The sequence below is a fragment of the Thioalkalivibrio sulfidiphilus HL-EbGr7 genome (assembly GCF_000021985.1).
Lineage (GTDB): Bacteria > Pseudomonadota > Gammaproteobacteria > Ectothiorhodospirales > Ectothiorhodospiraceae > Thioalkalivibrio_A > Thioalkalivibrio_A sulfidiphilus.
The window spans coordinates 1,755,920-1,866,340 of record NC_011901.1 but is presented as its reverse complement, the minus strand read 5'-3'; the positions used below and the strand labels follow the sequence as shown (position 1 = coordinate 1,866,340).

Below are 110,421 nucleotides of genomic sequence, written 5' to 3'. Positions count from 1 at the left end.
AGAGCTTGCGGTAGCCCTCGCCGGTAAAACCCAGCGCCTCGACCTCCCGGATCACCTCGCGCACCCGCACCAACAGCGTCTCATCCGACACCACCAGAGGACGTCCAGGTCGCTGACGCCTGCCCGATCTGCAAGCTGTCGCCTGGCGGGCATACACCGTCGATCGGGATACACCCCACATCCGACACACCCGAGCCTTGCCGTAGGGACGTCGTGCGGAGACCGAATAAGCTCGGCTTATGGCATCGATCTCCGCTTCGCAAAAGGGAGTTCGCTCTCATGGCGGGCTATGCGCATCTCCAGCAACTCCTTGTCCATCAACAGCTCGCCAACCTTGGCCTGGAGTGCCTTGCACTGCCTCTCCAGGGCCTCAACACAGGGATCACTGCTGCGCCGCTTGAGACCCGACAGACCGCTCTCCAGAAATGTGTCGCGCCACTCCGATGTGTTGATACACGATTGCCAAGATGCTTTGGACTGCGACGTTCGTACGAACGTACCGACTTCAATATTCGTACGAATGTCACAAACATTCGTACGAATGTCACACTAATTAACGTTAACTCCTCATGTACCTCCCCAAAACCCCTGTTTCATTCGTACGAACGTCACATTCATTCGTACGAACGTCACATTCATTCGTACGAACCTCGGGTCTATGACTGTGCAGGTTTCACCATGGCGCTGCGCAAATAATGCACTTGATGACCTAGGCGAGAGCCTCTTCCCACCGATCTAGCGCTTGCCTCATCTCGGGACCGTAGCCGTACCTCTCATAGATCGAAGTTACAGACCGATCCGTGTGATTGAGCAGCCTGGCGATGACCTCCCGCGATACCCCAAGGCCAGCAAGATGTGATGCACACGTGCGCCTAAGGTCGTGGGCGGTCCAGTGTGGGATCCCGACGTGCTCCCTCAGCCTCGTAACCGCCCGTGAAATTGCCTCGGCGGCAATCGCCCGGTCCCGCCTCCCGCCTGATCTGCGAGGGGAGGGGAATACATATGCGCTTTTTGGATCCAGCCTCAGCGCCAGAGCCTCATCAATCAGCCGCTTCGCCCCGGCACAAATCGGCACTCGGTGAGCACGGCCATTTTTTGCCCGCTCCCCGGGGATCGTCCACCAGCCATCCTGTCTGTCCAGCTCAGTCAGCGCCATGCCTGCCACCTCTCCGGGCCGCTGACCGGTGAGCAGGATCAATTGAATGGCGACTCGCGTCGCCCTGGTCGGCCACGCTCGGCAGCCCGCTGGCATCTCATCTCTATCCAGAGCCGCCAGCAGCGTGCGGATTTCCGACATGGTGAGCACCCGCTCCTTGGAGCGGGTCGGGGCAGGGGGTTTGATCCGCAGGCAGGGATTAGTCTCGATCCCCGAGACTTCATGATCCAGAGCCCAGTTCCACATCTTTTTGCAGACCGCCAGCACCCGGTTAGCCGCCACCGGAGCCCCGCGGGCTGCAACACCGGACAGCATCTCCCGGATATCTCCCCGGGTGACAGAGCCAGCGAGCATTTCACCCAGCCGAGGCAGGACATCCCGCTCCAGATGCTCGTGGTCCCGTTTCCACGACCGCTTATGCTGACGGGCGTACTCCTCGATGTACCTGCGGGCCAGTTCCTCGACCGTCGGCCCTTGGGCGGGCACCGGCTCAAGCTCTCCTTTTTCGAGAGCCACCTCGGTTGCCCGCGCCCAGCGGGCGGCAGCCTCACGTGTTAGAAAGGTATCCGCCCGGTACTGACCCCGCCGGCGGATCTGTGCGCGCCACTTCCCGGACGGTAGTTTGTGGATCGACGCCATGCCCCCCTCCGTGTGCAGCCGTGTGCAATCTGTGTGCACTCGTATCGTACACTTCCGTGCACTTTTGTTGCACTAAGTCGTAACTTGTTGATTTAAAAAGGGAGGGAAAAACCGGCCTGTCAGGGCGAAAAGCAAAAGAAAAGGGGCTGCGCTTTCGCGCAACCCCTTGTTTTTACTACCTTTTATTTGGCTCCCCGGGACGGGCTCGAACCGCCGACCTAGTGATTAACAGTCACCCGCTCTACCGACTGAGCTACCGGGGAATGGTGAAGCGGCGCATCTTATAGGAAGCGGCCGGGCAGGGTCAAGGCAGAGCCCGGCCCGGGGGTCTCAGCCTTCCACCGCCTGGCGGATGCGGGCCACGGCCTGCTTGAGGTTGTCCATGCTGGTGGCAAACGAGATGCGCACGTGGCCGTCGGCGCCGAAGGCGGAGCCGGGCACCAGGGCGACGCCGTGGTCCAGCAGGCGCTCGGAGAAGGCGGCGTCGGTGTCCAGCCCGAGCTTTTCCATGGCGTCCTTGACGCTGGGCAGGCAGTAGAAGGTGCCATCGGAGGGCAGGCAGTTGACGCCGGGGATGGCGTTCAGCGCCTCCACCAGGTACGCGTGGCGTTGCTCGAAGGCATTGCGCATGGAGAACACGCAGCTCTGGTCGCCCTTGAGCGCCGCCTCGGCCGCCGCCTGGGCGATGGAGGTGGGGTTGGAGGTGCTCTGGGACTGGATCTTCTTCATGGCGCCGATGAGCTTCTTCGGGCCGCCGGCATAGCCGATGCGCCAGCCGGTCATGGAGTAGGCCTTGGAGACGCCGTTGAGCACGATGGTGCGCTCGTAGAGGTCCGGGCAGGCCATCAGGATGTTACAGAAGGCCTGGCCCCGGAACATGATGTGCTCGTACATGTCGTCGGTGGCCACCAGCACGTGGGGATGACGCAGCAGCACTTCGGCAAGGGCGCGCAGCTCGTCGCGGGTGTAGGCCACACCGGTGGGGTTGGAGGGGCTGTTGAGCATCAGTAGCCGGGTGCGCGGGGTGATGGCGGCCTCCAGCTGCTCGGGGCTCATCTTGAAGCCCTGGGCCTGGTCGGTCTGCACGATCACCGGCGTGCCGTCGGCCAACAGGGTCATGTCCGGGTAGGAGACCCAGTAGGGGGCGGGGATGATGACCTCGTCACCCTCGTCCAGCAGGGCCTCGAACAGGTTGAAGATGCTGTGCTTGCCACCGCAGGAGACCAGGATCTGGTCCGGCTCGTAGCTGTGGCCGTTGTCGCGCACGAACTTGTCGATGATGGCCAGCTTCAGGCCCGGGGTACCGTCCACGGCGGTGTACTTGGTCTTGCCCGCGTGCAGGGCGGCGATGGCCGCCTCCTTGATGTGCTCCGGGGTATCGAAGTCCGGCTCACCGGCGCCGAGGCCGATGATGTCGCGTCCCTGGGCCTTGAGCTGGGCGGCCAGGGCGGTCACTGCCAGGGTGGGGGAGGGCTTGATGCGCTGAACGCGGGCGGAAAGCTTGATGTCCAAGGTCGTGTCCGGTGAGTCTGGTTGGTTGGAAACGCGCGCAGGCGGGGCCGCAGGGACCGGCGCCGGGCGACTGCGCAAAACACCTTAGATGATACGCAATCACGTCGGTTAAAATAAGCCCAATGACCCAGCAATTTACCCTCAAGACCGGCTACACCCCGGCCGGTGACCAGCCCGCCGCCATCGAAAAGCTGGTGGAAGGCCTGGAAGACGGCCTCGCCCACCAGGTCCTGCTCGGCGTGACCGGCTCCGGCAAGACCTTCACCATCGCCAACGTCATCCAGCGCACCCAGCGGCCCACCATCATCCTGGCGCCCAACAAGACCCTGGCCGCGCAGCTGTACGGGGAGATGAAGGAGTTCTTCCCGGACAACGCGGTGGAGTACTTCGTCTCCTACTACGACTACTACCAGCCGGAGGCCTACGTGCCGGCCTCGGACACCTTCATCGAGAAGGACGCCTCCATCAACGATCACATCGAGCAGATGCGCCTGTCCGCCACCCGGGCCCTGCTGGAGCGGCGCGACGCCATCATCGTGGCCAGCGTCTCGGCCATCTACGGCCTGGGGGACGTGAACGCCTACATGCAGATGGTGCTGCACCTGAAGCGCGGCGACCGGGTGGACCAGCGGGACATCCTGCGCCGCCTGGCGGAGCTGCAGTACACCCGCAACGACATGGAGCTGCGCCGGGGCACCTACCGGGTGCGCGGCGAGGTGATCGATATCCACCCGGCGGAATCCGAGCGCGAGGCGGTGCGCATCGAGCTGTTCGACGACGAGATCGAGCAGCTGTCCTATTTCGACCCGCTGACCGGCGAGATCCTCAAGCGCGTCGCCAGGCTCACGGTCTACCCCAAGACCCACTACGTCACCCCCCGGGAGACCATCCTGGGCGCCGTGGAGCAGATCAAGGTGGAGCTGCGCGAGCGCCTGGAACAGCTGCGCTCGGTGGAGAAGCTGGTGGAGGCCCAGCGCCTGGAGCAGCGCACCATCTTCGACATCGAGATGATGCTGGAGGTGGGCTACTGCTCGGGCATCGAGAACTACTCCCGCTACCTCTCCGGCCGCAAGCCCGGCGAGCCCCCGCCGTGCTTCTTCGACTACCTGCCCAAGGACGCCCTGCTGGTGGTGGACGAGAGCCACGTGACCGTCCCCCAGCTGGGCGGCATGTACCGGGGCGACCGCTCCCGCAAGGAGACCCTGGTGGAATACGGCTTCCGCCTGCCCTCGGCCCTGGACAACCGCCCCCTGCGCTTCGAGGAATTCGAGGCCCTCTCGCCCCAGGCCATCTACGTCTCCGCCACCCCGGGGCCCTACGAACTGGAGCACGCGGGCCAGGTGGTGGAGCAGGTGGTGCGCCCCACCGGCCTGGTGGACCCGGAGGTGGAGGTGCGCCCGGCCACCCACCAGGTGGACGACGTGCTCTCGGAGATCCGCGCCCGGGTGGCGGTCAACCAGCGGGTGCTGATCACCACCCTGACCAAGCGCATGGCCGAGGACCTGACCGAATACCTGCACGAGCACGACGTGCGTGTGCGCTACCTGCACTCGGACATCGATACCGTGGAGCGGGTTGAGATCATCCGCGACCTGCGCCTGGGGGAGTTCGACGTGCTGGTGGGCATCAACCTGCTGCGCGAGGGCCTGGACATGCCCGAGGTCTCCCTGGTGGCCATCCTGGACGCGGACAAGGAGGGCTTCCTGCGTTCCGACCGTTCCCTGATCCAGACCATCGGACGCGCCGCCCGCAACGTGCACGGCAAGGCCATCCTGTATGCCGACCGGATCACCGGCTCCATGGCCCGGGCCATGGAGGAGACCGAGCGACGCCGGGAGAAGCAGATCGCCCACAACCTGGAGCACGGCATCACGCCCAGGAGCGTGGAAAAACGCATCGCCGACATCATGGAAGGCGCCTACGCGGGTGGCTCGATGGCCTCGCCAAAGCGCTTCGCTAAGGTGGCCGAGGAGGAGATTGCCTACGGCCTGCCGCCGGAGAAGGCGGTCAAGGAGATCGCCCGGCTGGAAAGCCAGATGTACGAGCATGCCCGCAACCTGGAGTTCGAGGAGGCCGCGCTCCTGCGCGACCGCATCGAGCACCTGCGCAAGGGCTCCCTGGGCATGCCGGAGACCGCGAACGGATGAAGATCATGAGAACCCTGCTGATCACGGCGGCGCTGCTGGCCGTCACCTGGGGGGGTAGCACCCTGGCCGCGGACCCGGCCGAACAGGCCCTGCGCGCCCTGAACCCGGATTCGGAACTGGTGGGCAGCGTGGAGACGGTGCGCTCCCGCTACGAGGACACCCTGATCGACATCGCCCGCGCCCACGGCCTGGGCTACCACGCGATCCGCAACGCCAACCCCGGCGTGGACGCCTGGATCCCGGGGGAGGGCACCGAGGTGATCCTGCCGCGCCGGCACATCCTGCCCCGGCAGCACCGCTCGGGCATCGTCATCAACCTGCCGGAGATGCGTCTCTACGACTACACCGCCGGCCAGGACCACATCATGACCTATGCCATCAGCATCGGGCGCATGGACTGGTCCACGCCGCTCGGCACGCTCAGGGTGATCCAGAAGACCGAGCAGCCCACCTGGACGCCGCCGGCCTCCATCCGGCAGGCCTATGCCGCCCGGGGCGAGTCCCTGCCGGCGGTGGTGCCGCCGGGACCGGACAACCCGCTGGGCGAATTCGCCATGCGCCTGAGCAACCCCAGCTACCTGATCCACGGCACCAACTGGCCCGAGGGCATCGGCATGCGCGCCACCCACGGCTGTATCCGCCTGGCCCCCTCGGACATCGAGCACCTGTTCTCGCGCATCCCGGTGGGTACGCCGGTGCATATCGTCAACGAACCGGTGAAGGCGGGCTGGGACGGCGACACCCTGTACCTGGAGGCACACCCGGTGCTGGAAGAGCTCCAGGAGCCCAACAACCTGACCCCCGCGGTACGTGCCGTGGTTCGGGCCACCGGCGCTCGCCCGGCCGAGGTGGACTGGGCCGCCGTGACCCGCATCGCCAACGCGCGCACCGGCATACCGGAGGCGGTGGGCATCGCCAGGGCCTTGGCGGACGAGGAACACGCCCCGGTCCCGGTGGAGATCCAGACCGCCATGGCACCCGCGCCGGCGCCGAGCGCCCGGGTGACTGAAGCGGCGGGGATCGAACGGGGCTGGTATGTGCAGCTGGGCAGTTTCGGCGATGCGGGCAATGCCCGGCGCCTGGCCCTGCGCCTGGAAGAGGCGGGCTTCAGTGCCCACCTGCAGGACCACGCCCCCGGCGAGCGGGCCATGACCCGTGTGCTGGTCGGACCGGAGCAGAATGCCAACGACGCCAAGGCCCTGGTCACCCTGCTGGAGGAGGCCGTGGGCCTCAAGGGACACCTGCTGAATCTGCGCGAGGCCGACGAGTAATCCCGGTCTATTGAAAAGCGAAAGATCATTCTCTCGCGGAGACGCGGGGGAAACAAGTTCTTCAATCGCTTGATCCCCGTGGCCCCGTGCCTCCGTGAGAGGGCCTGTTTTGAGCTGTGACACGGACATAACCCAAAAGGCCTGGACCTCTCGCCAAGACGCGAAGGCGCCAAGAAAAATTACCTCATGTCTTGAAAAGATTTTCTCTGCGTCCCAGCGTCTCCGCGAGAGAACATTGGTTTTTTTCCGGACGACCACAAGACAGTGTTCTCTCACGGAGACACGGAGCCACGGGGAGAACTCTCCCAAGAGATTTCTTCGCGCCTTCGCGTCTTTGCGAGAGATCCAGGCCTTTCAAGCCTTTGACTGAATGCCCACAAAAAACGCCCGAAATCGGGCGCTATCAGGGTCGGCTGCGCATGAAGCCCTCCGGGCGGTTACACGCAGGCCGATGAGAAACCGGACCGGGTCGCCTTGGCTCGCCGGTCCGATGACTTCAATCCGAGTTACTTGGCAGGGCTGCGCTGGTACATGCGCTCCATGCTTTCCTTCAGACGGGCGTTCTCTTCCAGGGCCGCGTCTGCCTTGCGGTTCGCTTCGACGGCCAGGTTGCGGGCCTCGTTGGCGGTGCGGGTGGCGGCGTCGGCAGCGGTGCGCGCCTGGGCGGCATCGCTCTGGGCACGGGCGGCTGCGGCTTTGGCCTCATCGGCCGTAGTGCGAACCTCGGCGAGATCCGAGGTGGTGGCACAACCACCCAGCAGGGCGGCGGACAGGAGCAGGCCGGACAGAACACTCAAACGGGTCAATTTAGTGGACATCGAACTCTCCCTGGACTGATGAACAATGGGTGGGTTGAAGACGCGGCCACCTGGCCGCCGATAAAATGCGGTAAATCCCCGACTTGCGGTGATCTTAGCAGGCTTCAGGCCGGCTTACACGACCCGCGTCCCAGTTTGTATCCGGCACGAAACCGCGTCCTCTTTTGCGCAATGCACCAAGCCGGCGCAGTTTTATCGCTCCTTGTGCATCCCTGGCGCACCCCGATCTGAAGCATATTTTATAACTCCATGTTTTATCGAGATATTAATTCTTGGCACGCCCAATGCATTACTCCAGTCGTGACTAACTTGACGGACCTTCCGCTCTTGTTGGCCATGTCTCAACTCCTCCTGCTTTGGGGTGCATCACGCACCCCATTTTTTTTGGAGAGTGCATCCAGGGGCACTGTGATCCACAAGCCGCGATCAGGTTTGCCGCTGCGAGCCTGTTGGTCGGGCTGGTCGGGAAGAGGTGCAGAAAACAGCCACCGGTGAGCCGCCTTGACGCCCCCGGGGGCGGGTCTGATACTCCAGATAGGTGCCACATTGCGTGTTTCATGCCGCTCGGGCTGGAATGCGGATACTCCGGGAGTCAGGTCGTGAGCCAGATACTCGAACACCTCCACCAGGACCACATCCACATGGCCCGCGTGCTCGACCTGATCGAACGCGAACTCAAGCGCTTCAACGGCAACCTGCCGGCGGACCTGTCGCTCATCTATGACGGTCTGCATTACCTGACCCAGCACGGGGATCGCTGCCATCACCCCCTGGAGGACCGGGTCTTCGCCCGACTGGAGGAAGTCAATCCTTCCACCCGCGAGGCGGTCAACCGGCTCCGGGAGGAACACGAGGCCCTCTATGCCAAGGGCAAGGCCTTTCGCGACGCGGTGCGGGACGTGGAGAGCGAAGCTGCCATGGAACGGCGCAGCTTCCTGGAGGTGGCGCAGGACTACCTGCAGCACCAGCGCCGGCACCTGGATTTCGAGGAAACCACCATCTTTCCCATGGCCCGGACCCACATCAGCACCAAGGACTGGGATGACATGGATATGGCCGAGGAACGGGCCACGGATCCCCTGTTCGGCTCGAACGCGGATCCGGAGTATCAGCGGCTCAGAAGCGCGCTCTAGGGCGCTGATTGTCGAAGGACTACACGTAGTGTAGGTCGGGCTTCAGCCCGACTGCCGCTGCCCACCGGAGCCGCGTTTGTCGGGCTGAAGCCCGACCTACGGATGCTTCCTATTACCCGGTGGACCTGAACACTTTGCGGCCACCTGGGCGTCATCGACTGAAATACCCCCCTTCATCAACGCCGGTGTATCAGCGCCAGCACCGCCCCTTCGCTCACCAGGGGGCTGCGCCGAAGGCTTGCCAGCAGACCCGCGACCGGCGCGCGCAATTCCTCCAGCAGTGTGCCGTCGTGCTCGTCGTAGAGGTAGCCCAACAGGTCTCCGGCCTGCAGCCACTGGCCGGGGACCTGGCGAAACACGAACAGGCCCGGCTGCTGGCTGGTGAAGCGAAACACCTGGTCGCTGCCGAAGTAGTGCAGGTCGTCCTCCTCGTCCGCCAGTTCGATGCCCTGGATGGCCTCCACCCGCAGCAGGAAGGCGATCAGCGCCCGGAACAGACGTTCGCACAGAGCCGGCTGCAGATCCTCGCCATGGCCGGCAATGACCATGTAGCGTTCTCCGGAGGCGCCGTCCAGGTGCTCCAGCCACGGCACACCATGGACATCAGATCCGATGTCATCGGCCTCGCTTACCGAGGGCAGGCCGAACAGGCAGGCCGAGGCGCGCTCGTCATCGGAGGGTCTTGCGCCCAGGCGAACCTGGGGCAGGGCGTCCATGCCCCGGCAGCCGGTGTCCAGCACCACCCGGTGCCAGGCCTGACCCGCCTGGACCAGCACCTCGTCCGGGAGCACCTCCGGCTGCCCGGAAGGCACCACCAGGACCCGTTGGCGCAGTCTGCCCGGGACCGACGGATCTCCCTGTTCCAGGCCGCGCAGGTAGGCGGCCAGACGGGCCAGAACAAAGCGTGCATTGATGTTGTGCCCGCCGGCATTGACCAGCGCGACGCGGGGGCGCTGGGTGCGCGGACCGAGGTCGTGAACAGAGACGGCGCGTTCGACAGTTTGGGACATGCTTGCGGGTGCTCCCGTGCAGGATCTGGGCATTCACAGGGCGCCATGCACCCTTCGGGCCAGTCCGATCACTACGTTCTACAGCCCTGAATGGCTTGCCCAGCCAAGTCCGCGCACCAAGGTGGTGCGCGCCTGCACGGAATCGTGCATTTGAGCAAGCACCGCCGGCGCCGCTGCTTCCGCTACAATCGGCCCACGATCCTGACCGACTGGTCACGACCCCACCCAACCGAAAGGAACCATTCATGTCACTGGGCCCCGTCATGCTGGACCTGGAGGGCACCGCGCTCACCGAGACGGAACGCCGCCTGCTGACCCATCCCCGGGCCGGTGGGGTGATCCTGTTCACCCGCAACTTCGAGTCCCTGGGACAACTCACGGAACTGCTGCGCGAGATCCATGCCCTGCGCACGCCTCGGCTGCTGGTGGCCGTGGACCACGAGGGTGGACGGGTGCAGCGCTTTCGCGAGGGCTTCACGCGCCTGCCAGCCGCAGCCCGCTTCGGCGAGCAGTACGACCGCAACCATGCCCGTGGCAGGGAACTGGCGCGCATGGCCGGCTGGCTGATGGCCGCCGAGCTGCGCGCCGTGGGCGTGGATTTCAGCTTTGCCCCGGTGCTGGACCTGGCCCACGGGGTCAGCGGCGTGATCGGCGACCGGGCCTTCCACCGGAATCCCGAGGTGGTGGCAGACCTGGCGCATCACTATATGAGCGGCATGCAGCACGCGGGCATGGCCGCCGTGGGCAAGCACTTTCCAGGGCATGGCGGGGTGCGCGAGGACTCCCATCTCGCCCTGCCGGTGGACCGGCGCACACCGGCGGATCTCTACACGGACATCCTGCCGTTTGAACGCATGGTGCGTTTCGGCCTGGCGGGGATCATGCCCGCCCACGTGGTCTACGAACGCTGCGACCCCCTGCCTGCGGGCTTTTCCAGCTACTGGCTGCGCGGCGAACTGCGCGACCGGCTGGGCTTTGAAGGCGTGATCTTCAGCGACGACCTGAGCATGGCCGGCGCCGAGTGCATGGGAGATTACCCGGACCGGGCCCGCGCGGCACTCAAGGCCGGCTGCGACATGGTGCTGGTCTGCAACCATCCGGAACAGGCTGCCCGGGTGCTGGACGCCCTGGACGACGAACCAGACCCGGTCTCCATCGCCCGGCTGGCCCGCATGCACGGACGCAAGGGCATGACCTGGGGGGAGCTGACGGACTCCGATGAGTGGCAGAAGGCCAGGGCGGTGATCAACGCCCTGGACGATTCGCCCCTGATGGAACTGGATGTCTGAACCGACCGACAAAGCGCCGGAGCAGAGCTATAATTTATGCCCGCATCAGGTGATTTTTGCCCTCCCACGGAGCTAGTAAGGTGACTGGCTTTGCGGGGAACACGTCCCTATAATGCCGCACTTTCTTTCAAGCACGACTCACTGCTGGAGATTACTCAAATGGCTGACAAGCTGCTGATCGTCATGGTCAACACCGACCCCACCAACCCCTCCGAACTGGGTGCCCCGTTCTTCCAGGCCACCGTGGCAGCCGCCATGGAATATGACGTGGAAGTGGTCATGACCGGCCGTGCCGGCGAGCTGGCCAAGAAGGGCGTTGCTGAAAACCTGTTCGTGCAGGAAGGCAGCCCCAAGTCCGTGTATGAGTTCATCAAGGACGCCGCCGAAGCCGGCGTGAAGTTCAAGGTCTGCACCCCGACCCTGGACCTGTGGGGCGACGACCTGATCCCCGAGATCGAAGAGACCGTCGGTGGCGCCTACGTGATCAGCGAGGCCATGGACGACGACACCGTCACCTTCACCTACTGATGAGGGTGAAGCAGGGTGCCAACCGGACCGACCGCGGCGCGGTGGCACCATGGCGGTAAGCGCCAAACAGGCTGAGCAGGTCTGGCGTGAGGCGGACTGCCTGCACGACCAGGCCGCGGTGGAGAAGGCCCTGGACCGCATGGCCCGGGAGATCACCGATAGCCTCGGCGGACGTGATCCGCTCGTACTCTGTGTCATGACCGGCGGCGTGGTTGCCGCCGGTCATCTCCTGACCCGCCTGAATTTCCCCCTGCAAGTGGATTACCTGCACGCCACCCGTTATCGCGGTGACGTGAAGGGCGCCGCCGAGCTGCACTGGCTGGTGCGTCCCCAGACCCCCCTCGAAGGCCGCGCCGTACTGGTGGTCGACGACATCCTCGACGAAGGCCACACCCTGGCCGGCATCATCGACTACTGCCGCCAGCACGGGGCCAGTTCCGTGCACACCGCCATGCTGGTGCTCAAGCAGCACGACCGCCGCGACCCGAACATGAAGGCCGACTTCGTGGGCGTGGAAGTGGAAGACCGCTACGTGTTCGGTTATGGCATGGACTACAAGGAATACCTGCGCAATGCCCCGGGCATCTACGCCGTGAAGGGCATGTAACGCTCCCGCCATGGACACGCCTGGCAGGATGCCGCAGGATTGATCGCTGAATGACCCTTTGCACATCGCGCTAGCCGGTTTTCTCCTCAACCTGGACATCCCGTCATGACCCAAACCACACTGGCCATCATCGGTGGCACCGGACTGACCACGCTCAAGGGGCTGGAGATCACCCGCCGCGAGGTGATGCACACCCCCTATGGAGAACCCTCCGGCCCCCTGACCCATGGACTGCTCGCCGGTCGCGAGGTGGTGTTCCTCGCCCGTCATGGCTACAGCCACACCATTCCGCCCCACCAGGTGAATTACCGCGCCAACATCTGGGCGCTCAAGCATGCGGGGGTGCATGGGGTGGTGGCCGTGGCTGCAGTAGGTGGCATCACCACCGAGATGGCGCCGCGGCGCATCGCCTTCCCGGACCAGATCATCGACTACACCTGGTCCCGGGCCCACACCTTCTTCGACCAGGACCTCACCCACGTCACCCACGTGGATTTCACCGAGCCCTATGACCCGGCCCTGCGCCAGCGGCTCATCGCCGCTGCGCGCAGTATCGGTGTCGATGCCGTGGAACGGGGCACCTACGCCGCCACCCAGGGTCCGCGCCTGGAGACCGCCGCCGAGATCAACCGCCTGGAGCGCGACGGCTGCGACATGGTGGGCATGACCGGCATGCCCGAGGCGGTGCTCGCCCGGGAACTGGAACTGCCCTACGCCACCTGCGCCGTGATCGCCAACTGGGCCGCCGGACGCGGGGAAGGGGAGATCACCATGGACGAGGTGCAGGAGAACATCGCCGCCGCCATGTCCAACGTGCGGCATGTGCTGGAGACCACCATAGAAACGCTCTAACGCGTGCGCGTTAGAGCAGTGGCAAGTCTCAAGTGGCTAGTGGCAAGGAAATCACGATACAAACGGTTTTCCTTGCCACTTGAGACTAGCCACTTGCCACTGCACTGCAGCCTAGGGCAGCAGTGCCAGCCAGATCGGCAGCGTGGCGATCGCCGCCAGCATGTTCACCGCGGTGATGGATGCCACCAACGGGCCGTCGCCGCCCATGCGCACGGCGAGGATGTAGGCCGAGGAGGCGGTGGGCAGGGCGGCCATGACCACCGCCGCGGCCAGGTATTCCCCCTGCAGACCGAACATGTCTCCCACCCACCAGGCCATCGCCGGCACGGCGAGCAGCTTCACCGTGGTGAGATACACCACCACGCCCACCTGCCGCCCGGGAATCACCAGGCGCAAACCCGCGCCCACCGCGATCAGGCCCAGGGGCAGGGCCGCACCCCCGAGAAAACCCAGGGTGACGTCGAGCACCTCCGGCACCGGCATGCCCAGTGCAGCCCAGGCCAGGCCCGCGAAGGTGGAGAGGATCAGCGGGTTACCCAGGATCTCCCTGAACACCCCGCCTCCGCCGTGATGGGCCAGGACCCACACCGAGGCCACGTTCACCAGGGGGATCATGAAACCCGCGAGCAGGCCGAAGCTGGCGATGCCATCCTGGGCATACAGGGCGCCCAGGATGGCGAACCCGATGTAGCTGTTGAAGCGGAAGCTGCACTGGAACGCCGAGCCGAACGACACCGTGGGCATCTTGAACAGCCAGCGGGCGGCGTAACCCAGGAGCATGCCCGTGCCCATGAACAGCACGCCGGTGTAGATCATGGGGCTGGCCTGGTCCAGTTGCAGCGGCCGGCTGGCCAGGGTGCCGAACAGCAGGGCAGGGAAGAGGATGTAGTAGGTGAGTCGTTCCAGGTCCGACCAGAAGGACTGGCCGAACACCCCGTAACGGCGCAACAGGTAACCGATCAGGACCAGGGCAATGGTCGGCAGGAGCAGACCGAGGACATTCATGGGCTGTCGTGCGATCTAGGCTGACGCGTACCAACGGCGCCCGCGAACAGACCCGTAGATCAAGGCCGGGCTTCCTGGTCGCTCTGATACACGTGACCCGTGGTATTCACCAGGGAGCAGCGGTATTCCACCGGCATGTCGTGGTAGGTGTAGGCGATGCGCTCAACCTGCAGCACCGGCGTGTTGGCCGCCACCCCGAGTAGTTGCCCTTCCTCGGCACCCACACCCACCGCGCGCAGCTGCTCCGAGGTGCGGATCACGTTCAGGCCCAGCCGCTCCTGGTAGAGCTGGTAGACAGGCCCCTTGCGCTGCTCGAAGCTCTCCCGGTCCAGGGCATCGAACCGCGCGGCATCGAGGTAGATGTCGTAGACCTCCACCGGCTTGCCCTGCATGCGCAACAGGTTGCGCACATGGATGACTCGATCACCCCGATCCAGGTTCAGGTGGGCGGCAAGGCGGGCATCGGCCTTGATGCGCCGGTATAACAGGAGTTCCGGGACGGGCAGGTGCTTGGTCCCGTCTTCGTTGATCACATGGTAGAAGTGATACAGGTAGCGGTTCACGGAGTGGGTGGCCACGAAGGTGCCACGGCCCTGCTGGCGCACCAGGATGTTCTCGGCAGCCAGTTCATCGATGGCCTTGCGCACCGTGCCGATGCTGACGTTGAAGCGTTGCGCCAGCTTCGACTCGCTGGGGATGGCCTCGTTGGGCTTCCACTCGCCCGCAGCGAGCCCCTGGGTCAGCAGTCGCTTGACCCGTTTGTACAGCGGGCCATGGTGGATATCCGGCGTACTGATCGACTCGTTCATGATCAATCGGTCTTCCCTCAAACCAGCCTGCCGAACCCCGACGTTGACCTCTGTCGGCGTCCGCGGTTCTGTAGTAGACCACTATCTTACCTGAATGAGTCAGAGCGAACAGGCCCCACTGGAGCGGCAGGGCGGGCGGTGGTGAGGGCTGGAAACAGACAGGGGCAGGGCTGACTTCCGTGTCGGTCCACACCAGCACACATCTGCCGGCCGGGCCGGCTGGCACAGCACTGGCCGCTGCCGTCAAAATGCACCCGTGGCGGCCCTGTCAATGATCTCGTTGAGCGAGTCCCGGACGAACAACGCATCCTTGAGCAGATCCTCTGGCAACGGCTTGCCACCGTGGATCATCAGGTCGAGGTTGAGCGTCATCAGCCACAGGTTACCGTCTGCGTCTTCCTGTAACACGATCCGACACGGGAGGTACGCCGCCATGGCGCTGCTGTAGGTCACCATCCTCGACGCGATACCTGCGTCACAGAACATATAGATCTTGAGGAACGGGAACGCTTCGCCGGTCAGTGCCTGGACCTCCAGGTACATGGGCAACTCGCCGACATTCCTGACGTTCAGTTCGTTGGCGACGAATCGCAGGGTCTCTTCCACTTCATCGATTCCAAGACCGGGTTCCACGCGTCGCTTGTACACCGTGGCCTCAGCCGCATCCCCGGAAGAGAGCACGGTTCGGGCCATAGTGAGATACACCCTCGCGGCACCCTCATCCAGCGCCTGAAACTGCGACACATAGGGTGCAAGAACGAAGGCCAGATAGATCACCGGAATCATCAGGAACACGCCTGCCAGGGCCAGCAGATTACGCACGGTTTTCATGTTCAATCTCCCTGTGGAGTCACCGCGACATGGGCGGGACAGGTTGCTGCATGGGCACACGGGCAGAGGCAGGGTTCATTTCCAGGGGATAGCCATAGTGCAGGGGAGGCGGGTAGCCGTTGTAGCCCCGGGCCGGCGCTCCAGAACCCCATGGCATGAAGCTGTTCATGAAGCCCATGGGGGCCGAGACGTTGTGGTTCATCTGCCCCATGTCGTGCTGCATCCCGCGCATGGACAGGGATATGGTCTGTGTGGACTGATCGATCCGTCCGACATAACCGGTCATGTGATCCATGTTACTCACTACCCGTCTCATGTTCTCGTCCATGGAGACCGTCAGCACGGCCATGTTCCTGGACAGCTGGCGCACGTCCTGGGTGAGGTTGTAGATCAGGTAAAAACCGAAGCTTGCCAGAACGACAAAGGCAAGCAGGGCGGAATAGACCACCAGCCTCAGTCGCTGAACCATGACCTCCGGAATCCCGTGAGAGCGGGCATCGACCGATACGGATTGTGTATCATTCATCGCGACATTTCCCCACCGTGGACGTGCCCAGAATGCTGGGCGCAACGCGCGTGCAAGGCCTCATCAGTGAACCGTCTCTGGAGGGCTTCGCTGCTCTGCGGATCAACCCAGGCCACCAGGCGAGCAGTCATCATTGCCCGGTCGAATCGGCACACCTGTAGCCAGGCCTCCATGGCATGCTGATAGTGGGCAGCCGCATCGGATACATGGCCCATCGCCCACTCCAGATTGCCCAGTTCGCCGTGCAGGTTGGGGGCGGAAGGATGTTCACTGGCCAGCCCACGCATGATGACCAGGGCCTGCTCCAGATCGCCCTGCCAGGCAAGGCGGCGCGCACGGTCCCATTGCGCTGCAAGGCCAGGATCTTCCATCCACCAGGGTTGTCTCAGGGATGGCTCCGGCACCGCATCCTGGTTCGCTACAGGTCGTAGCGCAGCAGGGGCCCTCTGTTCAGTGTCGATAGTCATGACCGTCCTGACCGGAGCTCGATTGTCGGAGTACCGATGAACCCCACGTCCATCAGTGTGCGGTTCCAGCGCCGCAACCTCGTCTCTCTGAGGGCTGTCGGCCTCACCCGCACCTGTCACGGAACCGGCCGTCTGTACTGACTCCCGCCCGCCTGGAAGACTTGCGCGCAGGGCCAGCCATTTCGTCTCGACGCCGGTGCTCACTCGATCACGAAGTGCCTGGAACTCTGCCGGCTTCGTGGTGGCCCAGTACGCACCCGCAGCACCACTTAAGAGGACTAAAAGAACGAACAACATCAACAACAGGCGCTTCATCATGAGCCTCTCTGTAGCGTGTGATGTATGGTTTCATGGATTTGTGTGGCGAGGGCATCGAACTCGATAGCAGCCTGACTGCCTGGATCCAGCTCGTTCACGGATACGCCTTCGCTAAAAGCACGCCTGAATGCCGCACGCATGCCAAGGCGTTTTCCCGTGTAGCAGATACCCTCCATCTTCAGCAGAACGGCCTCGGTCTCTGCGGTTTCCGACATCCCAGGATGCGTGTCCGCGCGATTGATGAATGCCATGCAGTCGATCGCGAGGTCCCCTCGAATTCCAGAAATCTGTCGAATGAATCTCTGCGTTGACCACACGTCTGCCTGACTCGGGCATACGGGCATGATGATCAGGTCTGCCATCTTGATCGCCTTGGCAAAACACCATGGATCACCCGCGCTCGCGTCTATCACCGTCAGTCCCTGAGCCTGTCCAATCGGTCCTGAGGACGGCAGTTGATTCGGCACGGGACCCAGTGACTCACGCCTGCGCAAGGACATGACAGAACTCAGCGTCGCCTGAGGATCAAGATCCTGCACATGACACTTAATGTCCTTATGACACAGCCAGACCGCCAGATTGAATGCCAGGGTACTTTTCCCGCTGCCACCCTTGAGGCTTGCACACAGTATGTTCATCAGATCAATGACTCCCCCCTGTAGGCACAGACAGGCGGGCACGTCCCTGTGCCCTGATGACGGTCAGTTGCCTTCCTGCTGGGGGGGCGGTGTCTGTTGCTGGGCTCCCGGAGCACCGTAGGGCTGCTGGGGATACATGGGAACAGGCATGCCGGGCGCGCCATAGACGGGATAGCCAAAACCCGGGTGACCGTAACCACCGCCCTGGAAGCCCATGTTGAAATTGCCGCCGCCATGACCAAAGCCAGGACCGTAACCCGGGTGACCGTAGTGGGGCATCATCGGCGCGCCGTACACGGGTGCGGGTGCACCATAGCCTGGGGCGGCGAAACCCGGTGCACCGTACACGGGCGCTCCGTAACCGGGATAACCGTATGCGGGATAACCATAACCGTGACCCTGGCCGCCTCCGCGTACGGACATGTTGAAATCACCCAGCATGTTGCCCATGCCATGGCCGGGGCCATAGAACCAGGCCTGGGCGCTGCCGACGGACATTGCAGTCGCTGCCACGGCACCGGTCAGGATCATCTTCAGTGTGGATTGAGCCATGTTCATTACCTCGTTGCTTGGATCAGAAACCCCTCGCTTGAATGACGCGTTCCTGACGGGAGGGATGGACCGTCGGTGCGATCGTGATGATTCCGTTCTGGCGCCTACCAGGAGGTGATCACCGGTGGCACGGGAAATAGATGCAGATGGCCAAGGCCCGGGGGAAGAGCGCCAGCAGTCCCCCGCGGTTCGGCCGGCTGTTCGAGATGCCGCAGTCCCACGGTTCCTGGATGCACCGGGCTCATGGGGTTGTATCCGGGACTGACATAAACCGGGTGACGGGCCTGGTTCGGCGCTTCGCCACCTCGCAGCGTCCACTGTCCGCCAAGGGCAACCCCGGGTATCAGGGCGCCCGCCAGCACAGGAACCCAAAGCAGCCTGCACGGACTCATGAACCGCTACCCGTTGCATCGTCGCCCTGTCGCCGGACCGGCATGTGCGCCTGGCCGGGGTGCTTCAGCGGTTCCAAGACCATGAAGAACTCATCGGACCGATAGGGTCCTGGCACCATTGGATGTGCGGGCCGCACGATGTGGGGCACAGGTACCTCCACGGTCCTGGCGGCCTGCCCCTGTTCCACGGTCCCGGCCATGGATACGCCCATGAGGCCGGCGAGGGCGATCAGGGTTACGCCCTTGATGAATGGATAGTTCATGCTTCATCTCCTGTGTCCTTGGGTCCCGTGGTCGGATCGTCAAGACGAATGCCACGGCGCTTCGACGTGCCGGCCTTGGTTCGGACCTTGTTGGGCGGGGTTGAGGTCTTCTTCTGCGGGGCAGCCCCCCGGGCCGGCTTGGCCTTGCGCGCGGCAGGCGTCCTGGCACGGGCTTTTGCAGGTTTTCCTTGCCGGCTATCCGCCGTCTGGCTCGGCACCTCCTCAACATCCCCGGTCCGGGAGTCAGCACCCTGCTCGGCAGGATCGGAGAACGGTGATGACCTCGCCGTGGCAGCGGGTGTCTCTGTCGTCGCAGGACCTGTCGCGTGCCCCGCACCACGGGTCCTGAAGAAGGCGAGGAGTCTGGGAATGGATTTCCATCCGATAACCAGCCACTGGCGCAGTCCATCCAGGGTCTCGGTGACGATGATGCGCAGATAGGCGATGCCGTATTCGAGGACCAGGCTCGCGATACCCTGTTTGCCCGGGGAAACGCTGCTGGTGCCCCCGGCGTCATGTCCCGGATACAGCGTGGCGACACCGCCGGGACCGGATGCGATGACGACACCCTCCTGCGCAGACCCGCCGCCGGCACAGAAGTAGCGGCGTGCGCTCAGGCAACCCAGAGGGATGACCACCAGGGTCAGCAGGGTGGAGACCAGCACGCCGAACATCAGCGAGATGGCCATCCCCTGGAAGATGGGATCGAACAGGATCACCCCGGAGCCAGCCACCAGGGCCAGTGCGGTGATCAGGATCGGACGCGTGCGGGTGGTGCAGGCCATGAGCAGGGCATCCCGTACCGGCACGCCATCGGCCACCTTCTGCTTGGAGAAGTCCACCAGCAGGATGGAGTTGCGTACGATGATTCCCGCCAGGGCGATGAAGCCAATCATGGAAGTTGCCGTGAACTCGGCATTCATGATCCAGTGCCCGGGAATGATGCCAATCAGGGTCAGGGGGATCGGTGCCATGACGATGGCAGGCAGCATGAAGTTGCCGAACTCCCAGACCACCAGCATGTAGATGAGGATCAGGGCGATACCGAAGGCGATGCCCATGTCCCGGAAGGTCTCCCAGGTCACAGTCCACTCGCCGCCCCACATGAACCCCGTACCGGTGCCTGTCTCGGGTACCGAGAAGAAACTGCCGCCCTGTTCAAGGCCGCCATCACCCGCGGACTCCCGCAGCAGGGCCTCCACTTCCAGCATGCCATAGATGGGGGCAGCGAGCCGTCCGGTCACCTCGGCAGTGACATACTCCACGCCACGCAGATCCTTGGTGTAGATGGGATCCTCTTCGTAGAACTCCACGAACCGGCCCAGCTCCGAGAGGGCCACTGTGCCCCCCAGACGGGTGCGCACGGGCAGGGTGGCGAGGCGGCCCAGTTCGGCCCGACGTGCCAGCGGCACCTCCATGACAATGGCCGCCGGTTCCAGGGAATGTGCCGTCTTCATGTCACCCAGACGATGTCCCCCCAGGGTGGCCTCCAGGGCCTGGTTGATATCCTCGATACGCACCCCGAGCCGTTGGGCGCGGTCCCGGTCCACCTGGAAATGCGTCCTCAGGGTGGCCTGTTGCAGGTAGCTGTCCACATCGGTGAGATTCGCCGCACGGGCAAAGGTCTCTTCCAGGTGAACGGCAAGCGCGCGTCGCTCGACGGGATCGGCACCATACACCTCGGCGACCACCGACTGGAGCACCGGCGGTCCCGGCGGCATTTCCACCACCTGGATACGGGCCCCTGCCGTGGCGGCGAGGGGGGTGAGCAGTTCCCGGGCGTGACTGGCGATCTCGTGACTGGAACGACGGCGTTCGGACTTGTCCGTGAGCTGCACCTGCAGTTCACCGAGCCAGGGATCCTGGCGCAGATAGTAGTGGCGCACCAGGCCATTGAAGTTGAACGGTGCGGCGGTGCCGGCATAGAGCTGAACCCCAGTCACCTCATCGATGGACAGCAAGGCCTGTGCCATGCGATTACCCCATTCGGAGGTGATCGGCAGAGCAGTGCCTTCCGGGAAGTTGATCACCACCGAGAATTCCGGCTTGTTGTCGAGAGGGAGCATCTTCACGCGCACGGAATTGGTGTAAAACAGCAGCGTGCACAGGAAGAACACCACCACCAGGGACACCAGAAACAGGTAGCCGCGCCGGCGGTCGTCGATGAGCGGGTCCAGGATGCGGTGGAAACCCCGCTCCAGACGCTCGGCCTGACGATGTTCGCTGGTCTCGGCCTGGTGCAGTTTCTCCAGGCTGGGCTTGAGACGCTGGGTCAGCCAGGGCGTGAACACGAAGGCGGCGAACAGGGATAGCACCATGGCCACCGAACCCAGCACCGGGATCGGCTCCATGTAGGGGCCCATCATGCCGCCGACGAAGCCCATGGGCAGCAAGGCCGCGATGACCGTGAGGGTGGCGAGCACGGTGGGGTTGCCTACTTCACGCACCGCATCCACGGTGGTCTCGGTATCCGGACTGCCCTTGATCAGCCAGCGACGGTAGATGTTCTCCACCACCACGATGGCATCATCCACCAGGATGCCAATGGCGAAGATCAGCGCGAACAGGGACACCCGGTCGATGGTGTAACCCAGCAGCCAGGCAGAGAACACCGTGCTGAGGATGACCACCGGGATGACCACCAGCACCACGATGGCGGCACGCAGCCCCAGGAACAGCCAGACCAGCAGCGTGACCGCGCCGGTGGCAATGAACAGCTTGACGATCAGTTCATTGACCTTCTGGTTGGCGCTCTGTCCGTAGTTGCGGGTGACGTGCACATCGACGTTGTCTGGAATACGCTGGCCCTGGATCTGCGCCACGCGCTGCAGCACACCGTCCACCACGGTCACCGCGTTGGAACCGGGCTTCTTGGCCAGTGCCAGAGTCACGGCAGGCACGCCGGCCTGCCCAGCAGGGCGGAAATCCATCACCATGTCCCGGGCCTCTTCGAGCCCGTGACGGATCTCGGCCACCTGTCCCAGGTAGACGGGCCTGTTATCGGAGACGCCCACCACCAGTGATTCCAGGTCCGATGCGCCGCGGATGAAGGCACCGGCATGCACTGCCTGCACCCGTCCATCCCGCTCGGAACTGCCGACGCGGCGCACTGTGTTGGCACTCTGCACCGCCTCGGCGATGGCAGGCGCAGCCAGACCAAATGCGGCAAGACGTTCTGGCTGCACTTCGATGCGCAATTCCTCCCGACGCCCGCCCACCACGAAGCCCTGTGCCGTGTCCGGGACCTCCTTGACCGCATGCAGCACATCCAGGGCAATCAGGCGCAACAGGTTGTCGTCCAGTTCCTCGGAGGTGAAGGTGAGAGTGACCACTGGGACGTCGTCGATGCCCTTGGCCTTGACCAGCGGCATGGACACACCGGGGGGCATGCGGTCCAGGTTGGACATTACCCGGTCATGGACCTTGACCAGGGATTCCTCCATACGCTCGCCCACATCGAACTGCACGGTCACCATGGCCTCGCCACGACGCGAGGCGGAGTAGGTGTGCTTGACCCCGGTGATCTCGCTCATGATGCGTTCAAGCGGTTCAGTGACTAGTCGCGAGACCTCCTCCACGCTACCGCCAGGATAGGCGACGAAAATGTCCACCATCGGCACGGAGATCTGGGGATCTTCCTGGCGCGGCGTGATGGCCAGCCCGATGAAGCCGATGGCCAGGGCCGCCATCAGCAGCAGCGGCGACAGGGGAGAGTGGATGAATTGTCTGGCCAGACTGCCGGCAATACCCGGGCTTACGGTGTCTTTGTTTTGATCTGTCATCGCGTCATCGCAGTGCAGTTGAGTCCATGGGGAGGTCCACGTCGCGCGCGGACCCTCAGTGACCGTTCACCACCCGGTCACCGGGACTCAGTCCCGAGAGCACCTCCACACGGCCATCGGCCAGCCGTTCACCCAGGCGCACCACCCGCAGACGCAGGCTGCCATCCGGGTCCTGGACCCTGACCGAGGGCAGGCTGCCGCGCTGGATGATGGCGCTCTGGGGGAGCAGAAGACGCTGATGGCTTCGGTCCATGGCAGAGGTCAGACGCAGTTCTGCCATCTGGCCCACGGAAGCAATCACATCAGCGGGAAGGTCCAGTTCGACGCGAACGGTCTGGGATCGGGTGTCCGCACCCGGGGCAATGCGCGACACCCGACCGTTCACCGTTGCACTCTGTCCATCCAGGCGCAGCCCAATCTCCTGACCCAGGCCGACACCGGCCATCAGACGCGTAGGCACATCCGCTTCCACCTTCAACCAGCGGGTGTGCGCGAGACCGAACAGGGCTTGACCGGGCTGCACGTATTCACCTGGTTCGACGTGGCGTTGGGTGATGACCCCCTCCATGGGGGCGACGGTCATGGCATCCGCGAGACGCACCTCGATCTCCCGCAGGCGGGCCTGAGCGGCGCTGATGGCGGTCTGGGCCTGATGCACCATGACGCTGCTGTCATGGAGATTGGCGTGGCGGTCCAGGAGCGGGTGGTGGTTGCCCAGCATGGTGTTGAAGCCGTTGCCCATCATGCTGTCCATGAGTCCGAACATGCCCGGAAACATGGAATTTCCGGAGCCCCGGGGGGAATAGATTTCGCGCATGTAATGGATCTGGCTGTTCTCGAGGACCGCCTGCGCATGGCGGATGGTGGCAATCTGCGCGTCGCGCTGGGCGAGCAGATCCTGATGGGAGACCACGGCCAGCAGGCTGCCCGGCGGCACCTGATCACCCGCCTCAGGCCCCACATGCAGGAGCGTGCCCGGCAGGCGCGCACGCAGGGTGATCTCCCTGAAGGGAATGACCCGACCATTGACCAGCGTGTGATCCGCGCTCGCCACGCTCTGCACCGTGAGCACCTCGCCCCGGGCGGAATGGACCATCAGGAAACCCACCACAGTGACAAAAAAGAGCGTCTTGGCCCCACATCGGCAGACGGTCTTCCACGAAAGTCCTTTGGGCGCATGCTTGGGTGTGCGCTTGTACATCACTTCACCTCCGGAGTTTTGCTGACAGCATCCGCGCCAGCCTCATCACACACCCGGTGCATGAGTTCGAAGCTGCGCACAAAGGCCTTGGCAAGCAGGGGGTTCTTGAGGATCTGGACGTAATCACCCCGGGCGAAGCAGAAACGGCGGGCACTGAAGGCCATGCCCACCTGCATCAAGCCCGGGGGGCAGGTGATCCATTCCTGCCAGAGCTCGGGGCCGGCGCGCAGATCCCAGTCCGGATGCACGCCGTCCGCGAGCGCAGTCGACACCGCCTCGATGCGGCCCTGCTGGACGTTCAGATAACCCTCGGGGCGGACCTTGCCCATGAACCCATAGGCAATTGAGCCGTTGAACAGGGCGGTCTCCAGGCTCCGGACCATATCGGTATCGGCATTCCAGATCCGCTGGTACTGCTGCATCCAGGTGGGGCTGAACAACACGTCGAGTCTCCTTGCAGATTTCGTTGTGGTGGCAATGCAAGGAGGGTGCCAATCAATAAGTAGATGATTAATAAGTAACTTTATTAATTTAACTGTGTTGCATGTTGCGGCGACCCTGCAACGAACGTGTTGCAGTTGGCAGCCAATCGGCGAGAGGAGAACAAAAAGGAGTATTGAATCGGGGCAGGAATTGTGACTACTCTGATTAATAGACGACTAAAACAGTAAAGCTCTGCGGAGGAGTTTGATGGACATACGTTCCCTGCTGCCGATGATGGAAGCGGTGGTGGCCTTTATCGACGAGGGTGTCGTCATTGCCGAACGCAGTGGAGAGGTGATCTACCAGAATCCGGCGTCATTCGAATTGCTCGGTATCGAGGGCGGTGTGCCGCTGGATCATCTGAAAAACATCCCCGGCATCAGCTTCAACAAGGAGATGCTGCGCGCCGCCATCGAGGCCGGTGAAGTGGATGCGGCGGGCAGACCCAGCGGGAACTTCCTCAGTTTCGAGATCCTGCGTGAACGCAACGGGGGCTTCACGTCTCTGCGCTTTCACAGCGGGCTGGTGGACCTGCCCAGTGCGAAGACGACACTTCGCCTGGTGCTGATCAGCGATATCACCGAGCGACGCCGCAAGGAGGTGTCCGGGAGCATCCAGGACGGCGGCATGGTCACCAATGACTCGCGGATGCGGGATGTCGTGACCCGAATCCAGCAGGTGGCGCCCACCACCGCGTCACTGCTGATCCTGGGTGAGTCCGGTACCGGCAAGACCAGGCTCGCCCGCATGGTGCATGCCCTCAGTGAAAGGGCCAGGGAACCCTTTGTCGAGGTCAATTGCGCCGCCATCCCGGAATCACTGATCGAGTCCGAACTGTTCGGGCACGTCAAAGGCGCCTTCACCGGAGCGCTCCATGACCGGGCAGGGCGCTTCCAGTCCGCACACAAGGGCACCCTGTTCCTGGATGAGGTCACGGAGATTCCCCTGAACATCCAGGCGAAGCTGCTGCGCGCCCTGCAGGACCAGGAATTCGAGATGGTTGGATCCGACAAGACCATCAAGGTGAACGTGCGTGTGATAGCGGCCTCGAACCGCAACCCCAAAGACCTGCTCGAATCCGGCAGCCTGCGCGCCGACCTTTATTACCGTCTTGCCGTGATCCCGTTGGAAGTGCCGCCACTGCGTGAACGCACCGGCGACATTCCCCACCTGATCGAACACTATCGCCAGGTGCTGGAAAACCGTGGCTATGCCAGCGATTTTCGCATCAGCCAAAAGGCCATGGGGGCGTTGCTGGACTACCCCTGGCCAGGCAATGTTCGGGAACTGGAGAACGCCATTGAACATGGCGTGATCTGCGCCGAGGACGGCGTGATCCAGGTGGACAGCCTGCCCAGTGACATCCAGCGACACTATGCGCACGCCACTGGACAAAACGCCGGCGCGAACGCGACGTTACCCGCTGACGTGGAATCCGACGTGGTGGATATCAGCAGTGAGAAAGACCGCATCCTGGAGGCGCTCGACGAGGCCGGAGGCAACAGGGCCCTGGCAGCCAGCCTGCTGGAGATCGACCGAACCACCCTGTGGCGCAGGATGGTCAAGTATGGCATCACGAATTAACTAGGCCCCCCCGCGCTCTGTCATCCCACAGGCGCACCTTCATAACCCTCCCTCATCCGACGCGCGCGTTGCAGGCCCCCTGCAACGCGCGCGTTGCATTCCAGCGTCTGCAACACCGGTTTCGACTCGCAGACGCCATCCATGACAGCAGCAGCAGATGGAACAAGAGATTCTAGAAAATTGATTTGAAAAGGTATTTTTGGATGCGATCGCATCCGCGCCATGCCTAACCCGGGTTTTGGCCCGTGCTTTGCATAAGTGTGCACAGGCGTCACAAAAACATAAACCTGACGCCCACCACACTGGCTGAAACACAACAGGTACTCCAGATGAAATTCAAGGCACTCACACTGATTGTCCCCGTGGCCCTGACGCTGAGCCTCGTATCAGGCACAGCCCTCGCCGAGGAAGGTCCCAGCAGGGGCGCGCTGCTAGCCGCCACCTGTTTCTCCTGTCACGGACCGATGGGTCAGAGCAACGGCAGCATGCCCAGCCTCGCCGGCTACCCGCGCGACGTGATGGTCTCCCAGATGCAGGCCTTCCGCGACGGCACACGCCCAGGGACTGTGATGCCCAGACACGCCAAAGGCTACACGGACGAAGAATTCGAACTGATGGCTGACTACATCGCCAACATGTAATAGCCATGTCCGAATCGAGGCATGAGACATGCGTCGATCCTGACAACACAACAATCAAGTTCACGAGGGGAAGACATACATGATGTCATCAGGTCGAAGAAGGTTTCTCAAGTCCATGGCACTTGGCGGTGCAACTCTGGGCCTCGGCAGCCTGGCCAGCCAGGCAAGTGCCCGCAATCATGCCAAGGCACACGTAATCGTCATTGGCGGAGGCACCGGGGGCGCAACCTGCGCCCGCTATCTCAAGCATTTCTCCCCCGCTATGCAAGTCACTCTGGTCGAACCCAGCACGGATTACGCCACCTGTTATGGCAGCAATTGGGTGCTCGGTGGTATCGCAGAGATGTCTGATATCATCCAGACCTACGATGGCCTGCGCGCCGCCGGCGTTCGCGTCGTACACGATCGTGCCACAACGATTGATCCGGAGCGCCGCACGGTCCGGCTGGGTGGCGGAAATACCCTCAATTACGATCGTCTGGTGGTGTCTCCAGGCATCGATTTCCGCTGGGAGAACGCGGCGGAAGGCATGACCGCGGCCCACAGTCAGGACATACCCCATGCATGGAAGGCGGGTCATCAGACCCGTCTGCTGCGTGCCCAGCTCGAGGCCATGCCCGATGGCGGCGTGTTCGTGATGGTCGCACCCGGAAACCCCTTCCGCTGCCCCCCCGGGCCGTACGAGCGGGCCAGCATGGTCGCCCACTACTTCAAGACGCACAAGCCAAAGTCCAAGATCATCATTCTCGACAACAAGGAGAATTTCTCCAAGCAGGGTCTGTTCCTGTCGGGTTGGAAGGAGCTCTACGGCGATATGATCGAGTGGGTGCCCAGCACCAAGGGCGGGCAGGTAGAACGCATCGACACCGCTACTCTGACTGCGTTGTCAGATGGCGGTCTGAACGAGTTCAAGGCCACCGTGCTCAACTACATCCCCCCTCAGAGGGCTGGCGACATAGCGGTCAATGCCGGGCTGACCAACGAGACAGGCTGGTGCCCGGTCAACCAGCTGACCTTCGAGTCCTCGATCCACGACAACATCCATGTCATCGGCGATGCCAGCATCGCCGGCGCCATGCCCAAGTCAGGTCATTCGGCCAACAGCCAGGGCAAGGTAACGGCCGTGGCGGTCATACGAGCATTCCTCGGTCAGGACATGGTCGCTCCATCCACGGCCAACACCTGCTACAGCCTGGTCGCGCCGGATTACGGGATCAGCGTGGCCAACGTCTACAGTTTCAAAGAAGGTTCGATTCAGGCAGAGCAGGGCGGTGGTGTCAGCCCGGCGGACGCAGCAAGGGGTGTGCGTCAGCAGGAAGCGATCTTCACGCGGGGTTGGTATGCCAGCATCACCAGGGACACCTGGGGCTGACGCCAACACATACAGAGCAACCCGGCAAGCAAGGCGATTGTCCTGACCTCCTCTAGGCATCGTCTCCCATGTGCCGCCCTTCGGGGCGGCCTTTTTTAGGCTTTCCTCAGGTACGCCCATGGTCAAGCACCAGAACCTGACAGGTACGAGGGCCTCAACCTTGAGATCGATCAGGCGCCGTTCCAGAACTGGAGTGCTTCCGTTCGCGCTGTTCGTCACACTCACGGGCGGACAGCTCATTGCCGACACAGATCCCTATCTGAGCGCCATCGAAAGGGAGGCAAGTGTCCTGGATACACCCGCCAATGCCCAACGACTGGACCCCACCGATACGCGACCGGCAAGTGTGCGCGCCAGGGATTTCATGACCCCGGGCATGGGCCTTGAGGATTTCGAGGCGGAACTGGAACGACGTTTCCCCGGAACCAGCATGATATACAAGAGCCTCGCCGGAGACATTCGGCTGACGATTTATGAAGGCTACAGACAGGACAACCGGATTGCTGTCATCCGGCGCCAGATTGCCTATTCGATGTAAAGGAGGTCTGACCATGAAGCATGCCGCGATTCTGCTCGGTCTCTTATTCTGGTCTGCAAGCGCGCAGTCCCAATCTCAATCTCTAGATTATCCGGTGGGCATTGCACCCGATCTTCCCTACGTGGATGTATCACATGGACAACAGCAGATAAGGGTTCAGCGCATTCAGGACGAAACACACGTCATCACCGGGAGCTATGCGCGCACATCGCGGCATTGCCCACCATTTTGCATCAATCCGATCCAGGTGGCTCCCGATGTCAAGACCGTCGGCGAGTTGGAATTGCTTCAGTTCGTTTCCCGAGGCGCTGGTCCGGAAAAACAACTGCTGATCGATGCGAGGACACAAGCATGGTACGAGCGCGGCACGATTCCAGGCTCCATCCATATTCCCTTTACCGCATTCCTCGAGAGCGAAGACACTCAGGCATTCCAGGGGCTCATGGCACAGCTTGGCGTCATTCCGCGCGTGGCGCAGACATCCTGGTGGTCGGGGCTGCTGGACAGGCTGAGCGGACTTATGAGCCGTACAGCATCAGCCAACGAGGGTCGCTGGGATTTCAGCGACGCAAAGGAACTCATGCTCTGGTGCAATGGCCCCTGGTGTGACCAGTCTCCCAGGGCCATCAGGGCACTGCTGGATATTGGCTATCCGGCGGAAAAGCTCTACTCCTACCGTGGAGGGATGCAGATGTGGCAGTTGTTCGGTCTCACCGTCATCATCCCGGAGAACCAGTGAGGCTTCATTCCTATCTCCCACACACCGCACCCATTCATCTGGTCAGCTGATAGAATCCATCATCCCCAGAGATCACTCCGCCGCAGCTGCCAGTGACGGTCATAGGGGCTGCACGCGCTGGCCGTCACACTTTGCGTGGGAGCCCGGTCACAGAATGGAAGGTCGGTTCACAGCCTGTCCGTAAATCGCAGCATCTCATCCTCAGTGCCCCCCCAAACGCATTTCTTCCCGCTAGCCTCCCTCTCAGTGTCCGACGACCGACTGACTGACTGAAGACACCGCAGGACCCGCATGCAAAGCTGTGACGCCGATCTCTGCACAAGGGTCCTGATCACTGCCAGAGTGACACTGCAAGCTGACCTGATGATTGGGCATCGCCCGGGAGATACAAACATGTTTACACGGAAGATCACACGGACTGTCGTTACCACCGCCGCCTTCTTCATCATCGGTTCCGTCTATGCCAGTCAGGGTGAGGCGGAACAGTTCCAGCAACTGGCCGCTCTGGACAGCTCGACCCAGGCGATCCACTCGGAAATCAGCGTGCCCTCCGGCCGCAGCGCCCTGACGCCGGGCCTGGACAGGAACGCCTTCGAACAGGAACTGAGCGAGCGCTTCCTGGGCACCCATCTGCTCTATCAGAAACTCTCCGACGAGGCCAGGGATGCGGTCTTCGTGCTCTACCAGGAGGACAACCGCATCGACGGCATCCGTCGCATGGTGGCCTACTCGCTTTGAACGTAAAGGATGCGGCATGAAGGGACAGGCGTGTCATAGTCAGCAAAGGCGGCGGCCTGCAGGCCGCCGCCTCATGCCTGACTCCTGACGCCTCACTCCTTACGCCTACAAAACCACTTCCTCATCACCCGCCGCATTGATGCCCCTGCGGATCAGCAGGGTTCCGCTCTGACGATACAGGTCGGTGAGGGCCTGGCGATGGCGGATCAACGCCTCCACTTCCTCCAGCTGGCTTTCCAGCAGATCCCGCTGCGCCTGGGCCAGCGCCAGGGCGGTTCCTGTGCCCACGGCGAAACGCGCCTGCTCCGCGCGCAATACCTCTTCCTGCAACTCGCGGGTCACCTTCGTGGCATTGATCTGTTCACGGGTGCGTTCCGCCTCGAGCCAGGCCGTCTGCACGTCCAGTGCGGCGAGCTGCGCCAGGTTGGCCACGGCCTCCAGGGCCTGCTGGCGACTCAGGCGGGCCCTGCGCGTCTCCGCCTGGGCGGCCCTGTTGCCGAAAGGCGTCTCGAAACGCAGGCCCAGACTGTAGTCATAGCCGGGGCCATCCAGATCCCGCCAGGCACGGCCGAAGGCATCGGCATAGCCGGACTCGCCCAGGGTGATGAACAGATCCAGACGCGGCAACAGACCCTGTCGCGTGCGGATGACCTCCAGTTCGCCGCGCCGGGCGCGGATGCGGGACTCATTGAGATCCGGCCGCAACTGCCGGGCCAGCCGCACGTGCAGGTCCACCGGATCCAGCACGCTGGTGGAGATCTCCGGACGCTGCTCCAGTTCGATGCGCGTATCCCAACTGGCACCGGCGGGGTTGACCAGCTGCAACAGGCGCATGCGCGTGGTGGCCTGCTGGGCCCGGGCATTGATGAGTCCCTGGCGTCGCAGGGCCACCTCGGCAAGCGCCGCGGTCTCCTCGGTCTCGGCGCGCTGACCGACGCGGATGCGGCTGCGGGTATCGGAGAGCTGCTGCTCGGCCACGGCCAGGGCCTCGGCGAAGATCTCCGTGCGGCGGCTCGCCAGTACGAAGTCCCAGTAGGCGCGCTCCACGTCCGCCACCAGGGCCTCGGCGAATCCGCGCAGCTCGTACTCCGAGGCCAGGGTATCCAGCTCGGCCTGGCGCAGACGGGCCAGGTTGGATTCCATGCGTGCACCGCGCAGCAGGGCCTGGGTCAGGGTGATGCCGGCACGGGCGCTGAACTGGTCGTCATCGAGTCGGCTGGAGCCGCTGCGCACGCTTCTCAGACTGAGCTCCACCTGGGTACCGGTGGGAAACTGCTGACGCACGCCGGCCTCGAGAAGATCCCGATCCGAGGTCACGAGATCGACTTCCTCGACCTCCACCAGCTGCCTGACCACCCGATCACCCGAATGGCTGGCCTCGGCAAACAGCACCGGGTCGAACACCGCGCGCTCGGTGGCCTCGAAGGTGCCGGTGATCAGCGGCCGCAGCTGCTGGATGGACAGCGCCCGGTTGTGACGCAGGGCCAGGAACACCGCGTTCTCCACGGACAGCGACAGGGTCTCGCTATCGCCGGTCACTGGCGACCAGCCCTCGGGGATATCCAGCCTCAGCCCCTGTCCACGCACGCCATCGGAGGCCACCGGACTGCCCTTGTCCAGGCGCAGTTCCTGATCGTCCACCCGCGGTGCGTTGATATCCACGGCGCGGGTCTCGATCTGGCTACGCCCGGCATCACCGGGACGCGACGCGCTGCCGGTGTCCTGCGCCATGGACAGGGCAGGGAGGCACAGCGCACAGAGCAGGGGAATCAGGCGTTGGTGCATGGGGCTTGTCCTTGTTCTGTGCGTGGCCGGTCGCGATGGAACAGGGTGTAGAGCGCCGGGATCAGCAGCAGGGTGATCAGGGTGGAACTGAGCAGCCCGCCGATCACCGCACGGGCCATGGGCGCCTGGGCCTCGCCGCCTTCTCCCACACCCAGGGCCAGGGGGATCAGGGCCAGGATGGTGGTCAGCGAGGTCATCAGGATGGGACGCAGGCGCCGGCGTCCGGCCTCGCGCACCGCGTCCATGACCGCCCAGCCCTCGTCCCGGTGCAGGCGCGCGCTCTGATCCACCAGGAGGATGGCGTTGTTCACCGCAATGCCCACCAGCATGATCACGCCGATCATGGACTGCACGTTGATGGTGGACTCTGTGGCCAGCAGCAGGCCCACCACACCGATGAGCGCCAGGGGCACGGACATCATCACGATGAGCGGATCGCGCAGGGATTCGTACAGGCTCGCCATGACCATGTACACCAGGGCGATGGCCATGATCAGGGCGATGGACAGTTCCGTGAATGCGCGCTGCTGTTCCTCGAAATCACCGGCAAAGATCACGTCCACGTTGCGGGGCAGGGGCAGGTCCGCGATGCTGGCACGCGCATCCGCCACCACGGAGCCGAGATCCCGCCCGGCGATGTTGGCAGAGACGGTGTTGATGCGCTGCTGCTCCTTGCGCTGGATGCTGGTGGGCCCGAGGCCCATCTCGAAGCTCACCAGGTTGCGCAGGGACACGGGCTCGCCACCGCGCCCGGGCAGGGTCAGCTGAAGGATGTCCTCCAGGGTGAGACGGTCGGCGTTGTTGAGCTGCACCAGGATGCGGGACTCCGTGCCCGCGTAGCGGAATTCACCGGCGCTTGCACCGCCCAGGGCGGTCTCGAGCGTGCGCGCCACCTGCGCCACGCTCACGCCCAGGTCCGCGGCCCGGGCCCGATCGATGCGCACCATCTGCTGGGGCAGGCCATCGTCCCGGCCCAGGCGCACGTCGGTGATGCCTTCTACCGTGCGCAACCTTGCCGAGACCTCCTGGGCGATCATGTCCAGTTGTGCCAGGTCGAAACCGCGCACCTCCACGGTCAGCCGTTCGCCGTCCTCGCCACCCAGGCCTCGGATCACCATGCCCTGGCTGGCACGCACGCGCACCGTGGTGCCGGCAATGCCGGTGAGATGGCGACGCAGCTCGGCGGCGATCTCCTCGCTGGAACGGCTGCGCTCGGCTAGCTCCGTGAGACCCACCTGGATGCGTGCGGAATTGTTGGGACCCACGCTGACGATGGTGCTGCGCAGCTCCGGCACCCGCTCCAGCAGGATCTGCTCGATGCGCACCACCTGGGCGTCCAGCACCTCGAGCCGGGTCCCGGCCTCCATCTCGATGTTGACCCGAATCTCACCCTCATCGGTGGGCGGCATGAATTCGGTGCCCAGACGGGGGATCAGCGAGAGCGCCACGGCAAACAGGCCAATGCTCAGCATGATGATGAACCAGCGCTGGTTCTGGCTGCGCTCGAGCAGGAAAAGGTATCCGGACTCGATGGCCTCCACCAGCCGGCGCGCGGTGCGGCCCAGCGCGGCCACCGGCGCGATGCTCTGGTGCGTGGCGATGGTCAGGCGTCGGCCCATGAGCATGGGCACCAGGGTGAGCGCCACCAGCAGGGAACAGAACAGCGAGAAGGCCACCACGAAGGCCAGCTGCTTGAACAGGATGCCCGCCAGGTCCTGGGCGAAGAACATGGGCATGAAGATGGCGAGCGTGGTCAGGGTACTGGCGATGATGGCGGCAGAGACATCGCCGGTGCCATGGACTGCGGCATCGAGCGGGGCCAGGCCGTCTTCCGTGCGCCGGCGGGCGATGTTCTCGATCACCACGATGGCGTTGTCCACCATCAGACCGACGCCCAGGGCCAGGCCGCCCAGGGTCATGAGATTCAGGGTGAAGCCGCCGAAATAGATCAGCCCGAAGGTGGCGATCACCGAGACCGGGATGGCGGTGGCGGCCACCAGGGTGAAGCGCAGGTTTCTGAGGAAGAACAGCAACACCAGCAGGGCGAGACTGCCACCATAGAGAATGGAACGACTGACGTTCTCGATGGAGCGTTCGATATAACGGGCATTGTTGATGGGCACCGTGATGCTCAGCTGCGGGAAGTCCGCGTTGAGTCGGCGGATCTCCTGCTGCACGGCACGGGCCACCTCCACGGTGTTGGCGTCCGACTGCTTGCGCACCGCCAGGCGCACACCCGGTTCACCGTTGATGCGGATGATGCGGGTAATGCGCTGGTGGGTATCGCGCACCTGGGCCACCTGGTGCAGGGTGATGGGTGCGCCGTCACGCACCGCCACCACGGTGGCGCGCAGTTCCTCCAGGCTCTCGAACTCGCCAGGCGTGCGCACGCGCAGATCCAGACGCCCCTGGACGATCTCGCCGGCAGGCACGTTCACGTTGGCATCCCGGATGGCATTGCGGATGTCCTCCAGGCTCAGGCCCAGGGCCTGCAGGCGTTCCGGGAAGACCTCCACGCGCACCTCGCGCTCCAGACCGCCCCAGATGTCCATGGCCGCCACGCCGGGCACCCGCTCCAGGCGCGGACGAATCCGGTCGTCGATGATCTGGCGCATCTCCAGGGGATCCAGTCGCCCGGCGATGCCCACCAGCATCACCGGCGACATGGCAGTGTCGAACTTGCGCACCCGGGGTCGATCGGCGTTCTCCGGCAGGCGGTTGACGATGCGCTCGAGACGGTCGCGCACATCGTTGGTGGCCTCGTCCAGGTTCGCGCCCCAGTCAAAGGAGATCCGCACGCTGCTGTTGCCCTCGGAGGAGGTGGAGGTGATCTCCAGTACCCCGGGCACCGCGGCGACCACCTCCTCGATGGGCCGGGTCACCAGTTGTTCCACCTCTTCCGGGCCGGCGTTGGCATAGCTGGTGGTGACGGTGATGGTGGGGTAGGTGATGTCCGGCAGCAGATCGATGGGCAGACGCGACAGGGCCATCAGCCCGAGGGTGACCACGATCAGGGTCACCATCACGGTGAACACCGGACGGGGGACGGTGAAGCGGGCGACGTTCATCGACGGGCGCCCCGGCCGTCCACCTGCTCGGCGTCCACCACGCGCACCCGGCCACTGTCACTGAGCAGGTGATGGCCCAGGGTCACCACACGGCCTTGCAGCTCGGGACTGCGGATCTCCACCCAGTCGCCCTCACGCACCCCCGTGCCCACCGGCACGAAGCGCGCCAGGGGCGCCTCGCCGGATTCATCCAGCAGGAACACACCCGGCGCCCCCTCCCGTTCCACCAGGGCGTCCAGGGGCACGACCGTGGCATTCTCGACGCGGCTCACCTGGATGCTGGCCTCCACGAACATACCCGGTCGCAGGCGCAATTCATCATTGGGCACGCTGATCTCCACCCGCGCCTGCCGCGAGGTCTCACGGAACTCCGGCGCAAGCCGGGAGAGTGCGCCGGTGAATCGCTCTCCGGGATAGGCCTCGGCACGCAGGATCGCCTCCTGCCCCGGGGCAAGACGCGCGTAGTCACGCTCGGTGACGAACACGACCGCGCGCAGGGGATTGGGCTCCACCAGGGCCAGCACTGGGCTGTTGGCCTGGAGAATGACGCCCTCGTCGGCGTAACGTTCGGCCACCAGGCGCTCGGTGTCATCGCCGTGCCACTGGGCACGCAACTCCGTGTAGGACAAGCGGATCTGCGCCCCGGCCAGGGCCGCCTCCCGTTGCTGGATCTGGGAACGGGCCAGCTCCAGACGTGCCGCCTGGGCCTGGACCTCGGTCTCTGCCGCCTCCAGTTCCGACTGTGAAGCGACCCGCTGGGCACGCAGTTCCCGGGTGCGCACCAGGGCGCGCCGCGCCGCCTCCAGGGAGGCCTCCGCCTCGGCCAGCCCGGCACGGGCCACCGCCAGCTCAGCCCGGGACTGCTGCAATTCCTGCTCGAAGGCATCGGTGTCCAGTCGCGCCAGCAGATCACCCCGGCGCACGGTGTCGCCGATATCCACGAACACGCGGTCAAGCCGTCCCGCCACGCGGGGTGTGATCTCCACCCGGCTGGCGGCGACCAGGGAACCGGTAAAGCGCAGCACCTCGCGCATCTCCCGGCTCTCTACCTCCGCCACCGTGACCGCCACCGCCCGCGAGGAACCCTGCACGGCGCCGGGCGCGGCGCCCGGCGCCGAGGCATCGGGGGTCTCGGGGGCATTGAGCCACCATAGGACAGTGGCAAAGGCGACGAGGAGCAGGGCGGGGAGGATCAGTTTGTTCATGTTATTCGTTTCGTTTGTTGGTCTGCGTTATGACCCTGAAGCCGCCGGCCAATTCGGCGGTACTGCGATCCAGGATGGCCTTTTTTGCCTGGTCATCTCCGGCTTCCCTGTCCCGGTCCTCGCCGGGACGCTCGTCTTGCTCCTGCTGGGTTGAATCTGCGCTATTGTCCACTTCGAAAAGCCTCCACGGTGTTGGGACGGCGTACATAACATTTAACGCATCAGCTGCAGGCCTGGTTGACCCCGGCATAAATCACACACGGGATGCGACCGATTGGCTGCGCGGATGTTCACTGATTGTGCCAGAGCATGGCGCGGCCAGGGACAGGTCAAACTGTCCGGTGATGAGATGTCATGTGAGGGGAAATGCTCAGGGCAGGGCGCCCGGGTGCTCCTGCTGGGCCTCGACCACCGCCAGGGCGGTCATGTTGACCAGGCGACGCACCGAGGCCGTCTCCGTGAGGATGTGCACCGGGCGGGCGGCGCCGAGCAGGATCGGGCCCACGCTGACACCCTCGCCACTGGCGGCCTTGAGCAGGTTGAAAGCGATGTTGGCGGCATCCACGTTGGGCATGATGAGCAGATTCGCCTCGCCCGTGAGACGGCATCCCTGGTAAAGGCGCTCGCGCACCTCCTCGCGCAGGGCGGCATCGGCCTGCATCTCGCCGTCCACCTCCAGGTCCGGGTCCAGGCGTTCGATCATGGCGCGGGCCTCCGCCAGCTTGCGTGCCCCCGGGTAGTGCTCGCTGCCAAAGCTGGAATAGGAGAGCAGGGCGACCCTGGGCGTAACACCGAAACGGCGCACCGCGTCGGCCGCCATGAGCGTGATCTCGGCAATGGTGGCGGCGTCGGGGTTCTCGTTGACGTAGGTGTCGCTGATGAACAGGGTGCGACCCGGCAGGAGCAACACGCTCATGGCGGCGAAGTGATGCCGCCCCGGGGCACGGCCGATGACATCTGAGACATGCTGCAGGTGATGGGAGAGCCGCCCGGTGACGCCGCAGATCAGGGCATCCGCATAGCCGTGGCGCAGCAGCATGCAGCCGATCAGGGTGGTGTCGCTGCGCATGAGTTTCTTGGCGATGTCCGGCGTGACGCCCCTGCGTCCCAGCAGTTCGTGGTAGTCGGTCCAGAGCGGCCGGTAGCGCGGGTCGGAATCCGGGTTGACCAGTTCGAAGTCCTTGCCCGGCTCCAGCTGCAGACCGATGCGCTCGATACGCATCTGCACCACCTCGGGCCGGCCGATGAGGATCGGGTGCGCAAGCCCTTCCTCCAGCACCGTCTGCACCGCGTGCAGCACCCGCTCGTCCTCGCCCTCGGCGAACACCACGCGCCGGGGCGCGAGCTTGGCCGCCGCGAACACCGGCTTCATGACGAAGCCGGACTGGTAGACGAAGTTGCTCAGGTGATCCCGGTAGGCCTCCAGGTCCTCGATGGGCGTGGTGGCCACGCCCGAGTCCATGGCCGCCCTGGCCACCATGGGTGCGATCTTCACGATCAGGCGTGGATCGAAGGGCTTGGGAATCAGGTAGGTGGGACCGAAACGCAGGTTGGTCTCGCCATAGGCCTGGGCCACCACGTCGGAAGGCTGGGCGCGGGCCAGTTCCGCCAGCGCGTGCACGGCGGCCACCTTCATCTCGTCGCTGATGGTGCGCGCCCCCACGTCCAGGGCGCCGCGAAAGATGAAGGGGAAACACAACACGTTGTTCACCTGGTTCGGATAGTCCGAGCGCCCGGTGGCGATCAGGGCGTCCTGGCGCACCTTGACCACCTCTTCCGGCAGAATCTCCGGATCGGGATTGGCCAGGGCCATGATGAGCGGGAAGGGGGCCATGCGCGCCACCATCTCGGGCTTGAGCACACCGCCGGCCGAGAGCCCCAGGAAGACGTCGGCGTCCTGGATCACCTCAGCCAGTCCGCGGGCCTCGGTGCGCTTGGCATAGCGGGCCTTGTAGGGGTCCATCTCCGCGGTCCGCCCCTCGTAGACCACCCCCTCGATGTCGGTGACCCAGATGTTCTCCTCGGGCAGCCCCAGGGTCACCAGCAGGTCCAGGCAGGCCAGGGCGGCCGCACCGGCACCGGAGGTGACCAGCTTGACCCGCTTCAGATCCTTGCTGGCCAGGGTCATGGCATTGAGCACCGCCGCCGCCACCACGATGGCCGTGCCGTGCTGGTCGTCGTGGAACACCGGGATATTCATGCGCTCCCGTAGACGGCTCTCGATCTGGAAGCATTCAGGGGCCTTGATGTCCTCCAGGTTGATCCCCCCGAAGGTGGGCTCCAGGGCCGCGATCATCTCCACCAGCTTGTCAGGGTCGCGCTCGTTGAGCTCAAGATCGAACACGTCGATATTGGCGAACTTCTTGAACAGGACCGCCTTGCCCTCCATCACCGGCTTGGCGGCCAGGGGGCCGATCTGCCCGAGCCCCAGCACCGCCGTGCCGTTGGTGACCACACCCACCAGGTTGCTGCGGGCCGTCAGCCGCGCCGCCTCGGCGGGATTTCCTGCAATGGCCCGGGAGGCGGCCGCCACGCCCGGCGAGTAGGCCAGGGCCAGGTCCCGCTGGTTCGTCAGCCCCTTGGTGGGTACAACGGCGAGTTTTCCCGGGGTTGGCAGGGCGTGGTAGTCGAGCGCCGCCTGGTCGAGGGTGGTCTTGTCCATGGGGCCGCCTTGTCGGGTATCCGGCGTGAATGAAGTGGGCAGCACCTGCATGCTGCGCACCGCGTACCCTGATTATGTGTGATGGCGGGGATTTGCACACAAAAGGCGGGCGCGAGGCTTGCGATTGAGCCGTGACACAGGTGCGTCATCTCAGAGAAGAACATGAAAAGCGGGTGAAGAAAATTAATTAGTTATCTATAAACATAAAGATACGCAACATACTTTATGCAGAATATACGTCGCGCAGCCTGCCAGTGAACCAGCCAAAGAGGCTCAGGGAAGGGAGTACTGCCACATGGAAGCCATCCGTACACATCTTGCATTTAACATAATATACATTATGCGAACTCTTATGGGTCATCCATGTTAGGCTTAACGCCATCCTTGGTCAGCGCCCACAAGGAGGTTTCCATGTCCCTGGATCAACTGTTCATGGCCCTGGTCCTGCTCGGCCTGCTCATGCTCGCCGGTAAATGGCTCCGGGTGCACGTCGCCCTGTTCGGCAAACTGTTCCTGCCCAGTGCAATCCTGGGTGGCGCGCTTGGCCTATTGCTGGGTCCCCAGGGCTTCGGCGCGCTCGCATCCCTGTTGTCCGGTGACGAATCGAGATTCGCCACCGGACTGCTCCCCCAGGCCAGCCTGGAGATCTGGTCCGGCCTGCCGGGTCTTCTGATCAGCGTGGTGTTCGCCGGACTGTTCCTGGGCAAGACCATCCCCGGCCCCAGGGCCATCTGGCGCCGGGCCGGCCCCATGGTAGCCCACGGCCAGACCCTGGCCTGGGGCCAGTATGTCATCGGCCTGTCCCTGGCACTGCTGCTGCTGACCCCGGTATTCGGCGTCAGCCCCATGGCCGGCGCCCTGATTGAGATCGGCTTCGAGGGTGGCCACGGTACGGCCGCGGGCCTGGCGGGAACGTTTCGAGAACTCGGCTTCGAAAACGGCGCGGACCTGGCCCTGGGGCTGGCCACCGTGGGCGTGGTGGCCGGTGTCCTGCTGGGCACGATCCTGGTCAACTGGGGTGTGCGCAGCGGCCGCCTGGATATCGAGGAAGCACAGCGCATGGATACGGAGCGCTTCAGCGACCACGACGAGCGGGAATCCGTGCCCCGATTTTCCCGGGCCCGCTCCATCGATCCGCTGTCCATCCACCTGGGTTTCTTCGCCCTGGCCATCGCCATCGGCTGGCTGATCCTGCAGGGACTCATCTGGGTGGAATCCGTCACCTGGAATCGCGGCGCTGACGGATTGGCCCTCATGGAGCACATCCCGCTGTTCCCGCTGGCCATGGTGGGTGGCGTGCTGGTTCAGGTGGCGCTCATGCGCCTGGGACATGCGAAATCCCTGGACCGGGGCCTGGTCAACCGCATCTCCGGCGCCGCCCTGGACGTGCTGATCATCTCCGCCCTGGCCACCCTGTCGCTGGAGGCCGTGGGCAGCCACATCTGGACCTTCCTGATCCTCGCCGTCGCGGGCATCGCCTGGGCCCTGTTCGGTTTCCTGGTGCTGGCGCCGCGCATGTTTCCCAAAGACTGGTTCCCCATGGGCCTGGCCAACTTCGGCCAGGGCATCGGCATGACCGTGATCGGCCTGCTCCTGGTGCGCATGGCCGACCCGGACAACCGGTCCGGGGCCATGGAGAGCTTCGGCTACAAGCAGCTGCTGTTCGAGCCGGTGGTGGGCGGCGGCCTGTTCACGGCCCTGTCCCTGCCCCTGATCTACCACTTCGGCGCCCTGCCCATACTGATCCTGTGCAGCGTGCTCATGCTGGGCTGGCTGGTATTCGGGTTTTGGGTCTTCAGACCGGAGAAGGCATCATCTTCGACTTAAGCTCGGTTTCCCCAATGGCGCCGTGCCGCCGTGAGTTCCTTGTCGATCGGTGCGTACAGCCGGGTCACATGCAATACTTCAATGCAAATCCGGACACCCTTTCAGAGGCGGAGCATCCACCATGGGTATGACGTGTTGTGCGCCACACGCCGCCGCAAGCGGCATCAATCCCTGTCACTGTGGCGCGCCCCATACCCAGGCCGCCTTCCAGCGCATCGACGCCGACCTGACACGTCGGCAGTTCCTGGGCGGTGCCGCCGCCGTGCTGGGCATGTTCGCGGGCTTCGGTCTCGCGCCCCGTGAGGTCCGGGCCCAGGCACCGGGCCAGCCGCTGCTGCTCACCCATCTGCGCCTGTTCGACGGCGAGACGCTCTCCCTGCGGGACGACGTGGACATCCTGATCGAAGGCGGGCGCATCGCCGCCCTGCCCCGCCGCGGACAGCGCCCCGCCGACACCCAGGTGATCGACTGCGGCGGACGGGCGGTGATCCCCGGCCTGATCGACGCCCACTGGCACGCCACCCTGGCGGGTGTGAGCCAGATGGTGGCCATGACCGCCGACGTGGGCTTTCTGCACCTGATGGCGGGCCGCGAGGCGGGCGCCACCCTGATGCGCGGCTTCACCACGGTGCGCGACGTGGGCGGACCGGCCTTCGGCCTGAAGATGGCCATCGACCGGGGCGTGGTCAGCGGCCCGCGCATCTTCCCCTCCGGGGCGATGATCTCCCAGACCTCCGGACACGGCGATTTCCGGCACCTGCACGAGCTGCCACGCATGCCCGGCACGCCGCCCAGTCATATAGAGGCCAGCGGCGTGGCGGCCATTGCCGACGGGGTTGATGAAGTCCTGCGTCGCACCCGGGAACAGCTCATGAAGGGCGCCAGCCAGATCAAGATCATGGCCGGCGGCGGCGTCTCCAGCCTGTACGATCCCCTGGATACGGCCCAGTTCCTGGAAGAGGAAATGCGTGCCGCCGTGCGTGCCGCCGAGGACTGGGGCACCTACGTGTGTGCCCACGTCTACACCCCCACGGGCATCCAGCGCGCCATCCGCGCCGGGGTCAAATCCATCGAGCACGGTCAGCTGGCCGACGAGGACACCGTGCGCATGATGGCGGATGAAGGCGTGTGGTGGAGCATCCAGCCCTTTCTGGACGACGAGGACGCCAACCCCAAGAGCGATCCCGTCTCCCGGGCCAAGCAACTCCAGGTGTCGGAGGGCACGGTCCGGGCCTTTGAACTGGGCCGCAAGCACGGCGTACCCATGGTCTTCGGCACCGATATCCTGTTCAGCGCCGCCGGAGGCGCCAGCCAGGGCCGCCAGCTCGCCAAGCTCGCCCGCTTCATGTCGCCCCTGGAGGCCCTGCACATGGCCACCGGCGCCGCTGGCAGACTGCTGGCGCTGTCCGGTGAACGTGCCCCTTATGACGGTCGTCTTGGCGTCATCACCGAAGGGGCGCTGGCCGACCTGCTGGTGGTGGACGGCGACCCGGAAACCGACCTCAGCTGGCTCGATGAACCGGCGGACAAGTTGCGCCTGATCATGAAGGGCGGGTCCATTTTCAAGAATACTTTGTCCTGAGAGGGGCCTCCGTAATGCATTAGAGTTTACTAATGCATTACGGGTATTCTTTGCGTTTAGGCATCGCAGTTTGTGGGCCTAATACAGAACCTGAAAGTCCATCAGCGCGGATAGATCGAACATGAGGGCAATACAGCGGGGCCTGTTATTGATGATGGTGCTGTTCCTGACCACATCTGGCTCGCTGGCCTCAGCTGAGACCGTGCGTATCCAGCTCAAGTGGTTTCATCAGTTTCAGTTTGCTGGCTATTACGCCGCCCTGGAAAAAGGCTATTTCGCCGAGGAAGGCCTGCAGGTCGAGCTGATCGAACGGGACATCAGCCGCAACAACATCCAGCAGGTTCTTGCGGGCGAAGCCGAGTACGGCATCGCCGATTCCGCCATCCTGCTCTATCAGCAACAGGGCGCCCCGCTGCGTATCGTGGCCCCGATCTTCCAACACTCGCCCAATGTGATCGTGACCCGGGCCGATTCGGGGATCCTCTCACCACAGGATCTGGTCGGCCGGCGGGTGCGCCTCTACAACAACGAGACCGACGGTTTCCCGATCATGGCGATGCTCGCCGAACAAGGGGTATTGGCCCAGGGAGTGATTCGCCAACCCTACAGTCCGGATCTCGAGGCGCTGATTCGTAACGAAACGGATGCCATTTTCGCCTACAGCAGCAATGAACCCTTCCAGCTGCGTGAGAAAGGTCTGGACGTGCGCATCATCCATCCCGCGCATTACGGCATCGATATGTACGGGGACATGCTGTTCAGCTCGGAGTCCGAGGCAATACAGCATCCAGAGCGTTTGCAGGCGATGCGTCGGGCGGTATTGCGCGGGTGGGAGTATGCCCTGGACAACAAGCTGGAGATCGCCCAACTGATACGGGAGAAATACAGCCAGCGAAAATCCCTGGCCGCCCTGATGTTTGAAGCCCATGCCATCGAGCAGGCGGTAGATCGTTTCGCCGTGCCGCTCGGCACACTCGACAGTGGACGACTCCAGTACATCGCCGGCATCTACCAGCGTCACGGCCTCCTGGATGATCATTTTCGCGTCGATCGACGCATGTATTTCGATCGCGCTGCCGGCGAAGGCAGCAACCTCACAGACGAAGAAAGTCTCTTCCTGGATCAGAACGACGTGATTCGTGTAGCGGTCGACCCAAGCTGGTATCCCATGGAATTCGTGGATGAATCCGGTCAGCACGGAGGGATCGCCGCGGATTACCTGGCATTGCTGTCCCAGCGCCTGGGAATCAGGTTTGAAATCGCGCAAGGGGTCTCGTGGGCCGATGCCGTGACGATGGTGCGTGAACGCGAACTGGACATGTTCGCCATGGCTGCGCGAACCCCGGAACGTGATCATTTTGCCTTGTTCACCCAGCCCTACATCCGCTCACCCATGGTCATCGTCACCGACATGGGAGTGGATTACATTGACAGCCCCGTGCGACTGCATGGCAAAAAGGTGGCCGTGGTCAGGGGTTACGCCTCGCACGAATGGCTGGCAAGCAATCAACCGGAGATCCCTTTACGCTTGGTGGACACCACGGTCGAGGGACTGGAGCGCGTCGCCACGGGCGAGGTTTATGCCCTTGTCGATAACCTCGCTTCAGTGACTTTTCTGATCAAGCAACGTGGCTTGTCCAACCTCAAGGTATCGGGCCAGTTGCCGCTGGGCTTCGATCTGGCCATGGGCGTGCGCAGCGACTGGCCTGAGTTGCGCACCATCCTGCAAAAGGGTCTGGATGCGATCAGCCAGGAGGAACGGGACGCCATCTACGACAAGTGGGTGCGTCTGGAGGTGGAAACCCGCCCCGACCTGAGCAAGGTAGCGCCCTACTTCATCGCCCTGCTGCTGATACTCGCCCTGGTCAGCCTGGATGCCTGGCGAGTGCGTCGCTTGCACCGACGCTTGCAAGAGGCCAATCGACAACTACATCTGGCCGAGCAGCGCCTGATCGAGCAAAACCATCAACTGGAACTGCTATCGATTACCGACAAACTGACCGGGGCCTACAACCGTCTCAAACTCGATGAAGTCCTGCAACAGCAGCACGCCCTGGCCGAGCGCTATAAACGACCAGTTTCGGTGGTGATGTTTGACCTGGATGATTTCAAACGTGTCAACGACACTCACGGACACCATGCCGGCGATCTGATCTTGCGGCGCTTTACCGAACTTGTGTTGAGCCTTGCACGCAAAAGCGATGTGTTCGGGCGCTGGGGTGGCGAGGAATTCTTACTGATCTGTCCGGAAACCACCGCCTTGGATGCGGCCGACCTGGCCAACAGGGTGCGTGTGCAACTGGCCGAAATCGTCTTTGAAGAAGTCGGCACCCAGACTGTCAGTTCTGGTATCGCAGAGTTACGGCCGTCGCAATCTGTGAATGACTGGATCAGCCATGCGGACAAGCGTCTGTATCAGGCCAAGCAGCAGGGGCGTAACCGGGTTGTCAGTAACTGACCGACTCCAGGGTTGACCGGGTCTGCGGGAGTATTCGCCCAGAGAACAGGACTCCTACGGCTGGGGGGGCGGGGCTGCTACGCCACTTTGGCGTGTAACCGCAGTCCCAGCGTCTTGGCCACCTTCAATACCGTTGCCAGGCTGGGATTGCCGTTCTCGCTGAGCGCCTTGTACAGGCTCTCGCGACTGAGACCGGCCTGCCGCGCCACTGCCGACATGCCCTTGGCGCGAGCGATATCCCCGAGGGCACCGGCGATCCCTGCCACATCCTCCGGCGCCTCGGTCAGCCAGGCCTCGAGATACTCGGCCATTTCCTCAGGCGTGCGCAGCTGGTCCGCGACGTCATAGGGGATGGTGCGGGGTTGCTTCATGGCTTCTGAGGTGTCTCCAAGCATGGTCGTTATCGGATGATATTCATGAGTCACGTCCGCTTGGCGGCGGTCTGCTCCAGGCGTTCGGCCAACCAGACCTTGATGATCGATTGACGCGTGACGCCCAGGCGACTGGCCTCCCGGTCCAGGGATTCGATCATCCAGTCCGGGAAGTCCACATTGACTCTTCGCTGCTTCTGCAGTGGGCGGCGGGCCTTTGCAACGTCCAGGTGGTCTGTGACGTCCTCGCCGTTGTCAAATTTGCTATCAAATGTCTTCGCTTTCATAAAGGGCTACCTCTTCGGCCCGGGCCCGACGAACAGAGATGATTCGGATACGGCTGCGCCTGTGCGTGATGACTGCCGACCAGTGCTTCCCCTTGATCCTGCCAATGACCAGAAACCGTGGCTCATCAACGGTCCTGGCGGGGATTTCGACGAGAGCGGGGTCAAGCCAAAGCGCCTGGGCATCAAGGAAATCGATCCCGTGTTTAGCACGGTTGGCCCGGCTCTTCTGCTCGTCGAATTCAAATGAGAGCATGGTATAAAAACTATACCTTTATTGACGTCAGATCAACCAGCCCCGGTCGCCAGATCAATCCCCTCCCCCATCACCTGGACCAGGAACCGGATCTGCTCCTCGGTGATCACGTAGGGCGGCATCAGGTAGCTGACGTTGCCCAGGGGCCGCAGCAGGGCGCCGCGGCTGAGGGCGTGCTGGTAGATCTTCAGGCCGCGTCGTTCCTGCCAGGGATAGGGTGTACGGACGGCCTTGTCCTTGACCATCTCCACGGCGGCGATCATCCCGGTCTGGCGCACATCGGCCACGTGGGGGTGATCCTTGAACGGCGCCAGGGCCTCGGCCATGACGGCGGCAAGGCGGCGGTTGTTGCCGATCACGTCTTCCCGTTCGAACAGATCCAGGGTCCCAAGGGCGGCGGCGCAGGCCAGGGCATTGCCGGTGTAGGAATGGGAATGCAGGAAGGCGCTGAGCTTATCGTACTCATCGTAGAAGGCCTGGTAGACCTCCTCGGTGGTGAGCACGGCGGACAGCGGCAGGTAACCGCCGGTGAGACCCTTGGAGAGGCACATGAAGTCGGGGCTGATACCCGCCTGTTCGCAGGCGAACATCGTGCCGGTGCGGCCGAAGCCCACGGCGATCTCGTCGGCGATCAGGTGCACTCCATGACGGTCGCAGGCCTCCCGGAGCAGGGTCAGGTAGCGGGGGTGGTACATGCGCATGGAGCCGGCGCACTGCACCAGGGGCTCCACGATCACCGCGCAGGTCTCGTGGGCGTGCTCGGCGAGGGCCTGCTCCATGTGCCGGAACTGGCGCTCGGCCACCTGTTCACAGCTCTCGCCCGGCTCCCGGTGGTAACAATCGGGCCCTTCTATCGTGATAGGTTGCATTAAAAGAGGCTTGTAAGTCTCTTTGTATAAAGCAACATCTCCCACCGCCAACGCGCCCAGGGTCTCCCCGTGGTAGCTGTTGGACAGGCACATGAAGCGGGTCTTTTTCCGCTGCCCCCGGTTGAGCCAGTAGTGGAAGCTCATCTTGAGCGCCACCTCCACGGCGGAGGAGCCGTTGTCGGCGTAGAAGCAGCGGCTGAGGCCCGGCGGGGTGATGTTGACCAGCTTCTCGGAGAGGCGGATCACCGGCTCGTGGGTGAAGCCGGCCAGGATCACGTGTTCCAGCTGATCCAGCTGATCGCGGATGACCTGGTTGATGTGGGGATTGGCGTGGCCGAACAGGTTCACCCACCAGGAGCTGACGGCGTCGATGTAGCGGTTGCCATCGAAGTCCTCCAGCCAGACCCCCTCCCCCCGTCGGATCGGGATCATGGGCAGGCGCTCGTGATCCTTCATCTGGGTGCAGGGATGCCAGACCACGGACAGGTCGCGGCGGGTGAGTTCGTCGTTGCGCGTCATGGCAAAAGTGTATCAGCAGACGCAGGGGTGGGCTTTGCTTGCTTGGGTGTTGTAACGCAGAGGACGCAAAGGCGCAGAGAGCGCAAAGGTTTGATGATCAAAAAAATACCTTTGCGTTCTCTGCGTCTCCGCGCCCTCTGCGTTCCCAACGAACGCCGGAGAAAACTACCCGTTGCCCGCCTGCATGGCCTCGTACTCGTCCTCAAAGAAGAACTTCTCTTCCCCGAAGGCGGGCTTGAGGTGGTTCAGCCAGGTGGCCTGTTCATCATATTTGGCGAAGAACGGGCGCTGCACCCAGTCGGGGTTGCGGGCCTGGATGAAGCGCAGCACGAACACCTTCTCGCCCTGGATCTCGGCCACGCCCTGGATCTCCACCTTGCCGGGGCCGGCGCTCATGGACGGACCCCGGGCGGTACGGCCGAGGCCCGAGACCTGCTTCATAGCCTCCCGGTAGATGTTCGCGGCCCTGGCCAGGGGCACCTCGAAGTAGTGCCGGGCGCCGGTGTCGCGCTCCACGAACATGTAGTAGGGGATGATCCCCAGCTGCACCTGGGTCTTCCACAGGCGCGCCCACACTGCGGGGTCGTCGTTGATGTGGGCCAGCAGCGGACCCTGGCTGCGGATCTCCACGCCGGTCTCGCGCAGGCGGCGGATGGCCTCCCGGGCGATGGGGGTTTCCAGCTCCCGCCAGTGGTTGTAGTGGGCCATGATGGCCACTTGGCGGCCGGACTTCACCAGGCGGGTGAGCAGATCCAGCAGCTCGTCGGCGTCGTTGTCGGTGACGAAGCGGTAGGGCCAGAAGGTGAGCGCCTTGGTGCCGATGCGCACGGTCTGCACGTGGGCCAGGCTGTCATCCTCCATGAGCGGCTCCAGGTACTGGGCCAGGTTCTTGGTCTTCATGACCATGGGATCGCCGCCGGTGACCAGCAGGTCGGTGACCTGGGGGTGTTCGCGCAGGTAGCCGAGCACCTGGTCCTTCTGGTTGGAGGCGATGCGCAGGTCCTTGTCGCCCACGAACTGGGCCCAGCGGAAGCAGAACGTGCAGTAGGAATGACAGGTCTGGCCCTGGCTGGGGAAGAACAGCACCGTCTCCCGGTACTTGTGCTGCAGGCCCTCCACCACCTCACCGTTGACCCGGGGCAGGTTCATCTCCAGCTGGCCGGCGGGATGGGGGTTGAGCCCGTCGCGAAGCTCCTTGGCCAGGGCCGAGATATGCGCCTTGTCGGCGCCCCGGCGATGCAGCTCGGCCATGCGCTCGTAGCTCTCGGGGGCCAGCATGCCCTTCTGGGGGAATGTGAGCTGGAAGATGGGATCGGCGGGGATGTTGCTCCAGTCGATCAGCTCGTTGATGACGTATTCATTGACCCGGAACGGCAGCACGCTGGCCACCACCTTCATCTCGAAGCGCTGGGCCTCGGAGAGCTTGGCCAGCTGGGGGATCTTCTCCAGGCTGCGCTCGTTGAAGACCTTGAAGGGGCGGGCCTCGATCGCACCCAGGTCGGTATCGCTGTAGAACTTGAGAACGGAACTCATGCAGTGCGCCTCCGATGCTGCCGGGTCCCGGGGAACTCAAGCCCCCTTCGGACCCAGTGTGCTGTCCGGCCCTCGCAGGCGTGCAAGACCGGACATGGGAAGGCCGACGAGATAACGCAGATCGCTACAGAGATCCTGTGCCGTCGGCCCGGTTAGCCGCCCAAAGTAACAAATGGGCGTTGCATAATGCAAACCGGGTGGCGCTGAACATGCCCCATTTCCGGGCATGCATCGCCAGGCTCCTAGAGGGTTTACACTCCTATCACCTGACCCTTCACACCTCACCCGACCTGGCCTGCACCCCTATGCACCCCGAATTCCCCCTCGAACCTGGCCTGATCCACCTGAACCACGCCGCCGTGGGCCCCTGGCCCCGGCGCACGGCGGAGGCGGTGCACCGCTTTGCCGAGGCCAACCTGCGCGCCGGTTCCCGGGACTACCCCGCGTGGACCCGGGAGGAAACCCGCCTGCGGGGGCTGCTGGCACGGCTGATCAACGCCCCCTCCCCAGAAGACATCGCCCTGCTCAAGAACACCTCCGAGGCCCTGTCTGTGGTGGCCTACGGCCTGGACTGGGTGCGGGGCGACAACGTGGTGTTCCCCCGGGAGGAGTTCCCGTCCAACCGCCTGGTCTGGGAGTCCCTGGAGCCCCGGTTTGGCGTCGAGGCCCGGCGGGTGGATCTCGCCGGCGCGGTGGACCCGGAGGCTGCATTGATCGAGGCCATGGATGCCAACACCCGGCTGTTGTCGGTGAGCGCCGTGCAGTACGCCAGCGGCCTGCGCCTGGACCTGGAACGCCTGGGGGCGGCCTGCCGTAAGCGGGACGTGCTGTTCTGCGTGGACGCCATCCAGCAGCTGGGCGCCCTGCCCTTCGATGCCCAGGCCTGCCATGCGGACTTCGTGGCAGCCGACGGGCACAAGTGGATGCTGGGCCCGGAAGGTCTGGCGGTGTTCTACGTGCGCGCCGGAATCCGCGACTGGCTGAAGCTCAATCAGTTCGGCTGGCACATGGTGGAGGCCCTCGGGGATTACGACCGCACTGACTGGGAACCGGCCGCCTCGGCCCGGCGCTTCGAGTGCGGCAGCCCCAACATGCTGGCCATCCACGCCCTGGCGGCGAGCCTGGACCTGCTGCTGGAGACAGGGCTTGAGAATATAGCTGAGAGTATTTCTGGAAAGATATCTTATCTTATTGATTCACTTGAATCAAAAGGCTTCGATATCCTCACGCCAAAGGCCGCGGCTCGGCGTGCCGGCATCCTCACCTTCCGTCGCCCTGGTCAGGACATGGCGGCCCTGCATCAGCGCCTCATGGCCGCCGGGGTGCTGTGCGCCCATCGGGGCGGCGGGGTGCGTTTCAGCCCGCATTTCTACACTCCGCAAGCGGATCTCGACGCGGCCCTGGATCTCCTGTAACCCTGGCCTTGCGTCCCCTGTTCAAACCTGAATGGACTGGAACAAAGGAACCCAAAGAAAAAATCTGACAGGATTGACATGATTTACAGGATGAAAATGCCGTTAAATCCCGTAAATCATGTCAATCCTGTCAAATGCTTTTGATGTACGTCTGCCCCGTGAGTCCCTGAAGAGCCTGTTAATCCTGTCCGCTGAGATGCCTTTTCCCGATCAACAGGCCTCGAAACGCATCGCCTCATCCATGATCACCGCGGTGGCCTCGGCCACGCCGCGCACCCGCACCCCGCCGATGCTGTCCTCGTAGTCCACGTGCTGGTGGCCATGGACGATCAGCCCCGCTCCCATGGCGCGGGCCAGTTCGTCGATCACGCCGAATCCGTGGGGGTGGCAGCCGGGCGCCTCGTGACACACCAGCACGTCGGCCTCCAGGCTGGCGAGAAGGTCCAGGTCCTCGGGATAGATGGTGGTGCGGTGGCGAAGCGGCAAGCCCGCCCGCCAGTGGTCCCGTTTCGGGAAGCTGGCCAGGTGTGCGCTGCGGGTGCGGAACACCGGCTCGGTGCCCGGATACCAGACCTTGCCCCGGAACACCCCGCCCAGGCCCGCCATGCGCAGGCCGCCCACCTCCATCACCCGGCCATGGAGATTGAGATTGCCAAGGCGGCACAGGAAGGCGTGGTCATGTTCCCGGACCGAGTCGGATTCATGGTTGCCATGCACCCAGGCCACCTGGATGCCCGCCTCCACCAGGGGCGCCAGGACCCGGTCCAGTGACGCCTCCGTCAGGCCCAAATCCCCCAGGATCACCACCGCCTCCGGTCGCCGGGCCTCGGCGGCCCGGATCAGGCCGGAGAAGTCCCCGTGGGGATCTCCGTAGAAGATGATTCGTTGCATTCGCATTTTTATGGTCTAATAATTTGCATATGCATCATATTTGGAGGCTGCCATGAGCCAGCTTGCCACCGCCACTCCTCGTACTGATCCCGCCCAGGTGCTCACCAAGGCGTTTCTCAATGCTGGCAAGGAACTGGGACTCAACCGCGCCGCCCTGGGCCAGGTGATCGGCAAGGACCGCAGCACCCTCACCCGGGGCCAGATCGATCCCGACAGCAAGGCCGGGGAACTGGCGCTGCTGCTGGTGCGCTGCTACCGGGCCCTGTTCGTGCTGGTGGGCGGCGATCCCGAACAGCTGCGCCACTGGATGCACACGGCCAACCACCACACCGGCGGCGTCCCGGCCGAGCAGGTGCTCACGGCCCAGGGTCTGGTCAGAGTGACAGAATACCTCGACGCGATGCGAGGCAAAGTCTGAGTGTATCCTGATATCTGGGCCGCCTGTCGGGAGACCGCCGCGCCGGGCCCGCTCAAGGGCACCCTGCTGCGCCTGGTGGAAAGCCAGGAACAGGTGGCCACCAACCGGCTGGTGGACTCCCTGGAGGAGCAGGCCGCTCTCGAGGCCATGCTGGAGGCCACCAAGCCCCCCCTGCCCGCCGAAGGACCGCGCCACTACCTGCTCGTCACCCCGTTCCGCTACCCGCCCCTGCGCCACGGCTCCCGGTTCGGCCGCCGCTTCGAGCCGAGCCTCTTCTACGGCTCGCTGAGCCTGTCCACCCTGCTGGCCGAAGCCGCCTTCTACCGATTCTATTTCTGGTACGGCATGGCGATCCCGCCCGCCAGCGCCCTGGTGACCCGGCACACGGTGTTCGAGGCCGCCTACCGCAGCCGCCGGGGACTGCGACTCCAGGAACCGCCCTTTGACGCCTTTCGGGACGCGCTCACCCACCCCGCCGACTATCGCGCCACCCAGCAGCTGGGCACGGCCCTGCGCGAGGCGGGGGTGCAGGCCTTCGAGTACCGCTCGGCGCGGGATGAGGGCATCAACGTCGCCCTGTTCACGCCCCGGGCTCTGGCCGATGCCCGGCCCCGGTCACAGGAACACTGGCTGTGCGAAACGGACGGCGCACACGTGCGCTTCCTGGGCGAGACCCAGACCCAGGTGCATGTGTTGCCGTTGGAAAGGTTTCTGGTGGAGGGGGTGTTGCCGATGCCGGCGGCATGAAGGCGGATTGTTTAGCCGCAGAGGACACAGAGGTCACAGAGTTTAAAGATCACGTCTTTCTTCCGTAGGTCGAGCTTCAGCCCGACAGCATGGTATCCATGGGCACCGCGCCTGTCGGGCTAAAGCCCGACCCACGGGGAAAGGGGTTTAAGGGCACAAGCGACACAAGCGAGTAAGGGCACAAGCGAGGACACCCAACTTCTCTTCGCTATAAGGGCACAAGCGAGGACACCCAACTTCTCTTCGCTATAGGAATGCTCCTTATTCCTTGATTGGACTGATGATTCAGAGGCCAGGCGGCTCCGGGGGCTGTCAAATAAATGATGGGTGTCCTCTTTTACGCTTTTACTCTCTTTTACTTCATTCCGACGGCGTGCTGCAAACCGAGCACGCGCGCCTGCACGCGGCGACGTAGCTGCAGATCCCGCAACGCGGAGACCGAGAGAAGGATGAAACCGATCAGCTCCACGATCAGGCTGTAGTCGACGAAAAGGGCATACAGAATGACCCCGGCACCGGTCGCCGCGAGAATCGGCGGACCCGGACTTCGGTGGCGCCGTGCGCCCGCGGTGATTGCCGCTGCAGCCAGCACAGCGAAAAGCGCAATGGCGCCTGCCCAGAGGCCTTCATCCAGCGCGAACCCGAAGCCGAGGACACCGAGCAGGGCCAATGCGGCCAACGTCCCGTAACAGACAATCACTGCGGCCGCGAGGCTCACCAGGCCAAAGAATCCGCGCCGCCAGAGGGACTTTACCCAACGCACCGGATTGAGTCGCTTAAGCCACTGCATCAGGCGGGAGGGCGCCCGATCGCCACGACTCATGCCGAGCTCCATGGATCGGGCATCGAAGCTTGCCGCCACCTCTCGGGTCTGCGCGCTGGGACTGTGTGCGAAGTAATCGAGCTCGCGAACCACCTCCACATCCTCGAAGCCCGCGTCGCGGAACATGGTGAGCAAGTCTTCGTCCACGGTGGCGCCGACGACGCACTCCACCCAGAGCCTGGGATCCTCGTGGCAATCGACGGTTACGGGGCGACGGATCACAACGTCGGCCAGCTGCACCCGGCCTCCGGGCCGCAGCACGCGAAACATCTCGCCAATGGCGCGTCGCTTGTCGGGCACGAGATTGAGGGCGCCGTTGCTGGTGATGCTGTCCACGCTGCCGTCAGCGAGCGGAAGACGCTCCGCGCTGCCCTGCAGGACGCTGACATTGGCGACTGCGGTCTGATCGCAGGCCGCCTTGAGTTTGCGCGTCATGGCCGGCGTGAGGTCCAGTGCGATTACATGCCCTTCGGAGCCCGCAATTCGGCTGGCAATCACCGTGTCGTTGCCCGCGCCGGCACCGATGTCCAGCACAGTGTCCCCGGCACGCACCGCCTGGGCGTTGAACGGATACCCCACCCCGGCAAAAGACTGCCTGACCGCCTCGGGCAACGCCGCGATCTGCTCGGGCGGGTAGCCCAGTGTGCGGCAGGCTTCTCCACCTACCGGGAAGTGGAAATGGGCGTCGGGTGAATCGGCCACGGCGGTATACATGTCCTTTACCGCCGCGAAGATCTGCTCACGCGAATATCCAAGTATCGCCACCATGGCAAGGTCCCTCCCCCTTGCCTGGTAACCCTAGGGCATCTCTGAATAACCCAGCCTGATGCCAAAAAAATCTGCTTCCGCAGTCTAGTCGTTCAAATTTCGATCAATGCTACCCCCCAAAGGGGCTCATTCCGCCCATTTCCCGCCGGTTTGGGGTGGAAAACAGGCGTACTACCCCTACGCGAGCATGTAGGGTTCCGCCCGCAGCAGGTTTGTAAACCCTGCCAGCAGGTACAGTCGGCTCGTGTTCTTGGCCAGGCCACGATAGCGAACCTTGGCATAGCCAAACATCTGCTTGATGCGCTGGAACACATGCTCCACCTTTGCGCGCATGCTCGCCTTGTTCTTCTCGATCTTGTGCAAGGGCGATCTCTTCGGCAGCGCCGCGCGCTTGCCTGGCCGCATCGCGATGCGCCAGTCCACCCGGCGATCTTGATGCTCTTCGCGCCTCTCGATGCCCTGATAGCCGGCATCGGCCCACACCACTTTTTCCTCACCATGCAGCAGTTTGTCGGCCACGTTGATATCGGCTTCATTGGCGGGCGTCGTCTCCAGGCTGTGGATCAGGCCCAGCGTGTCATCCACGCCCACATGCACCTTCATGCCGAAATGCCAGGCGTTGCCCTTCTTGGTCTGGTGCATCTCCGGATCGCGCTCGCCAGACGCATTCTTGGTCGAACTCGGCGCCGACAGAATGCTGGCATCCACGATCGTGCCCTCCTTCAGCATCAAGCCCTGCTCAGCCAGAGTCTGGTTGATCTCCTTGAACAGCTTCGCTGCCAGGTTGTGGCGTTCCAGCAGGCGTCGAAAGTTCAGGATCGTCGTCTCATCGGGGATCCGGTCCAACTTCAAGCCGGCGAAGCGGCGCATCGACTCCACTTCGTACAGCGCGTCCTCCAGCCCCGGATCACTCAGGTTGTAGAACAACTGCAGGCAGTGCACGCGTAGCATGGTCGGCAACGGGTAGGCAGGCCGACCGCCCTGCGGACCGGCCTTGGCGTAGTAGCGAATGATCTTCTTCTCCAGCCGCTTCCACGGAATCAGCCCTTCCATCCGCTCCAGGAACAACTCACGCCGGGTCTTGTGCTTCTTGTTCTCGTATTCGGCTTCTGCGAAAGTCAGCTGGCTCATGGCGAATGGCTCGGGTTGGATGCGATGCCGGGATTATGCCAAATGGGCTGGGTTATTCAGAGATGCCCTAGAGCATAACGTCAGTATTGATCAAGCAGCCCCTTGACCCTGCGGTGCAGGCTGTCCGGCGCACTCGCCTTGGCAGAAGCCCTGATGCGTTCCCGCAGTCTCTTCTCGAATTCGGCGCGACTGAAACAATCGCGGCAACGCTCCAGATGCCGGTCGATAGCGGCGCTGTGAACATGATCAAGCTCACCGTCCAGATAAGTGAACAGCTGCTCGATCACCTCCTCACAATTGAGCTTGTCTTCGCTCATGTCGAATCTCCGGCGCCGCTGTCGGAGGGGTGGCGACCATGAACCAGGCCGGCCTCGGAGGCCTGCTGCCAGAGCGCCTTCTGCAGCAGCGCTCGCCCCCTGCTCAGGCGGGACCGCACGGTGCCAACCGGTATCTCAAGCAATGCGGAAACCTCCTCGTAGGTGTAACCCTGAACCTCCACCAGGACGATCGCCACGCGAAAACCGTCCGGCAATGCATCCAGCGCCTTCTGCAGGTCCTCCTGCAGCACATCATTGAGAAACTGCTGCTCCGGCGTGCCCCACCAGAGCAGGAACGGCTGGTGCAACTGCTGGAAAAGGGAGAAATCCCCCGCGTCGGAGGTCTCCACGGCTTCGCGCTCCACCTCGTCGCGGGTCCTTCGACGCCGCCACTGGCTGACGAACGCGTTGTTAAGAATTCGGAACAGCCACCCTTCCATGGACTCGAGGTCACGCAGGTCGTCCAGCTTTGACCACGCCTTGCTAACCGCCTCCGCGACCACGTCCTGCGCGTCGTCCGGATTGCCCGTCAGCCTGAGCGCCGTGCCGTATAACCGGTCCATCAGACGAACCACCTCCTGCTCGAACAGCGCCCGCCGCTGCCGACGATCATCTTTTCCCTGCCCGCCTGATCCTGGATCCGGCATGCTTTCCCCCGCACTTCATCTCCTTGGATTGGTGACCGCGTACACGTCGTATGCACGGCGAGGCGATCTCTGAGAGACTGCTCTATCCTCCATGATGGGTGTTCCTCCGCGAGGATTCCACAGTGCCCCGCCGGCAACGGACCCGGTGCAGGTCGCACCTTCCGTAGCGCAAGGACGCGTGAGCCCCGGCAATGGTTCCCGACCGGCGGCACCCGAGGTTTATTTTGCCAAACACCTCATGAAATCCGCGCTCGCGGGAACCCTCCGCTGGTCCATGCGTCCTTGGATCACCCGGCACACATGACCGGGCTGACAACAAACCCATCAGGAGGACGACCACCATGAACACACAAAACACCATTGTTTCTCTGCTGCTCGCGACCGCGCTGACCGCCATCGGCTACACGGCGATTGCCGAGCCTAACGATCACTTCATCGTGCGCGACACCACGGACTCGCTGGACGAAGTGCTCGCCCGTGTGGAGCGCTACGCCACCGAGGAAGACGACTGGATCTTCCTGTCTACGTTCGGACTCAAGGGGGGCGAAGTGACCGCGGTAAAGATCTGCTACCTGCCTATCGGCGAGGACATCTTCGCCGCCGGCATGCACGTGGCCGCGATGATGCCCTGCGGACATATGGCGCTCTACGAGAAGAACGGCAGGACGTACATGACGCTGTTGCACCCCAGGTTCATGACCACCCTCAATCCCGACCCGAACCTGGAGCGTGCGGTGGCGCGGGCCACGCCGGCCTTCGAGTCCATGCTGGAATCAGTGTGGCGCTGAGGTCTCGCCGCACACACACGGAATGACAGGACGTCAGTCGCGGCCGGCACCTTCCGGTGCAGGCCGCGCCTGACCCACAACACCAAGAGAAATGGCATTGAATGGAGGAACGCAAACATGCAGATGAGAGCAACCAGGATCGACGAAGCCGTTGACCGCACGGCGCTCGAGCACAAGGTCAAGGAGATGTACAAACGTGTCGCCGAGGAGCCTGACGGCGAATTTCACTTCGAGATGGGCCGCCGGCTCGCCGAAAGGCTGGGCTATCCCACAGCCGATCTTGACCGGATCCCCGCGCAGTCCGTGGACTCGTTCGCCGGCGTCGGCTATCACATGGATCTGGCCGACATCCGGCCCGGTGACGTGGTGCTGGATCTGGGCAGCGGATCCGGCATGGACACCTTCATCGCGGCCCTCAAGGTGGGACCCCGGGGCCGCGTGCTGGGACTGGACATGACCGAGGCCCAGAGGGAGAAGGCGAAACGTCTGGCAAAGGCTGCAGGCATCGACAACGTCTCCTTCCATGAGGGCTACATCGAGGATCCGCCGTTTGATGAAGACAGCGTGGACGTGATCATCAGCAACGGCGTGATCAACCTGTCAGCCGAGAAGGGTCGGGTGTTCGCTGCCGCCGCCCGGCTGCTCAAGCCCGGCGGACGCCTGGCCCTTTCGGACATCGTCACCGAGAAGCCGCTGCCCGAAGAGGTCAAGTGTGATGCGACATTATGGGCCGCGTGCATCGGCGGCGCCTTGCAGCAGGATGACTACCGGTCCGCCATCACGGCGGGTGGACTCAAGGTGGCCAAGGTGCGCGAGAATCCCCAGTACGGATTCCTCACCGACTCGGCCAACGGCGCCAGCAAGACCTGGGGCGTGAAGAGCGTTTCAATACTGGCGACCCGCTGATTATCCGACCGAAACAGGGAAAGGCATGGAGGCAACGGGGACAGGGGGGGTTGAGTTCCAATCCTCCGTCCCCTTTTCTGATAGCAGGGTAACCACTCTCTGCCCCGGTTTATGGTGGACTCTTTCATTTAAATCAATCGCTTGATCAGGAAAGACCTCGTGAGGGGCGCCTTTTCCAGCCTGCTAGACAGACATGAACACCAGTGCCACCACGTCATTGTCGTAGTCGTTGGTGGTCTTGTACTCCCGGTATCCCTGAGACACCGCAGCGCCCACCGCGTAGTTTCTGCCGCGATATTCAATCAGTGCGGATCGACGCGTGCCGTTCTCGAGACTGAGCAGATCTCCTTCCAGATCGATCCGGTCACCGGGGCGCAGGTCTCCACCGGTGGCGCTGATGACATTGCCCTGGCGATCCGCGAAGACGGCGAAGCTGCCTTCGATGATATGGCCCGCATCATCCCTGGGAAGCGCATCCTCGAGCATCGCAGCGAACTGTGGTTCGCTGTCAAAGGCGATTGCAATGCCGCCAAGGGCGCGTCCGCTTTTCGGAGAACGCACGGAGGTCATGTAGATATAGGTCGGGCGATCTTTGTAGAGATGCGTGGAATTAAACGGCGATACCACATAACGCTGTGAATCGCGGATCCCGAGTGCCTCAGAGAAGCCGCCCTCGGCAGGCAGAATCGTGCCGAGCAGATGCTGCTCTTCGGGGCTGGAGACTGCAACGATGACCCGGTTGGCATCGAACAGGATCAGATTTGTGTAAACGGTATAGAGACTGTTGATGTAGGCGAGGATCTCCGTCAGCGTCTGCCGTTGATCTTCAGTGCGCGTGGTCAGGTCCAGGATCTCCCTGAAACGGCTGGTCAGCGCCCACCAGCGAACGTCGTTGGCACGCTCGTAGAGGTTGCGGTCCATGATGTCCACGGCCAGAAACGCTTGGAACTGGACCTCGTTCATCAGGGATTCCAGCACGGTCGCGTAGAGGCGGGTAATCGAGTTGTCGAAGACCTGCCGGGTGCGGTTGCCGATCACCCGGATCTCGCTCAACACGGGCATGAACTCGTGGGCATCGCGCTTGGCGGCAACGATCTGTCCGTTCAGCACGATCAGGGACAGGTCGTCGGTGACCCGGGCGGCGTTCTTGCGGATGTTGCGCAACTCAAGAGAGATGAATTCACCCTCCTGGTGTGTCCCGGCATCGCTACCCTCCCCGCCCTGCTCGCCAGTCCTGAAGGCGGATTCCATCGGCGCCATCACCTGCCCTTTCCAGGACAGCCCCATATAACCCTGATAGCCCTTGGTCTGGCAGTTCCGAGCCAGATAAGCGTCCGAGCCATGGCCCAGTCTGGACAGCTGCCCGTCACGGGCACCGGTGATCGAGGTGCCGATGGGCAGGCGCCGTTCATCACTGCTGGCAATGACGCGGTCGTTGCGGTCGAGGATTGCCACCAACTCTCCGGGCCTCACCAGGTTGGCAAAGATGCCGGCCATCTCGTCATCAAAACGAAAGCTCAGACAGAGCAGACCGAGGACCCGGGCACCGGGCTGGTCTGAGTCGGTGACCGGTGCCGAGTAGATCAGACCGGCGCGGCGCCCGGGCAGGAGATCCGTGGGGCGGAATGTCTCGACATAGGGGGCCTCGCCGCGGAGTGTTTCACTGATCAGCGGATCCCTGGAATGGACCACCGGGTTGGCGGGGTCCAGGTGTGCGCGAACATGACCCTGGGGGTCGAGCAGCAGGATTTCGTCATACACACTGTATTTGAGGGTGTATTCGCGCAGGCGCTCGACGATCGCCTCGGTGGCCTCCGGCGAGGCCTCCGGGTGACGCAGGAATTCGCGGATGTCCTCGTCCGTCGCCAGGAAACCCACATCCGCCGTGCGCTCGAAGAGATTGCGGATCAGGATGTCGATGGCAAACTGCGCCCGGGCGCCCAGTTCCTGGTCCAGCTTGCGCAGATTCTCCCGGACAAGGTTATCGATGAGTTCCTTCTGGAGTGTCTGGAACCCGTTGCGGGCCAGGTCCATGTCGTCCAGGATTGTGGCCGCCACGTCCAGGCTGCTGATTTTTCCGATCAGGGCGACCTTGCGCCACCACTCACCCAGAGCCAGCAGGGTTTCATTGCATGTGTTGACGAATGGCATCTCCCGTAGAAACTGCTTATCCGACAACACGTTGGACATCGGTGCGCTCCCGTTGACTATTGGGGTTCAGGGTGTCTGATCGTGTCCATGATCAGGGATCCCGTGACAGGCCAGACGCAAGGCAGGCAGGACACTCTGCTGCCAAGGCTATCGAGGGTGGAGATCCATCGCTGGCATAGTGCTGTTATCGGCCAGCAACTGCAATCGCTTGAGTCTACGGTGAGGGAGAGCCTGTTTCAGGGAAGTCGGGTCCGGAAGAAAAGTCTTTTCTAATATAAGCGGAAATTCCTCTCTGACCCGGTTCATTCCTGAATTATGCGTCTGCGACCTCACGAAGAACCTCTGGATGGCGAGACACAATCTTAAGAAGGGTTGCAGCCGCACCAGATGGCTGCCGGCGCCCTTGCTCCCATTGCTGAAGCGTGCGGGACGAAATATGCAGGGCGGCAGCAAACTGCGCCTGCGAAAGGCCCGACTTGAGGCGCGCCGCAACCACGTCATTGGCCTCAACGCTGTACTTGGCGCCGTGCTTTCCGTTCTTGACGTCACGAATGGCCTGCAGCAGCTCTTCACCGATGTTACGGTTCGCATCACGCGCTGAAATGGACTTTTTGCTAGTCATGATCAAGTTCCTCCGCGATCTGGCGCAATACATGCGATGGAATATTGTCCTTCGCGCTCTTGGAATAGATTGTGAGCAGCACTACTGTGCCGCGTTTGAGGCGCACGGTGTAGATGACTCGTACACCGCCGCGTTTGCCCATCCCGGGGCGAGTCCACCGGATCTTGCGACACCCACCGGAACCGGGGATCAAGTCGCCAGCTTCGGGGTTGCCCGCCAGATGGGTGGTGAACTCGCCGTGCTCCTCAACCGACCAGTAGTCAGGCCAGAGCTTGCTAAAGAGTGGCGACTCAATGATGGTCAGCATTGGCACGAATGTACGCCATTGGCGTATAGCACGTCAAGCAGCAAAAAGTAAAAGGGGTCGGTGACTAATGAAAATCATTTGTCACCGACCCCTTTTAGCTAATTATCCATGACGTCCTGTTCCGACCAGGCCCGTGCCTGTTCGCGGTGCAGGCGCACCACCAGGTGGTAGTGGTTGGACATCACCGCGTAGGCGCAGATATCGACCGCGAAGACAGCGGTCAGCGCTTCCAGCCGCTCCAGCACCCAGCCCTTGCGGTGCTCGTAGCTCTTGCCCGAGAACGAATCCTGGCCGCACAGATAGGCTCGGCGCACGCAGCGCGCGATGCCGGGTCAGTAAAAGGGGTCGGTGACTAATGAAAATCGGGTCAGTAAAAGGGGTCGGTGACTAATGAAAATCATTTGTCACCGACCCCTTTTAGCTTTTCGCGTAGGCGCAGATATCGACTGCGAAGACAGCAGTCAGCGCTTCCAGCCGGTCCAGCACCCAGCCCTTGCGGTGCTCGTAGCTCTTGCCCGAGAACGAATCCTGTCCGCACAGATAGGCTCGGCGCACGCAGCGCGCGATGCAATGGTAGTAGGGGGTGGTTTCCGGATGAACGAGTTCCCTTCTGGCTCGGGTCATAGGAATGCTCCTTATTCCTTGATTGGACTGACGATTCAGAGGCCAGGCGGCCCCGGCGGGGGTGTCAACAGAATGATGGGTGTCCTCTTGTTCCTTTTTTGGGGGTGGTTTCCGGATGAACGAGTTCCCTTCTGGCTCGGGTCATAGGAATGCTCCTTATTCCTTGATTGGACTGACGATTCAGAGGCTAGGCGGCCCCGGCGGGGGTGTCAACAGAATGATGGGTGTCCTCTTGTTTTCGGTTACAGAATGATGGGTGTCCTCTTGTTCTGCCCGCTGGCCGCACAGATAGGCCCGGCGCACGCAGCGCGCGATGCAATGGTAGTAGGGGGTGGTTTCCGGATGAACGAGTTCCCTTCTGGCTCGTGTCATAGGAATGCTCCTTATTCCTTGATTGGACTGACGATTCAGAGGCTAGGCTGCCCCGGCGGGGGTGTCAAATAAATGATGGGTGTCCTCTTTTACTTCTCATCCTCTTTTACTTTTCAAATAAATGATGGGTGTCCTCTTTTACTTTCTTAAGTCGGGCGGTCTTATCTGATTTGAAATAGTTCGAGACAAATGAAGGGTCACTACAAACATTTGCAAATACAAAGTATGCATCTAAAAATACACGGAATAGAGTGTTTGCTTCGTTGCTCATGCCATTTTTCATAACAAGTAAAGCAGCTTCGGAAATCTCAAGAACTCTGGCCGCCAACACGAGGGCAATTATCTTCTGGCGATCCCTGTCAGTATCTTGCTGACAAACATCTTTTGACGATGCGAATGAACGAACTTCCGAAATGCTTCGTTCGAGCGCCCGAAATAGCCGATCGTTTCGCACGCGTATCTGGCGTGCCTTCTCTTGTCCAGCTTCGGATAAGAATCCATCACCGTGTATCTTCACTGTGCACCTTTTGAAACATGACAGAATGTTAGACAGATTCTGTCACATCGCTGATATACGGATTCTGTATAGCACCCCTGATTCTCGGGGTCATGCAGAATTGCCCCAAGAATAACGCAGGTTTCCATGGGGCTGTACCCGTGGCGAGATAAGCAGGGCGCAGCGGACGCGCTCCGCTCATACGCCCTACGGTACAGGAAAGCTTGTATTCAGGAATTCCGGCGCAAGGCCAGCAGTGAAGTGCGGCGCCACCCGCGCCGCGTATAGAAATCCAGGGCCGGCGCATTGTCGCTATCGGCCAGCAGTTGCAGCCGGCTAAGCCCCATCTCCGACGCGCGAGCCTCCATCCCCCGAAGCAATCGCCCGCCAATCCCCTCCCCCCGATGGCCCTCACCCACCACCAGATCCTCCACCAGCCCCACAGCCCCCCCTTCCGCCGTGGAGATAAGTGTCTGCACGCTGATCATGCCCACCACCCCGCCCTCCCGCTCGGCCACCAGCACCTGCGCGCCCGGCTGCACCAGTAGCAACGCAAGCCCCCTGCCCTGCTTCTCCGCATCTGGCACGAAGTCCTGCTCGATGCTGAACAGCTGGGCGAGGAGCTCCACCATGGCGGGGATGTCGTCCGCCACGGCGTCGCGGATCAGGACGGGCTCACTCTTCGTCCCCATAGTTGATCACCGCCAGGAAGCGGATCGGGACTTCCAGGAGTCGCTCGGGGCCGTGGGGGATGCTGCCCTTGAAGGTGAGGGAGTCGCCGGGCTCCAGGAGATAGGTGTTGCGGCCGTGGCGGTATTCGATGCGGCCTTCGAGCATGTAGATGAACTCGGTGCCCGGATGGGTGAAGGTGGGGAACACCTCGCTGGCGTCGTCCATGGTGATGAGGAAGGGCTCCACCTGCTTGCGGGGGCCCTGGTCGTAGGCGAGCAGGTGATAGGTATGACCTCGGCGGGTGCCGCGGCGCACCACTTCCAGGCCCTCGCCGCTCTTCACGTGCTGGGCGCCGCCCTCGGGGACGTCGAAGTTCTTGAACAGCTGGGCCAGGGTCATGCCCAGCACACCCGACAGCTTGCGCAGGGTCTCCAGGCTGGTGGAGACCTGGCCGTTCTCGATCTTGGAGAGCATGCCCCGGCTCACGCCGGCGAGATCGGCCACGTCGGCGATGGTGAGCGACTGGGCCTGGCGTTTTTCCCGCAGCACGTGGCCGATGTGCTGGTCCAGGTTGCGGTCCTCCGCGTGCGCTGCGGGTTCGGGCGCTGCAGGCCGCGCGGCCTTCCCGGCCGCCTTGGGTTTCGCCTTGCGGGTGGCCACGGTGGACACGCTCAGTAGCCGCTCACGCCCGGGATCCAGTCGGTGCCGGCCAGGGGGATCTTGGCCATGGCGGCGGCCTCGATGGTCAGCGCGGCGAGGTCCTCGCGCTCCAGGTTGTGCACGTTGGACTTGCCGCAGGCCCGGGCGAGCGTGGTGAGTTCCATGGTCAGCGTCTGCAGGTAGTTCTTCACGCGGCGCGCGCCCCAGTCCACGTCCAGGCGCTTTTCCAGTTCCGGCGTCTGGGTGGCGATGCCCACGGGGCAGCGGCCGGTGTGGCAGTGGTGGCAGTAGCCGGGCGCGGTGCCCAGCGCCGCGAAGTCCTCGGTGGCGTCCACCAGTTCGCCGTTCATGTGGTAGTGCCGGGCGTTGCAGCCGAGCGCCATCATGGCGGCCTGGCCGATGGACACGGCGTCGGCGCCCATGGCGAGCGCCTTGGCCACGTCCGCCCCGCTGCGGATGCCGCCGGAGATGATGAGCTGCACCTGGCCCACCATGTCGATCTCCTCCAGGGCCTCCACCGCCTGGCGCAGGGCGGCGAGCGTGGGAATGCCGGCGTGTTCGATGAACACCTGCTGGGTGGCGGCGGTGCCGCCCTGCATGCCGTCCACCACCACCACGTCGGCGCCGGCGGCCACAGCGAGCTTCACGTCGTTCTTCACCCGGGTTGCGCCCACCTTCACGTAGATGGGCACCTGCCAGTCGGTGATCTCGCGCAGCTCGGAGAGCTTGATGGCGAGATCATCGGAGCCGGTCCAGTCGGGATGGCGGCAGGCGGAACGCTGGTCCACGCCCTCGGGCAGGGTGCGCATCTTCGCCACCCGGGGGCTGATCTTCTGGCCCAGCAGCATGCCGCCGCCGCCGGGCTTGGCGCCCTGCCCGATCACCAGTTCGATGGCGTCGGCCTTGCGCAGGTCGTCGGGGTTGAAGCCGTAGCGGGACGGCAGGCACTGGTAGACCAGGGTCTTGGAGGAACGGCGTTCCTCCGGGGTCATGCCGCCGTCGCCGGTGGTGGTGGAGGTGCCCATCTCGCCGGCGGCGCGGCCCAGCGCGTCCTTGGCCTGGGCGGTGAGCGCGCCGAAGCTCATGCCGGCGATGGTGATGGGGATGCCGAGCTCGATGGGATTCTTGGCGAAGCGGGTGCCCAGCACCGTCTTGGTCTCACACTTCTCCCGGTAGCCTTCCAGCGGATAGCGGGAGGCCGAGGCGGTGAGGAAGGTCAGATCGTCAAAGGTGGGCAGGCGGCGCTTGGCGCCGAGCCCGCGGATCTCGTAGAGCCCGTGCTCGGCGGCCTGCTGGATGTAGTGCAGCGTGTGGTCGCCGTAGGTGTAGTTGGGCTCGATGTAGATGTTCTTGCTCATCACTCAGTACTCCTGGTGGTGATCGGCGTTCCAGTGGTACAGGCTGCGGGCGGAGGCCACGCGCTTGAACTCCTGGAGGTCGTGGTCGAAGCCGGCCCGCTCCAGCAGGTTGGCCACCCGGGCGTAGTCATCGTCGCTCATGGGTTCTTCCCGGGCATCGGCGCCCAGGCCGTGGATGGTGCCGCGCACGTAGATGACCGCCTCGTAGAGGGAATCCCCGAGGCCCGGGTCCGCGTCGCCGCACACCACCAGGGTGCCGGCCTGGGCCATGAAGGCGGACATGTGGCCGACGCTGCCGCCCACCACGATGTCGCAGCCCTTCATGGAGATGCCGCAGCGGGACGAGGCGTCGCCCTCGATGACCACCAGCCCGCCGTGGCCGGAGGCGGCGACGCATTCGGAGGCGTTGCCCTTCACCCGGATGCTGCCGGACATGATGTTCTCGCCCACGCTCCAGCCCACGTTGCCGTGCACGGTGATGTGGGCCAGCTTGTTCATGCCGCCCACGAAGTAGCCGGCGTGTCCCCGGATGTCGATGCTCACGGGGGCGTCCACGCCCACGGCCAGGTTGTGCCGGCCGTTGGGGTTGAGCACCTCGACGTGTTTCGCGCCGCTGCCGGGGAGGTCGTGGTGCAGATACTGGTTCAGCTCGCGCACCGTGGTTTCCGACAGGTCGAAACGCACGGCCTCGGCGGTGGGGTTCAGCGTGTCCACGAGTAGATCTCCTCGGGCTTGGGTTCGAACAGCATGGCCTCCTTCACCCCGGGCAGGTGGGCGAGCGCCCGGTACTCGGAGCCGATGGCCACGTAGTCGTCGGTCTCGGCCACCACGGCGGGCTTGCAGGCGAAGGGGTCGCGCACCAGGGCGAGCTTGTCGTGGGTGCCCATGAGCAGGGTGTAGAAGCCGTCCAGAACGTTGAAGCCCTGGGACAGGGCGTCCTCCAGGCTGTCCCCGTCGCGCAGGCGCCATTCCAGGAAGCGGCAGGCGGCCTCGGTGTCGTTGTCGGTCTCGAAGCGGATGCCCTTGCGTTCCAGTTGCCGGCGGATCTTGTAGGGGTTGGACAGCGAGCCATTGTGTACCAGGCAGAAGTCCTCGCCCGCCGTGAACGGGTGGGCGTGGGCCGGGGTGATGGCCGACTCCGTGGCCATGCGGGTGTGGCCGATGGCGTGGCTGCCGGTGAGCGCCGGGAAGCCGTAGCGCTCGGCAATGGCCGCCGGGTGGCCCGCGTCCTTGTAGATGTCGATGAAGTGCCCGGCACTGAGGATGTGCAGCGCCGGGAAGTGTTCCGCGAACCAGGGGCGCACGGTATCCGGGTCGGCAGCGAGGTAGAGACGCGCGTAGCGGCCCTGGGCCTCGATGCGCGGCGTGGGCACCAGGGCCTCGTCCAGGGCGCGCTCCAGGGCGTCCCAGTCGAAGTCCGCGTCCTGGGCGAACAGGCTGTACTTCTCGCCCCGGTCGGTGTCGGCGAAGACGGCGAGCCCCGCCGAGTCCGGGCCGCGCTCGGACATGCTTTCCAGCATGGGGGTCACCAGTTGGCCCAGTTGCCCGTTCAGGGACGGGTTCTTGAGCAAGAGTCCTACGATTCCACACATGGGGGAATCTCCTCGATCAGTAAAATTCCACGTAACGGTTGAGTTCCCAGTCGGACACATGGCGGGAGTATTCCACCCATTCCATGTTCTTCAGCCGGATGAACTCTTCGATGAAGTCCTGGCCCAGCTGTTCGGCGAACAGCGCATCCTTCTGCAGCGCGGCGATGGCCTCGTGCAGGCTCTGGGGCAGGGTCTTGATGCCCTTCTCCGCCAGCTCCACGGGGCTCAGGTCATAGAAGTTGAAGTTCTGCGGTTCGCCCGGCTCCAGCTTGCGGTCCACGCCATCGAGACCGGCGGCGATCACCGCGGCGGCGGCCAGGTACGGGTTGCAGGCACCGTCGCCCAGGCGCAGCTCCAGGCGGCCCTTGGGGATGCGCACCATGGAGGTGCGGTTGTTGTCGCCGTAGGAGATGAAGGCCGGGGCCCAGGTGGAACCGGACAGTGCGCGGCCCACCACCAGGCGCTTGTAGGAGTTCACACTCGGCGCCAGGAGCGCGGTCAGCGCCGGGGCGTGGGCCAGCAGGCCCGCTGCGAAGTGATAGGCGGTCTTGGAGAGTTCCAGGCCGCGGGGGTCCGACGGGTCCTGGAAGATGTTGGGATTGGATTCATCGGCGATGGAGATGTGCATGTGCATGCCGTTGCCCGTGCGGTTGGAGAAGGGCTTGGGCATGAAGGAGCAGATGAGTCCCAGCTGGTTGGCGATCTCGCCGGCGGCCATGCGGAAGAACACGTAGCGGTCCGCGGAGGTCATGCAGTCCGAGTAGGTGTAGTTGATCTCGAACTGGCCATTGGCGTCCTCGTGGTCCACCTGGTAGACATCGAAGTTCACCGCCTGCAGGGACTCCACCAGGCGCTCCAGGAACTCACGGGAACGGGACAGCCCCTTGTAGTCGTAGCAGGGCTTGTCGAGCCGGTCGGAATCGTCGGCGGGGACGACGCAGCCGTTGCCGTCGCGGCGCAGCAGGCTGAACTCGGGCTCGAGCCCGGTGTTCATGGTCCAGCCGCGCTCCTTGAGGCGCTTCACCTGGGCGGCGAGGATGTTGCGGGTGTCCAGCATGTAGGGCTCGCCGTTGACGTAGCCGTCGCAGACGATGCGCGCATAGCCGGGCTGCCAGGGCACGATGGACAGGGTGCTGAGATCGCCCCGGGCCATGTAGTCCGCCTCGTGGGGACCCATGCGCAGGCCCCACACGGCGAAGCCGGCGAAACCGGCGCCGTCGGTGAGCACGTCCTCCAGGTGACTGACGGGCACGGACTTGGTCTTGGCCACGCCGTGGATGTCCACGAACTGGGCCAGGATGTACTTGACCTGGTGACTCTCCAGATAGGTCTTCGCTTCCTGTGGTGTCATTTTTTATCCTCCCGGGATATGTAGAAGTCGGAAAAGCCGATGACTTCCCCCTGCATGTCATGGACCCCGTGCATCAGGGTCTCGAATAGGTATTCTCCGTAGCTGGGCTCGCAGCCCATGCGATACACCGGGCCGGGTTCGACCCGCAACCACACACCCACCCCCGCCACGCGGGTGTAGAGCAGCGCATCTCCCACGCTTGCGAGATCCAGCGAGCAGAACTCTGCCATGAGCTGCGCCGCGTGTTCACCGCCCAGGGCGATCTCCTGGTCGTCGCGCACCAGGATGCGGGTGCCGTTGTCGAGGCCTTCGGACAGCGGACCCAGGTGCCGGGCAAGGCCGCCCGAGGGCCCGTCGTGGAGCAGGAACTCGGCGTTGCCGGTGCGGGCCAGGAAGGCGTCGGGCCCGAACTGCGGCAGGTCCTGGCAGACGAACCAGTCCTCGGACACCGGCAGTTCGTGGGCGCGCATCCAGCCTGCCGCGTCACCGCCCTTGACCAGCACGCGAAGCAGCGGGCTCAGGTCGGCGAGCCAGGTGTCCGGCAGTTGCACTGCCTTGAGCGGCGCGGGCATGCCGCGCACCTCGCCCCACTCGAAGCCGTCGCGGGGCAGGAGGCCATGGGCGGGGCTCAGACGTTTCATGCGTTCACCTCCCCGGCCGTTTCCGGTTTCTGGCGCAGACCTTCCGGGTCGTAGAAGGGCGTGGGCACCACGTCGGCCTGGATGATCACCGCGCCTTCCACGCGGATGGAGAGCTGCGCCGCATCGGCCAGCGTCTTGTCCACCATGGCGAGCCCCACCCAGGCCTTGAGGCTCGGGCTGTAGCCGATGCTGGTGACCCGGCCGGCGATGTCGTCGTCGTGGATCACCAGGTGGCATTCCCTGGGAATCGGGCCCGGATGGCTGCCCGGCAGGCGGAAGCCCACCAGGCGGTTGGCGGCGCGCTCTTTCAGGATCTGCAGGCTGCGCTTGCCCTGGAAGAAGGGCTTGTCGAACTTCACCGCCCAGGCCATGTTGGCGTCGAAGGGGCTGGAGGTGCCGTCGGTGTCCTGGCCCACGATCAGGTGGCCCTTCTCCAGGCGCAGCTGGCGCTGTGCCTCCACGCCGAAGGGCCGGATGCCCCTGGACGCGCCCGCCTCCATGAGCGCCTCCCACACGTGCAGCGCCTGGGCGGCGGGCACGTGGATCTCGAAGCCCAGTTCACCGACGAAGCCGACCCGGAACAGCCAGGCGGGCACGCCCGCCACCCTCCCCTGGCGCGCGCCGAGGAAGGGGAACGCGGCCTGGGAGAGATCCACGTCGGTGAGCGGCTGCAGCACATCGCGGGTCAGGGGGCCTGCGATGTTCATGGAGGCCAGCTGGCTGGTGCGGTTGACCACGTCCACCTTGAGGTTCCATTCGCCGATCATCCGCTGCATCTGGCGGAAGATGGCCTCGGCGCCGGTGGTGGTGGTGCTGACGTAGAAATGCTCCTCGCCCCAGCGGGCGCACACCCCGTCGTCGATGACCACGCCCGCCTCGTCCACCATGAGCGCGTAGCGGGTCATGCCCTGCTTCACGGTGGAGAGCTTCAGCGTATAGAGCTGGTCCATGAAGCGTGCGGCGTCGGGGCCGAACACCTCCACCTTGCCGAGCGTCGAGACATCGATGAGCCCCACCCCTTCGCGCACCGCCATCACCTCGGCACGGATGGCCTCCGCCTCCGATGCGGGTCCGTAGTACTTGGGGCGCTGCCAGTGGCCGGCGGGCATGAACACCGCGCCGTGATCCCGGTGCCAGCCGTGCATGGGCGTGCGCCGCTCCGGACGCAGGCGTCGGCCCGCCAGGTGCTTGATGGGCACGGGATGGTAGAAAGGACGCGCCGTGGTGGTGCCGGTCGCGCCGATGGACTGCTTGTTGAGGCGTGCCAGGATGCGTACGGCGTTCATGTTGGCGTGCTTGCCCTGGCTGGGGCCCATGCCCACGGTGGAGTAGCGCTTGAGCAGTTCGATGTTGTCGAAGCCTTCGGCCGCCGCACGCTCCAGGTCCTTGAGTTGCAGGTCTTCGTCCAGGTCCACGAAGTTCTTGCCCTTGGGGTGGGGGAACACGGGCCAGGGATGGGACATGCGTTCACTGCTGCGCCCGGGCCGCGCGGTGGGCCCTGCCTGCATGCCCAGGTGTGCCAGCGCCTCGCCGGCGGCGGCGGCGCCGTCCGCCACGCGGGCATCGAGATCGAACACGCCGTTGACCCGGCCGCAGGCGAAGACCCCGGGTGGCAACTGTTCCGGCACGAACTGGCCCGGGATCTCGGCGAACACCATGCGGGTGCCAGACTGGTAGAGGATCGGGGCGGCGGGTGCGTAGCCCACGGACATGAGCAGGCCGTCGCAGTCGATGCGCTGGGCGGTCTCCGGTTTCGCCCTGCCCTCGGCATCCAGGGCGCAGACGGTGACGGCCTGGAGCAGGCCCTCGCCCTCGGCGCTGTAGACGGTGCTGCGGCCATGGACGGCGATGCCCGCGGCCCGTACCTGATCGTGCAGATCGCCCCGCGTTTCGGGGGCGTCCAGGTCCACGATGGCCTTGACGGGGATGCCGAGCGCCTTCAGTTCCAGGGCGTTGCGGTAGGCATCGCTGTTGGCGGCGAGGATCACGGCGGACTCGCAGGCGGCTACGCCGTAGCGGCGGGCGAGCCGCAGGGCCGCGCTCGCGAGCATCACGCCCGGCAGGTCGTTGTTGCGAAACACCGCGGGCTGCTCGTAGACGCCGCCGGCCACGATGACCGCACGGGCGCGCAGGCGGATGAGGCCCTTCGGTGTGACCAGGGGCACGTAGTGATCCGCGTACCAGCCGGCGGCGACGGTGTCCGGCAGGAAGGTGAGATTGGGGAGATCCGCCAGGCGCGCGAGCAGTTGATCGCGCAGCGCGCCGTCCTGCCGGTCGTTGAGGCTGCCGCCGGCGCGGGCGTTCTCATCCACCAGCCAGACACGGGCGCCGCTTTCCGCGGCAGCTATCGCGGCGCTCAGGCCCGAGGGACCCGCGCCCACCACCAGCAGGTCGCAGAAGCCGTGGCGCTTGGGCAGGCGCAGTTCGGGCCATTGGGTGTCGATACGCCCGAGTCCCGCCCGCTTGCGGATCTGGTTCTCCCAGAAGGGGAACAGCGCCTTGGGGCGGTGGAAGGTCTTGTAATAGAAGCCCACCGGCAGCAGGGGCGAGAGCCTGTCCAGGAACCGGCCCCGGTCCTTGTCCAGGCCGCCCTGGGTGTTGATGGCGCTGAGCCGCATGCCGTCTGCAACGGCGGTGACGTCGCCACGGATGTTGAAATCGGAGTCCGACTGCAGCAGCACGTTGCTGTCGTGGTTGGCCGCCGAGAACACGCCCCGGGGCCGGTGGTACTTGAAGCTGCGTCCCAGCACGCGCACGCCATTGGCCAGCAGCGCAGAGCTGATGGTGTCGCCCGCAAACGCGCTGTACTCGCGTCCCTCGAAGCTGAAGCGCAGGGTGCGCGAGCGGTCGATCCACTCCCCGTCCCGTGCCGGCAGACGCTTAGCCATGGGCCAGGTCCTTCATGGCCTCGGCCACGGTCAGGGTGCGCAGGAATTCATCCTTCAGGGTGTCCCGCTCCGCCACGAACCACATGCCCGTGGGCGCGTGGCACCACCACTCCCGCTGCACCCCGGGCGCGCCGTCGCGATGGAAGACGTAGTGGGACCATGCCATGTCCGTGGTGCTGTCCGGGTCGGGCATGGGGCGCCAGAGGCCGCCGTAGACGAACTCGGACGCGGGGCGGGTGCCGACTTTGGGACAGGGGATGAGTTTCATGGGTGCGTGGGTTTTGCTGGTGTTCGTGTTGGGACGCGGAGGGCGCAGAGACGCAGAGAGCGCAGAGGTCTTTTGTACAAAGACACTGAGCCCTCTAAATCTGAAGGCATCGGGATTTGCTGCTCACTCTGCATACAATTCAACATCAATGTTCCTTTGCGTTCTCCGCGTCTCTGCGTCCTCTGCGTGATCAGCCGAGGCGAGAGATAGAAACCTCAGTGCCCCACCGAAGCAGCCCCCCGCTCGCCCACGAGTTCGAAGCGGTCGAAGCGGGCCAGGCTGAAGGGTTCGATGAGTGCGTGATCGCGGTCGTTGGCGACGGTCCAGGCCATGGTCTTGCCGGAGACCGGCGTGGCCTTGAAGCCCCAGGTGCCCCAGCCGGCGTCGATGTAGAAACCGTCCACCGCCGTCCTGCCCATGATGGGGGCGAAGTCCGGGGTCATGTCCGCCATGCCCGCCCACTGGCGCATCACCTTGCTGTTGCCCAGGAACGGGAACAGATCCAGCATCTGGTCGGCGAGGCCTTCGACGAAGTCGAGCGTCGAGCGGGTGGAATGCAGGATGGCGGGGTCCAGGGCGGCGCCCATCACGAGTTCGCCGCGGGAGGACTGGGACACGTACACGTGCAGGCTGCCGGAGACGATGATGGTGTCGAGCCAGGGCTTCATGGGCTCGGTGACGCAGGCCTGCAGCGGGTGGATCACGATGGGCGTGGTGATGCCCGCCATCTTCGTCACCCGCGGCGTGGAGCCGGCCACCATGGAGATCACCTTGCCGGTCTTGATGACACCGCGGTCGGTCTCCACGCCGGTGACCTTGCCCTGCTCCACGCGGATGCCGGTGACCCGGGTCTTCTGGTGGATCTCCACGCCGCGCTTGTCGGCGCCGCGCCCGTAGCCCCAGGCCACGGCGTCGTGGCGCACCACCGCGCCGGGGGCGTGGTAGAGGGCGCCGAGCACGGGATGTTCGCCGCCGCAGTCCAGGTCCATCATGGGCACCGCCTCGGCGATGCTGTCCCGGTCCACCACTTCACTGTCGATGCCGAAGTGCTTGTTCACCTCCGCGCGCCAGCGCATGGTGCGCATCGCCGCGTCCGTGTGGGCCAGGGTGAAGTGGCCGCGCTCGGAGTAGAAGATGTTGAGGTCGAAGTCCTCGGCCAGATCCTGGAACAGGCGCACGCTCTCGTCGTAGAACTTCACGCCCTCGGGGGTGAGGTAGTTGGAGCGCACGATGGTGGTGTTGCGCCCGGTGTTGCCGCCGCCGATGTAGCCCTGCTCCAGCACCGCCACGTTGGTGATGCCGTGGTCCCGGGCAAGGTAGTAGGCGCAGGCCAGGCCATGGCCGCCGCCGCCGATGATCACCACGTCGTAGCTGTCGCGCAGGCCCCTGGGCGTGTTGAAGAAACGCGGGTCCGGCGCGTCGCTGAAGGCGTTTTTGAGCAGGCGCAGCGGCATCAGTCGAACACCACGGTCTTGTTGCCGTGGATCAGCACCCGGTCCTCCAGGTGGTAGCGCAGGCCCCGGGCGAGCACCGCCTTCTCCACGTCGCGGCCCAGGCGCACCAGGTCGTTGGCGGTGTCGTCGTGGCGCACGCGGATCACGTCCTGCTCGATGATGGGACCGGCGTCCAGTTCCTCGGTGACGTAGTGACAGGTGGCGCCGATCAACTTCACACCGCGCTCGAAGGCCTTGTGGTAGGGCTTGGCGCCGATGAAGGACGGCAGGAAGCTGTGGTGGATGTTGATCACCCGGCCGGCGTAGGTGTGGCACATGTCCGGGGGCAGGATCTGCATGTAGCGCGCCAGCACCACGGCATCGGCGTCATAGGACTCCACCAGGCGCGTGACCTCGGCGAAGGCCGGGGCCTTGTTGTCCCTGTCCACGGGCACGTGGTGGTAGGGGATGCCGTGCCATTCCACGTAGTCGCGCATGTCCTCGTGGTTGGAGATCACGCAGGGGATGTCGAAGAACATCTCCTTGCTGCGCCAGCGGTACAGCAGGTCCGTGAGGCAGTGGTCCAGCTTGCTCACCATCAGCACCACCCGCTTGGGCACCTGGGCGTCGGTGACCTGCCACTGCATCTCGAACTGCTCGGCGATGGGGGCGAAGGCCTCGCGCAGACCCTGATCGTCGAAGGGCAGCGAGTCGGCGCGGATCTCGTAGCGCATGAAGAACCAGCCGGAACCCTGGTCCGCGTGCTGGCTGGCCTCGGTGATCCAGCCGCCGTGGCGGGACAGGAAACCGCTGACGGCGGCGACGATGCCTACCCGGTCGGGGCAGGAGACGATGAGTCGGTAGGTGTGGTGGCTCACGTTGTTTCCTTTCATGAAACAATAGTTCCTATTAGGAATTAGTGATGTTGCCCTGTCAAGGGGATTTCAGGGCTTGGCGTCGTCATCGGGAACGCTGTCTGACGCGAGCTAGATAGTGACAAAAAACATGAATAGATTGCTATTACAAATTGATTTAATTGATTAATCAGCTTGGTTATCCGGCGTGCCCCGGCATGAGGTAAACCGTGCCGGGTTGGCCCAGTTCGCCCTCGATACGGATCTCCACGGGCAGGAAGGCCTGGATCACCCGGGACTGGGTGAGCAGGTGCAGGGTCACCTGGCTGGTGCGCAGGGTCGACGCAGCGTCCGCCAGCGCCAGGGGCAGCAACAGCTGGTCCGCCAGCCAGCGGTCCACGGCGGCCCCGGTGGCCAGGAAGCCAAGCAGGTCGTCCACCGCCTCGTCCGCCACCCGCTCGGCGCGCTTGCCACGCTCGCCGAGGGCGAAGAAACAGGCCTGGCCCTGCTCGAAACGGGCCAGCAGGGCCAGCACCGTGCCCGGTGAGCAGGCCGGCAGGTGTTCGATGGCGATGTCCACGTCGCTGTTCAGTGTCTGCAGGCGCCGCAGCGCCCTGCCCCGCTGGCGTTCGGCGATCTCCTCCGGCAGGTTGGCAACCGCCGACAGCCCCTGGATGGACAGGAGCCTGCCCCGGTCGGTGAGGTCCAGGCCGCGGGGCCGGGCGCTGCCCGGGATCCCGGCCTGGATCTCGCCGCCGCCCGGTGGATAGAAGCCCGCCATGGGCATGTGCAGCTCGAAGGGCATGCCGATGCGTCCGAGCATCACCCGCCAGTGCCAGTCCAGGTAATGGAAACAGGGGCTGTGGGGCACGTGGGTGCCGCCGGTGACCGTGACCCGGGAGGCGCCATCGGCCATGGCCAGGGGCGGCAGGACGGTCTGCAGGACCAGGGAGGTGGCGCCGGCGGTGCCGATGTCGAAGTGGTAGTCGCCGGGCACCACGGGACCGGGCAGGAACGCCAGGGTCTGGGAGCCGATGCGGTCGCCCTCCACCCGCGCGCCGCTCACCCGGGCGGCGGCCTGTACCGCCATGGCGTGCTGGAAGCCGAGACCCGGGTTGTCGCGCCGGGCGCGGATGTGTTCGAGGCGCACCCCGCGCCCGGTGATCAGGGCGAGGCTCAGGGCGCTGCGCAGCACCTGGCCGCCGCCCTCGCCCATGGTGCCGTCGATGTGGATCAGGTCCGTCATGGTGCTCACCCGAATCCCGTGTTCCATCCACCATCCCACATAGGGCGGGCCATGCCCGCCATCAGCCTATCCCGCATAGGGCGGGCCGTGCCCGCCGTCAGCCTATCCCGCATAGGGCGGGCCGTGCCCGCCGTCAGCCGCAGGTTCATTGTCAGCAGGCGGCCACGGGCCGCCCTATGAGCTGGCTCCACCGGAGACTGATTAAACAGCCTGCCTGGTGCACTACGCCGGCTGATTCCGACTCCCATCCACTATCCCGCTTGGCGCCAGGCACCGCAACCGGCCCGACGTACTATGCTTCCTGATGCTGAACCGTGACCTGGAAAAGCTTCGGTCTGGGGGTCTGGCGCGGTGAACGACGTGATCACCCTGTTTCTGTGCGGCGATGTCATGACAGGCCGGGGCATCGACCAGGCCCTGCCCCACCCGGCGCCGCCCGACCTGTACGAGCTCTGGGTGCAGGATGCCAGGGAGTACGTGAGTCTTGCCGAGGCCGCCAACGGCGAATTCCCGAAGCCGATGGCGCCCGCCCACATCTGGGGCGATGCCCTGGCCGAACTGGCGCATTTCAGGCCGCACTTGCGCCTGATCAACCTGGAAACCGGCATCACGCGCCACGGCACGCCCTGGCCGGACAAGGGCATCCATTACCGCATGAGTCCCGAGAACGCCGCCTGCCTGCAGGCGGCAAGGATCGACTGTTGCTCGCTGGCCAACAACCACGTCATGGACTGGGGCGTGGATGCCTTGCGGGAGACCTGCCGGGTGCTGGACGGACTGGGCATCGCCCACGCCGGTGCCGGCGAGGATCTGGGGGCAGCGATGAAACCGGCACGCCTCGACGTGACCACGGGGCACCGGGTGTGGGTCTTCAGCCTCGGCATGACCGACAGCGGCATCCCGCCCGAGTGGCATGCGGCCAGGGGCCGGCCAGGCGTGTGGCTGGCCACGGAGGCCTCGGCAGCCGGTGCGGAACCGGTAGCCGAGCGGATCCGGGCGCACAAGCGCCCCGGTGACCTGGCAGTGGTGTCGGTGCACTGGGGCAGCAACTGGGGTTATCGCATCCCGAAGGGACACCGTGAATTTGCCTACCGGCTGGTCGAGGCCGGCGCGGACCTGATCCACGGGCATTCCTCCCACCACCCGGTCGGCATGGAACTCTACCGGGGACGTCCTATCCTCTATGGCTGTGGAGACTTCATCAACGACTACGAGGGCATCCGGGGTTACGAGATTGTTCAGCCGGATCTGACCCTGATGTTCTTCCCGGCCTTCGATGCGGCGACCGGCGTGTTGAGATCCATGTCCATGACCCCCCTGCGCCGGGCGCGTTTCTCCCTGCACCGCACCGGCAAGGACGATGCCCGCTGGCTGTGCGAAATGCTCAACCGGGAGCGCCAGGGAGATGATCCGGAATTCCGGCTGGATGATGCAGGGCGGATACAGTGGGATCTTGCGCAGTGACGCGAAGATGCGAAGGCGCCGAGGGAAGACAACTGGACAGGATCGACAGGATTAACAAGATTTACAGGATTAAAGCTCGCTTATAGAGCGTTAAGGTCTTGATCCTGCTAATCCGAATAAATCCTGTCAATCCTGTCGATTCATTTCAGTCATCTGCGTCTTTGCGTCGAGGTTATTGATCACCAAACACAACCGGAAGGAGCCACACCATGACGAGGCTTCCGTTCAAGGACAGGATAGAGGGCGCCGTTGCGCTGGCCGATGCGCTGTCCGACTATGCCGGCCGGGATGATGTGCTGGTGCTGGGCCTGCCGCGGGGCGGCGTGCCGGTGGCGGCCGAGGTGGCGCGCAGGCTGGGCGCAGGGCTGGACGTGATCATCGTGCGCAAGCTGGGTGCGCCAGGCCAGCCGGAACTGGCCGTGGGCGCCATCGCGAGCGGCGGCGGACGGGTCTTCAACGAGGACCTGGTGCGCCTGATGCATCTCTCGCCCACGGCCCTGGAGCGCATCATCGAGCGCGAGCGCAAGGAACTGGAACGACGCGAACGCCTGTACCGCGGCGCGCATCCCTTCCCGCAGATGAAGGACCGTTGCCTGATCCTGGTGGACGACGGCCTGGCCACCGGCGCCACCATGCGCGCGGCGGTCAACGCGGTGAAAAGCACGGGCCCCCGGGAGGTGGTGGTGGCCGTGCCGGTGGCACCTTCCGACACCGTGGAGGTGCTTGCCCAGGAGGCGGACCGGGTGGTGTGCGTGGCCACGCCCGAGAACTTCATGGCCGTGGGTCGCTGGTACCTGGATTTCTCTCAGGTGGAGGATGTGGAGGTGATGGATATCCTGGCGGAGGCCTGGGCCAGGCAGGATGCCTCATGAACATCGAGCATCGTGAACTGGACATCCAGGCCGGAACACTGAGCCTGCCGGGCATACTGGCACTGCCCTCTCCGGCCCGCGGCATCGTGGTGTTCGCTCACGGCAGCGGCAGCAGCCGGTTCAGTTCCCGCAACCGGTTCGTGGCCGACATCCTCAACCGCGCGGGTCTCGCCACCCTGCTGTTCGACCTGCTCAGCGCCGAGGAGCATGAGGTCGATCAGTTCACCCGCGAGTATCGTTTCGATATCCCCCGTCTCGGCGATCGCATGATCGCCACCGTGGACTGGCTCAAGTCCCAGGCGGACCTGGGGGCACTGTCCCTCGGCTTGTTCGGTGCCAGCACGGGTGCGGCGGCGGCGCTCATCGCCGCGGCCGCGAGGCCCGTGGAGGTGGCGGCGGTGGTGTCCCGGGGCGGGCGTCCCGACCTGGCTGGGGCATCACTGCCCCTGGTGCAGGCGCCGACGCTGTTCATCGTGGGTGGCCTGGACGGGCCGGTGATCGATCTCAATCGTGGTGCGGCGGGAAGACTGCACTGCGAGCATCACCTGGAGATCGTCCCCGGCGCCACGCACCTGTTCGAGGAGCCTGGCACCCTGGAACAGGCTGCGGGCCACGCCCGGGACTGGTTCGTGAAATATCTCTCGTCCTGAATGCAACGCCCGGTGTAAGTCCCGTCCCTCAGGTTGCAGGGCCTGTGGTGCCCTGTCGCGCTTCCTGTCGTGACATGATCTGATCGAGCCGCTGGCGCGCCCGCTCGCTGGTGAGGCGGTCGCGGTCCATCAGCATGTCGATGGCCAGTTGGCTGTGGCCCTGGTGCATCGCCCGCACCACCCGTTCCTCGAATTCATGATCCTGCAGCGCCTCCAGGTTCGCGGTCAGATGCAGGCGTTGCGTCGTGATGCCATAGATCCTGAATGCTTCGGCAATGCGACCGATGCGGGGCGTGACGCGGCTGCGATGACTGCGCAGCTCGATGCGGTAGCCTTCCGCGTTCTCGGTGATCGGGTTGAACAGGAAGCGCAGCTTGATCGGCCGTGGCCGGTGGATGTGTGACGGCCGATGGGTGTCGGCCAGTTCCTTGACGCGCGACTTGTCCACCACGATCTCGAGGCAGGTGAGATCATTCAGCTTGTGCTTTTCCCGGGGCCTCGTCCATGGACGGCGGCGCCACTGTTCTCTAACGATGCGCGCGCCCCGCAGGGCTTCGGCGGGAATGAACAGGGTCCTGTGGTCTTCGTTGGAGAGGTGGCCGCCGGTCTGAAGTGCGATGCCATGGCTGTAGAACCTGATCAGCCAGTTCTCGGGCCGCAGGGTGGCCAGGAGGATACGGGCCTGGATCAGGAGCAGCAGCGTCAGCGCACCGCCGGAGGCGAGGATGATGAACAGGGGGAAGTCCTGCGCCAGGGCCAGCCAGAAGAAGCCGCCCAGCAGGCCCAGCAGCATCAGCATCGCCAGCAACTGGAAGAGCGGGCTTTCCCTGACCACCAGGCGGGGTCTGTGTCTCCTCAACTCGATCATGGATGGGGGCTAGCAGGCTGTTGAATAACCCTCGGGTGGCGCCATGCTGCGTTGGAAAGCGGCTCAAAATGCTCATGTACTCGCATGTACACTGCGCTTTTTCGCCGCTTTCCGCCTTGCCTGGCATCCACCGGAGACTTTTTCAACAGCCTGCTATCCGACTGTCGGTGAGATTCCTGCGCGCAGTTCCCGATCCCGACGCGGGGTCACGGGCTTGGAATCGTCAACGCCCTGGCCATGGACGACCTCGCGCACGAACATGTCGATGAGCATGTTGAAGGTCTGCAGCCAGTCCTTGAGGCGGTCGACGGTGATGCCGCCGTCCAGGTCCAGGTCGGATTCGAAGATGGTGTCGCCATCCCGATCCAGGTAGGCCTTGGCGAGGATGCGGTTGCGGTTCCAGGCGTTGACCTGTTCCAGGGTGATGCCCATGCCGACAAAGGCCACGTTCATCTGCAACTGACGGCCGTTGCCGGAGCCCACAATCACCACCACGGGACGGCCGTGCATCATGACGATGACATCATCATCCTCGTCGATGCGCGTGCCGGTGAAGCCAAGCTCCTTCAGGAGGCCCTCCACCTGCTTGGCATTGGTGGAAGAGATGATGGTCTGGTCCGCCTGGGCCGGGAGGACCAGCAGGAGGCTCAGGACCAGGGCGGTGACCAGGGGCAACAGGTGGCGCATGGTGGATCTCTCAGGTGAACGGGGTGTCAGGTACCATCTTGCCCCGGAATCCGAATCAGGGAAAGGATGCGTTGCAACTCGGCATCCTCCAGGTGGATGCCGTAGTCGGCATGCAGACGATCCTTGATCCGTGCCTCGTCAGTGGTGGGCGGATCCATGTCCCGGATGAAGCCGCCGATGTCCTCGACCCGGGCCCAGGGATAGATGATCCAGCGCCATTCCAGCACCTCGGCCACGTGGAAATCCGCATGCACCGGCGAGGTGGCCTTCTCGTGCAGCACCGCCGTGCGCACCTCGGCCGCGCCCGCGGCCTCCACATGGGTCCGGGCTACCACCAGGGTGTCGCCGGTGTCGTTGACATCGTCCACGATCAGCACCCGCTTGCCCTGCACGTCTCCCGACAGGGGGTACTTCACCCAGGCCTTGGCCTCCATCTTCGCGGGGCCGGTGTAGTGCTGCACCTTGATGCTGGTCATGTCCTGCAGGTGCAGGTAGTCGCATACATAACGGGCCGGCACGAAACCGCCCCGGGCGACCGCCACCACCAGGTCCGGTCTGAACCCCGAATCCCGTACCTGGCAGGCCAGCTGGTAACTCAGGTCGATGACGCTCTGCAGGGAGATCAGTTCACAGCGCATGGGGGTGGGCATCGAGACTCCGTGGGCGAAAGTCAAAAGCGGGAACGCAAAGGGCGCAAAGGGTTTCGCAAAGGACGCAAAGCAAATCCTGGGGTAAACAACCCTGTTACGACAATGATCTTGCCAAGGGTTGATCTGGAATCAAAAGTTTCCTTAGTTTTGACACAAAAAGATGTTCTTTGCGTTCCTCTGCGTCTTTGCGTCGAGGCTTTTGATTTTCATTCCACCAACGCCGATTCCGCCGCAATCCGTTCCTGCTGCTGGTGGGTCCAGAGCTGGGCGTAGGTGCCGCCCTGGGCCAGCAGCTGCGCGTGGCTGCCCTGTTCCACGATGCGTCCGCCGTCCAGCACGATGATGCGGTCGGCGTCCACGATGGTGGAGAGGCGGTGGGCGATGGCGAGCGTGGTGCGACGCTGGGAGACCTCGTTCAGGGCGTCCAGGATCACCTTCTCGGCGTGGGAATCCAGGGATGAGGTGGCCTCGTCCAGCACCAGGATGGGCGGGTCCTTGAGCAGCACCCGGGCGATGGCGATGCGCTGCTTCTCGCCGCCGGAGAGTTTCAGTCCCCGCTCGCCCACCTGGGTCTCAAGCCCCTGTGGCAGAGAGGCGATGAAGCCCTCCAGGTGGGCCATGCGCACGGCGCGCAGGATCTCGGCCTCGCTGGCATCCGGACGGCCGTAGGCGATGTTGTAGCGCACCGTGTCGTTGAACAGCACCGTGTCCTGGGGCACCACGCCGATGGCCCGGCGCAGGCTCTCCTGGGTCACGCTGCGGATGTCCTGACCGTTGATGGTGATCCGGCCCTCGGTGACGTCGTAGAAGCGGAACAGCAGGCGCGCGATGGTGGACTTCCCTGCCCCGCTGGGACCGACGATGGCCAGTTTCTGGCCGGCGGGGATCTCGAAGCTCACGTCCTTGAGGATGGGCCGGTCCTCGGTGTAGGCGTAGCTCACGTGCTCGAAGCGGATGGCGCCGCCGTCGGGCTTGAGTTCCGTGGCATCGGCGGCGTCCACCACCCGGGCGGGCTGGTACATGAGCTTGAACAGGCGCTCGATGTTGATCAGGGCCTCGCGAATCTCCCGGTACACGAAGCCCAGGAAATTGAGCGGCATGAACAGCTGGATCATGTAGGCGTTGATCATGACCAGGTCGCCCAGGGTCATCTGCCCGGCGGCCACCCGGTGCGCCGCCATGATCATCATCACCGTGATGGAGGCGGCGATGATGAAGGCCTGGCCGGAGTTAAGGCCGGCCAGGGACAGGCGGTTCTTCATGCGCGCCTCTTCCCAGGCCTCCAGGTTGCGGTCGTACTCCCTGGCCTCGTAGGCCTCGTTGCCGAAGTACTTCACCGTCTCGTAGTTGAGCAGGCTGTCCATGGCCCGGGTGTTGGAGACGTTGTCCATCTGGTTGCTTTCGCGCACGAAGCGGTTGCGCCACTCGGTGACGTAGATGGAGAAGATCACGTACACCGCCACCGCGGCCAGCACCGTGAGCGCGAAGCTGGCATCGAAGGCCACCAGCATGATCACCGTGATCAGGCCGATCTCCAGCAGCGTGGGCACGATGTTGAACAGCATGAAGCGCAGCAGGAAGCTGATGCCGGTGGTGCCGCGCTCGATGTCGCGGGCGAGCCCCCCGGTCTGGCGGGAGAGATGAAAGCCGAGATCCAGGCGGTGCAGGTGTTCGAAGACCTTGAGCGAGACCCGGCGCATGGCCCGCTCCGCCACCCGGGCGAACACCGCGTCGCGCAGTTCGCCGAAGAACACCGAGGTGAAGCGCAGCGCACCGTAGCCGATCAGCAACGCCAGGGGCACCGCCACCAGCACCTCGGCGGGCGATTCCAGGCCGCGGGTCTCGAAGTGATCGACGATGAACTTGAGCGCCACCGGCACCAGGACGCCGGCGACCTTGGCCAGCGCCAGCAGGCCCAGGGCCAGCATCACCCGGCCGCGGAACTCCATCAGGAAGGGAAGCAGGCTGATGATGATGCGCCAGTTGACCGGGCCGCCCCGGTATTCGCTGTCCCTGCGTGTTCTCACTGGAGGTCCACCTTGCCGCGCAGCTCCTTGGTGCGACCCCGGCGGGTCTTCTCGTCCACCCGCTTGCGCTTGGCCGTGAGGCTCGGCCGGGTGGGCTTGCGGGCCTTGGGCACCACGGCGACGCTGCGGATCAGCTCGGCGAGGCGTCGCAAGGCGTCTTCCCGGTTGCCTTCCTGGGTGCGGAAGCGCTGGGCCTTGATGATGACCACCCCCTCGCGGGTGATGCGATGGTCACGCAGGGCCAGCAGGCGGGTCTTGTAGAAGTCGGGAAGCGAGGAGCCGGGGATGTCGAAGCGCAGGTGAATGGCGCTGGAGACCTTGTTGACGTTCTGCCCGCCCGCCCCCTGGGCGCGGATCGCGCTGATCTCGATCTCGTGATCGGGGATGGAGACCTTGTTGGAGATGGCGAGCATGGCTGTGGGTGGCTTTGGCGAGCCCACAGTCTAGCAGGAAGTGGGAGGTAGGAATTTGGATGTGGGAATGGAAGTGCGAAGTGTGAATTGGGAAGTGAGAATGGGTACTTCTCACTTCCCAGTTCTCCCTTCTCACTTCATCTGTGCCTTGCCCAGCTTCTGCGCCACGGCGGTCTCCGCCACGTGGCGACCCTGGGATCGGGCCATGGCCAGCTCGATCTCGGAGGGCTGGCGGCTGCCGTCGCCGGCGGCCAGGGTGGTGGCGCCGTAGGGGGAACCGCCCGCCACCTCATCCAGGGTCAGCTGGCGCTTCTCGCTGTAGGGCAGACCCACGATGGTCATGCCCAGATGCATGAGGTTGACGATGGTGGAGATCAGCGTGGTTTCCTGGCCGCCGTGTTGGCTGGCCGTGGAGGCAAACACGCTGCCCACCTTGCCCACCAGCTTGTCCTGGAACCACAGCTGGCCGGTCTGGTCGAGAAAGTTGGCCATCTGTGCGGCCATGCGGCCGTAGCGGGTGGGGGTGCCGATGATGATGGCGTCGTAGTCGGCCAGTTCGGCGGGGGTGGCGATGGGCGCGGCCTGGTCCAGCTTGGCGCCGGCGCCCTTGGCCACGTCCTCGGGCATCAGCTCCGGGACCCGCTTGATGACGGCCTCGGCGCCCTGCACTTCGCGCACGCCCTCGGCCACGGCCTGGGCCATCTGCTCCACGTGGCCCCAGGTGGAGTAATACAGGATCAGCACTTTGGTGTTCATGGACGCTCCTCCGGAACGATGGGATATGGGAACGTGGCCAGTTTATTTGTTGCGATTTTCTGAAATAAGGATTAAGAATCGAAACCAGTGTTCTGTTAATTGGTACAAAACCATGAAACTGGAAGGTATTCGCACCTTTGTGGCCATCGTCGAGGCCGGCTCCATCACCGCCGCTGCCCGGCGCCTGGGCGTGGCCAAGTCGGTGGTGAGTCATCGGCTCTCGGAACTGGAAGATTCGGTGGGTGCGCGGCTGATCCAGCGCTCCTCGCGCCGGCTTTCGCTCACCGAGCAGGGGGAGATGTTTCACCGCTTCAGCGCCCGGATGCTGGGGGAGCTGGACGAGGCGGTGTCGCGCATCGCCGAGGAGGGCCACGAGTTGCGCGGCCCGCTGCGGGTGGCCGCGCCCATGAGTTTCGGCCTGCTGCACCTGGGCCCTGCCCTCTACCCCTTCCTGCGTGAACACCCCGGCATCCAGCTGGACCTGGACCTGAACGACCGCATGGTGGACCTGGTGGGGGAAGGCTACGACATGGCCATTCGCATCGGTCAGCTACCGGATTCGACCCTGGTGGCCCGGCGCCTGGTCTCGAGCTGCAGCCTGCTGGTTGCCAGCCCTGCTTACCTGGCTGAACACGGCAGACCGAAGCACGTGGAGGCGCTGTCAGAGCACCGGGGGATCCTCTACTCGAACGTGCATCCCAACGACCAGCTGCGCTTCAGGCGTGCAGACGGTACCGTCACCGGTCATTTCGCCACGGCCCTGCAGGTGAACAACGGCGATGCCATGCGCGATGCCGCCATCGCCGGCCTGGGCCTGGCGGTGATCCCGGACTTCATCGTCTGGCAGGCCCTGGCGGACGGGCGGCTGGTGGTGGTGGAACTGGACGGGAGCCTGCCGGAGGTGGGCGTGTATGCGGTGTTCCCCCAGAACCGGCACCTGACCGCCAAGGTCAGGGCGTTGACGGAACACCTGGCGGCGAGTTTCGGGGATCCGCCGTATTGGAAGTTTGATCGTGAGGAGAGAAGCGACAGGAGATAGGCGTGCCAGGCGTAGGTCGGCCTTCAGGCCGACAGCGGAGGCTTCGATGGGCAGCGGCGTCGGCCTGAAGGCCGACCTACGACGTGAGACGGTGTTCCCTTGAGTCGGGCCACACTCCCTCCTTATGCCTTATCCGCCGCTTCCAAACACCTTCCTGAGCAATTCCGTGGTGCGCCGGGCCGGGTCCTGGCGGATGGCGGCCTCTTCCACGGCCAGGTAATGGAACACGCCGTCCAGGGCGCGGTCGACCACGTGGCCGCTCAGGTCCGTGTCCACCTCGGGCAGGAACGGGATGCTGCGGTAGCGGCGCATCAGGTCATCGTGCACGCGCACGGCGCCGGCATCCGAGAGGGTCTCGTCCACGATGGGGCGCATCTCCGTGCCCAGGGGCTCGCGCATGCGGGACTCGAAATAGCGGGTGGCGGCATCGTCCGGGCCGTTCAGGATGGACTGGGCGTCCTGGATGCTCATGTCGCGGATGGCGTTGACGAACAGCGCCCTGGCCCGGGGCGTGGCCGCCTCGGCGGCGCGGTTCATGCGGACCTCGAGATCGTCCAGCATGCCACTCAGGCCGACACGGGACAGCTGTTCCTGGGCCCGGTTCAGGCCATAGGGCAGCGGGATGCGTATCCGGGGGTCGTTGAGAAAGCCGCCGGGCGCGCCCAACCGGCTGACCACGTTGTCGGTACCGATGCGCAGCGCCTCGCGCAGGCCGTCGATGATCTCGGCCTGGGTCAGACCCGAGGTGGTGGTGCTGCCGCCGGTCACGCCACGCAGCAGGTCTTGTGCCCTCTCCCACCAGTTGGCCTGGGTCTGGCCGGCGGGTACCGCCAGCAGCAGGGTGAGCAGGAAGCGGCGGCGTGTCATGTGAGGCATCAGAGTGTCACCCTTCGCGTGTTGTCCGTGGGCCAGGGGTATTCCATGTTGCGCGCGGCGTTGGCGGCCACCTCCACGCCATGATCCCGCGCCACCAGGTGCAGTGCCAGGTCCATGCCCGCGGAGATGCCGGCGGAACTGATGAGGTCACCATCCTGCACCACGTGCAGGTCCTCGTGCACGCGGACCCGTGGGAAATGTTCTTTCATGAAGGGCAGGGAACGCCAGTGGGTGGTGGCGTCCCGTCCGTCCAGTAGGCCGGCTGAGGCCAACAGCAGGGAGCCGGTGCACACCGAGGCAAGCGTGCTCACCTGCCCTGCCCTGTCCCTGAGCCAGGCCTGCAGGGCTGCATCCTCCAGCAAGGCGCGCACGCCCCAGCCTCCCGGCACCACCAGGATGTCCAGGGCGGGTGCATCGTTCAGTGTGTACGTGGGCAGCACGCGCATGCCGCCGGAACAGGTGACCGGCTCAGCGGTGGCCGCCAGCAGGCTCACCCGATACGGGGACTCGGTCTCGCGCCGACGCGTCTCATCCAGGCGCGTGGTGACGAACACCTCGTAGGGGCCGGTGAAGTCCAGCACCTCCACGTTTTCGAAGATCAGGATGCCGACGTGCTTTTGCATGTGCATGGAATCCGGAATGGGTTGCCGCGCAGATGCGCAGGCGCAGAGACATCAACCATACATCATTCAGGCACTGTCCGATGCGTCCTGTTTGAATCTCTTCGCCTGCGCGTCTCCGCGGCAAGTATTTTCAGCGATGCATCTCTCCCGCCGCCTCCGGCTGGTAGAGGATCTCCATGATGCGCACGTTCATTTCGCCGCCCTTGGGGGTGGGCCAGGCGATGCTGTCGCCCACGGACAGGCCCAGCAGGGCGCTGCCGATGGGAGCCAGTACGGAGATCTTCTCCTCGTCGCCGTCCATGCCCGAGGGGTAGACCAGGGTGCGCTGGAATTCGCGCCCTTCCGGCTCCACGCGGAAACGCACCCTGGAGTTCATGGTCACCAGGGTGGGCGGAACCTGCGACGGTTCAACCACGTTGGCACGCTCCAGCTCGGCCAGCAGCTGGCGGTGGTTGGCCAGGGCCTCTCTGGGCAGGCTGTCGAGCAGATGCTCGAGACGATCCAGATCCAGGGAGGACAGGGTGATGCTCGGTTGCTGTGTCATGTCGATGTTCTCCTGCAGGCACTGCAAATGCACAACGGCCCGCGCATTCGCGCGGGCCGCCGGTTTTATGACTGTAAGGCTTTTGCGCCCGGGCCACCAGCCCGGGCGCCGGGACACCTAGCGGTTGCCGCTGCGGGCACCGTTGCCGCCACGGCCCCGCCCCCCGGCACCCTGACGGCGGGCACCAGCAGGTGCGCCACCGGGACGACCGCCACGGGGTGCGCCCTGGCGGGCACCGTTGCCTGGGCGTCCACCACCGGGACGACCACCACGGGGCGGGCGATTGCCGTCGGCGTCGTTGGCGGATTTCGGCGGTGCCACGAAGCCTTCCGTCTGGATGCGCTCGATGGGACGGCGGATCAGCCGTTCGATGCTGGTCAGCAGGCGCATCTCCTCCCGGTCCACCAGGGACAGGGCAGCGCCGGCGGCACCGGCACGCCCGGTGCGGCCGATGCGGTGCACGTAGTCCTCGGGCACGTTGGGCAACTCGAAGTTCACCACCTGGGGCAGCTGGTCGATGTCCAGGCCACGGGCGGCGATGTCGGTGGCCACCAGCACCGGGATACGGCCGTTCTTGAACTGGTCCAGGGCCTTGGTGCGGGCCGCCTGACTCTTGTTGCCGTGGATGGCGGCCGCCGGGATGCCGTCCTTGGACAGCTTCTCAGCCAGGCGGTTGGCGCCGTGCTTGGTGCGGGTGAACACCAGCACCTGCTGCCACTGGTTCTGCTTGATCAGGTGGCTGAGCAGATCCCGCTTGGCGTGGCTTTCCACCAGGTGCACCTGCTGCTGCACGCGCTCGGCGGTGGTGTTGCGCGCGGCCACTTCCACGCTGGCCGGGTTGGTCAAAATGCCGTCCGCCAGGGCACGCATCTCATCGGAGAAGGTGGCGGAGAACAGCAGGTTCTGACGCCTGGCCGGCAGCAGTTTCATGATGCGGCGGATGTCGTGGATGAAGCCCATGTCCAGCATGCGATCGGCCTCGTCCAGGACCAGGATCTCCACGCCGGAGAGGTCCACGGTCTTCTGGCCCGCGTGATCCAGCAGGCGGCCAGGGGTGGCCACGATGATGTCCACCTGGCCGCGCAGGGCGCGGATCTGTGGATTGATGTTCACGCCGCCGAACATCACCAGGGAGCGCAGGGTCAGGTACTTGCCGTAGGTCTCCACGGACTCGTGCACCTGGGCGGCCAGCTCACGGGTGGGGGTCAGCACCAGGCAGCGGGGTCGGCCCGGCCCGCTCTTGAGGGCGGGGCGGTGGGACAGCAGCTGCAGGATGGGCAGGGTGAAGCCGGCGGTCTTGCCGGTGCCGGTCTGGGCGGCGGCGCGCAGGTCGCGGCCCTTGAGCACTTCGGGGATGGCCTGGGCCTGGATCGGAGTCGGCGATTCATAGCCGGTCTCTTCCAGGGCACGCAAAAGGGGATCGGCCAACCCGAGGTCGGCAAACTTGGAAACAGAAGACATGGAAAAACTCCAACGGCAACCAGCCGCTCCGTACCGGAGGGGCGCCCATCGAGGAAGACGAAATCAGGGGGTAGGAAATCGGATGAACGGACGCTGACGGGCGGGGCGTTCGATGGGGGGCACTATACAGGAATAAGGGTGAAGTGGGAATTGGGAAGTGGGAAAAGAAGTGAGAAGTGGGGATTGGGAAGTTGGAAGTGAAGATCTCAAACTTCGCACTTCCCAATTCACCCTTCTAACTTTTGCAGTGCTTCCTGGAAGGCCCGGATGCGCCGGGCGTTGGTGCCGAGGTCACCCCGGCCCACCCGGGAGCGGGAGCGCATTTCCACCCGGCTGCCGCCCTGCTCCGCCGCCTGGATCCGGATGCTGATGTCGTCCTTGAAGCGCAGGAACCGGGTGGTGGCCACCGCCTCGATGCGGCCCGTGGCCGGGTCCTTCTCCAGGATCTCCCAGCCGAAACCCCGCACGGCGTTCAGCGCTGCCTCGTAGACCTGTTCCGGTGGGGCAGGCAGGTACTGGGGCTGGATGTCGGGGTACTCCGGTGTCTCCCCGGTGCGCACGTCGTTGATGACGGGCCAGCGGCTCAGGGTGAACGCGGCCCCGAGTACCAGGACGACAGGCATCAGCCACCACAACACCTTCATGCAGCCACCTCCGTGTGCGCAGTTTTATTCATTTTTGATTTCTCAATGCTCACTTCCCAATTCGCCCTTCGAACTTCAAAACAGTTCCCGAAAGAACTGCACCACCAGCAAGCCGCTCAGTATCCACAGTACACCTCTCAGCCATCCCCGGTAGGCATCGGCGGAGAACCGGTCGCGGATGGCCATGCCGGTGCGCAATCCCACCAGGGCCAGGATCGCCAGCGGTAGGGACAGCAGCACAAGTCCGGGGCTGATCATGCCGAAGGCGGTGAAGGTGGCGGTCTGGGCGCTCTTGCCGACGAGGAAGGCCAGGTTGGTTGCCTGTACCACGACGAGCGGCGCGACCCGCAGTTCCAGAAAGTAGATCATCAGGGCCGGCCCGCCCACATTCACCGTTCCCCCCATCAGGCCTCCGGCCAGTCCGGCCACGCGGCCGCTGCCTTTGGGGTGGCGCTGGATGATGCTGAAATCGATGCGCTTGATCTGGTCGCTGAGCAGGTACAGCACGATAGTCAGGGCCAGCAGCAGGCGGAACGGGTTGGGATCCAGCAGGATCAGCAACAGGGTGCCCAGCACGGAGCCGAGGAGCATCCAGGCCGCCACGTGCCAGAAACGGCCCAGGCTCTCGCCCAGATTGCCGCCCCGCAGCATGCTCCAGACATTGACGGCGATGTTCGGCCCCAGGGTCATGAGGATGGCGGTCTGCACGTCGGTGACCAGGGCCAGCAGCGGCGTGGCGACCATGGGAAAGCCCAGCCCGAACACCCCGTGGATCAGCGCGGCGCCCAGCACCACGGTCACGACCACGAGGATCTCGTTGAGACTGAAGGCGTCCATCATCAGGATTAAGGGTTTGGATTGAGCGCGGCCCTCAGGCCACGATGCAGACCTGGTTTTTGCCGCGACGCTTGGCCACGTAACAGGCCTCATCGACGCGCCGCATGACGGTCTCCGGGTCCGTGTCACGGGATGTGATGGCATGCACGCCGATGCTGGCGCCAGCCCCCTTGAGTGCGCGACCCTCGAAGGTGAAGGTCAGCTCACTAATCGAACGGGCGAGATTGTCGACGATCTGTTGGGCATTGTTCAAATCGCAATCATTGAGCAGGATGGCAAACTCGTCTCCACCCAGGCGAGCCAGGCTGTCGTGACGGCGGATGCAGCTGGACATGGTCCTCACCAGGGCCACCAGGAAGGCATCGCCGGCGTGGTGCCCGTGGGTGTCGTTGAGGTGTTTGAAGTCATCCAGGTCCAGATAGATGAGAGTGCATGCCCTGCCCTGCCTGGTATCCAGGCAGGCGCGCTGCAGTTCCACCTCGAAGGCGCGGCGGTTGAGTGCCCCGGTGAGGTGATCGTGCTGGGCGTCCCAGGTCATCTGTTCCATGTGCGCAAGGTCCGCGCTCACGTCGCGGAAGATGAAGCTCACCCGCACGCGCTGGTCGTTCTCGTCGAAGATGGGCGAAACGGTCTCCTCCACGTAGTGCAGGACACCCTGGCGGTCTTCCAGTGTCTGGTAGCGGTGGGCGCGGGTGGCCACGCCCGACAGCAGGGTTGCAAACACCCCGGGGGGCATGCAGGGGTCGCCGCTCGGACGGCTCAGTCGGTAGACCTCGTCGATGGATTCACCCAGGGCGCGCTCCGGTGCAAGACCGGTCATGTGGCCGGCGGCCCGGTTCATGGACAGGATGAACCCCTGGGAGTCGGTCACGATCACGCCATCGGCGATGTTGTTCAGGGTGCCGATCGCCAGTTCCTTCTCCTCGTTGAGGGAGTTCTCGATGCTTCTCAGGCGCACCAGCACACGCAGGGCGCCGGCGAGCACCGAGATGATGATCAGCAGCGTGACCACGGCGATCACACGCAGGGCCGTGTGGTAACTGGCCTCGGAATCAAGCTGCGCGGCGTAGGCGTTGTCCTGCACGGTCTGCGCCAGGCGCTGAAAGATGTTCAGCAGGGCCATCTCCAGGGGCAGATCCTGGTCGACGATGGCCGACCAGAGCTCCGGGCCTTCTTCTCCTCCCAGGATGCGCTGCATGATGTCCTCCTGCAGCGGTGCGGTGATGCGAATGATGTCCAGGGCGTCGTCCAGCAGGGCCTGTTCCCTGGGTTCCAGGCCCAGGGCAATGAGCCGGTCGCGCAAATCGATGAACTCGACCGCCACGGCGCGGAATTCCATGAAGCGTTCGTCCCGGAACCAGGGGTCGTTCTTGAAGGCCGCGCTGTAGAGCTGCAGGGAGCGGGCCTGGACGACGTTGGACATGCGGTGGATCAGTTCCACCTTGCGGTTGTGGACCTCGGAGACCTGGGTCATGGCGGACTGCAGGGCGGTGAGGTAGTAGAGGCTCACGGCCGCATAGATGCAGAGCAGGACCAGGGTCAGCAGCGCACTGCGCCGCACCAGGGCGAGACTGGGGCGCTTGTCTTTGGCAAAAATCAGCTCGGCCAGGCGTTTTATCACTTGTTGTCGGCCCGAGATGGAGGTTTGAAGTGTCCAGGCTCAGGACACCGCGCTTGCGGGTCAGGCAAGTGTTGACAGTTTAGATCGCGAGCTACGGGTCAACAATGTCCGCCAGATGGGGGGTATCGAAGGATTGATGAAAGGCATGGGTGCACTGCGTTCGAAAGTTCTGTTATTTCAAGGGGGTGTGAGTGTCCTTGCGTTCGAAACACACCTTGTCCATACAAATGGTGTGTAAAACACCGAGTGCAGGGGACTCGTCTCCTGCGACTCCTGCAAACGAGGGTTGCGGATGATGTGTGCTCGTGGCCATGGTTGGAGACCCATGATCACGAGCACACATTCAAGCCTTTGATCAGGCAATGCGAAAACGTTGCACGGTCTCCCGCAGTTCGGAGGCCAGGCGGGCCAGTTCCTCCGTGGCGGTCGCGGTCTGATCGGAACCTGCGGCCACGTCCTGAACACCCTCGTTGATCTTGACCACGTTACGGTTGATTTCCTCAACCACGGCGCCCTGTTCTTCGGCAGCGCTCGCGATCTGGGCATTCATGTCGTTGATGGATCCGACGGCACGGATGATCACCTCGAGGGATTCCGCGGCGTCGGCTGCAAGCCCGGTGGTTTCATTGGCCTGCTTGCTGCCCTCCTGCATCACGGTTACCGCTGTCCTGGCACCTTTCTGCAGGCGTTCGATCATCTGCTCGATCTCCTGAGTGGACTGCTGCGTCCGGCTGGCGAGGGTGCGTACCTCGTCCGCGACCACGGCGAATCCACGGCCCTGTTCTCCGGCCCGGGCGGCCTCGATGGCGGCGTTGAGCGCCAGTAGGTTGGTCTGCTCGGCGATCCCCTGGATCACATCCAGCACGGCACCGATCTTTTCACTGTCGTCCTCCAGTTGCCGGATGACCTCGGCGGCCTTGTTCACCTCATTGCTCAGACCCTCGATGGAGTCGATGGCCTTGGCCACCACCTGCTTGCCTTCCGTGGATTCCTCGTTCGCCCGTGCGGCGGATTGGGAGGCCTCGGAGGCGCTGCGCGCGACTTCGTGCACGGAGGTGGTCATTTCGTTCATGGCCGTGGCGACCTGGTCGGTCTGGCTCTGCTGTTCCTTCACGCCCTGGGTCGTCTGGGTCGTGACCGCGGAAAGTTCCTCGGAGGCCGCTGCGAGCTGAGTCGCAGCCCCGGTGACCTGGCCGATGATATCGCGAAAACCTCTTGCCATGTGGTTGAAAGACCGAGTGACGCGGGTCAACTCGTCGTCGCCGATTTCCAGCACGGTGACAGTCAGATCACCATTGGCCATGCTTGCGCTGGCCGCCTCCAGGTCCGTGACAACGCCGGTAATGCGTCGGACCACGAAATACGAGACAAACAGTGAAACCAGCACCGCAGCGATCAGGAGCGCGATGGTCAGGTTGCGGGTCCAGATGTAATGGGCAACGGCATCCTTGTAGACCTGGTCGGCGACCTCCAGCTGCAGGTTCAGCAGGTCCTGGGCCACTGCTCTGAAGTTGCGATAGCGGGGTTCGACCTCGGTTTCCAGCAAACGAGACGCCTCTGTCAGATTGCCATTGCGCAGGGCCTGGATGGCGGGAGTGAGGCCCTGGTAGACGAAGGCCTGCTCCTCTCGAATGAATGCATCGGCGAGCTCCCGTTCACGGGGCGTGAGGTAGGTTTCCATGAAGGCATTCCAGGTGCGATCTATGTCTGCAATGTTTTCTTCGATGGTTCGCGTACGTGCCTGGATGTTCGCGGGAGTGGGGTCGCGAAGCACGGTGACGAGCTGAATGCGGTTGTCCATGAGACTTTCAATGATCCCCGAGATCTGACCCGTGGGAACAAGCCGGTCCTCGTAGACGGTGCGCAGGCCTTCATCGGCCTGGGACATGCCGCGCAGCCCCATGACGCCAACGATGACCATGAACAGCAGCGCCAGGGTGATCATGAGATAAAGTCGCATTCTGATTGTGAGTCTTATGCCTTTCATTTTGTCAGGAGCTCCGTCGTGATTTGTTGTTGTGCTTACAGGGTCAATTACTTATTGGCGCAGTAGGAATTTACTTTAGTTCCTATATGAGCCTTGCAAGGCACCATTGATCGATGACATCCCGTGCTTGGTCGGGTTGTTCCGTGAGCAGCCAGTGATCTGCGTCGATGTGTACGCATTCAGCATGGGGAAACAGCTGGATCTGGCGAGTGGTGATCTGCGGGTCGCTGATGCCGGATTCCCCGGATTGCAGCACCAGCACTGGTTGCCTGATCAGTTCGGGCCCAGGCAAGGGCCGGACCACCTCGCGCAGGTCCTGGAGATAGTTGGCCAGGGGCAGAAACCGCAGATCGGCCCGTGGGCTCATGTACAGGCGCACGATATCCTGTAGTTCTCCCTCTTCCAGCCTCTGACGTGCCTGTGCATCCAGGGCATGCAGGTCCCGGTAGGGGAAACGGCGACTGGCCGCGAAGATCCGGCCGATCAGCCTGACGGGCGGGACGAGCAGACAGTTGAGAAGGTTGAGACGGCGCACGACAGCCAGCACGCCGCGCAGTGCCTCGGGGAACACCGGGTCGATGAGGATCAGCGCCCGCACCCGGTCCGGATGCCGTACCGCCAGTTCCATGGCCACCTGGGCTCCCAGGCTGTGGCCCATGAACACCGCCTGTCCGTGCCCTTCCCTGTCCAGCAGGCTGATCTGGTCCTGGCACCAGAGCCATCGACTAAAGGCCTTGCGGGTCATGGAGGCGCCATGGCCACGCAGGTCCGGCTGGTAGAGATCCCAGGTATCACGCAGGCGGCTGTGGGCGCAGAACTCGCTGAAGCGGGTGCCGTTGCTGGCCAGACCATGCAGGGTGACCAGGGCCGGTGCCTCGGGAAGCCCGCAGCGGTGTGCGCGGTAGCCCAGGCGAAGGCCGTCGCTCGCGGTGAAGTGTCGTAGAGGGGCGTGTATCGGTCCTTCCATGGACCCATGCTAATCCAGTCGGCCGTCGCTAGCCCGCATATCTCACCGCGATAGGACACCGGCGGGAACAGACTGTCATGCTGAGGTTGCCGACCATTTCAATGTATTCCACTTATGTTTCAGCCTATTGAGCGCCCGGCGGTGTCCGACCGGTGAGATATGCGGGCTAGGCAGCCTGCAGTCTGAACCGGGAGACCATGCCGGTGAGCGATGCGGCCAGGCGGGACAGTTCCAGGCTGGCGGCGTCGACCTGGCTGATGGCATCTGCGGTCTCGTCGGCCACCTGCTTGATGCTCACGGCGTTGCGGTTGATGTCATCGGCCACCACGGTCTGCTCCTCAACCGCGCTGGCGACCTGGGTGGTCATGTCACTGATGGTCTGCACCGCGGCGACGATCTCCTCCAGCAAGCGCTGCGTGTTGCGAGTGCGCTCCAGGTTCTGGGCGGCACTCTCGCCACTGCGGCCCATCATGTTCACGGCTTCCCGGGCACCCTTCTGCAGCTTGTCAATCATGGACTCGATCTCACCGACGGAATCCTGGGTGCGATTGGCCAGGCTGCGCACCTCGTCGGCGACCACGGCAAAACCGCGGCCGTGTTCCCCGGCGCGGGCGGCCTCGATGGCGGCGTTGAGCGCCAGCAGGTTGGTCTGCTCGGCGATGCCCCGGATCACGTCGAGGACGGTGCCGATGGATTCGCTCTGACCGTTCACGTCCTCGATCACGCGGCTGGCATTGAGCAGTTCTTCGGCCAGGACTTCCATGCCCCGGGTATTCTCGTCCATGGCCCGGCGGCCATCGTCGGCGCGCCGATTGGCGGCGCCTGCGGAATCACTGGCGCTCTGGGTGTTGCGGGAGATCTCCTGGACGGAACTGCTCATCTGGGTGATGGCTGTAGCCACCAGCGCCGTTTCCCCCTGCTGCCGGTTGGCGCCGGCCCGGGTCTGTTGAGAGACCGCGGACATCTGCTCGGTGGCCGCGGCCAACTGGGAGGCGCTGCTGCCGATGTTGCCGATCATCTCTCGCAGGCGCTGGGTGGTCCGGTCAAGGGCGGTCAGCAACTGTCCGGTTTCATCACGGCTGATCGAGTTGACCTGTGCTGTCAGATCCCCTTCGGAGAGCCTCTCCGCCAGTCCGACCGCCTGTCGCACGGGTACGACCACGCTGCGGGTGATGAACCAGGCGGCCAGAACGGCGAGCAGGATGCCCAGCAGGGTACCGAACAGCAGGATTCCCTGGAGCATGCTGTCGTTGCGCTCCAGGCCTGCGGAGCGCTGTTCAAGTAGTCTGTGTTCTTCATACTCGATCTCGTGAATGATCTCTCGCAGGGTATCCATGTAGTTTCGGGCAGCGTCGGTCATGTCCGACAGTTGCCGCATCAGTGCACCGCTGATCTCCGGATTGGCCCTGCGCAATTCAATGGCCGGCTCCAGGTGCTGCCGGACCCAGGTGTCGTAGCGCTGTGCGACAGCATCGAGTCGAGCCTGCTGTGCACGGTTGTCCGCAGTCAGGCGGCGCAGGGTGGCGAGTTCCTGGCTGAACTCCTCCTGGCCTTCTCGATAGACAGCGAGTTTTTCTTCATCACCAGAGAGCAGGTAACCGCGCTGGCCGGTTTCCATGTTCACCAGTCCCATGAGCATCTGCTCGGCATCCAGGATCACGGTGTAAGTGTGCTGATTCAGCGCCACCGAAGCGCGCACCGCGCTGTACTGCAGCCAAGCGCCCAGTGCCAGGGCGACCATCAGGAGGACCAGCAGGCCGAACCCGATGGTGAGACGAATGCCAATGGGTAGGTTGTTCATGGCGACTCCGGGGATTTGTGTCGTTGCTTGAGCGGGTTATTATTTGTACACAACTTGTGCAATACATGTGCATGCTACAAGACAATCGGCAGGAATTGATACGGCCAAGGGGGCCATTCGTCTGTCCCGAAACACCACATGTCTGCCCCTTTGCACTCGGTTCATGCACTATTTCCTCTGGATGAGGTCATCTCTCTATACTGATCCTGTCTCTCCAGACCGCTCCGGAGGTCCCCATGAAGCTCTGGTCCGCCCTGTTCTTGCTGTTTTTCTCCGCCAGCGTCTTGGCCGCCGAGACCATCCCCTTCGAACACTGGACGGTCATTTCCCGGGCCGATTCCGCGACCGGCGAGATCACCCTGGCCGCCTACACCCGCAATCGCGAGGGTCACCTGCTCGCGTTCGGTCAGAAGGACAACGGACCCATCGATGGTGCCCTGATGCTCAACGAGCGCAGCGGCAGCCGGGCCCATGCGGAGCATCCCCTGAACCTGCGTTTCAGCCAGGGTGCCGAGTACCGCATCGAGGGTCTTCGCATACCGGACACCGCCCGGGGCCAGGGACCCGAGGGCACGGCCAGCCGCGTGGAATGGCAGTTGTGGGAGAAGAAACAGGGCGGCAGAGTGCCGGAAGCCCTGGGTTCGCTGGCCGAGGCCCGCGAGGTGACGGTTGAATACCGGGATGCCGAGGGGGAACTGCGCCAGACCAGCTTCTCGCTGCGCGGCGCTGACCGGGCCCTGGCCTGGGTGCTCCAGGAAGGCCCGATGACCGCCAGCGTGCACACCATCGACACCCTCTCCGAGGAGGCCGCCTTCGCCTGTCAGCGCAACGGCAACGGCGACTCAGGCCGGGTGGCCCACTGCTTCGACGGCATCGTGTCCTGCTGGGACAAGACCGCCAGCGGTTCCGTGGCGGCCTTCAGCAGCTGCCTGAGGAGCGAAGGGGTTTTGTGAACAAAGGCAGAAGGATGAAGGTTGAGGGATGAAGGGCGAAGGGGGAATTGGGAAGTGCGAAAAGACCCCCTCTCATGCGGGACAATCAGCCGTGACCGAATTTGAGCAACCCATAGGCCGGCCCTGAGGGCCAAGGGTAGGATGCCCGGACTGAAGCGCCGTGGTGACGGTGGTTTTGATGTGTAACACGCCCCACTTCGCCCTTCCTACTTCTTCCTTCCGTGTTGCTCCCCCCTCAGGGCAGCAACACGGTAGATCCCGTCGTCTTCCTGCCCTCCAGATCCCGGTGGGCCTGGGCCGCGTCCTTGAGCGCATAGGTCTGGTTGATCTCGATCTTCACCGCCCCGCTCCCCACCACCTCGAACAGATCCCCGGCGGCCCAGTTCAGGTCCTCGGGGGTGGAGGTGTAGTGGAACAGGGTCGGCCGGGTGAGGAACAGGGAGCCCTTCTTGGCCAGAAGGGCCGGCTCGAAGGCGGGCACGGGGCCGGAGGCGTTGCCGAATGAGGGGGGACACAAGGTATGGGAATGAGTGGGTCTTTGTGGGTTGTGGCGCGCTGTGGTGAGCTGAGAGGCGCAGTGGCGCGGGTTTGCGAGGTGTGCGCGTGGCGCTGAGTGTAGCATGGGCTGAGTTGCGACACTTGGGCCGATTCGGGGCGGTGGGGCGTTTTGGGCGGGATGGTGTGGGACATGTCCGGCAGTGTGTATGGGGCGTTTCAGAACCGTTCAAAGCGCAGCGGGCGTAAAGGGCCACTACCAGCCGCTTGAGGCGTTGCACCTGGTCGCGCAAGGCGAGCAGCTCGCGGCGGGTCTCGCGGTCGGTGGCGCGGCGGCCGTGGCTGCCGTCATCGCTCCCCGGCTTGTCCTCTTCGCGGCGCCCCTGGTCGAGGTTGCCGCCGATCACCACGGTGCCCTGGTTGTTCACGATGTCGCCGACGCTGATGTGAACGCCGGCGGGGTCGCTTTCCCCCTCTTCCTTCCCTGGTTGACTTCTGTCTAGTATCTCCTTGATTTCCCTTGCCACTTCATCACTCATGGTTCCCTCGCGCGGCCGCTATCGGTATGCGGCTAGATCAATGATGTTGCTTACCGTGTCGTGGTCCGGCTGTTCGTGACGGCTGGCGAAGTGGCGGTACAGCACCCGCAGCAGGCGTGCCTGGGCGGCGGGCTCCAGGTGGATGCGCCGCGTTTCCAGCTCCTGCAGCGTGGTGGCCGCCACGCTCTCGAGTAAATCTAAATCGATTTCGCCCCCAGCAAAGCCTTGCTTAGCGGGCGTCTGCGCCCCTTTATCGGAGCTACCCTCGCCCGTGGCCAGCCACTCCAGTGATACGCCCGCGACCCGCGCCATCACTACAGCCTTATCCAAACCAGGGTGCGAGCCAGCTAGGTATTTTCGCACCAGGCTGTCGCTTATCCCGCACTCCTTGGCGAACGAAAGGACCGATCTAGCACCAATGGCCTGCTTGAGCCTGCCCGAAAATCCGCACTCAAGTTCAGGTGAAGAACCTGAACCCTCACTCTCTGATCCTGATTCGGCGTTCAACATGGCGCTAACCCATTGTTTTGTATGGCATAAGGCTTTCCTGACAAGCTCTAAAGTTGAATGACAAACCTGAATGCAAACCAGGGTTTGACCATTCAAGCTCTGTGGTGCTAGTCTTTGCCTGCATGACGTAAACCACTAGCACCAGAGGGCGTTATTCCATGGCGGAACGAAAGAGCCGGAAAAAAGCCAGCCCCCAGGACTGGCATCGCGCCGACATCAAGTCGGCGCTGGAGAAGGCCGGCTGGTCTCTCCGCAAGCTGTCGACGCATCACGGCTACGCGAACCCGAACACGCTGCAGACCGCGCTGAATCGACCCTGGCCCAAGGCAGAGCGCTATATCGCCGAGGCGATTGGCGTCGAGCCCGCCGAGATCTGGCCAAGCCGTTACCAGGGAAAGGATACCACCGGTGCCCGCAAAGGGCAGCGAGGGGTGGAGAGGAAGGCTGCATGAGGTTTGCTCCGTTGCCGTTTCTCTCAAAGCGTAACGGCTCGTTACCGAGCCTGCGCACTACCGAGCGCGACAACGTTTGCAGCCACCGGCAAGCAGGGGGACCCCAATGACACGCAAACGCTGGAGACCGGCGCAGCCGCAGACCATGCAGCATGCGATCCGGCTGTGCCTGGACTACGCGCTGCACAAGCACAACCGCAGCGTGCCAAGGGTGGCCGACCTGATCGGCACCACGGAGTGGACGATCTACGGCTGGATGAAGGAGGGCTCGATTCCGAGCAAGCGCATCCGCCCCTTCGAGTTCGCGTGCGACGCCACCTTCGTGACGCAGTACATCGCCACCAGCGCGCAGAAGCTGGTGATCGACATCCCGCGCGGCGCGGACGCCGACCAGGATGCGCTGCTCGACCTGCAAAACCAGCTGAACGAGGCGGTGTCGTTGCTGACCCGGTTCTACCGCGGCGGCGCGGAGGCGGAGGAGGTGCTGCAGGGCGTCACCCTGGCGATGCGGCAGCTGGCCGGGCACCGGGAGAACGTGATCAAGAGCGAGGCGCCGGAGCTGGCGCTGTTTGAAGGAGATGAAGGATGAGCGATACGCGACACGCCGGCCCCGACCGGTTTTGGCAAGAGCACGACGCGCCGCGCGGGTGGGCTACTCGACCGCCTGCAGCGACTCGGCAAAGGCGCCCAGCAGCTTGGCCGCTCCATCTTCTCCGAGCGATTCGAGCCGCCTTCTCGCCCCGGAAAGATCCTTGAACAACAGGTCCATATCCAGGTGCTTCTGATGAGCCAGAGTTTTGATCAATGCCGTCATGGCGAAGCTGAGCGCAAGCGCCTTCTCATCGGCCGGGGTGTAGTCCTTTTCGTTCTTCATGGGGGTTCCTCTGTCGAGTTGGGTTGGGTTGGCGCCTTCCAACTTACCGGAGATGCGAGCCCCCGCCCATTCACGGGAGGCCGGCCATGAGCGCGCGCGAGGAGCAGTGGTTCTCGGCCAAGGCGCTGGCGGGGCTGCCGGGGATGCCTGGCACGCAGCAGAACGTGACAGCCAAGGCCAAGCGCGATGGCTGGGCGTGCCGCAAGCGCAGCGGCAAGGGCGGCGGGCGCGAGTACGCCTTTAGCAGCCTGCCGATCGCGACCCAGGCGGCGCTGCTGAAGGCGGCCGAGCCGGCGGCGCGAGCCGCGCGCGCCGCCCAGGGCGAGCCCGCCGGCGCGCCCGGCGAGTACGACGCCGAGGCGCTGTGGGCCTGGGCGGCCACGCGGCCGGCCAGCCTGCAGAAGGAGGGCGAGCGTCGCGCCGCGCTGCTCGACCAGGTGATGGTGCTGGTCAACGGCGGCCAGCCGTTCCGCGCCGCGGCCAAGGCGGTGGCCGAGCAGCACGCCGACGCCACGCCGGGCACGCTCAAGAACTGGTACTACGGTGTCAACGGCCAGCCCGGGGCGCGGCACTTCGCCCGCCACGACTGGCCCGCCGCGCTGATCCCGCGTTACGCCGGGCGCACCGAGAAGGCGCCGTGCAGCCCCGAGGCGTGGGACGTCTTCAAGGCGGACTACCTGCGCCTGGAGCAGCCCAGCGCCAACTCGTGCTACCGGCGGCTGACGCAGCTGGCCGAGGTCAACGGCTGGACGATCCCCTCGGTGAAGGCGCTGCTGCGCCGGCTGCGCGAGGAGGTCGGCGAGGTGGCGGTGTGCCTGGCGCGCGAGGGCGCCGAGGCGGCGATGCGCCGCTACCCCGCCCAGCAGCGCGACCGCAGCGTGTTCCACGCGCTGGAGGCGGTGAACGCCGATGGCCACAAGTTCGACGTGTTCGTGCGCTTCCCCGGCATGGGGCCCAAGGAAAAGGGTCGGGCGATGCTCACCGTGTGGCAGGACCTGTACAGCGGCAAGATCCTCGCCTGGCGGGTGAGCCAGACCGAGAGCAGCGACAGCTACCGGCTCTCGTTCGCCGACCTGCTGCGCGACTACGGCATTCCCAGGCACATCTACGTCGACAACGGCCGCGGCATCGCCAGCAAGATGCTGACCGGCGGCTCGGCCACCCGCTACCGCGGCAAGGTGACCGCCGAGGACCCGCTGGGCCTGTTCACCCAGCTGGTGGGCAGCGACGGCATCCACTGGACGACGCCCTATCACGGCCAGGCCAAGCCGATCGAGCGGGCCTTCCGGGACATGTGCGACGACATCGCCAAGCACCCCGAGTTCGCCGGCGCCTACACCGGCAACACGCCGATGAACAAGCCGGAGAACTACGGCAAGCGAGCGATTGAGCTGGAGGCGTTTCTGGCAGTGGTGGAGCGCGGCATCCGCGAGCACAACGCCCGGCCCGGGCGGCGCGCCGCGATCTGCGCCGGGCGCAGCTTCGATGCGGTGTTCCAGGAGAGCTACCAGGCCAACGCCCACCGCATCCCCAGGCCGACCCGCGGCCAGCTGCGCAAGTGGCTGCTGACCCTGGAGCGGGCCACCGCCGACAAGACCACCGGCGCCATCCACGTGCTGGGCAACCGCTACTGGAGCGAGCCGCTGGCGCGCCTGGCCGGCCTGCCGGCCAATCGCCGCCGGGTGATGGTCGCCTTCGACCCGGACAACCTGCACGCCGGCGTGCAGGTGGAGACCCTGGACGGCCGCGAGATCTGCTTCGCGCCCTGCCTGCACGCCACCGGCTTCAACGACACCCAGGCCGCCCGCGACCACGCGCGCAACAAGGCCGCCTACAAGCGGGCCACCAAGGAGCAGCTGGAAGCCCAGCGACGCATGGACACGGCACGCCTGGGGCAGCTGCTCGAGGAGGCCGACGACGGCACCGAGCCGCCCACGCCGAGCGAGCAGAAGGTCACCCACGGCGTGTTCCAGCCGGTACGCAAGGTGGTGGGATCGGACATCCGGGAGGACGAGCAAGAGGAGGTGAGCCCGGAGGAGCGCTACCGCTTCGATGAAACGGTGGAGATGCTCGCCCGCATGCGGCGCCGGGAGCGCCTGTAGGAACACCGGCCGGGGAAGCCGCCCCGGCCAGTGCAAGTCGCAGCCGAAGGCTGCCAACCAAAGCACGAGGAGTGTAGCAATGAGCAACGAAAAGGTCATCACCATGCGCAGCAGCGCCAAGAGCGACGACGCACTGATTGCCGCCATTCGTCAGGAAATGGACGAGTCCGGGCTGTCGCAGACGCGGCTCGCCGCGCAGATCGGCAAGTCGTCGTCGGCGCTGTCGCAGTACTTCAACGGCACCTACCCCAGCGCCAAGGGGCGCGAGGAGATCGCCACGCTGCTGGCGCAGTGGCTCGACGCCCGCCACGAGAAGCGCCGCAGCCTGAGCGAGATCCCCGAGGTGCCGGGCTATACCGAGACACCCAGCGGCAAGCGCATTCAGGCCGCGCTGTCCTACGCGCAGATGTTCGGCGACAGCGCGGTGGTCTACGGCCTGCCGGGGGTCGGCAAGACCTGCACCGCCCAGGAGTACCAGCGCAGCGCGCCCAATGTATGGATCGCCACCATGTCGCCGGCCACCGCCACGGTGGCGGCCGCCCTCGAGGAGGTGTGCGACGCCGTGGGCCTGCGCGACACGCTGCACGGCGCCGCCCGGATGAAGCGCGCCATCGCCCGGCGCATCCGCGGCACCCAGGGCCTGTTGATCATCGACGAGGCGCAGCACCTGAGCACCCGCGCCCTGGAGGAGCTGCGCACCCTCAACGACGCCACCGGCGTGGGGCTGGCCTACATGGGCAGCGAGAAGGTGCACGTGCGACTCACCGGCGGCAGCCGCAGCGACGACACCGCCCAGCTGTTCAGCCGCCAAGGCAAGTGGGTCGGCATCCAGAAGACCACCGCCAAGGACATCGCCGCGCTGGTCGCCGCCTGGCACATCGACGACTCCCGCGTGATGGATGCCGCCCAGGAGATCGGCTCGCGCCCCGGCGGCCTGCGCGGCCTGACCAAGGCGCTGCGCCTGGCCAGCATGTTCGCCGCCGGCGAGGGCGGCGCCATGCAGCGCGAACACCTGGTGCAGGCCTGGCGCGACCTGCAGGGAGGTGAGGCATGAACGCCGTGGTGCCCGGCCCCCGCCACCCCGACCTGCTCGGCGGCGAGACGCCCATGACCTGCCGCGTCGACGCGCTGATGGCCTACCGCCTGGAGGTGGTGCCGGCGGGCATGGGTCGCGTGGGCGGCGCGGTGATGATGCTGGCCGCCTTCAATGCCCGCCAGGCGCACCAGCTGGCCGTCGACGACTACGCCGCCGCCACCGGCATGCACCCCGACAACCTGGAGCTGATCGGCATCGAGCTGCTCGACCGGCCAGCCACCGCCGCCGAGAAGCGGGCCTACCTGGCCCGCCAGGGAGACCGCCATGAACCCCGCTAAGCCGAGTGCCGCCGCCCTCGACCGCGCCCAGCAGCGCGTGCTGGCGGCGCTGTGCCACGAACACGCCGACAGCCGCAAGCCGGTGCGCACGCAGATGCTGTGCATCGCCTGCAACGCCGCCAGCGCCGAGAAGATGGAGGGCGTGATGCTGGCCCTGACCGCGCTCAAGCGCGCGGGGCTGGTCGAGCGCCGCGAGGGCGGCAGCTGGCTGCCGACCCGTGAAGGACGAGCGCAGGCGGCGAGCGCGCCGCCCGCCGCGCCGAAGCCGGCAAGCCCGGCGCCGGCCAGGGTGGCCGCGGCGCCCGCGACACCTCTCGCCCCCCCCCCGGCGCGAGCCGGCGGGCATCGACCTGGGGCGGCTGGCTGCCCGCAGCGCCGTGATGGCGCTGACCCTGGTGGAGCTGGTGAACCGCCAGCCGGAGAGCGCGCAGGCGCACCGCGAACGGCTGTGGCTGGCGGAGACCGTGGAGCTAGTGCGCGACGCGCTCGCGCAGGGGAGTGACTGAGATGCGGACCTATCGAGACGAGCACCTGGACTATTACGCCGATCGCTTCGTGCTGCTGGGGCTGTCGCGCGCCGGCCTGACCCTGGAGCAGTACCTGGCCAGCCCGGCGCGCAGCGAGCTGCTGGGCCGGTACCACGCCATGCGCATGGACCGCCACGGCATCGGCTTCGCCGAGTACCTGGCCGCGCCCGAGCGCTGCGAGGAGAAAGCGCTGGAGCCCGAGCCGCCGAACCCCGCCCAGCATCGCGGCATCCTGCGCTGCTGGGTGCGCCAGGACACCGGCCTGGCGCTCGAGCCGATCCGCCGCGAAGGGCTCGCGCCGCACTGGAGCGACGCCCAGCTGGTGGACGTGAACGAGCTGCTCGCCCAGTGGCGAGAAGAGACCGAGCAGGCGGAGGCCGCCGTGGCCCACCTGCCCCAACGCAACGGCACCTTCGTCGAGCCGCTGCACCACCATCGACACCCGCGCCGCCCCGGCGGCGGATTCGCCAAGGCCTGAGGAGCCCGTCATGAGCACCAACATGCTGATGAAATTCGTCAACCTGCGCACCCTGGCCGACGCCAGCGTCAACGACCTGATGCGCAGCATGGGCGCGCTGGGGGCCGACCAGGCCGCCATCACCATCGAGACCGACGACGGCCACGCCGTGGGCGGCCTGGTGTGCCTGCACGGCCCCGACACCCGCCGCTACATGGACGCCATTCAGGCCGTCCGCGACCAGATCGAGCAAGAGCAAACCAACAGCGAGAGGAGCCACGCATGAACGCCCCCCAGCAGATCCCCGAGGGCTATCGCCTGGACGCCCGGGGCCGCCTGATCCCCGAGGAGCAGATCAGGCCCATCGACCAGCTGCGCGACGAGTTGGTGCTGTCGATCGTCGATCGTGCCTGCGAGCTGCGTGATGAGCTGCGCGACTTCAAGGCGGACGTCTTCAGCGAGATCGAGCGCTTCGTGGAGACCAGCGCTGCCGAGTACGACGTCCAGGTCGGCGGAAAGAAGGGCAACGTGCAACTGGTCTCGTTCTGCGGCCGCTACAAGGTCGTGAGGGCCATCCAGGAACACATCACCTTCGACGAGAGATTGCAGGCCGCCAAGGGCCTGCTGGATGAGTGCCTGCGCGAGTGGACCGCCGACGCCCGGCCCGAGATCGCCACCATCGTGCAGGATGCGTTCAGGGTCGACAGCGCGGGCAACATCCGTACCGGCCAGGTGCTGAGCCTGCGCCGGCTGGATATTCAGGACTCGCGCTGGCTGCGCGCGATGGATGCCATCAGCGACGCGGTGCAGGTGACCGGCTCCAAGAGCTACGTGCGCATCTACGAGCGGGTTGGCGACAGCGACCAGTACAAGCCCATCAGTCTTGATATCGCGGGGGTGTGAGATGCCGAGCAAGTGCGACTACTACTACCGGCTTCAGGAGCGTGGCGTCACCGCCGCGGCGGCAAAGAAGTGGCTCAAGGGCAACCCGCCGCCGCGCAACTGGAAGCATTCGGCGTGGCGCTGGGCGTACGAGCAGATGGAGGTGGCGTGATGGGCAGCCAGACACAGGAGCTGATCGACCTCGAAGTGCGCTACCAGCGCCTGCTGGCGGATGTGCGGGCCGCCCGCGACAAGATCGGCGACACCCCGATGCCGTCCGCCGGCATCACCGCCGTCGCCCTGCTCGAGCAGGTGCTGAAGCGCCACCCCGTTCATCCCAGAGAGGGCCAGCCGTCATGACCGAGCACACCATCGTCGTGCGCTTCCCTGAGGGCGTGAGCCCGGCCTACAGCGCCGGTACCGAGTTCCAAGGCGGCAGCGTGGTTGCGGTTCACTTCGATGGCAACCAGCTGGAGGTGGCCGACGAGATGGAGGAGGCCCTGGAGGGGCTGCTGAGCATCGTCGATGGCGTGAGCCCAGAGGAGGAGCAGCTGGTGGCCAGCGCCCGGAATGTGCTGCGACGGAGAACGTTCGGCACCTGAGCGAAACGCCCGCCTGCGGGTGGGCGTCTGCCGGGCGTGGTGGCCCGGCACTGATGAGCAGCCAGAGTGAGGTGATCAAGATGGCGAAAGAGCAACCGACCGCCGCGCAGTGGCAGGAGATCGAGGAGCGGGTGATGACGCTTTTCTCCTCGGTGCACCTGGACTGCGACGGCTACCTGGTGCGGCTGATGCTCCAGCGCGTGGGCAAGCTGCGCCTGGGCATCACCGTGTATGTGGATGGCAAGTTCGACCTGAAGTGGCTGGGCTGGGTCGGCGACGAGTTGAGCGAGGAAGGCCGTCGCTTCTATCAGGAGCGCACCCGCAGCGTCTACCGGGGCAAGCGCAAGAAGCTGGCTCGGCGCGCCCTTGGCAAGAAGGCGGCGGAGGAGACGGTGAGCCATCGTCATCCCTATTGGGAGTCGCCGCAATCGCTGCGCCGCCACCTGGTGGCGAACAATGAGGTCATCCGCCTGCTGTCCGACGAGGAGGCGAAGCGCCGCCGCGAGGCGCTGCTGGCCGACGAGGTGGCGTCATGACCTGGCTGCTCTACTACCTGATCGCCGTTGTCGTCGTCACCCCGCTGGTGATCGCCTTCTTCATCGGCGCCGGCGGAGGGTTGCGCCGATGATCTCACGCGGGAAGCTGGCCCAGATCCATATCGCCAAGCAACAGCTCGGCCTGGACGACGAGGCCTACCGTGCACTGCTGGCCCGTGCCGCCGGGGTGAGCAGCTCCAAGCAGTTGGACGATCGGGGCGTGACCCTGGTGCTCAACGAGTTCAAGCGCCTGGGCTTCAAGCCCAGGGTGCCGAAGCGCGCCGGGCGCTTGCCCAATACGTTCAACAAGCACGAGCAGATGGCCAAGATCGAGGCGCAGTTGGCCGACATGGGGTTGGCCTGGGCGTATGCCGAAGCCATCGCCAAGCGTCAGACAGGCATCGAGCGCCTCGACTGGCTGCGCACCGAAAAGCAGTTCAAGGGCGTGATCGCCGCGCTGCACATCGAGCAGGAGAAGCGTGGCTACCTGGAGTACATCGACCGCTGCCTGGTGGCCATGGGTGAGACCCGCGAGAACCTGCCCCGGCGTTACCGCCTGCCGCAGCGCTGGGAGCGCAACCTGCCCGTGCTCAAGGCGCTGGCCAAGGCGTTGCCCGAGCCACCCAGGAATACCGATGAACCGGCCTGTAAGGACTGATTAACCGATGGATATCCGCTGCCCCTGCTGCCACACCCAGTTCACCTTGGAACACGCCGCCGAGGATGAGGCGTTGCGCGAGTTCATGGCGTTGCTGGCCGAGCTGCCGCGTGAGGTGTCGCGCCCGCTGGTGGCCTACGTGGGCCTGTTTCGCGGCAAGACCCGGGCGATGGCCTACGAGCGGCAGCTGCGCGTGGCCCGCGAGGCGCTGGCACTGGCCGCCGATACCGCCCTGGTGGGCGCGGCGCTCTCCGACACCGTGGAGGCCATTCGCGGCAAGCGCGACAGCGGCGAGGACACCCGTCCGTTGCGCAACCACAATTACCTGAAGCGGGTGGTGGAGACCCTGGGCGCCCGGGCCGAGGCCAGCCAGGCGGTGGCCGTGCCCGACGGCGAGGCGCCGCGCCGCGCCTCGCGTGGCGTGATGAAGGCGCTGGAAGCCGTCAACCGGGGGCGCCAGGCATGACGCACCCGGCGCAGTGGTTCCGCGACGAGATCGCCGCCGGCATCGCCCGGCTGCTGGTGCTGCGCCTGCCCAGCGCGCCCTGGGAAGACGAAGCCGAGTACACCGTGCAGACCTGGATCGATGCCCTGTGGCAGCAGCCGATCGGCTGGGACGCCGAGCTGGACGTCCGGCGCATCCGTGCCGCCTTCACCCGCCTGGCCGGCAACGCCGACCGCTGGCCGGTACCGCGCCAGCTGCTCGAGCAGCTGCCCGAGCGCCCCCAGCGCCCACGGCTGCCCAAGCCGCCCATGAGCGACGCCCAGCGCCGCAGGAACAAGGCCCGACTCAAGCAGATGCTGCGCGAGCTGGGCATGCAGTCGACACGAGGAGAGCGCCATGAGTGATTCACGACACGACGCCCAGGCCGACATGGGCTTCGAGGTGCCGGCCGACGCCCTGGAGCAGCTGCAGGACCCGGAGATCACCAAGAAGTGGCCGCAGGCGCTGACCGACATGTTGATGGTGATCGAGGGCGCCTACCGCCGCGGCGGCGACGACGAGCAGACCGCTCGGGCGCGCGCCTTCGTGGCGGTGCGGGCGCTGGCGCACTACCATGGGGGGCACATCTTCTACCTGCCCAAGGGGCAGCAGATCGACCGCGCCCTGCGCGATCGCGAGATCTGGGAGCGCCACGACGGCGCCAACGTGGCCGAGCTGGCCCGCGAGTTCGAGCTGAACGAGGTTCGCATCTACAAGATTCTGGCGGAACAGCGTAAGCTGGCCCGTGCGCGCCGCCAGCCCGACCTGTTCGAGCGCCGCGACTGACCCCCTGAAAGACCTATAACCCGGGCTATTGAGACACCCGCCCGCCCCGCCCTTAGCCTGCAAGCCAGACACACCATCCCTACTGGCTTGAGGCTGTCATGACCCGCGAAACCCTACTCGACAAACTGCGCGTCGGCCCCTGGCTGATCGCCGCCCTGATCATGGCCGCCGTGGTCGGCTGGCTCTATCCGCACCAACTCGGCGTGCTGCTGTGGAGCCTGACGAAGCTCAGCTTCGGCGCCTATCTCGGCTACTGGATCGACAGGACGATTTTCCCCTACGCCCGTCCGGGCGACTTTCTCCAACTGCACGTGAAGTCCGTGTCGCTGCTGATGCTGCGCCGGGCGATCATCATCGCCGCCGTGATCATCGCCCTCGGCCTGGGGGTATGAGATGGCGCGCACTTCCCGGCTCTCGCCGTACTGGACCGACCGGTTCCGGGCCGAGCGGCAGGCAAGCGGCCTGCTGCGCCTGTTGATCGGGCTGTGGCTGCTGGCCTGGCTGTTTTCCGAGGCCGCGCACGCCCAGGCCCTTCCCGCCGCCGCCCAGCAGCACCAGCGCGAGCTGACCCGCGTGGTGCAGCAGGAGTGGGGCATGGGCGGTCGGGTGGCGGTGCATGCGGCGCAGATTCACCAGGAGAGCGGCTGGCGGGCGCACGTGGACAGCCCGGTGGGCGCCCAGGGCCTGGCGCAGTTCATGCCGGGCACCAGCGCCTGGATCGTGGAGATCTACCCCGACCTGGGCCGCGCCGCGCCCTACTCGCCGGCCTGGGCCATGCGCGCCATGGTGCGCTACAACCGCTGGCACTGGCGGCGCATCCAGAATGCAGCCGATGTGTGCGAGCGCTGGGCCTTTACCCTCTCGGCCTATAACGGCGGGTTGGGCTGGGTGAACCGCGACCGGCGCCTGGCCACGGCCGCCGGCGACGATCCCGCCGTGTGGTTCGGCAGCGTGGAGCGCTACACGGCCCGGGCCGGGTGGGCCGAGCGCGAGAACCGCCACTATGTGCGCCGCATCCTGCTCGAGCTGGCCCCGCGCTACGATCGGGCCGGGTGGCATGGGGGGCTGCCATGCTGACGCGCATCCTGCTCGCCCTGCTGCTCACCCTGCTGGCCGTGGCGGCGTGGCAGTTTCAGCGCGCCCAGCACCTGGACGCGATGCTGGACATCGAAGCCGAGGCGCTTGCGCGCATGACCGCCCACCGCGACGCCTGGCGCGAGCGCACGATGAGCGTGCTCGAGCAGCTCGGCGAGGAGCGCCGCCGATCCCGCGCCGCCGAGCGCGCGGTGGTCGAGCTGCAGGAGGTGCTGGCCGAGCGCGACGCCGATTACCGCGAGATCCAGCGGCGCATCCGTCAGGCGCCCGCCGAGGCCGATGGCCCGGTGGCGCCGGTGCTGCGTGAGACCCTGGAGGCGCTGCCATGACGTTGCCGAGGAGGTCCGCCGCGATCGGGTCGCTGCTGGCCCTTGCCGGCTGTGCCGCCCAGCCGCCCGAGCCGCCGCTGGCGCCGCCGATCGTCACCCTGGTGGCGTGCGCGGCGCCGGCGGCCATGACCGAGCCCGAGGCCGCGCCCGAGCGCCCGGCGGGCGACTACACCCAGCGCGATGTGGCGCTGTACGTGCAGGCGCTGCACCGCTGGGGTGGCCGCGGCTGGCAGCGGCTGGCGGCGGTGCGCGACGACGCGGCGCGCTGCCGGGCAGGCGTCGACGATAACGATGAATGATGCGGGGGATGCATGGAGTTGATCGATTGGACGGGGGCCCGCTTCTTCTTCGAGGTGCTGAAGAACGCCTTCCTGCTCGGGGTGGGCGTTTACGTGTGGTGGACCAACCGCAACCGGGCCACCAGCGCGGCGATCCGCGAGGTGCACCTGCGCCTGGATGAAGTGGACCGCCACGTGTCACGCCTGGAGCAGACGCTGGACAACCGCCCTGGCTATGGCGAGATCGACAAGCTGCGCGCCGAGATGGCGGAGATGAACCGGGGCATGGCGCAGGTGTCGGCGCAGCTGCAGAGCACCACTTCGCTGCTCAACCGCCTGCACGAATACATGCTCCAGGAAAGGGGGAACCGATGAGCTACCAGGGCAACTCTTATCAGGACTATGAAACCGAGGGCCGCCGGCTGGGTATTCTGCGCATCCTGGCGCGGCGCAATGCCTACACCGCCAATGAGTACAGCCTGAACGACGAGCTGCGCGGCGCCTATGCCCATCACGTGAGCCGCGACCGCCTGCACGGCGACCTGGCGTGGCTGGAGGAGCAGGGGCTGGTGATCGTCCAGCAGCCGCGTGCCGGCTGGGTGGTGACGCTGACCGCCCGCGGCGGCGACGTGGCCGAGGGCCACGCCCAGGTGCCGGGGGTGGCTCGCCCGCGCCCCGGCATCGTGTGAGGAGGCGGTCATGCCGAAACGCTCCAAGGTCTTCGAACTGCCCCAGGACGTGCGCGAGGAGCTGAACGAGAAGCTGGTGGCCACGGGCTTCCAGGGCTACGAGGCGCTGGCGGGGTGGCTCGCCGAGCGCGGCTTCCAGGTGTCGCGCTCCAGCGTGCAGCGCTACGGCTCGGAGCTGCAGGCCGAGTTCGAGGCGGCGATGGGCGACGTGCGCAAGACCACCGAGATGGCCAAGGCGTTCACCGAGGGCGACGACGACGCCAAGGGCTCGCTGGTGGACGCCACGGCGCGGATCGTGCAGGAGCAGCTGCTGCGCATCACCATCGCGCTGCGCAAGGCCGAGCACGAGCCGGAGAAGGCCGCCAA

116 protein-coding genes, 1 tRNA gene, 1 other RNA gene and 3 pseudogenes (2 of these 121 only partly in view) are annotated in these 110,421 nt (G+C 64.7%); 52 read left to right on the top strand and 69 right to left on the bottom strand.

What is annotated here, in order from left to right; all coding sequences use genetic code 11:
• The 4 genes from TGR7_RS08830 to TGR7_RS08815 all read right to left on the bottom strand — a co-directional run.
• Positions 1–94 carry the 5' end (the start) of an integrase core domain-containing protein gene (locus TGR7_RS08830; protein WP_012638326.1) on the bottom strand. It extends 662 nt beyond the left edge of the window, so the window shows 94 of its 756 coding nt (coding positions 1–94); it begins with the start codon at positions 92–94; the stop codon falls past the left edge of the window.
• Between the two features lie 615 nt (positions 95–709).
• Entirely contained in the window at positions 710–1,795 is a 1,086-nt protein-coding gene (locus TGR7_RS08825; RefSeq protein ID WP_012638325.1) for a tyrosine-type recombinase/integrase, read from the bottom strand.
• A 187-nt stretch (positions 1,796–1,982) separates the two neighbouring features.
• A tRNA-Asn gene (locus TGR7_RS08820) sits at positions 1,983–2,058 on the bottom strand.
• Positions 2,059–2,125: 67 nt separating this feature from the next.
• A complete protein-coding gene (locus TGR7_RS08815) occupies positions 2,126–3,307 on the bottom strand; it encodes a pyridoxal phosphate-dependent aminotransferase (RefSeq protein WP_012638324.1) in 1,182 nt (393 codons plus the stop codon).
• A gap of 122 nt (positions 3,308–3,429) precedes the next feature.
• Here TGR7_RS08815 and uvrB point away from each other — a divergent pair, with 122 nt between their 5' ends.
• Together uvrB and TGR7_RS08805 are read left to right on the top strand one after the other, a co-directional pair.
• Entirely contained in the window at positions 3,430–5,454 is a 2,025-nt protein-coding gene (gene uvrB / locus TGR7_RS08810; RefSeq protein WP_012638323.1) for an excinuclease ABC subunit UvrB, read from the top strand.
• Positions 5,451–6,725 (top strand): L,D-transpeptidase family protein, encoded by a 1,275-nt coding sequence (locus TGR7_RS08805; RefSeq protein ID WP_012638322.1) that lies wholly within the window; start codon positions 5,451–5,453, stop codon positions 6,723–6,725. Before uvrB ends, TGR7_RS08805 begins: the two co-directional genes overlap by 4 nt.
• A 506-nt stretch (positions 6,726–7,231) precedes the next feature.
• Here the strand turns inward: TGR7_RS08805 and TGR7_RS08800 are convergent.
• The gene (locus tag TGR7_RS08800; protein WP_012638321.1) at positions 7,232–7,543 is read right to left on the bottom strand and encodes an Lpp/OprI family alanine-zipper lipoprotein; all 312 of its coding nucleotides are present in this window, start codon (positions 7,541–7,543) and stop codon (positions 7,232–7,234) included.
• A gap of 599 nt (positions 7,544–8,142) precedes the next feature.
• Between TGR7_RS08800 and TGR7_RS08795 the strand changes: the two genes are divergently transcribed.
• Positions 8,143–8,676 (top strand): hemerythrin domain-containing protein, encoded by a 534-nt coding sequence (locus TGR7_RS08795; RefSeq protein ID WP_012638320.1) that lies wholly within the window; start codon positions 8,143–8,145, stop codon positions 8,674–8,676.
• Positions 8,677–8,852: 176 nt separating this feature from the next.
• On the opposite strand, the gene TGR7_RS08790 is transcribed toward TGR7_RS08795, so the two are convergent.
• Positions 8,853–9,686 carry a succinylglutamate desuccinylase/aspartoacylase family protein gene (locus TGR7_RS08790; protein WP_012638319.1) on the bottom strand — a complete coding sequence of 278 codons (834 nt, stop codon included), beginning with the start codon at positions 9,684–9,686 and terminating at the stop codon, positions 8,853–8,855.
• 245 nt (positions 9,687–9,931) lie between these two features.
• Between TGR7_RS08790 and nagZ the strand changes: the two genes are divergently transcribed.
• The 4 genes from nagZ (at position 9,932) to TGR7_RS08770 (ending at position 12,962) form a co-directional block, all read left to right on the top strand.
• Positions 9,932–10,975, top strand: coding sequence for a beta-N-acetylhexosaminidase (gene nagZ, locus TGR7_RS08785; protein ID WP_012638318.1), 1,044 nt, complete (start codon positions 9,932–9,934; stop codon positions 10,973–10,975).
• 159 nt (positions 10,976–11,134) lie between these two features.
• Positions 11,135–11,503 carry a DsrE family protein gene (locus TGR7_RS08780; RefSeq protein ID WP_012638317.1) on the top strand — a complete coding sequence of 123 codons (369 nt, stop codon included), beginning with the start codon at positions 11,135–11,137 and terminating at the stop codon, positions 11,501–11,503.
• Positions 11,504–11,552: 49 nt separating this feature from the next.
• Positions 11,553–12,110: a hypoxanthine-guanine phosphoribosyltransferase gene (locus TGR7_RS08775; protein ID WP_012638316.1), complete on the top strand. Its 558-nt coding sequence runs from the start codon at positions 11,553–11,555 to the stop codon at positions 12,108–12,110.
• Positions 12,111–12,215: 105 nt separating this feature from the next.
• Entirely contained in the window at positions 12,216–12,962 is a 747-nt protein-coding gene (locus TGR7_RS08770) for an S-methyl-5'-thioinosine phosphorylase (RefSeq protein ID WP_012638315.1), read from the top strand.
• Between the two features lie 111 nt (positions 12,963–13,073).
• Here TGR7_RS08770 and TGR7_RS08765 read toward each other — a convergent pair whose 3' ends face one another.
• The 11 genes from TGR7_RS08765 to TGR7_RS08715 all read right to left on the bottom strand — a co-directional run bounded on the left by TGR7_RS08765 (position 13,074) and on the right by TGR7_RS08715 (position 24,189).
• Complete coding sequence (locus TGR7_RS08765) at positions 13,074–13,967, bottom strand: AEC family transporter (RefSeq protein WP_012638314.1); 894 nt, start codon at positions 13,965–13,967, stop codon at positions 13,074–13,076.
• Between the two features lie 59 nt (positions 13,968–14,026).
• On the bottom strand, positions 14,027–14,776 hold the full coding sequence (locus TGR7_RS08760) for a GntR family transcriptional regulator (protein WP_012638313.1): 750 nt from the start codon (positions 14,774–14,776) through the stop codon (positions 14,027–14,029).
• Positions 14,777–15,019: 243 nt separating this feature from the next.
• A complete protein-coding gene (locus tag TGR7_RS08755) occupies positions 15,020–15,607 on the bottom strand; it encodes a DUF302 domain-containing protein (RefSeq protein ID WP_012638312.1) in 588 nt (195 codons plus the stop codon).
• Between the two features lie 19 nt (positions 15,608–15,626).
• Positions 15,627–16,076: a hypothetical protein gene (locus TGR7_RS08750; RefSeq protein WP_041441373.1), complete on the bottom strand. Its 450-nt coding sequence runs from the start codon at positions 16,074–16,076 to the stop codon at positions 15,627–15,629.
• A gap of 53 nt (positions 16,077–16,129) precedes the next feature.
• Positions 16,130–16,918: a tetratricopeptide repeat protein gene (locus TGR7_RS08745; protein ID WP_041441370.1), complete on the bottom strand. Its 789-nt coding sequence runs from the start codon at positions 16,916–16,918 to the stop codon at positions 16,130–16,132.
• A complete protein-coding gene (locus TGR7_RS08740; RefSeq protein WP_012638309.1) occupies positions 16,915–17,556 on the bottom strand; it encodes a ParA family protein in 642 nt (213 codons plus the stop codon). The genes TGR7_RS08745 and TGR7_RS08740 overlap by 4 nt, the downstream gene beginning before the upstream one ends.
• Before the next feature lie 63 nt (positions 17,557–17,619).
• Positions 17,620–18,108 carry a sulfur globule family protein gene (locus tag TGR7_RS17905; protein ID WP_012638308.1) on the bottom strand — a complete coding sequence of 163 codons (489 nt, stop codon included), beginning with the start codon at positions 18,106–18,108 and terminating at the stop codon, positions 17,620–17,622.
• A 388-nt stretch (positions 18,109–18,496) separates the two neighbouring features.
• The gene (locus TGR7_RS08730) at positions 18,497–18,763 is read right to left on the bottom strand and encodes a hypothetical protein (RefSeq protein ID WP_012638307.1); all 267 of its coding nucleotides are present in this window, start codon (positions 18,761–18,763) and stop codon (positions 18,497–18,499) included.
• Complete coding sequence (locus tag TGR7_RS08725; protein WP_012638306.1) at positions 18,760–22,545, bottom strand: efflux RND transporter permease subunit; 3,786 nt, start codon at positions 22,543–22,545, stop codon at positions 18,760–18,762. Before TGR7_RS08725 ends, TGR7_RS08730 begins: the two co-directional genes overlap by 4 nt.
• Before the next feature lie 55 nt (positions 22,546–22,600).
• Entirely contained in the window at positions 22,601–23,641 is a 1,041-nt protein-coding gene (locus TGR7_RS08720; RefSeq protein WP_187148392.1) for an efflux RND transporter periplasmic adaptor subunit, read from the bottom strand.
• 104 nt (positions 23,642–23,745) lie between these two features.
• Positions 23,746–24,189, bottom strand: a complete 444-nt coding sequence (locus TGR7_RS08715) for a hypothetical protein (RefSeq protein WP_012638304.1) — start codon at positions 24,187–24,189, stop codon at positions 23,746–23,748.
• Positions 24,190–24,436: 247 nt separating this feature from the next.
• Between TGR7_RS08715 and TGR7_RS08710 the strand changes: the two genes are divergently transcribed.
• The 6 genes from TGR7_RS08710 to TGR7_RS08685 all read left to right on the top strand — a co-directional run bounded on the left by TGR7_RS08710 (position 24,437) and on the right by TGR7_RS08685 (position 29,841).
• Positions 24,437–25,813: a sigma-54 interaction domain-containing protein gene (locus tag TGR7_RS08710; protein ID WP_012638303.1), complete on the top strand. Its 1,377-nt coding sequence runs from the start codon at positions 24,437–24,439 to the stop codon at positions 25,811–25,813.
• Positions 25,814–26,142: 329 nt separating this feature from the next.
• The gene (locus TGR7_RS08705; protein ID WP_012638302.1) at positions 26,143–26,454 is read left to right on the top strand and encodes a c-type cytochrome; all 312 of its coding nucleotides are present in this window, start codon (positions 26,143–26,145) and stop codon (positions 26,452–26,454) included.
• A 79-nt stretch (positions 26,455–26,533) separates the two neighbouring features.
• Positions 26,534–27,826 carry an FCSD flavin-binding domain-containing protein gene (locus TGR7_RS08700; protein ID WP_041441366.1) on the top strand — a complete coding sequence of 431 codons (1,293 nt, stop codon included), beginning with the start codon at positions 26,534–26,536 and terminating at the stop codon, positions 27,824–27,826.
• A 118-nt stretch (positions 27,827–27,944) separates the two neighbouring features.
• The gene (locus TGR7_RS08695; RefSeq protein WP_012638300.1) at positions 27,945–28,364 is read left to right on the top strand and encodes a hypothetical protein; all 420 of its coding nucleotides are present in this window, start codon (positions 27,945–27,947) and stop codon (positions 28,362–28,364) included.
• 13 nt (positions 28,365–28,377) lie between these two features.
• Positions 28,378–29,103, top strand: a complete 726-nt coding sequence (locus TGR7_RS08690) for a rhodanese-like domain-containing protein (protein ID WP_012638299.1) — start codon at positions 28,378–28,380, stop codon at positions 29,101–29,103.
• A gap of 393 nt (positions 29,104–29,496) precedes the next feature.
• The gene (locus TGR7_RS08685; RefSeq protein WP_012638298.1) at positions 29,497–29,841 is read left to right on the top strand and encodes a hypothetical protein; all 345 of its coding nucleotides are present in this window, start codon (positions 29,497–29,499) and stop codon (positions 29,839–29,841) included.
• 105 nt (positions 29,842–29,946) lie between these two features.
• Here the strand turns inward: TGR7_RS08685 and TGR7_RS08680 are convergent, their stop codons facing one another.
• The 4 genes from TGR7_RS08680 to TGR7_RS08660 all read right to left on the bottom strand — a co-directional run bounded on the left by TGR7_RS08680 (position 29,947) and on the right by TGR7_RS08660 (position 38,561).
• Positions 29,947–31,626, bottom strand: coding sequence for a TolC family protein (locus TGR7_RS08680; RefSeq protein ID WP_012638297.1), 1,680 nt, complete (start codon positions 31,624–31,626; stop codon positions 29,947–29,949).
• Entirely contained in the window at positions 31,611–34,694 is a 3,084-nt protein-coding gene (locus tag TGR7_RS08675) for an efflux RND transporter permease subunit (RefSeq protein WP_012638296.1), read from the bottom strand. Before TGR7_RS08675 ends, TGR7_RS08680 begins: the two co-directional genes overlap by 16 nt.
• Positions 34,691–35,899 carry an efflux RND transporter periplasmic adaptor subunit gene (locus tag TGR7_RS08670; protein ID WP_012638295.1) on the bottom strand — a complete coding sequence of 403 codons (1,209 nt, stop codon included), beginning with the start codon at positions 35,897–35,899 and terminating at the stop codon, positions 34,691–34,693. Before TGR7_RS08670 ends, TGR7_RS08675 begins: the two co-directional genes overlap by 4 nt.
• A 370-nt stretch (positions 35,900–36,269) precedes the next feature.
• Positions 36,270–38,561: an NADP-dependent malic enzyme gene (locus TGR7_RS08660; RefSeq protein ID WP_012638293.1), complete on the bottom strand. Its 2,292-nt coding sequence runs from the start codon at positions 38,559–38,561 to the stop codon at positions 36,270–36,272.
• Positions 38,562–38,972: 411 nt separating this feature from the next.
• Here TGR7_RS08660 and TGR7_RS08655 point away from each other — a divergent pair, with 411 nt between their 5' ends.
• The 3 genes from TGR7_RS08655 (at position 38,973) to TGR7_RS08645 (ending at position 44,428) form a co-directional block, all read left to right on the top strand.
• On the top strand, positions 38,973–40,388 hold the full coding sequence (locus tag TGR7_RS08655; protein ID WP_012638292.1) for a sodium/glutamate symporter: 1,416 nt from the start codon (positions 38,973–38,975) through the stop codon (positions 40,386–40,388).
• A gap of 121 nt (positions 40,389–40,509) precedes the next feature.
• The gene (locus TGR7_RS08650; protein WP_012638291.1) at positions 40,510–41,970 is read left to right on the top strand and encodes a metal-dependent hydrolase family protein; all 1,461 of its coding nucleotides are present in this window, start codon (positions 40,510–40,512) and stop codon (positions 41,968–41,970) included.
• Positions 41,971–42,091: 121 nt separating this feature from the next.
• Entirely contained in the window at positions 42,092–44,428 is a 2,337-nt protein-coding gene (locus TGR7_RS08645) for an ABC transporter substrate-binding protein (protein ID WP_012638290.1), read from the top strand.
• A 77-nt stretch (positions 44,429–44,505) separates the two neighbouring features.
• Here the strand turns inward: TGR7_RS08645 and TGR7_RS08640 are convergent, their stop codons facing one another.
• From TGR7_RS08640 to TGR7_RS08620, 5 genes are all read right to left on the bottom strand, one after another.
• Positions 44,506–44,799, bottom strand: a complete 294-nt coding sequence (locus TGR7_RS08640) for an addiction module antidote protein (RefSeq protein WP_012638289.1) — start codon at positions 44,797–44,799, stop codon at positions 44,506–44,508.
• A 50-nt stretch (positions 44,800–44,849) separates the two neighbouring features.
• Complete coding sequence (gene brnA / locus TGR7_RS08635) at positions 44,850–45,086, bottom strand: type II toxin-antitoxin system BrnA family antitoxin (protein ID WP_012638288.1); 237 nt, start codon at positions 45,084–45,086, stop codon at positions 44,850–44,852.
• The gene (locus tag TGR7_RS08630; RefSeq protein ID WP_012638287.1) at positions 45,067–45,339 is read right to left on the bottom strand and encodes a BrnT family toxin; all 273 of its coding nucleotides are present in this window, start codon (positions 45,337–45,339) and stop codon (positions 45,067–45,069) included. Before TGR7_RS08630 ends, brnA begins: the two co-directional genes overlap by 20 nt.
• Positions 45,340–45,371: 32 nt before the next feature.
• Positions 45,372–46,727, bottom strand: coding sequence for an adenosylmethionine--8-amino-7-oxononanoate transaminase (locus TGR7_RS08625; protein ID WP_012638286.1), 1,356 nt, complete (start codon positions 46,725–46,727; stop codon positions 45,372–45,374).
• A gap of 165 nt (positions 46,728–46,892) precedes the next feature.
• A complete protein-coding gene (locus TGR7_RS08620; protein WP_012638285.1) occupies positions 46,893–48,260 on the bottom strand; it encodes a KamA family radical SAM protein in 1,368 nt (455 codons plus the stop codon).
• A 305-nt stretch (positions 48,261–48,565) separates the two neighbouring features.
• On the opposite strand from TGR7_RS08620, the gene TGR7_RS08615 reads away from it, so the two are divergent.
• A complete protein-coding gene (locus TGR7_RS08615) occupies positions 48,566–49,675 on the top strand; it encodes an aminotransferase class V-fold PLP-dependent enzyme (protein WP_041441351.1) in 1,110 nt (369 codons plus the stop codon).
• Positions 49,676–49,885: 210 nt separating this feature from the next.
• Here the strand turns inward: TGR7_RS08615 and TGR7_RS08610 are convergent, their stop codons facing one another.
• The gene (locus tag TGR7_RS08610; protein WP_012638282.1) at positions 49,886–50,566 is read right to left on the bottom strand and encodes a metallophosphoesterase family protein; all 681 of its coding nucleotides are present in this window, start codon (positions 50,564–50,566) and stop codon (positions 49,886–49,888) included.
• A gap of 52 nt (positions 50,567–50,618) precedes the next feature.
• Here TGR7_RS08610 and TGR7_RS08605 point away from each other — a divergent pair, with 52 nt between their 5' ends.
• Both TGR7_RS08605 and TGR7_RS08600 read left to right on the top strand, forming a co-directional pair.
• Entirely contained in the window at positions 50,619–50,984 is a 366-nt protein-coding gene (locus TGR7_RS08605; protein ID WP_012638281.1) for an MbcA/ParS/Xre antitoxin family protein, read from the top strand.
• Positions 50,985–51,731, top strand: coding sequence for an RES family NAD+ phosphorylase (locus tag TGR7_RS08600; protein ID WP_012638280.1), 747 nt, complete (start codon positions 50,985–50,987; stop codon positions 51,729–51,731).
• 355 nt (positions 51,732–52,086) lie between these two features.
• Here TGR7_RS08600 and TGR7_RS08595 read toward each other — a convergent pair whose 3' ends face one another.
• From TGR7_RS08595 to TGR7_RS08580, 4 genes are all read right to left on the bottom strand, one after another.
• Positions 52,087–53,322 (bottom strand): MerC family mercury resistance protein, encoded by a 1,236-nt coding sequence (locus tag TGR7_RS08595; protein WP_012638279.1) that lies wholly within the window; start codon positions 53,320–53,322, stop codon positions 52,087–52,089.
• Positions 53,323–53,499: 177 nt separating this feature from the next.
• Positions 53,500–54,453 carry an IS5 family transposase gene (locus TGR7_RS08590; RefSeq protein ID WP_012637613.1) on the bottom strand — a complete coding sequence of 318 codons (954 nt, stop codon included), beginning with the start codon at positions 54,451–54,453 and terminating at the stop codon, positions 53,500–53,502.
• A gap of 80 nt (positions 54,454–54,533) precedes the next feature.
• Positions 54,534–54,770, bottom strand: coding sequence for an anti-sigma factor family protein (locus TGR7_RS08585; RefSeq protein ID WP_012638278.1), 237 nt, complete (start codon positions 54,768–54,770; stop codon positions 54,534–54,536).
• Entirely contained in the window at positions 54,767–55,417 is a 651-nt protein-coding gene (locus TGR7_RS08580; RefSeq protein WP_081434269.1) for an RNA polymerase sigma factor, read from the bottom strand. The genes TGR7_RS08585 and TGR7_RS08580 overlap by 4 nt, the downstream gene beginning before the upstream one ends.
• 341 nt (positions 55,418–55,758) lie before the next feature.
• Here TGR7_RS08580 and TGR7_RS08575 point away from each other — a divergent pair, with 341 nt between their 5' ends.
• A complete protein-coding gene (locus tag TGR7_RS08575; protein WP_012638276.1) occupies positions 55,759–56,205 on the top strand; it encodes a DUF302 domain-containing protein in 447 nt (148 codons plus the stop codon).
• A 117-nt stretch (positions 56,206–56,322) separates the two neighbouring features.
• Positions 56,323–57,111, top strand: a complete 789-nt coding sequence (locus tag TGR7_RS08570; protein ID WP_012638275.1) for a methyltransferase domain-containing protein — start codon at positions 56,323–56,325, stop codon at positions 57,109–57,111.
• 183 nt (positions 57,112–57,294) lie between these two features.
• On the opposite strand, the gene TGR7_RS08565 is transcribed toward TGR7_RS08570, so the two are convergent.
• The 19 genes and pseudogenes from TGR7_RS08565 to rtcA all read right to left on the bottom strand — a co-directional run bounded on the left by TGR7_RS08565 (position 57,295) and on the right by rtcA (position 74,673).
• Positions 57,295–59,301: a cache domain-containing protein gene (locus tag TGR7_RS08565; RefSeq protein WP_012638274.1), complete on the bottom strand. Its 2,007-nt coding sequence runs from the start codon at positions 59,299–59,301 to the stop codon at positions 57,295–57,297.
• Between the two features lie 274 nt (positions 59,302–59,575).
• Positions 59,576–59,884 (bottom strand): helix-turn-helix domain-containing protein, encoded by a 309-nt coding sequence (locus tag TGR7_RS08560; RefSeq protein ID WP_012638273.1) that lies wholly within the window; start codon positions 59,882–59,884, stop codon positions 59,576–59,578.
• On the bottom strand, positions 59,877–60,191 hold the full coding sequence (locus TGR7_RS08555) for a type II toxin-antitoxin system RelE/ParE family toxin (protein WP_012638272.1): 315 nt from the start codon (positions 60,189–60,191) through the stop codon (positions 59,877–59,879). The genes TGR7_RS08560 and TGR7_RS08555 overlap by 8 nt, the downstream gene beginning before the upstream one ends.
• Before the next feature lie 104 nt (positions 60,192–60,295).
• Positions 60,296–60,517: pseudogene (locus tag TGR7_RS08550) on the bottom strand (transposase); the annotation flags it as partial.
• A gap of 100 nt (positions 60,518–60,617) precedes the next feature.
• Positions 60,618–60,815: pseudogene (locus TGR7_RS08545) on the bottom strand (transposase); the annotation flags it as partial.
• Between the two features lie 276 nt (positions 60,816–61,091).
• Positions 61,092–61,187, bottom strand: a pseudogene (locus TGR7_RS18025) (transposase); the annotation flags it as partial.
• Between the two features lie 106 nt (positions 61,188–61,293).
• Positions 61,294–61,704, bottom strand: coding sequence for a DUF5677 domain-containing protein (locus TGR7_RS17440; protein WP_148211481.1), 411 nt, complete (start codon positions 61,702–61,704; stop codon positions 61,294–61,296).
• A 209-nt stretch (positions 61,705–61,913) separates the two neighbouring features.
• Positions 61,914–62,375, bottom strand: coding sequence for a GNAT family N-acetyltransferase (locus TGR7_RS08540; RefSeq protein WP_012638269.1), 462 nt, complete (start codon positions 62,373–62,375; stop codon positions 61,914–61,916).
• Entirely contained in the window at positions 62,359–63,024 is a 666-nt protein-coding gene (locus TGR7_RS08535) for a helix-turn-helix domain-containing protein (RefSeq protein ID WP_245522966.1), read from the bottom strand. The genes TGR7_RS08540 and TGR7_RS08535 overlap by 17 nt, the downstream gene beginning before the upstream one ends.
• Positions 63,025–63,026: 2 nt before the next feature.
• Positions 63,027–64,373, bottom strand: a complete 1,347-nt coding sequence (locus TGR7_RS08530; RefSeq protein ID WP_012638267.1) for an FMN-binding glutamate synthase family protein — start codon at positions 64,371–64,373, stop codon at positions 63,027–63,029.
• 3 nt (positions 64,374–64,376) lie between these two features.
• Positions 64,377–65,087 carry a GltB/FmdC/FwdC-like GXGXG domain-containing protein gene (locus TGR7_RS08525; protein WP_012638266.1) on the bottom strand — a complete coding sequence of 237 codons (711 nt, stop codon included), beginning with the start codon at positions 65,085–65,087 and terminating at the stop codon, positions 64,377–64,379.
• Positions 65,075–65,965: a class II glutamine amidotransferase domain-containing protein gene (locus TGR7_RS08520; protein WP_012638265.1), complete on the bottom strand. Its 891-nt coding sequence runs from the start codon at positions 65,963–65,965 to the stop codon at positions 65,075–65,077. Before TGR7_RS08520 ends, TGR7_RS08525 begins: the two co-directional genes overlap by 13 nt.
• A gap of 16 nt (positions 65,966–65,981) precedes the next feature.
• Positions 65,982–67,316, bottom strand: coding sequence for a type III glutamate--ammonia ligase (gene glnT, locus TGR7_RS08515; RefSeq protein WP_012638264.1), 1,335 nt, complete (start codon positions 67,314–67,316; stop codon positions 65,982–65,984).
• Entirely contained in the window at positions 67,313–67,957 is a 645-nt protein-coding gene (locus tag TGR7_RS08510) for a hypothetical protein (RefSeq protein ID WP_012638263.1), read from the bottom strand. The genes glnT and TGR7_RS08510 overlap by 4 nt, the downstream gene beginning before the upstream one ends.
• The gene (locus TGR7_RS08505) at positions 67,954–70,845 is read right to left on the bottom strand and encodes a 2Fe-2S iron-sulfur cluster-binding protein (RefSeq protein ID WP_012638262.1); all 2,892 of its coding nucleotides are present in this window, start codon (positions 70,843–70,845) and stop codon (positions 67,954–67,956) included. Before TGR7_RS08505 ends, TGR7_RS08510 begins: the two co-directional genes overlap by 4 nt.
• Entirely contained in the window at positions 70,838–71,113 is a 276-nt protein-coding gene (locus tag TGR7_RS08500) for a sarcosine oxidase subunit delta (protein WP_012638261.1), read from the bottom strand. The genes TGR7_RS08505 and TGR7_RS08500 overlap by 8 nt, the downstream gene beginning before the upstream one ends.
• Before the next feature lie 215 nt (positions 71,114–71,328).
• Positions 71,329–72,567, bottom strand: coding sequence for an FAD-dependent oxidoreductase (locus TGR7_RS08495; RefSeq protein WP_012638260.1), 1,239 nt, complete (start codon positions 72,565–72,567; stop codon positions 71,329–71,331).
• Complete coding sequence (gene purU, locus TGR7_RS08490) at positions 72,567–73,439, bottom strand: formyltetrahydrofolate deformylase (protein WP_012638259.1); 873 nt, start codon at positions 73,437–73,439, stop codon at positions 72,567–72,569. Before purU ends, TGR7_RS08495 begins: the two co-directional genes overlap by 1 nt.
• Before the next feature lie 160 nt (positions 73,440–73,599).
• A complete protein-coding gene (rtcA, locus tag TGR7_RS08485) occupies positions 73,600–74,673 on the bottom strand; it encodes an RNA 3'-terminal phosphate cyclase (RefSeq protein WP_245522965.1) in 1,074 nt (357 codons plus the stop codon).
• 324 nt (positions 74,674–74,997) lie between these two features.
• On the opposite strand from rtcA, the gene TGR7_RS08480 reads away from it, so the two are divergent.
• From TGR7_RS08480 to TGR7_RS08470, 3 genes are all read left to right on the top strand, one after another.
• Positions 74,998–76,110 (top strand): CapA family protein, encoded by a 1,113-nt coding sequence (locus TGR7_RS08480; RefSeq protein WP_012638257.1) that lies wholly within the window; start codon positions 74,998–75,000, stop codon positions 76,108–76,110.
• Positions 76,111–76,319: 209 nt separating this feature from the next.
• Positions 76,320–76,982: a phosphoribosyltransferase gene (locus tag TGR7_RS08475; protein WP_012638256.1), complete on the top strand. Its 663-nt coding sequence runs from the start codon at positions 76,320–76,322 to the stop codon at positions 76,980–76,982.
• Complete coding sequence (locus tag TGR7_RS08470; protein ID WP_012638255.1) at positions 76,979–77,632, top strand: dienelactone hydrolase family protein; 654 nt, start codon at positions 76,979–76,981, stop codon at positions 77,630–77,632. Before TGR7_RS08475 ends, TGR7_RS08470 begins: the two co-directional genes overlap by 4 nt.
• 28 nt (positions 77,633–77,660) lie before the next feature.
• Here the strand turns inward: TGR7_RS08470 and TGR7_RS08465 are convergent, their stop codons facing one another.
• The 6 genes from TGR7_RS08465 to wrbA all read right to left on the bottom strand — a co-directional run bounded on the left by TGR7_RS08465 (position 77,661) and on the right by wrbA (position 83,033).
• Positions 77,661–78,500 (bottom strand): hypothetical protein, encoded by an 840-nt coding sequence (locus tag TGR7_RS08465; protein ID WP_012638254.1) that lies wholly within the window; start codon positions 78,498–78,500, stop codon positions 77,661–77,663.
• 153 nt (positions 78,501–78,653) lie between these two features.
• Positions 78,654–79,187 (bottom strand): YbjN domain-containing protein, encoded by a 534-nt coding sequence (locus TGR7_RS08460; protein WP_012638253.1) that lies wholly within the window; start codon positions 79,185–79,187, stop codon positions 78,654–78,656.
• A gap of 26 nt (positions 79,188–79,213) precedes the next feature.
• Positions 79,214–79,837: a phosphoribosyltransferase gene (locus TGR7_RS08455; protein ID WP_012638252.1), complete on the bottom strand. Its 624-nt coding sequence runs from the start codon at positions 79,835–79,837 to the stop codon at positions 79,214–79,216.
• Between the two features lie 206 nt (positions 79,838–80,043).
• Positions 80,044–81,864 (bottom strand): ABCB family ABC transporter ATP-binding protein/permease, encoded by a 1,821-nt coding sequence (locus TGR7_RS08450; RefSeq protein ID WP_012638251.1) that lies wholly within the window; start codon positions 81,862–81,864, stop codon positions 80,044–80,046.
• Positions 81,861–82,277 (bottom strand): alternative ribosome rescue aminoacyl-tRNA hydrolase ArfB, encoded by a 417-nt coding sequence (gene arfB, locus TGR7_RS08445; RefSeq protein ID WP_012638250.1) that lies wholly within the window; start codon positions 82,275–82,277, stop codon positions 81,861–81,863. Before arfB ends, TGR7_RS08450 begins: the two co-directional genes overlap by 4 nt.
• Positions 82,278–82,409: 132 nt before the next feature.
• Positions 82,410–83,033, bottom strand: a complete 624-nt coding sequence (gene wrbA / locus TGR7_RS08440) for an NAD(P)H:quinone oxidoreductase (RefSeq protein ID WP_012638249.1) — start codon at positions 83,031–83,033, stop codon at positions 82,410–82,412.
• A gap of 112 nt (positions 83,034–83,145) precedes the next feature.
• On the opposite strand from wrbA, the gene TGR7_RS08435 reads away from it, so the two are divergent.
• Entirely contained in the window at positions 83,146–84,072 is a 927-nt protein-coding gene (locus TGR7_RS08435) for a LysR family transcriptional regulator (RefSeq protein WP_012638248.1), read from the top strand.
• Positions 84,073–84,201: 129 nt separating this feature from the next.
• Here the strand turns inward: TGR7_RS08435 and TGR7_RS08430 are convergent, their stop codons facing one another.
• The 10 genes from TGR7_RS08430 to TGR7_RS08385 all read right to left on the bottom strand — a co-directional run bounded on the left by TGR7_RS08430 (position 84,202) and on the right by TGR7_RS08385 (position 95,433).
• On the bottom strand, positions 84,202–84,939 hold the full coding sequence (locus TGR7_RS08430) for a DUF4197 domain-containing protein (RefSeq protein ID WP_245522964.1): 738 nt from the start codon (positions 84,937–84,939) through the stop codon (positions 84,202–84,204).
• 8 nt (positions 84,940–84,947) lie between these two features.
• Positions 84,948–85,571: a DJ-1/PfpI family protein gene (locus TGR7_RS08425; RefSeq protein WP_012638246.1), complete on the bottom strand. Its 624-nt coding sequence runs from the start codon at positions 85,569–85,571 to the stop codon at positions 84,948–84,950.
• Between the two features lie 130 nt (positions 85,572–85,701).
• Positions 85,702–86,115, bottom strand: coding sequence for a nucleoside diphosphate kinase regulator (rnk, locus tag TGR7_RS08420; protein WP_012638245.1), 414 nt, complete (start codon positions 86,113–86,115; stop codon positions 85,702–85,704).
• Positions 86,116–86,232: 117 nt separating this feature from the next.
• Positions 86,233–87,576: a DEAD/DEAH box helicase gene (locus TGR7_RS08415; RefSeq protein WP_012638244.1), complete on the bottom strand. Its 1,344-nt coding sequence runs from the start codon at positions 87,574–87,576 to the stop codon at positions 86,233–86,235.
• Positions 87,577–87,803: 227 nt separating this feature from the next.
• Complete coding sequence (locus tag TGR7_RS08410; RefSeq protein ID WP_012638243.1) at positions 87,804–88,220, bottom strand: DUF1499 domain-containing protein; 417 nt, start codon at positions 88,218–88,220, stop codon at positions 87,804–87,806.
• A 75-nt stretch (positions 88,221–88,295) separates the two neighbouring features.
• A complete protein-coding gene (locus TGR7_RS08405; RefSeq protein WP_012638242.1) occupies positions 88,296–89,060 on the bottom strand; it encodes a sulfite exporter TauE/SafE family protein in 765 nt (254 codons plus the stop codon).
• Positions 89,061–89,091: 31 nt separating this feature from the next.
• A complete protein-coding gene (locus tag TGR7_RS08400) occupies positions 89,092–90,678 on the bottom strand; it encodes a diguanylate cyclase domain-containing protein (protein WP_012638241.1) in 1,587 nt (528 codons plus the stop codon).
• Positions 90,679–91,033: 355 nt separating this feature from the next.
• Positions 91,034–92,665 (bottom strand): methyl-accepting chemotaxis protein, encoded by a 1,632-nt coding sequence (locus tag TGR7_RS08395; RefSeq protein ID WP_012638240.1) that lies wholly within the window; start codon positions 92,663–92,665, stop codon positions 91,034–91,036.
• Positions 92,666–92,747: 82 nt separating this feature from the next.
• The gene (locus TGR7_RS08390; protein WP_012638239.1) at positions 92,748–93,632 is read right to left on the bottom strand and encodes an alpha/beta fold hydrolase; all 885 of its coding nucleotides are present in this window, start codon (positions 93,630–93,632) and stop codon (positions 92,748–92,750) included.
• A gap of 166 nt (positions 93,633–93,798) precedes the next feature.
• Positions 93,799–95,433 (bottom strand): methyl-accepting chemotaxis protein, encoded by a 1,635-nt coding sequence (locus tag TGR7_RS08385; protein ID WP_012638238.1) that lies wholly within the window; start codon positions 95,431–95,433, stop codon positions 93,799–93,801.
• Between the two features lie 236 nt (positions 95,434–95,669).
• Here TGR7_RS08385 and TGR7_RS08380 point away from each other — a divergent pair, with 236 nt between their 5' ends.
• Positions 95,670–96,386: a hypothetical protein gene (locus TGR7_RS08380; protein ID WP_012638237.1), complete on the top strand. Its 717-nt coding sequence runs from the start codon at positions 95,670–95,672 to the stop codon at positions 96,384–96,386.
• A gap of 235 nt (positions 96,387–96,621) precedes the next feature.
• Here the strand turns inward: TGR7_RS08380 and TGR7_RS17100 are convergent, their stop codons facing one another.
• Positions 96,622–96,903 (bottom strand): zinc-binding dehydrogenase, encoded by a 282-nt coding sequence (locus TGR7_RS17100; RefSeq protein ID WP_012638236.1) that lies wholly within the window; start codon positions 96,901–96,903, stop codon positions 96,622–96,624.
• A gap of 187 nt (positions 96,904–97,090) precedes the next feature.
• Between TGR7_RS17100 and TGR7_RS08370 the strand changes: the two genes are divergently transcribed.
• Positions 97,091–97,384, top strand: a complete 294-nt coding sequence (locus TGR7_RS08370) for a hypothetical protein (RefSeq protein WP_041441325.1) — start codon at positions 97,091–97,093, stop codon at positions 97,382–97,384.
• A gap of 54 nt (positions 97,385–97,438) precedes the next feature.
• Here the strand turns inward: TGR7_RS08370 and TGR7_RS08365 are convergent, their stop codons facing one another.
• Entirely contained in the window at positions 97,439–97,930 is a 492-nt protein-coding gene (locus TGR7_RS08365) for a helix-turn-helix domain-containing protein (RefSeq protein WP_012638235.1), read from the bottom strand.
• A 158-nt stretch (positions 97,931–98,088) separates the two neighbouring features.
• Between TGR7_RS08365 and TGR7_RS08360 the strand changes: the two genes are divergently transcribed.
• Positions 98,089–98,382, top strand: a complete 294-nt coding sequence (locus TGR7_RS08360) for a helix-turn-helix domain-containing protein (RefSeq protein WP_012638234.1) — start codon at positions 98,089–98,091, stop codon at positions 98,380–98,382.
• A gap of 106 nt (positions 98,383–98,488) precedes the next feature.
• Complete coding sequence (locus TGR7_RS08355) at positions 98,489–98,971, top strand: hypothetical protein (protein ID WP_012638233.1); 483 nt, start codon at positions 98,489–98,491, stop codon at positions 98,969–98,971.
• Between the two features lie 63 nt (positions 98,972–99,034).
• On the opposite strand, the gene TGR7_RS08350 is transcribed toward TGR7_RS08355, so the two are convergent.
• A complete protein-coding gene (locus tag TGR7_RS08350; RefSeq protein ID WP_012638232.1) occupies positions 99,035–99,256 on the bottom strand; it encodes a hypothetical protein in 222 nt (73 codons plus the stop codon).
• Between the two features lie 86 nt (positions 99,257–99,342).
• Here TGR7_RS08350 and TGR7_RS08345 point away from each other — a divergent pair, with 86 nt between their 5' ends.
• The 23 genes from TGR7_RS08345 to TGR7_RS08245 form a co-directional block, all read left to right on the top strand.
• Positions 99,343–101,358, top strand: coding sequence for a transposase domain-containing protein (locus TGR7_RS08345; RefSeq protein ID WP_012638231.1), 2,016 nt, complete (start codon positions 99,343–99,345; stop codon positions 101,356–101,358).
• A 79-nt stretch (positions 101,359–101,437) separates the two neighbouring features.
• A complete protein-coding gene (locus tag TGR7_RS08340) occupies positions 101,438–102,412 on the top strand; it encodes an AAA family ATPase (RefSeq protein WP_012638230.1) in 975 nt (324 codons plus the stop codon).
• A complete protein-coding gene (locus tag TGR7_RS08335) occupies positions 102,409–102,732 on the top strand; it encodes a hypothetical protein (RefSeq protein ID WP_012638229.1) in 324 nt (107 codons plus the stop codon). Before TGR7_RS08340 ends, TGR7_RS08335 begins: the two co-directional genes overlap by 4 nt.
• A 380-nt stretch (positions 102,733–103,112) precedes the next feature.
• Entirely contained in the window at positions 103,113–103,238 is a 126-nt protein-coding gene (locus TGR7_RS17900; RefSeq protein WP_012638228.1) for a hypothetical protein, read from the top strand.
• A 1-nt stretch (position 103,239) separates the two neighbouring features.
• Positions 103,240–103,737, top strand: coding sequence for a hypothetical protein (locus TGR7_RS08325; protein ID WP_012638227.1), 498 nt, complete (start codon positions 103,240–103,242; stop codon positions 103,735–103,737).
• A gap of 10 nt (positions 103,738–103,747) precedes the next feature.
• Positions 103,748–104,002: a hypothetical protein gene (locus tag TGR7_RS08320; protein WP_012638226.1), complete on the top strand. Its 255-nt coding sequence runs from the start codon at positions 103,748–103,750 to the stop codon at positions 104,000–104,002.
• Entirely contained in the window at positions 103,999–104,619 is a 621-nt protein-coding gene (locus TGR7_RS08315; RefSeq protein ID WP_012638225.1) for a DUF3164 family protein, read from the top strand. Before TGR7_RS08320 ends, TGR7_RS08315 begins: the two co-directional genes overlap by 4 nt.
• Before the next feature lies 1 nt (position 104,620).
• A complete protein-coding gene (locus TGR7_RS17620; RefSeq protein ID WP_012638224.1) occupies positions 104,621–104,770 on the top strand; it encodes a hypothetical protein in 150 nt (49 codons plus the stop codon).
• On the top strand, positions 104,770–104,958 hold the full coding sequence (locus TGR7_RS08310; protein WP_012638223.1) for a hypothetical protein: 189 nt from the start codon (positions 104,770–104,772) through the stop codon (positions 104,956–104,958). Before TGR7_RS17620 ends, TGR7_RS08310 begins: the two co-directional genes overlap by 1 nt.
• Complete coding sequence (locus TGR7_RS08305) at positions 104,955–105,200, top strand: hypothetical protein (RefSeq protein WP_012638222.1); 246 nt, start codon at positions 104,955–104,957, stop codon at positions 105,198–105,200. Before TGR7_RS08310 ends, TGR7_RS08305 begins: the two co-directional genes overlap by 4 nt.
• Positions 105,199–105,267: hammerhead ribozyme type II (locus tag TGR7_RS17095), an RNA gene on the top strand. Before TGR7_RS08305 ends, TGR7_RS17095 begins: the two co-directional genes overlap by 2 nt.
• Entirely contained in the window at positions 105,254–105,736 is a 483-nt protein-coding gene (locus tag TGR7_RS08300; RefSeq protein ID WP_049764639.1) for a hypothetical protein, read from the top strand. Before TGR7_RS17095 ends, TGR7_RS08300 begins: the two co-directional genes overlap by 14 nt.
• An 88-nt stretch (positions 105,737–105,824) precedes the next feature.
• Entirely contained in the window at positions 105,825–106,394 is a 570-nt protein-coding gene (locus tag TGR7_RS08295) for a regulatory protein GemA (RefSeq protein WP_012638219.1), read from the top strand.
• 7 nt (positions 106,395–106,401) lie between these two features.
• On the top strand, positions 106,402–106,860 hold the full coding sequence (locus TGR7_RS08290; RefSeq protein ID WP_012638218.1) for a hypothetical protein: 459 nt from the start codon (positions 106,402–106,404) through the stop codon (positions 106,858–106,860).
• A complete protein-coding gene (locus TGR7_RS08285; RefSeq protein WP_012638217.1) occupies positions 106,857–107,243 on the top strand; it encodes a hypothetical protein in 387 nt (128 codons plus the stop codon). The genes TGR7_RS08290 and TGR7_RS08285 overlap by 4 nt, the downstream gene beginning before the upstream one ends.
• Entirely contained in the window at positions 107,236–107,664 is a 429-nt protein-coding gene (locus TGR7_RS08280; protein WP_012638216.1) for a Mor transcription activator family protein, read from the top strand. Before TGR7_RS08285 ends, TGR7_RS08280 begins: the two co-directional genes overlap by 8 nt.
• 98 nt (positions 107,665–107,762) lie before the next feature.
• Positions 107,763–108,056 (top strand): putative holin, encoded by a 294-nt coding sequence (locus tag TGR7_RS08275; protein ID WP_012638215.1) that lies wholly within the window; start codon positions 107,763–107,765, stop codon positions 108,054–108,056.
• Between the two features lies 1 nt (position 108,057).
• Positions 108,058–108,741, top strand: coding sequence for a transglycosylase SLT domain-containing protein (locus tag TGR7_RS08270; RefSeq protein ID WP_012638214.1), 684 nt, complete (start codon positions 108,058–108,060; stop codon positions 108,739–108,741).
• A complete protein-coding gene (locus TGR7_RS08265) occupies positions 108,717–109,088 on the top strand; it encodes a hypothetical protein (RefSeq protein WP_148211479.1) in 372 nt (123 codons plus the stop codon). The genes TGR7_RS08270 and TGR7_RS08265 overlap by 25 nt, the downstream gene beginning before the upstream one ends.
• Entirely contained in the window at positions 109,085–109,387 is a 303-nt protein-coding gene (locus tag TGR7_RS08260; protein ID WP_012638212.1) for a hypothetical protein, read from the top strand. Before TGR7_RS08265 ends, TGR7_RS08260 begins: the two co-directional genes overlap by 4 nt.
• Before the next feature lie 12 nt (positions 109,388–109,399).
• Complete coding sequence (locus TGR7_RS08255; protein ID WP_012638211.1) at positions 109,400–109,741, top strand: hypothetical protein; 342 nt, start codon at positions 109,400–109,402, stop codon at positions 109,739–109,741.
• On the top strand, positions 109,738–110,055 hold the full coding sequence (locus TGR7_RS08250; protein ID WP_012638210.1) for a VpaChn25_0724 family phage protein: 318 nt from the start codon (positions 109,738–109,740) through the stop codon (positions 110,053–110,055). Before TGR7_RS08255 ends, TGR7_RS08250 begins: the two co-directional genes overlap by 4 nt.
• Before the next feature lie 10 nt (positions 110,056–110,065).
• On the top strand, positions 110,066–110,421 hold the 5' portion of the coding sequence (locus tag TGR7_RS08245; RefSeq protein ID WP_012638209.1) for a DUF3486 family protein. 196 nt of this gene lie beyond the right edge of the window; the window shows 356 of its 552 coding nt (coding positions 1–356); it begins with the start codon at positions 110,066–110,068; the stop codon falls past the right edge of the window.

What these genes read in the sequence shown, in the direction of transcription:
- TGR7_RS08825 (WP_012638325.1), bottom strand. Translation starts at nt 1,795, where the DNA reads ATGGCGTCGATCCACAAACTACCGTCCGGGAAGTGGCGCGCACAGATC.
- uvrB (WP_012638323.1), top strand. Translation starts at nt 3,430, where the DNA reads ATGACCCAGCAATTTACCCTCAAGACCGGCTACACCCCGGCCGGTGAC.
- TGR7_RS08805 (WP_012638322.1), top strand. Translation starts at nt 5,451, where the DNA reads ATGAAGATCATGAGAACCCTGCTGATCACGGCGGCGCTGCTGGCCGTC.
- TGR7_RS08800 (WP_012638321.1), bottom strand. Translation starts at nt 7,543, where the DNA reads ATGTCCACTAAATTGACCCGTTTGAGTGTTCTGTCCGGCCTGCTCCTG.
- TGR7_RS08790 (WP_012638319.1), bottom strand. Translation starts at nt 9,686, where the DNA reads ATGTCCCAAACTGTCGAACGCGCCGTCTCTGTTCACGACCTCGGTCCG.
- nagZ (WP_012638318.1), top strand. Translation starts at nt 9,932, where the DNA reads ATGTCACTGGGCCCCGTCATGCTGGACCTGGAGGGCACCGCGCTCACC.
- TGR7_RS08780 (WP_012638317.1), top strand. Translation starts at nt 11,135, where the DNA reads ATGGCTGACAAGCTGCTGATCGTCATGGTCAACACCGACCCCACCAAC.
- TGR7_RS08775 (WP_012638316.1), top strand. Translation starts at nt 11,553, where the DNA reads ATGGCGGTAAGCGCCAAACAGGCTGAGCAGGTCTGGCGTGAGGCGGAC.
- TGR7_RS08770 (WP_012638315.1), top strand. Translation starts at nt 12,216, where the DNA reads ATGACCCAAACCACACTGGCCATCATCGGTGGCACCGGACTGACCACG.
- TGR7_RS08765 (WP_012638314.1), bottom strand. Translation starts at nt 13,967, where the DNA reads ATGAATGTCCTCGGTCTGCTCCTGCCGACCATTGCCCTGGTCCTGATC.
- TGR7_RS08760 (WP_012638313.1), bottom strand. Translation starts at nt 14,776, where the DNA reads ATGAACGAGTCGATCAGTACGCCGGATATCCACCATGGCCCGCTGTAC.
- TGR7_RS08755 (WP_012638312.1), bottom strand. Translation starts at nt 15,607, where the DNA reads ATGAAAACCGTGCGTAATCTGCTGGCCCTGGCAGGCGTGTTCCTGATG.
- TGR7_RS08750 (WP_041441373.1), bottom strand. Translation starts at nt 16,076, where the DNA reads ATGGTTCAGCGACTGAGGCTGGTGGTCTATTCCGCCCTGCTTGCCTTT.
- TGR7_RS08745 (WP_041441370.1), bottom strand. Translation starts at nt 16,918, where the DNA reads ATGATGAAGCGCCTGTTGTTGATGTTGTTCGTTCTTTTAGTCCTCTTA.
- TGR7_RS08740 (WP_012638309.1), bottom strand. Translation starts at nt 17,556, where the DNA reads ATGAACATACTGTGTGCAAGCCTCAAGGGTGGCAGCGGGAAAAGTACC.
- TGR7_RS17905 (WP_012638308.1), bottom strand. Translation starts at nt 18,108, where the DNA reads ATGGCTCAATCCACACTGAAGATGATCCTGACCGGTGCCGTGGCAGCG.
- TGR7_RS08730 (WP_012638307.1), bottom strand. Translation starts at nt 18,763, where the DNA reads ATGAACTATCCATTCATCAAGGGCGTAACCCTGATCGCCCTCGCCGGC.
- TGR7_RS08725 (WP_012638306.1), bottom strand. Translation starts at nt 22,545, where the DNA reads ATGACAGATCAAAACAAAGACACCGTAAGCCCGGGTATTGCCGGCAGT.
- TGR7_RS08720 (WP_187148392.1), bottom strand. Translation starts at nt 23,641, where the DNA reads ATGGTCCATTCCGCCCGGGGCGAGGTGCTCACGGTGCAGAGCGTGGCG.
- TGR7_RS08710 (WP_012638303.1), top strand. Translation starts at nt 24,437, where the DNA reads ATGGACATACGTTCCCTGCTGCCGATGATGGAAGCGGTGGTGGCCTTT.
- TGR7_RS08705 (WP_012638302.1), top strand. Translation starts at nt 26,143, where the DNA reads ATGAAATTCAAGGCACTCACACTGATTGTCCCCGTGGCCCTGACGCTG.
- TGR7_RS08700 (WP_041441366.1), top strand. Translation starts at nt 26,534, where the DNA reads ATGATGTCATCAGGTCGAAGAAGGTTTCTCAAGTCCATGGCACTTGGC.
- TGR7_RS08695 (WP_012638300.1), top strand. Translation starts at nt 27,945, where the DNA reads ATGGTCAAGCACCAGAACCTGACAGGTACGAGGGCCTCAACCTTGAGA.
- TGR7_RS08690 (WP_012638299.1), top strand. Translation starts at nt 28,378, where the DNA reads ATGAAGCATGCCGCGATTCTGCTCGGTCTCTTATTCTGGTCTGCAAGC.
- TGR7_RS08685 (WP_012638298.1), top strand. Translation starts at nt 29,497, where the DNA reads ATGTTTACACGGAAGATCACACGGACTGTCGTTACCACCGCCGCCTTC.
- TGR7_RS08680 (WP_012638297.1), bottom strand. Translation starts at nt 31,626, where the DNA reads ATGCACCAACGCCTGATTCCCCTGCTCTGTGCGCTGTGCCTCCCTGCC.
- TGR7_RS08675 (WP_012638296.1), bottom strand. Translation starts at nt 34,694, where the DNA reads ATGAACGTCGCCCGCTTCACCGTCCCCCGTCCGGTGTTCACCGTGATG.
- TGR7_RS08670 (WP_012638295.1), bottom strand. Translation starts at nt 35,899, where the DNA reads ATGAACAAACTGATCCTCCCCGCCCTGCTCCTCGTCGCCTTTGCCACT.
- TGR7_RS08660 (WP_012638293.1), bottom strand. Translation starts at nt 38,561, where the DNA reads ATGGACAAGACCACCCTCGACCAGGCGGCGCTCGACTACCACGCCCTG.
- TGR7_RS08655 (WP_012638292.1), top strand. Translation starts at nt 38,973, where the DNA reads ATGTCCCTGGATCAACTGTTCATGGCCCTGGTCCTGCTCGGCCTGCTC.
- TGR7_RS08650 (WP_012638291.1), top strand. Translation starts at nt 40,510, where the DNA reads ATGGGTATGACGTGTTGTGCGCCACACGCCGCCGCAAGCGGCATCAAT.
- TGR7_RS08645 (WP_012638290.1), top strand. Translation starts at nt 42,092, where the DNA reads ATGAGGGCAATACAGCGGGGCCTGTTATTGATGATGGTGCTGTTCCTG.
- TGR7_RS08640 (WP_012638289.1), bottom strand. Translation starts at nt 44,799, where the DNA reads ATGAAGCAACCCCGCACCATCCCCTATGACGTCGCGGACCAGCTGCGC.
- brnA (WP_012638288.1), bottom strand. Translation starts at nt 45,086, where the DNA reads ATGAAAGCGAAGACATTTGATAGCAAATTTGACAACGGCGAGGACGTC.
- TGR7_RS08630 (WP_012638287.1), bottom strand. Translation starts at nt 45,339, where the DNA reads ATGCTCTCATTTGAATTCGACGAGCAGAAGAGCCGGGCCAACCGTGCT.
- TGR7_RS08625 (WP_012638286.1), bottom strand. Translation starts at nt 46,727, where the DNA reads ATGACGCGCAACGACGAACTCACCCGCCGCGACCTGTCCGTGGTCTGG.
- TGR7_RS08620 (WP_012638285.1), bottom strand. Translation starts at nt 48,260, where the DNA reads ATGAGTTCCGTTCTCAAGTTCTACAGCGATACCGACCTGGGTGCGATC.
- TGR7_RS08615 (WP_041441351.1), top strand. Translation starts at nt 48,566, where the DNA reads ATGCACCCCGAATTCCCCCTCGAACCTGGCCTGATCCACCTGAACCAC.
- TGR7_RS08610 (WP_012638282.1), bottom strand. Translation starts at nt 50,566, where the DNA reads ATGCAACGAATCATCTTCTACGGAGATCCCCACGGGGACTTCTCCGGC.
- TGR7_RS08605 (WP_012638281.1), top strand. Translation starts at nt 50,619, where the DNA reads ATGAGCCAGCTTGCCACCGCCACTCCTCGTACTGATCCCGCCCAGGTG.
- TGR7_RS08595 (WP_012638279.1), bottom strand. Translation starts at nt 53,322, where the DNA reads ATGGTGGCGATACTTGGATATTCGCGTGAGCAGATCTTCGCGGCGGTA.
- TGR7_RS08590 (WP_012637613.1), bottom strand. Translation starts at nt 54,453, where the DNA reads ATGAGCCAGCTGACTTTCGCAGAAGCCGAATACGAGAACAAGAAGCAC.
- TGR7_RS08585 (WP_012638278.1), bottom strand. Translation starts at nt 54,770, where the DNA reads ATGAGCGAAGACAAGCTCAATTGTGAGGAGGTGATCGAGCAGCTGTTC.
- TGR7_RS08580 (WP_081434269.1), bottom strand. Translation starts at nt 55,417, where the DNA reads ATGCCGGATCCAGGATCAGGCGGGCAGGGAAAAGATGATCGTCGGCAG.
- TGR7_RS08575 (WP_012638276.1), top strand. Translation starts at nt 55,759, where the DNA reads ATGAACACACAAAACACCATTGTTTCTCTGCTGCTCGCGACCGCGCTG.
- TGR7_RS08570 (WP_012638275.1), top strand. Translation starts at nt 56,323, where the DNA reads ATGCAGATGAGAGCAACCAGGATCGACGAAGCCGTTGACCGCACGGCG.
- TGR7_RS08565 (WP_012638274.1), bottom strand. Translation starts at nt 59,301, where the DNA reads ATGTCCAACGTGTTGTCGGATAAGCAGTTTCTACGGGAGATGCCATTC.
- TGR7_RS08560 (WP_012638273.1), bottom strand. Translation starts at nt 59,884, where the DNA reads ATGACTAGCAAAAAGTCCATTTCAGCGCGTGATGCGAACCGTAACATC.
- TGR7_RS08555 (WP_012638272.1), bottom strand. Translation starts at nt 60,191, where the DNA reads ATGCTGACCATCATTGAGTCGCCACTCTTTAGCAAGCTCTGGCCTGAC.
- TGR7_RS08540 (WP_012638269.1), bottom strand. Translation starts at nt 62,375, where the DNA reads ATGGGGACGAAGAGTGAGCCCGTCCTGATCCGCGACGCCGTGGCGGAC.
- TGR7_RS08530 (WP_012638267.1), bottom strand. Translation starts at nt 64,373, where the DNA reads ATGAGCAAGAACATCTACATCGAGCCCAACTACACCTACGGCGACCAC.
- TGR7_RS08520 (WP_012638265.1), bottom strand. Translation starts at nt 65,965, where the DNA reads ATGTGTGGAATCGTAGGACTCTTGCTCAAGAACCCGTCCCTGAACGGG.
- glnT (WP_012638264.1), bottom strand. Translation starts at nt 67,316, where the DNA reads ATGACACCACAGGAAGCGAAGACCTATCTGGAGAGTCACCAGGTCAAG.
- TGR7_RS08510 (WP_012638263.1), bottom strand. Translation starts at nt 67,957, where the DNA reads ATGAAACGTCTGAGCCCCGCCCATGGCCTCCTGCCCCGCGACGGCTTC.
- TGR7_RS08505 (WP_012638262.1), bottom strand. Translation starts at nt 70,845, where the DNA reads ATGGCTAAGCGTCTGCCGGCACGGGACGGGGAGTGGATCGACCGCTCG.
- TGR7_RS08500 (WP_012638261.1), bottom strand. Translation starts at nt 71,113, where the DNA reads ATGAAACTCATCCCCTGTCCCAAAGTCGGCACCCGCCCCGCGTCCGAG.
- TGR7_RS08495 (WP_012638260.1), bottom strand. Translation starts at nt 72,567, where the DNA reads ATGCCGCTGCGCCTGCTCAAAAACGCCTTCAGCGACGCGCCGGACCCG.
- purU (WP_012638259.1), bottom strand. Translation starts at nt 73,439, where the DNA reads ATGAAAGGAAACAACGTGAGCCACCACACCTACCGACTCATCGTCTCC.
- rtcA (WP_245522965.1), bottom strand. Translation starts at nt 74,673, where the DNA reads ATGGAACACGGGATTCGGGTGAGCACCATGACGGACCTGATCCACATC.
- TGR7_RS08475 (WP_012638256.1), top strand. Translation starts at nt 76,320, where the DNA reads ATGACGAGGCTTCCGTTCAAGGACAGGATAGAGGGCGCCGTTGCGCTG.
- TGR7_RS08470 (WP_012638255.1), top strand. Translation starts at nt 76,979, where the DNA reads ATGAACATCGAGCATCGTGAACTGGACATCCAGGCCGGAACACTGAGC.
- TGR7_RS08465 (WP_012638254.1), bottom strand. Translation starts at nt 78,500, where the DNA reads ATGATCGAGTTGAGGAGACACAGACCCCGCCTGGTGGTCAGGGAAAGC.
- TGR7_RS08460 (WP_012638253.1), bottom strand. Translation starts at nt 79,187, where the DNA reads ATGCGCCACCTGTTGCCCCTGGTCACCGCCCTGGTCCTGAGCCTCCTG.
- TGR7_RS08455 (WP_012638252.1), bottom strand. Translation starts at nt 79,837, where the DNA reads ATGCCCACCCCCATGCGCTGTGAACTGATCTCCCTGCAGAGCGTCATC.
- arfB (WP_012638250.1), bottom strand. Translation starts at nt 82,277, where the DNA reads ATGCTCGCCATCTCCAACAAGGTCTCCATCCCCGATCACGAGATCGAG.
- wrbA (WP_012638249.1), bottom strand. Translation starts at nt 83,033, where the DNA reads ATGAACACCAAAGTGCTGATCCTGTATTACTCCACCTGGGGCCACGTG.
- TGR7_RS08435 (WP_012638248.1), top strand. Translation starts at nt 83,146, where the DNA reads ATGAAACTGGAAGGTATTCGCACCTTTGTGGCCATCGTCGAGGCCGGC.
- TGR7_RS08430 (WP_245522964.1), bottom strand. Translation starts at nt 84,939, where the DNA reads ATGACACGCCGCCGCTTCCTGCTCACCCTGCTGCTGGCGGTACCCGCC.
- TGR7_RS08425 (WP_012638246.1), bottom strand. Translation starts at nt 85,571, where the DNA reads ATGCAAAAGCACGTCGGCATCCTGATCTTCGAAAACGTGGAGGTGCTG.
- rnk (WP_012638245.1), bottom strand. Translation starts at nt 86,115, where the DNA reads ATGACACAGCAACCGAGCATCACCCTGTCCTCCCTGGATCTGGATCGT.
- TGR7_RS08415 (WP_012638244.1), bottom strand. Translation starts at nt 87,576, where the DNA reads ATGTCTTCTGTTTCCAAGTTTGCCGACCTCGGGTTGGCCGATCCCCTT.
- TGR7_RS08410 (WP_012638243.1), bottom strand. Translation starts at nt 88,220, where the DNA reads ATGAAGGTGTTGTGGTGGCTGATGCCTGTCGTCCTGGTACTCGGGGCC.
- TGR7_RS08405 (WP_012638242.1), bottom strand. Translation starts at nt 89,060, where the DNA reads ATGATGGACGCCTTCAGTCTCAACGAGATCCTCGTGGTCGTGACCGTG.
- TGR7_RS08395 (WP_012638240.1), bottom strand. Translation starts at nt 92,665, where the DNA reads ATGAAAGGCATAAGACTCACAATCAGAATGCGACTTTATCTCATGATC.
- TGR7_RS08390 (WP_012638239.1), bottom strand. Translation starts at nt 93,632, where the DNA reads ATGGAAGGACCGATACACGCCCCTCTACGACACTTCACCGCGAGCGAC.
- TGR7_RS08385 (WP_012638238.1), bottom strand. Translation starts at nt 95,433, where the DNA reads ATGAACAACCTACCCATTGGCATTCGTCTCACCATCGGGTTCGGCCTG.
- TGR7_RS08380 (WP_012638237.1), top strand. Translation starts at nt 95,670, where the DNA reads ATGAAGCTCTGGTCCGCCCTGTTCTTGCTGTTTTTCTCCGCCAGCGTC.
- TGR7_RS08370 (WP_041441325.1), top strand. Translation starts at nt 97,091, where the DNA reads ATGGGGCGTTTCAGAACCGTTCAAAGCGCAGCGGGCGTAAAGGGCCAC.
- TGR7_RS08365 (WP_012638235.1), bottom strand. Translation starts at nt 97,930, where the DNA reads ATGTTGAACGCCGAATCAGGATCAGAGAGTGAGGGTTCAGGTTCTTCA.
- TGR7_RS08360 (WP_012638234.1), top strand. Translation starts at nt 98,089, where the DNA reads ATGGCGGAACGAAAGAGCCGGAAAAAAGCCAGCCCCCAGGACTGGCAT.
- TGR7_RS08355 (WP_012638233.1), top strand. Translation starts at nt 98,489, where the DNA reads ATGACACGCAAACGCTGGAGACCGGCGCAGCCGCAGACCATGCAGCAT.
- TGR7_RS08350 (WP_012638232.1), bottom strand. Translation starts at nt 99,256, where the DNA reads ATGAAGAACGAAAAGGACTACACCCCGGCCGATGAGAAGGCGCTTGCG.
- TGR7_RS08345 (WP_012638231.1), top strand. Translation starts at nt 99,343, where the DNA reads ATGAGCGCGCGCGAGGAGCAGTGGTTCTCGGCCAAGGCGCTGGCGGGG.
- TGR7_RS08340 (WP_012638230.1), top strand. Translation starts at nt 101,438, where the DNA reads ATGAGCAACGAAAAGGTCATCACCATGCGCAGCAGCGCCAAGAGCGAC.
- TGR7_RS08335 (WP_012638229.1), top strand. Translation starts at nt 102,409, where the DNA reads ATGAACGCCGTGGTGCCCGGCCCCCGCCACCCCGACCTGCTCGGCGGC.
- TGR7_RS17900 (WP_012638228.1), top strand. Translation starts at nt 103,113, where the DNA reads ATGGCGCTGACCCTGGTGGAGCTGGTGAACCGCCAGCCGGAGAGCGCG.
- TGR7_RS08325 (WP_012638227.1), top strand. Translation starts at nt 103,240, where the DNA reads ATGCGGACCTATCGAGACGAGCACCTGGACTATTACGCCGATCGCTTC.
- TGR7_RS08320 (WP_012638226.1), top strand. Translation starts at nt 103,748, where the DNA reads ATGAGCACCAACATGCTGATGAAATTCGTCAACCTGCGCACCCTGGCC.
- TGR7_RS08315 (WP_012638225.1), top strand. Translation starts at nt 103,999, where the DNA reads ATGAACGCCCCCCAGCAGATCCCCGAGGGCTATCGCCTGGACGCCCGG.
- TGR7_RS17620 (WP_012638224.1), top strand. Translation starts at nt 104,621, where the DNA reads ATGCCGAGCAAGTGCGACTACTACTACCGGCTTCAGGAGCGTGGCGTC.
- TGR7_RS08310 (WP_012638223.1), top strand. Translation starts at nt 104,770, where the DNA reads ATGGGCAGCCAGACACAGGAGCTGATCGACCTCGAAGTGCGCTACCAG.
- TGR7_RS08305 (WP_012638222.1), top strand. Translation starts at nt 104,955, where the DNA reads ATGACCGAGCACACCATCGTCGTGCGCTTCCCTGAGGGCGTGAGCCCG.
- TGR7_RS08300 (WP_049764639.1), top strand. Translation starts at nt 105,254, where the DNA reads ATGAGCAGCCAGAGTGAGGTGATCAAGATGGCGAAAGAGCAACCGACC.
- TGR7_RS08295 (WP_012638219.1), top strand. Translation starts at nt 105,825, where the DNA reads ATGATCTCACGCGGGAAGCTGGCCCAGATCCATATCGCCAAGCAACAG.
- TGR7_RS08290 (WP_012638218.1), top strand. Translation starts at nt 106,402, where the DNA reads ATGGATATCCGCTGCCCCTGCTGCCACACCCAGTTCACCTTGGAACAC.
- TGR7_RS08285 (WP_012638217.1), top strand. Translation starts at nt 106,857, where the DNA reads ATGACGCACCCGGCGCAGTGGTTCCGCGACGAGATCGCCGCCGGCATC.
- TGR7_RS08280 (WP_012638216.1), top strand. Translation starts at nt 107,236, where the DNA reads ATGAGTGATTCACGACACGACGCCCAGGCCGACATGGGCTTCGAGGTG.
- TGR7_RS08275 (WP_012638215.1), top strand. Translation starts at nt 107,763, where the DNA reads ATGACCCGCGAAACCCTACTCGACAAACTGCGCGTCGGCCCCTGGCTG.
- TGR7_RS08270 (WP_012638214.1), top strand. Translation starts at nt 108,058, where the DNA reads ATGGCGCGCACTTCCCGGCTCTCGCCGTACTGGACCGACCGGTTCCGG.
- TGR7_RS08260 (WP_012638212.1), top strand. Translation starts at nt 109,085, where the DNA reads ATGACGTTGCCGAGGAGGTCCGCCGCGATCGGGTCGCTGCTGGCCCTT.
- TGR7_RS08255 (WP_012638211.1), top strand. Translation starts at nt 109,400, where the DNA reads ATGGAGTTGATCGATTGGACGGGGGCCCGCTTCTTCTTCGAGGTGCTG.
- TGR7_RS08250 (WP_012638210.1), top strand. Translation starts at nt 109,738, where the DNA reads ATGAGCTACCAGGGCAACTCTTATCAGGACTATGAAACCGAGGGCCGC.